79 protein-coding genes and 9 pseudogenes (1 of these 88 running past the window's edge) are annotated in these 93,258 nt (G+C 32.7%); 66 read left to right on the top strand and 22 right to left on the bottom strand.

Annotated elements, in window-relative coordinates; genetic code table 11:
• The 9 genes and pseudogenes from DN393_RS21950 to DN393_RS21985 all read left to right on the top strand — a co-directional run.
• A protein-coding gene (locus tag DN393_RS21950; RefSeq protein WP_149173931.1) for an amino acid adenylation domain-containing protein crosses the window boundary here: on the top strand, positions 1-6,060 show its 3' portion. 477 nt of this gene lie to the left of the window's left edge; only the last 6,060 of its 6,537 coding nucleotides appear in the window; its start codon lies beyond the left edge, outside the window; its stop codon occupies positions 6,058-6,060.
• 183 nt (positions 6,061-6,243) lie between these two features.
• Positions 6,244-6,942: a 4'-phosphopantetheinyl transferase family protein gene (locus DN393_RS21955; protein WP_149173932.1), complete on the top strand. Its 699-nt coding sequence runs from the start codon at positions 6,244-6,246 to the stop codon at positions 6,940-6,942.
• A 353-nt stretch (positions 6,943-7,295) separates the two neighbouring features.
• A complete protein-coding gene (locus DN393_RS31670) occupies positions 7,296-7,439 on the top strand; it encodes a hypothetical protein (protein ID WP_165915440.1) in 144 nt (47 codons plus the stop codon).
• Between the two features lie 363 nt (positions 7,440-7,802).
• On the top strand, positions 7,803-8,735 hold the full coding sequence (locus DN393_RS21960) for an ornithine carbamoyltransferase (RefSeq protein ID WP_087984400.1): 933 nt from the start codon (positions 7,803-7,805) through the stop codon (positions 8,733-8,735).
• Positions 8,736-8,905: 170 nt separating this feature from the next.
• Positions 8,906-9,883 carry a 2,3-diaminopropionate biosynthesis protein SbnA gene (gene sbnA / locus DN393_RS21965; protein ID WP_046955333.1) on the top strand — a complete coding sequence of 326 codons (978 nt, stop codon included), beginning with the start codon at positions 8,906-8,908 and terminating at the stop codon, positions 9,881-9,883.
• Positions 9,884-9,910: 27 nt separating this feature from the next.
• Positions 9,911-10,879 carry a 2,3-diaminopropionate biosynthesis protein SbnB gene (gene sbnB / locus DN393_RS21970; protein ID WP_149173933.1) on the top strand — a complete coding sequence of 323 codons (969 nt, stop codon included), beginning with the start codon at positions 9,911-9,913 and terminating at the stop codon, positions 10,877-10,879.
• Between the two features lie 210 nt (positions 10,880-11,089).
• Entirely contained in the window at positions 11,090-11,785 is a 696-nt protein-coding gene (locus tag DN393_RS21975) for a ParB N-terminal domain-containing protein (protein ID WP_472926289.1), read from the top strand.
• Between the two features lie 139 nt (positions 11,786-11,924).
• Positions 11,925-12,176: a DUF2164 family protein gene (locus DN393_RS21980; protein ID WP_149173935.1), complete on the top strand. Its 252-nt coding sequence runs from the start codon at positions 11,925-11,927 to the stop codon at positions 12,174-12,176.
• Between the two features lie 300 nt (positions 12,177-12,476).
• Positions 12,477-13,818: pseudogene (locus tag DN393_RS21985) on the top strand (IS3 family transposase).
• Positions 13,819-13,904: 86 nt separating this feature from the next.
• Here DN393_RS21985 and DN393_RS21990 read toward each other — a convergent pair.
• Positions 13,905-14,579 (bottom strand): hypothetical protein, encoded by a 675-nt coding sequence (locus DN393_RS21990; RefSeq protein ID WP_149173936.1) that lies wholly within the window; start codon positions 14,577-14,579, stop codon positions 13,905-13,907.
• 468 nt (positions 14,580-15,047) lie between these two features.
• Here DN393_RS21990 and DN393_RS31675 point away from each other — a divergent pair, with 468 nt between their 5' ends.
• Together DN393_RS31675 and DN393_RS32520 are read left to right on the top strand one after the other, a co-directional pair.
• Positions 15,048-15,218 (top strand): hypothetical protein, encoded by a 171-nt coding sequence (locus DN393_RS31675; protein ID WP_176542278.1) that lies wholly within the window; start codon positions 15,048-15,050, stop codon positions 15,216-15,218.
• A 38-nt stretch (positions 15,219-15,256) separates the two neighbouring features.
• The gene (locus tag DN393_RS32520) at positions 15,257-15,364 is read left to right on the top strand and encodes an IS3 family transposase (RefSeq protein ID WP_368656002.1); all 108 of its coding nucleotides are present in this window, start codon (positions 15,257-15,259) and stop codon (positions 15,362-15,364) included.
• 98 nt (positions 15,365-15,462) lie between these two features.
• On the opposite strand, the gene DN393_RS22000 is transcribed toward DN393_RS32520, so the two are convergent.
• A complete protein-coding gene (locus DN393_RS22000) occupies positions 15,463-15,759 on the bottom strand; it encodes a hypothetical protein (protein WP_000219733.1) in 297 nt (98 codons plus the stop codon).
• Between the two features lie 585 nt (positions 15,760-16,344).
• Here DN393_RS22000 and DN393_RS22005 point away from each other — a divergent pair.
• Positions 16,345-16,707: a PH domain-containing protein gene (locus DN393_RS22005; RefSeq protein WP_016136249.1), complete on the top strand. Its 363-nt coding sequence runs from the start codon at positions 16,345-16,347 to the stop codon at positions 16,705-16,707.
• A gap of 333 nt (positions 16,708-17,040) precedes the next feature.
• Here DN393_RS22005 and tnpB read toward each other — a convergent pair whose 3' ends face one another.
• The gene (gene tnpB, locus DN393_RS22010) at positions 17,041-18,162 is read right to left on the bottom strand and encodes an IS200/IS605 family element RNA-guided endonuclease TnpB (RefSeq protein WP_144525188.1); all 1,122 of its coding nucleotides are present in this window, start codon (positions 18,160-18,162) and stop codon (positions 17,041-17,043) included.
• A gap of 228 nt (positions 18,163-18,390) precedes the next feature.
• Here tnpB and DN393_RS22015 point away from each other — a divergent pair, with 228 nt between their 5' ends.
• From DN393_RS22015 to DN393_RS22040, 5 genes are all read left to right on the top strand, one after another.
• Complete coding sequence (locus DN393_RS22015) at positions 18,391-18,933, top strand: condensation domain-containing protein (protein WP_229135797.1); 543 nt, start codon at positions 18,391-18,393, stop codon at positions 18,931-18,933.
• Between the two features lie 24 nt (positions 18,934-18,957).
• Complete coding sequence (locus DN393_RS22020; RefSeq protein ID WP_016136252.1) at positions 18,958-20,499, top strand: serine hydrolase domain-containing protein; 1,542 nt, start codon at positions 18,958-18,960, stop codon at positions 20,497-20,499.
• Between the two features lie 258 nt (positions 20,500-20,757).
• Positions 20,758-21,054: a hypothetical protein gene (locus DN393_RS22025; RefSeq protein ID WP_048562796.1), complete on the top strand. Its 297-nt coding sequence runs from the start codon at positions 20,758-20,760 to the stop codon at positions 21,052-21,054.
• A gap of 305 nt (positions 21,055-21,359) precedes the next feature.
• Positions 21,360-21,989, top strand: coding sequence for a Type 1 glutamine amidotransferase-like domain-containing protein (locus DN393_RS22030; RefSeq protein WP_149173937.1), 630 nt, complete (start codon positions 21,360-21,362; stop codon positions 21,987-21,989).
• A gap of 593 nt (positions 21,990-22,582) precedes the next feature.
• On the top strand, positions 22,583-23,584 hold the full coding sequence (locus DN393_RS22040) for a LacI family DNA-binding transcriptional regulator (RefSeq protein ID WP_016136255.1): 1,002 nt from the start codon (positions 22,583-22,585) through the stop codon (positions 23,582-23,584).
• An 86-nt stretch (positions 23,585-23,670) separates the two neighbouring features.
• Here the strand turns inward: DN393_RS22040 and DN393_RS22045 are convergent, their stop codons facing one another.
• Positions 23,671-24,951, bottom strand: a complete 1,281-nt coding sequence (locus DN393_RS22045; protein ID WP_048562795.1) for an MFS transporter — start codon at positions 24,949-24,951, stop codon at positions 23,671-23,673.
• A 492-nt stretch (positions 24,952-25,443) separates the two neighbouring features.
• On the opposite strand from DN393_RS22045, the gene iolG reads away from it, so the two are divergent.
• The 9 genes and pseudogenes from iolG to DN393_RS22095 form a co-directional block, all read left to right on the top strand.
• Positions 25,444-26,469: an inositol 2-dehydrogenase gene (iolG, locus tag DN393_RS22055; RefSeq protein ID WP_016136257.1), complete on the top strand. Its 1,026-nt coding sequence runs from the start codon at positions 25,444-25,446 to the stop codon at positions 26,467-26,469.
• A 104-nt stretch (positions 26,470-26,573) separates the two neighbouring features.
• On the top strand, positions 26,574-27,572 hold the full coding sequence (gene iolC, locus DN393_RS22060; RefSeq protein ID WP_088107588.1) for a 5-dehydro-2-deoxygluconokinase: 999 nt from the start codon (positions 26,574-26,576) through the stop codon (positions 27,570-27,572).
• Between the two features lie 77 nt (positions 27,573-27,649).
• Positions 27,650-29,113 (top strand): CoA-acylating methylmalonate-semialdehyde dehydrogenase, encoded by a 1,464-nt coding sequence (locus tag DN393_RS22065; RefSeq protein WP_149173938.1) that lies wholly within the window; start codon positions 27,650-27,652, stop codon positions 29,111-29,113.
• Positions 29,114-29,267: 154 nt separating this feature from the next.
• Positions 29,268-31,202, top strand: a complete 1,935-nt coding sequence (gene iolD, locus DN393_RS22070; RefSeq protein WP_149173939.1) for a 3D-(3,5/4)-trihydroxycyclohexane-1,2-dione acylhydrolase (decyclizing) — start codon at positions 29,268-29,270, stop codon at positions 31,200-31,202.
• A 122-nt stretch (positions 31,203-31,324) separates the two neighbouring features.
• A complete protein-coding gene (gene iolE / locus DN393_RS22075; RefSeq protein ID WP_149173940.1) occupies positions 31,325-32,221 on the top strand; it encodes a myo-inosose-2 dehydratase in 897 nt (298 codons plus the stop codon).
• A gap of 128 nt (positions 32,222-32,349) precedes the next feature.
• Positions 32,350-33,195: a class II fructose-bisphosphate aldolase gene (locus DN393_RS22080; RefSeq protein ID WP_064475220.1), complete on the top strand. Its 846-nt coding sequence runs from the start codon at positions 32,350-32,352 to the stop codon at positions 33,193-33,195.
• Positions 33,196-33,300: 105 nt separating this feature from the next.
• Positions 33,301-34,092 (top strand): 5-deoxy-glucuronate isomerase, encoded by a 792-nt coding sequence (locus DN393_RS22085; RefSeq protein WP_149173941.1) that lies wholly within the window; start codon positions 33,301-33,303, stop codon positions 34,090-34,092.
• A 174-nt stretch (positions 34,093-34,266) separates the two neighbouring features.
• A complete protein-coding gene (locus DN393_RS22090; RefSeq protein ID WP_149173942.1) occupies positions 34,267-35,151 on the top strand; it encodes an Rpn family recombination-promoting nuclease/putative transposase in 885 nt (294 codons plus the stop codon).
• A 240-nt stretch (positions 35,152-35,391) separates the two neighbouring features.
• A pseudogene (locus DN393_RS22095) lies at positions 35,392-35,751 on the top strand (hypothetical protein); the annotation flags it as partial.
• Between the two features lie 185 nt (positions 35,752-35,936).
• Here the strand turns inward: DN393_RS22095 and DN393_RS22100 are convergent.
• Entirely contained in the window at positions 35,937-36,095 is a 159-nt protein-coding gene (locus DN393_RS22100) for a Phr family secreted Rap phosphatase inhibitor (protein ID WP_016089993.1), read from the bottom strand.
• Positions 36,095-37,195 carry a response regulator aspartate phosphatase gene (locus tag DN393_RS22105; protein WP_149173943.1) on the bottom strand — a complete coding sequence of 367 codons (1,101 nt, stop codon included), beginning with the start codon at positions 37,193-37,195 and terminating at the stop codon, positions 36,095-36,097. Before DN393_RS22105 ends, DN393_RS22100 begins: the two co-directional genes overlap by 1 nt.
• Positions 37,196-37,694: 499 nt before the next feature.
• Here DN393_RS22105 and DN393_RS22110 point away from each other — a divergent pair, with 499 nt between their 5' ends.
• Both DN393_RS22110 and DN393_RS22115 read left to right on the top strand, forming a co-directional pair.
• The gene (locus tag DN393_RS22110) at positions 37,695-37,895 is read left to right on the top strand and encodes a helix-turn-helix transcriptional regulator (protein ID WP_064475224.1); all 201 of its coding nucleotides are present in this window, start codon (positions 37,695-37,697) and stop codon (positions 37,893-37,895) included.
• Positions 37,896-37,900: 5 nt separating this feature from the next.
• Positions 37,901-38,194 (top strand): hypothetical protein, encoded by a 294-nt coding sequence (locus tag DN393_RS22115; RefSeq protein WP_064475225.1) that lies wholly within the window; start codon positions 37,901-37,903, stop codon positions 38,192-38,194.
• 614 nt (positions 38,195-38,808) lie between these two features.
• Here the strand turns inward: DN393_RS22115 and DN393_RS22120 are convergent.
• Positions 38,809-39,063, bottom strand: coding sequence for a SunI/YnzG family protein (locus DN393_RS22120; protein WP_149173962.1), 255 nt, complete (start codon positions 39,061-39,063; stop codon positions 38,809-38,811).
• Between the two features lie 258 nt (positions 39,064-39,321).
• Between DN393_RS22120 and DN393_RS22125 the strand changes: the two genes are divergently transcribed.
• A complete protein-coding gene (locus tag DN393_RS22125; protein WP_149173944.1) occupies positions 39,322-40,053 on the top strand; it encodes a M15 family metallopeptidase in 732 nt (243 codons plus the stop codon).
• Between the two features lie 233 nt (positions 40,054-40,286).
• On the opposite strand, the gene DN393_RS22130 is transcribed toward DN393_RS22125, so the two are convergent.
• The 3 genes and pseudogenes from DN393_RS22130 to DN393_RS22135 form a co-directional block, all read right to left on the bottom strand.
• Positions 40,287-40,691, bottom strand: coding sequence for a DUF3221 domain-containing protein (locus tag DN393_RS22130; RefSeq protein WP_064475227.1), 405 nt, complete (start codon positions 40,689-40,691; stop codon positions 40,287-40,289).
• Positions 40,692-40,922: 231 nt separating this feature from the next.
• Positions 40,923-41,254: pseudogene (locus DN393_RS32620) on the bottom strand (DDE-type integrase/transposase/recombinase); the annotation flags it as partial.
• Positions 41,255-41,312: 58 nt separating this feature from the next.
• Complete coding sequence (locus DN393_RS22135; protein ID WP_064475228.1) at positions 41,313-41,528, bottom strand: hypothetical protein; 216 nt, start codon at positions 41,526-41,528, stop codon at positions 41,313-41,315.
• Between the two features lie 1,205 nt (positions 41,529-42,733).
• Here DN393_RS22135 and hlyII point away from each other — a divergent pair.
• The 5 genes from hlyII (at position 42,734) to DN393_RS22160 (ending at position 49,463) form a co-directional block, all read left to right on the top strand.
• Complete coding sequence (gene hlyII, locus DN393_RS22140) at positions 42,734-43,972, top strand: hemolysin II HlyII (protein WP_064474007.1); 1,239 nt, start codon at positions 42,734-42,736, stop codon at positions 43,970-43,972.
• A gap of 661 nt (positions 43,973-44,633) precedes the next feature.
• The gene (gene hlyIIR / locus DN393_RS22150) at positions 44,634-45,239 is read left to right on the top strand and encodes a hemolysin II regulator HlyIIR (protein ID WP_098116436.1); all 606 of its coding nucleotides are present in this window, start codon (positions 44,634-44,636) and stop codon (positions 45,237-45,239) included.
• 136 nt (positions 45,240-45,375) lie between these two features.
• Positions 45,376-45,735 carry a hypothetical protein gene (locus DN393_RS32160; RefSeq protein ID WP_255449823.1) on the top strand — a complete coding sequence of 120 codons (360 nt, stop codon included), beginning with the start codon at positions 45,376-45,378 and terminating at the stop codon, positions 45,733-45,735.
• Entirely contained in the window at positions 45,732-46,037 is a 306-nt protein-coding gene (locus DN393_RS32165) for a hypothetical protein (protein ID WP_255449824.1), read from the top strand. The genes DN393_RS32160 and DN393_RS32165 overlap by 4 nt, the downstream gene beginning before the upstream one ends.
• 699 nt (positions 46,038-46,736) lie before the next feature.
• Positions 46,737-49,463 carry a sensor domain-containing protein gene (locus DN393_RS22160; protein WP_149173945.1) on the top strand — a complete coding sequence of 909 codons (2,727 nt, stop codon included), beginning with the start codon at positions 46,737-46,739 and terminating at the stop codon, positions 49,461-49,463.
• Between the two features lie 467 nt (positions 49,464-49,930).
• Here DN393_RS22160 and DN393_RS22165 read toward each other — a convergent pair whose 3' ends face one another.
• From DN393_RS22165 to DN393_RS22180, 4 genes are all read right to left on the bottom strand, one after another.
• A complete protein-coding gene (locus tag DN393_RS22165; protein ID WP_229135778.1) occupies positions 49,931-51,157 on the bottom strand; it encodes a histidine phosphatase family protein in 1,227 nt (408 codons plus the stop codon).
• A 221-nt stretch (positions 51,158-51,378) separates the two neighbouring features.
• On the bottom strand, positions 51,379-52,374 hold the full coding sequence (locus tag DN393_RS22170; RefSeq protein ID WP_064474013.1) for a S8 family peptidase: 996 nt from the start codon (positions 52,372-52,374) through the stop codon (positions 51,379-51,381).
• A 26-nt stretch (positions 52,375-52,400) separates the two neighbouring features.
• Positions 52,401-53,285, bottom strand: a complete 885-nt coding sequence (locus DN393_RS22175; protein ID WP_064474014.1) for an endonuclease I family protein — start codon at positions 53,283-53,285, stop codon at positions 52,401-52,403.
• 603 nt (positions 53,286-53,888) lie between these two features.
• Entirely contained in the window at positions 53,889-54,731 is an 843-nt protein-coding gene (locus DN393_RS22180) for a hypothetical protein (protein ID WP_088047423.1), read from the bottom strand.
• 918 nt (positions 54,732-55,649) lie between these two features.
• Here DN393_RS22180 and DN393_RS22185 point away from each other — a divergent pair.
• From DN393_RS22185 to DN393_RS22230, 8 genes and pseudogenes are all read left to right on the top strand, one after another.
• Positions 55,650-56,741 carry a patatin-like phospholipase family protein gene (locus DN393_RS22185; RefSeq protein WP_088058584.1) on the top strand — a complete coding sequence of 364 codons (1,092 nt, stop codon included), beginning with the start codon at positions 55,650-55,652 and terminating at the stop codon, positions 56,739-56,741.
• A 401-nt stretch (positions 56,742-57,142) separates the two neighbouring features.
• Positions 57,143-57,559, top strand: coding sequence for a VOC family protein (locus DN393_RS22190; protein ID WP_088047421.1), 417 nt, complete (start codon positions 57,143-57,145; stop codon positions 57,557-57,559).
• A gap of 1,382 nt (positions 57,560-58,941) precedes the next feature.
• Positions 58,942-59,667, top strand: a pseudogene (locus tag DN393_RS22195) (hypothetical protein).
• A 328-nt stretch (positions 59,668-59,995) separates the two neighbouring features.
• Positions 59,996-60,625 carry a hypothetical protein gene (locus tag DN393_RS22205; protein WP_149173947.1) on the top strand — a complete coding sequence of 210 codons (630 nt, stop codon included), beginning with the start codon at positions 59,996-59,998 and terminating at the stop codon, positions 60,623-60,625.
• The gene (locus DN393_RS22210) at positions 60,625-61,260 is read left to right on the top strand and encodes a hypothetical protein (RefSeq protein ID WP_149173948.1); all 636 of its coding nucleotides are present in this window, start codon (positions 60,625-60,627) and stop codon (positions 61,258-61,260) included. The genes DN393_RS22205 and DN393_RS22210 overlap by 1 nt, the downstream gene beginning before the upstream one ends.
• A gap of 343 nt (positions 61,261-61,603) precedes the next feature.
• Positions 61,604-61,985: pseudogene (locus tag DN393_RS22215) on the top strand (hypothetical protein).
• A gap of 16 nt (positions 61,986-62,001) precedes the next feature.
• A complete protein-coding gene (locus tag DN393_RS22220; RefSeq protein ID WP_088047418.1) occupies positions 62,002-62,634 on the top strand; it encodes a nuclease-related domain-containing protein in 633 nt (210 codons plus the stop codon).
• Between the two features lie 308 nt (positions 62,635-62,942).
• Positions 62,943-63,683 carry an epoxyqueuosine reductase QueH gene (locus DN393_RS22230; RefSeq protein ID WP_370458106.1) on the top strand — a complete coding sequence of 247 codons (741 nt, stop codon included), beginning with the start codon at positions 62,943-62,945 and terminating at the stop codon, positions 63,681-63,683.
• Positions 63,684-64,268: 585 nt separating this feature from the next.
• On the opposite strand, the gene DN393_RS22235 is transcribed toward DN393_RS22230, so the two are convergent.
• From DN393_RS22235 to DN393_RS22245, 3 genes are all read right to left on the bottom strand, one after another.
• Entirely contained in the window at positions 64,269-65,498 is a 1,230-nt protein-coding gene (locus tag DN393_RS22235; protein WP_149173950.1) for a DUF438 domain-containing protein, read from the bottom strand.
• A 12-nt stretch (positions 65,499-65,510) separates the two neighbouring features.
• Positions 65,511-65,738 (bottom strand): DUF1858 domain-containing protein, encoded by a 228-nt coding sequence (locus tag DN393_RS22240; protein ID WP_149173951.1) that lies wholly within the window; start codon positions 65,736-65,738, stop codon positions 65,511-65,513.
• Between the two features lie 321 nt (positions 65,739-66,059).
• A complete protein-coding gene (locus DN393_RS22245) occupies positions 66,060-66,749 on the bottom strand; it encodes a Crp/Fnr family transcriptional regulator (protein WP_088047413.1) in 690 nt (229 codons plus the stop codon).
• A 250-nt stretch (positions 66,750-66,999) separates the two neighbouring features.
• Here DN393_RS22245 and DN393_RS22250 point away from each other — a divergent pair, with 250 nt between their 5' ends.
• The 7 genes from DN393_RS22250 (at position 67,000) to DN393_RS22280 (ending at position 73,888) form a co-directional block, all read left to right on the top strand.
• Positions 67,000-68,121 carry a TIGR04053 family radical SAM/SPASM domain-containing protein gene (locus DN393_RS22250; protein WP_098828670.1) on the top strand — a complete coding sequence of 374 codons (1,122 nt, stop codon included), beginning with the start codon at positions 67,000-67,002 and terminating at the stop codon, positions 68,119-68,121.
• Positions 68,122-68,663: 542 nt separating this feature from the next.
• Positions 68,664-69,347, top strand: coding sequence for a YwiC-like family protein (locus DN393_RS22255; RefSeq protein ID WP_149173952.1), 684 nt, complete (start codon positions 68,664-68,666; stop codon positions 69,345-69,347).
• 149 nt (positions 69,348-69,496) lie between these two features.
• The gene (locus DN393_RS22260; protein WP_088047412.1) at positions 69,497-70,204 is read left to right on the top strand and encodes a class I SAM-dependent methyltransferase; all 708 of its coding nucleotides are present in this window, start codon (positions 69,497-69,499) and stop codon (positions 70,202-70,204) included.
• Between the two features lie 153 nt (positions 70,205-70,357).
• Positions 70,358-71,593: an FprA family A-type flavoprotein gene (locus DN393_RS22265; protein WP_149173953.1), complete on the top strand. Its 1,236-nt coding sequence runs from the start codon at positions 70,358-70,360 to the stop codon at positions 71,591-71,593.
• 21 nt (positions 71,594-71,614) lie between these two features.
• A complete protein-coding gene (locus DN393_RS22270) occupies positions 71,615-72,829 on the top strand; it encodes an NAD(P)/FAD-dependent oxidoreductase (protein WP_149173954.1) in 1,215 nt (404 codons plus the stop codon).
• Between the two features lie 32 nt (positions 72,830-72,861).
• Positions 72,862-73,026: a rubredoxin gene (rd, locus tag DN393_RS22275; protein WP_088047409.1), complete on the top strand. Its 165-nt coding sequence runs from the start codon at positions 72,862-72,864 to the stop codon at positions 73,024-73,026.
• 166 nt (positions 73,027-73,192) lie between these two features.
• Positions 73,193-73,888, top strand: coding sequence for a Crp/Fnr family transcriptional regulator (locus DN393_RS22280; protein ID WP_149173955.1), 696 nt, complete (start codon positions 73,193-73,195; stop codon positions 73,886-73,888).
• A gap of 1,105 nt (positions 73,889-74,993) precedes the next feature.
• Here the strand turns inward: DN393_RS22280 and hfq are convergent.
• Entirely contained in the window at positions 74,994-75,179 is a 186-nt protein-coding gene (hfq, locus tag DN393_RS22285) for an RNA chaperone Hfq (RefSeq protein WP_087985476.1), read from the bottom strand.
• A gap of 181 nt (positions 75,180-75,360) precedes the next feature.
• Between hfq and DN393_RS32170 the strand changes: the two are divergent.
• The 9 genes and pseudogenes from DN393_RS32170 to DN393_RS22325 form a co-directional block, all read left to right on the top strand.
• Positions 75,361-75,496: pseudogene (locus DN393_RS32170) on the top strand (ABC transporter ATP-binding protein); the annotation flags it as partial.
• A 250-nt stretch (positions 75,497-75,746) separates the two neighbouring features.
• Positions 75,747-76,253 (top strand): GNAT family N-acetyltransferase, encoded by a 507-nt coding sequence (locus DN393_RS22290; RefSeq protein ID WP_088047407.1) that lies wholly within the window; start codon positions 75,747-75,749, stop codon positions 76,251-76,253.
• A gap of 676 nt (positions 76,254-76,929) precedes the next feature.
• The gene (locus DN393_RS22295) at positions 76,930-77,283 is read left to right on the top strand and encodes an ArsR/SmtB family transcription factor (RefSeq protein WP_088047406.1); all 354 of its coding nucleotides are present in this window, start codon (positions 76,930-76,932) and stop codon (positions 77,281-77,283) included.
• A gap of 1 nt (position 77,284) precedes the next feature.
• A complete protein-coding gene (locus DN393_RS22300) occupies positions 77,285-77,725 on the top strand; it encodes a DNA mismatch repair protein (protein WP_088047405.1) in 441 nt (146 codons plus the stop codon).
• A 135-nt stretch (positions 77,726-77,860) separates the two neighbouring features.
• The gene (locus tag DN393_RS22305) at positions 77,861-79,624 is read left to right on the top strand and encodes a SulP family inorganic anion transporter (protein ID WP_088047404.1); all 1,764 of its coding nucleotides are present in this window, start codon (positions 77,861-77,863) and stop codon (positions 79,622-79,624) included.
• A 79-nt stretch (positions 79,625-79,703) separates the two neighbouring features.
• A pseudogene (locus DN393_RS32175) lies at positions 79,704-79,974 on the top strand (hypothetical protein).
• 80 nt (positions 79,975-80,054) lie between these two features.
• Positions 80,055-80,294: a D-alanine--poly(phosphoribitol) ligase subunit DltC gene (gene dltC, locus DN393_RS22315; RefSeq protein WP_016135903.1), complete on the top strand. Its 240-nt coding sequence runs from the start codon at positions 80,055-80,057 to the stop codon at positions 80,292-80,294.
• Positions 80,295-80,425: 131 nt separating this feature from the next.
• The gene (locus DN393_RS22320; protein ID WP_064474030.1) at positions 80,426-80,767 is read left to right on the top strand and encodes a zinc ribbon domain-containing protein YjdM; all 342 of its coding nucleotides are present in this window, start codon (positions 80,426-80,428) and stop codon (positions 80,765-80,767) included.
• 1,356 nt (positions 80,768-82,123) lie between these two features.
• Entirely contained in the window at positions 82,124-84,106 is a 1,983-nt protein-coding gene (locus tag DN393_RS22325) for a methyl-accepting chemotaxis protein (RefSeq protein ID WP_064474031.1), read from the top strand.
• 219 nt (positions 84,107-84,325) lie between these two features.
• Here the strand turns inward: DN393_RS22325 and DN393_RS22330 are convergent, their stop codons facing one another.
• Complete coding sequence (locus DN393_RS22330; protein ID WP_064474032.1) at positions 84,326-84,547, bottom strand: helix-turn-helix domain-containing protein; 222 nt, start codon at positions 84,545-84,547, stop codon at positions 84,326-84,328.
• Between the two features lie 293 nt (positions 84,548-84,840).
• On the opposite strand from DN393_RS22330, the gene DN393_RS22335 reads away from it, so the two are divergent.
• The 4 genes and pseudogenes from DN393_RS22335 to DN393_RS22350 all read left to right on the top strand — a co-directional run.
• Positions 84,841-85,161 carry a hypothetical protein gene (locus DN393_RS22335; protein WP_064474033.1) on the top strand — a complete coding sequence of 107 codons (321 nt, stop codon included), beginning with the start codon at positions 84,841-84,843 and terminating at the stop codon, positions 85,159-85,161.
• A 15-nt stretch (positions 85,162-85,176) separates the two neighbouring features.
• Positions 85,177-86,343, top strand: coding sequence for an FtsK/SpoIIIE domain-containing protein (locus DN393_RS22340; protein WP_149173956.1), 1,167 nt, complete (start codon positions 85,177-85,179; stop codon positions 86,341-86,343).
• A 22-nt stretch (positions 86,344-86,365) separates the two neighbouring features.
• Positions 86,366-86,941, top strand: a complete 576-nt coding sequence (locus DN393_RS22345) for a replication-relaxation family protein (RefSeq protein WP_064474086.1) — start codon at positions 86,366-86,368, stop codon at positions 86,939-86,941.
• 55 nt (positions 86,942-86,996) lie between these two features.
• Positions 86,997-87,416: pseudogene (locus DN393_RS22350) on the top strand (D-alanyl-D-alanine carboxypeptidase family protein); the annotation flags it as partial.
• A 35-nt stretch (positions 87,417-87,451) separates the two neighbouring features.
• On the opposite strand, the gene DN393_RS22355 reads toward DN393_RS22350, so the two are convergent.
• Genes DN393_RS22355 through DN393_RS22365 form a run of 3 tightly spaced genes read right to left on the bottom strand, consistent with a single transcriptional unit; the run spans position 87,452 to position 89,478 of the window.
• Entirely contained in the window at positions 87,452-87,826 is a 375-nt protein-coding gene (locus DN393_RS22355) for a hypothetical protein (RefSeq protein ID WP_016135908.1), read from the bottom strand.
• 48 nt (positions 87,827-87,874) lie between these two features.
• A complete protein-coding gene (locus DN393_RS22360) occupies positions 87,875-88,216 on the bottom strand; it encodes a YolD-like family protein (RefSeq protein ID WP_064474035.1) in 342 nt (113 codons plus the stop codon).
• Positions 88,213-89,478, bottom strand: a complete 1,266-nt coding sequence (locus tag DN393_RS22365) for a Y-family DNA polymerase (RefSeq protein ID WP_088047403.1) — start codon at positions 89,476-89,478, stop codon at positions 88,213-88,215. The genes DN393_RS22360 and DN393_RS22365 overlap by 4 nt, the downstream gene beginning before the upstream one ends.
• A 337-nt stretch (positions 89,479-89,815) precedes the next feature.
• Here DN393_RS22365 and DN393_RS22370 point away from each other — a divergent pair, with 337 nt between their 5' ends.
• The 4 genes and pseudogenes from DN393_RS22370 (at position 89,816) to DN393_RS22390 (ending at position 93,066) form a co-directional block, all read left to right on the top strand.
• Positions 89,816-90,043, top strand: coding sequence for a hypothetical protein (locus DN393_RS22370; protein WP_064474037.1), 228 nt, complete (start codon positions 89,816-89,818; stop codon positions 90,041-90,043).
• A gap of 312 nt (positions 90,044-90,355) precedes the next feature.
• The gene (locus DN393_RS22375) at positions 90,356-91,624 is read left to right on the top strand and encodes a glycoside hydrolase family 5 protein (protein WP_064474087.1); all 1,269 of its coding nucleotides are present in this window, start codon (positions 90,356-90,358) and stop codon (positions 91,622-91,624) included.
• 363 nt (positions 91,625-91,987) lie between these two features.
• Positions 91,988-92,262, top strand: a pseudogene (locus DN393_RS22380) (putative mucin/carbohydrate-binding domain-containing protein); the annotation flags it as partial.
• 255 nt (positions 92,263-92,517) lie between these two features.
• The gene (locus tag DN393_RS22390; RefSeq protein ID WP_064474039.1) at positions 92,518-93,066 is read left to right on the top strand and encodes a fascin domain-containing protein; all 549 of its coding nucleotides are present in this window, start codon (positions 92,518-92,520) and stop codon (positions 93,064-93,066) included.
• Positions 93,067-93,258 lie beyond the last annotated feature (192 nt).

Raw genomic sequence — 93,258 nt, forward strand, 5'->3', positions numbered from 1 at the left:
AGTCTAGATGGAGAGAGTAATAATCTTCCCTTATTAAATACAATAGTAATGTTAGATGATATTCATTGTTATGAGAGTACAGATAAAATAAACTCTGATATGGTTATTAGGTTTATGAAAAATGAAGAACAGTTAAAGGTTCAAGTGGATTATAATTCTACTTTATATAGTGAAGGGTTAGTTCGTAGAATAGTTAATCATTTATATAATATTTTAGATATATTAATGAAAGATCCAAATAAATCTGCAATGGATCTAGATGTAATGTCTAAAGCAGAAAAGAATCAAATATTATATGATTTCAATCATACGACTAGAGTTCATAAAACATTACTTTGTGAGACTGTAACAGCTCCTCAATTATTTGAAGAGCAGGTAAAACAGAATCCTAATCAAATAGCGATTGTATGTAATGAAAAAGAAATTACATATAAGCAATTAAATATAAAAGCTAATCAGTTGGCGAGAAGGTTATTAGACGAAGGAGTTAAAAGAGAATCCATTGTTGGTGTGATGATGGAACGCTCTATTGAGATGATTGTAGGCATATTAGGTATCTTAAAAGCAGGTGGGGCGTATTTACCGATTGATACCGATTTACCAAAACAAAGAGTGGAATACATGCTGACAGACAGTGGGTGTTCACATGTACTAACATATCAAAACTCTATTATAAAGGGAGTAGCATTCCAAGGTAGTGTAATAAATCTAATGGATATCCCTTTTGAAGAAGAACAAGTAGAAAATTTGCAGATAACGATGGAACCTCACAACTTGGCATATGTTATTTATACATCAGGTTCTACAGGCCAACCTAAAGGAGTAATGATTGAACATCGATCCTTGACTAATTTTTTGTGTGCAATGTATGAGGACTTCTCTCAAGATATAGGGATAACTGATAATGTTCTATTCTCAAGCAGTATCTCTTTTGATGTTACTATATTTGAAATATTTGTCCCATTGGTATATGGCGCAAGAATGACTATTCATCAAGGTGAGAAGTTTGATGTACCAAAACTTGTACAAGTCATTCTTGAGGAACAGGTCACGTTAGCATATATTCCACCTACCTTATTAAATGAAATATATGATTATTTTGTAAGGGCGAATCAGAAGATATCGTTAAATAAACTTTTCGTGGGAGTAGAACCAATTAAAACAAAATTACTCGCAAAATACGATCATCTATTTAGGGGGAACCTCCAAATATTAAATTTATACGGACCTACAGAGGCTACAGTCTGTTGTACATCTTATCAATATGAGAGGGATAAAGAAATTACAACACAAAACGTACCGATAGGTTCGCCATTGTTAAATACTAAAATTTATATATTGGATTCATTTCACAGGATACAACCCATAGGTGTTCCAGGAGAAATATGTATTTCTGGCATAGGGTTAGCTAGAGGATACATCAATCGAAAAGAATTAACAGCAGATAAATTCATTGATGATCCATTTGAACTTGGTAAAAAACTATATAAAACAGGAGATATAGCAAGGTGGCTACCTGATGGTAAAATTGAATACTTGGGCCGAGTCGATCATCAAGTAAAAATAAGGGGATACCGAATAGAAATAGGTGAAATAGAAGCAAGTTTGTTAAAATATGAGACAATCAAAACGGCCGTAGTAATACAGCGAGAAGATGAAAGTGGAGAAAAGTATTTATGTGCGTACGTAGTTACCGAAAAAGATATTCCTATTCCAGAGGTAAGAGCATATTTAGCAACCAAGTTACCATATTATATGATACCTCAACAAATCATATCCATTCAAAACATACCGTTAACACAAAACGGAAAAATAGATAGAAAAAAATTACCTCAACCTATTTATAATTTGAAATCTAGTCATCTAGAGCCGACAAATTCTACAGAAAGAAAATTAGTTGAGATTTGGAAAGATGTATTAGGAATACAAAGGGTAGGAATACAGGATAATTTTTTTGAGATAGGTGGTCATTCATTAAAGGCTGCTAGGCTAATTTCTATCGTTAATAAAGAATTTAATGTGCAATTATCTATTAAATCCCTATTTAAGTTTCCTGTTTTGGTTGATTTTTCAAAATGTATATTAGAAATGGAAAAAAGTAATTATATTTCCATAGAACCTGTAAAACAACAAGAGTATTATTTAGCTTCTACGTCACAAAAGAGAATGTTTATAGTAGATCAATTCGAAGATGGTACAAATACAACTTATAATATGCCCACAATACTTAAAGTAGAAGGGGATATTTGTAAAGATAAGTTTGAAAATATATTTCAATCTTTAATTCAGAGACATGAAATATTAAGAACTTCTTTTCAAATTTTAGATGGGGAATTAGTGCAGAAAATTGAGCCTAATGTAGAATTCAATATTGAATACGTTCATGTAAATGAAAAAGATGCGGATTATTTAATACATGATTTTATAAGTCCATTTGATTTATCAAAACCTCCATTATTAAGGGTGTTGCTTTTAAGGATAGCAGAAGAAAGACATATCCTTGTAGTAGATATGCATCATATAATATCTGATGGTTTATCAATGGGGATATTAATAAAAGAGTTTGTAGAATTGTATAAAGGAAATGAACTTCCAAGATTGAGAGTACAGTACAAAGACTATGTGATGTGGCAAAATGGACCTTACTATAAGAATCTAATTAGTGAACAAAAGAATTATTGGTTAACAACTTTAAAAGGAGAACTCCCGGTTTTAAATTTTCCAACCGATTTTCAAAGACCGACTATACAAAGCTTTAAAGGTAAGGTTTGTTCCTTTAATTTGGGAACAGATTTAACTTTTAAAGTAAATAAGCTAGCAACTGAAACTGGTACCACGCCATATATGATTTTATTGGCCATTTATAACATACTTTTATCTAGATACACAGGTCAAGAAGACATTATTGTAGGTTCGCCTATTGCTGGAAGGTCTCATTCTGATACTAATCATATGATTGGTATGTTTATTAATACTTTGGTAATGAGAAATTATCTAGAAAATGACGATGAGTTTATTGAGTTTTTGAGTAGATTAAAACTCAATACATTAGAAGCTTATGAAAATCAAGACTATCCTTTTGAAGAACTATTAGAAGATTTAGACTTGCATAGGGATACAAGTAGAAATCCATTATTTGATACCATGTTTGTTTTTCAAAACATGGATATGAATCCAATATCTATTGGTGAATTAGAATTTACACCGTATCAGTTTAAGCAGTCAGTTTCAAAATTTGATTTGTCATTAGTAGCAACGGAAATAGATAATAATATTCATTTAAAAGTAGAATATAGTACTAAGTTATTTAAAGCGGAGACAATAGAAAGGTTAATGGTACATTTTACAAATATAGTTCAGGAAGTAACTAATAACCCTAAAATACGATTGCGTAATATTAATATGTTATCTGTAGAAGAAGAACATTGTATAATGAATGAATTTAACAAAAAAGAGAATTTAAATTCTAATCATTTATTAGTGCATAAAATGTTTGAAGAACAAGTAAAACGGAACCCTAATCAAATAGCCGTTGTATGTAATGAAAAAGAAATTACATATAAGCAATTAAATATAAAAGCTAATCAGTTGGCGAGAAGGTTATTAGACCAAGGAGTTAAAAGAGAATCCATTGTTGGAGTGATGATGGAACGCTCCATCGAGATGGTTATAGGCATATTAGGTGTCTTAAAAGCAGGTGGAGCGTATTTACCAATTGATACCGACTTACCAAAACAAAGAGTGAAATATATGCTGACAGACAGTGGGTGTTCACATGTATTAGTACATCAAAACTCTATTATAAAAGGGATAGAATTCCAAGGTAATGTAATAGATCTAATGGATATGTCTTTTGAAGAAGAACAAGGAGAAGACATGCAAATGATGATAGAACCTCACAACTTAGCGTATGTTATTTATACATCAGGTTCTACAGGTCAACCTAAAGGAGTAATGATTGAACATCGATCCTTGACTAATTTTTTGTGTGCAATGTATGAAGGTTTCTCTCAAGATATAGGGATAACTGATAACGTTCTATTCTCTAGTAGTATCTCTTTTGATGTTACTATATTTGAAATATTTGTCCCATTGGTATATGGCGCAAGAATGACCATTTATCAAGGTGAGAAGTTTGATGTACCAAAACTTGTACAAGTCATTCTTGAGGAACAGGTCACGTTATCATATATTCCACCTACTTTATTAAATGAAATATATGATTATTTTGTTAGAGATAACCAGAAGATAGTGTTAAATAAGCTACTTGTGGGAGTAGAACCAATTAAAACAGAATTACTCGCAAAATACGATCATCTATTTAGGGGGAACCTCCAAATATTAAATGGATACGGACCTACAGAGGCTACAGTCTGTTGTACAACTTATCGATATGAGAGTGATAAAGAAATTACAACAAAAAACGTACCGATAGGTTCGCCATTGTTAAATACTAAAATTTATATATTGGATTCATTTCACAGGGTACAACCTATAGGTGTTCCAGGCGAAATATGTATTTCTGGCATAGGGTTAGCTAGAGGATACATCAATCGAAAAGAATTAACAGCAGATAAATTTATTGATCATCCATTTGAACCAGGTGAGAAACTATATAAAACAGGAGATATAGCAAGGTGGCTACCTGATGGTAACATTGAATACTTGGGCCGAGTCGATCATCAAGTAAAAATAAGGGGATATCGAATAGAACTAGGTGAGATAGAAGCGAGTTTGTTAAAATATGAGACAATCAAAACGGCCGTAGTAATAGATCAAGAAGATGAAGCTGGAGAAAAGTATTTATGTGCATACGTAGTTACCGAAAAAGATATTCCTATTCCAGAGGTAAGAGCATATTTGGCAACAAAGTTACCACATTATATGATACCTCAACAACTCATACCAATTCACAATATACCATTAACACAAAATGGGAAAATATATAGAAGTAAGTTACCGAAGCTAAATACAATGAGCAATAGTAATTATGTACCACCAAGAAATGAAATAGATAGTAGTTTAATTGATATTTGGAGTAGTATATTAGGCGTAAATAATATTGGTATAAATGATAATTTCTTTGAATTAGGTGGTCATTCTCTTAAGGGATTAAAGTTATTCGAAAATATCAAGAGAATGTTTAATGTGCAACTGCCATTAAGTTTATTATTTCAAAAGGCTACTATTGAACAATTAAGTGATGTAATAAGTAGGAATAGAGGAATAGACAGTGAGTGTTTAATTCCAATTCAAAATGGAACAAACAAGGATAGTCAATGGTTCATTGTTCATGGGCAAGGCGGGGGTATATTAAACTATTATGATTTGGCTAGAGAATTAGGAGAGGATAAGACTGTATATGGGTTACAATCTATAGGATATGATGATAGTAGATTTCCAAACTTATCTGTAGAGGAAATGGCGGTAAGATATATAGAAGAGATTAAACAAGTAAAAAAGGAAGGGCCATATACGTTATTAGGATGGTCTTTTGGAGGAATAGTTGCATTTGAAATGGCTAGAAAATTAGAAGAACTAGGTGATAAAGTTAGTTTTCTAGGTTTACTTGATGTTCATCCTATTGAACAAGGTAAGGAGATTCTTAGTTTAAATATTAAGAATGCATTTGAAGAATTGGAAAAATTCAATGATCAGTTAGGGATTGAGAAAATTAGTTTTGAGCAAATGAGTGAAGAACAATTAATAGAATCTTTACTGAAAAAATTTACATTGAATGAAAATAGTTGTCAGCAAAATTTTGAAGATCCAATGATGAATAAGTTAAAAGTAATGATAGCTAATAGATATGCATACCTAAAATATAATTGTAAACAAAAAATAAAAGCAGATATCTTTCTATTTAATGCATCTATTAATGACATTCACCCACTAGTAGATTATAACAGATGGAATGAATATACATCAGGGGAAGTATACGCTATGCAAGTGTTAGGTTCCCATCTAAGTATGTTAGAGAAACCCCATATTCATGAATTGGTAAAGAGTATAAAAAAGAGTTTTAAACAAATGCTCTTATTAGCACATGTAAATAAGTGAAATGTTTTTTTAAATTGTACACTATTAATTTTGTAAAAGTCTCATAAATTCATGTGTAACATATTATGAGGCTTTTTTCTCTGAGCCTATTCAATAATAAACATAAAGAGGTTAGAAAATGAATGGGAATTATTCATTGTGAGTTTTTTGTATCTATATAAGGGATTAGGTGAGAAGGATATAATGAATATATATAAGGTACGTGTGCCAGGAAATATAGAACATGATATTATGCAGAAGCTTATACGTTTGGTCTCAAAAGAAAAGCAGATGAAAATACAGAAATATAAAAGAAAGCCCGACCAATATAGCGCCTTAATTGGAGACATTATAATAAGATATTTAATTACTACAAATTTCTCAAAAAAAAATAAAGATATTAAATATAAATACAATGAATACGGAAAGCCTTATGTTGATGAGTTAAATAATTTTCATTTTAATATATCACATTCCGAAAGTTGGGTTGTTGGAGCTATTCATGAGGAAGAAGTAGGAATAGATGTAGAAAAAGTTCGGCCCATAGATACTACAATGATTAAAAATATATTTACTGAGGAAGAATTTAATTATTTACATTCATTAAATGTAGAACAACAATTAGATGTGTTTTATGAATTATGGACTATAAAAGAAAGCTTTGTTAAATGGATAGGGAAAGGACTAACTATACCTTTAAACTCTTTTGTTATTAATAAAAATACAATATTTTATGGTGACATGCTATCTAATAAGGTTTATTATAAAAAGTTTACTATTGGTAAAGATTATAAGCTTTCTTGTTGTGCTTCTTTAGATAGTTTTCCAGAATCAATAATTGAAATTGATTTTGTTGATTTGTGTAATTACTTTATAGAAAATAAGCATTTTTACTTAGTTTAAAATGATTGATATTTCCCTAGGGAAAGAAAATTTTTAGAAATTTAATTTTGAAAATTCTAAAAGTAAATATCTGAATTTAGTATATTATACAAAAGCGTCATTTTAATATTCAAATGACGCTTTTAATTTACTTATATCTATTCATAAGTAATTAAACTTGCTGGATATGCAATCATTTTACGCTTAATAGATTACTTTGTATATATTAGTATGTCACTCACAGTTTGTTTACTTAGATCAACGGGTTGGAATAACACTTGTTAGAGTTGTATCTGTAACAATTAAGAGATTATCATAACTACAAATAGCCAAGCCAGTAGAAGGAGTATATCTCTTTTAAAGAGGGATTTTTAATGACTGCAGCAGTAATTTGCCTATTAACTGATGATCCGGAAAATGATATTTTTGAATGGGCGGATTTTTTGGGAAATGAGGTTATAAAAGACACGGCCAACATTGTATGTATATTATTAGTAAAAAAGAGAATTCGAGTATGAATTGACAGAAAATTGATAAAAGAATTGAGAAAGCTGAAAATTCAGTATTTTGAGTATATTTTTAGTGTTGTAGTGTGTAATATATTCAGCAGAGCTATATCATAAAAAATAGGAATATAGACTAACAATAGAATTATAATTAAGTATTTATGAGTAAAAATAGTATTCGAGTTCATATAGGCTATATATCAACTGCTATACATTAGTTTAAAAACAAATATAGAAAAGTGTGGTAATGGATCCACATGAATTATATTTTCAATCTATTATTTTTTACCTTAGCTGTTTAATAGTTTTGATTTACATATATGTGTAAATACATTTTTGTTACATGCACTTATTCAAAAGGGAGGTAATATAATAATGGCTATTCGAAAACATTTAATTACTCTTGAGGATCTTACTGATAGTGATCTTAACCAAATTGTAACTCGTGGGGTAGAGTTTGCCACAGGTAAATCGCAACCTAATCACATATTAGCGGGAAATATAATTGGGATTTACTTCCGTAAAACATCGACTAGAACTCGATCGGCATTTTCTGTTGCAGCATTAAAGATGGGTGCACAAATTGTATCGTATGGTCCAAATGATTTGCAAGAAAATACAGGGGAGTCTATAGAAGACACTACTCAAGTGCTTTCGCGAATGCTGGATGGACTAGTAGCAAGAACTGCAGATAGTCAAAAGGAAATGGAAAAACTGGCATCTCAAAGTCGTATGTCAGTCATTAATGCAATGAGTGCGGAAGAACATCCAACACAAGCGCTAACGGACTTAACAACAATGAAACAAAAATTTGGTGAAATAGCTGGATTACGGGTTTTATATATGGGAGAAGGTAATAACAGTGCAGCAGCTCTAGCCCTTTCTTTATCTCGTTTTCCAGGTACAGAGTTTTATCTTTTTACACCTGCTGGTTATGGAGTGTCTCCAAGTGTGCTTGAAAAATCAAAAGAATATGCAAGATCTTCTGGTGCTAAAGTTATTGAATGTCATGATATAAAAATGTTACCTAATGAAGTGGATGTTGTATATACAACAAGGTGGCAAACAACAGGTACAAGCAAAATAGATCCTTTATGGAAAGATGCATTTAATCCATTTGCAGTGACAGAGAAAATTTTGACTTTATATCCGGAAGCTACTTTTATGCATGACCTTCCAGCACACCGGGGTGAAGAAGTAGCAGCAACAGTTATTGATGGACCGAAAAGTATTGTATTTACCCAGGCCGAAAATAAGTTAAATAGTGCTATGGCAGTACTTGAATGGTGCTTAGCTTATCGATACTAAAGAATCCAGCATTTATTGTCTTTCAGGTATAAGTTCTATTTGAGGTACATTCGAAAGAACATTTAAAGTAAATCTGAATATAAGTTATTTAAAGATGATTTATATTCAGATTTGTAAATGTTTATCTTTAATTATTTTTTTTAGATTTTAACCAAGAAAGGAAGCAAATTATGCTCAAGAAATTAGAGAGTTTAGAAAGGGTAATCGGCAACACGCCTATGATTAAATTAGAGCATGAAAAGATTAATCTGTATGCAAAACTAGAATATTACAATTTAATGAATAGTGTTAAAGTACGTGCTGCTTACCATATTTTAAAATCAGCAATAAGTCGCGGTGAAGTGACTGAAAATTCTACAATTATCGAATCTTCATCTGGTAACTTTGCGGTTGCTCTTGCTACTCTTTGTAGGTATATTGGTCTGAAATTCATACCAGTTATTGATCCAAATATTAACAATAGTTATGAGAATTTTTTGAGAGCAACTTCCTATCAAGTAGCTAAAGTGGATGAACGAGATGAAACAGGTGGCTATTTATTAACGCGTTTAAATAAGGTGAAAGAACTTTTAAATACTATTCCTAATGCCTACTGGACAAATCAATATAATAATGCCGATAACTTTGAAGCTCATTATCAAGGAATTGGTGGAGAAATATCTAATGATTTTAAACAGTTAGATTATGCTTTCATTGGAGTGAGTACTGGAGGAACTATCGCTGGGGTATCTACACGATTAAAAGAAAAATTCCCTAATATTAAAATTATTGCGGTAGATAGTCAAGGATCCATTATTTTTGGTGATAAGCCTCGTAAACGATACATACCAGGAATTGGTGCCAGTATGATACCTGGTATGGTTAAAAAAGCATTGATTGATGATGTAATTATTGTACCGGAGGTTCATACTGTTGCAGGTTGTTATGAGCTATTTAATAAACATGCAATATTTGCTGGTGGATCATCAGGGACTTCATATTATGCAATCCAAAAGTATTTTGAAAATAGGGATGTTCAAAATACCCCTAATGTTGTTTTCTTATGTCCTGATAATGGTCAAGCTTACACATCAACTATTTACAACGTAGAATGGGTAGAATGGCTTAATACACAAAAATCAGTAGAAGACCAATTAGTTTCTTTATAAAAATGATATAGAAATGAGGAAGCAATTATGATGTATTTAAATACTAAACATATCAATGAAATGGGTGTTAATTGGGAAGAAACAATAAATGTCATTTCAAAGGCAGTAAAAAGTCTTGATTCAGAAGATTTTTCTCAGCCAATTAAACCATACTTACGTTTCGATAATCCGGCTAATAGAATTATTGCTATGCCAGCTTATATTGGAGGAGAATTTAAGGTTTCAGGAATAAAATGGATAGCTAGTTTTCCAAAGAATATTGAGAAAGGTATTCAACGTGCTCATTCAGTTACTATATTAAATGATGCTATGACTGGAAAACCATTTGCAACACTTAATACAGCAATGGTCAGTGTAATACGAACAGCTTCTGTTACAGGGTTAATGATTCGAGAGTTTGCCAAGTTAAGAGATTTAAATAATATTAAAGTTGGAATTATTGGATTTGGACCTATTGGTCAAGTGCATTTGAAGATGGTAACTGCCTTATTAGGCGATAAAATCGAAAATGTTTACTTATATGATATCAATGGAATTAAAGACGAATTAATTCCTGAGGAAATTTATTCTAAAACTCAAAAGGTTAATGCATATGAAGAAGCCTATAATGATGCTGATATTTTTATTACTTGTACTGTTTCTGCAGAAGGTTATATTGATAAAAAACCTAAAGATGGGGCGCTACTACTCAATGTTTCTCTTCGTGATTTTAAGCCTGATATCTTAGAATATACAAAATCACTAGTTGTTGATAATTGGGAAGAAGTCTGTCGTGAAAAAACTGATGTTGAAAGGATGCATCTTGAAAGAGGTTTACAAAAAGAAGATACAATATCAATTGCTGACGTTGTAATCCGAGGAGCACTGCAAAATTTCCCTTATGACAAAGCAATATTATTTAATCCAATGGGTATGGCCATATTTGATGTAGCCATTGCTGCTTATTACTATCAAAGGGCTAGGGAAAATGAAATTGGTGTTTTATTAGAAGACTAGTAAAATTATTAAAACGCAGTTTGAAATAATTGTCTAATGGCTGCTAAATATCGGTAAACATGACTAATAATTATAGAAAATTAGTTATTTGATAAGCTTAGAATTTATGTAATTACTTGAGGAGCTGTTTTTATGAGTGAAATTATTTCGGCCTTAGATCTCTTACATCCCAAGCAAATTCGCTTTCATGAATCATATGAACACAAAAGATTGGAACAAATTTGTCGTGTAATGGAAAGCGAAAGTGTTTTACGGAATCCTCCCTTAGTATCTGAGCTTAGTGATGGTAATTATCTGTTACTTGATGGTGCCCATCGTATGAAGGCTATGATGGCATTAGGCTGTAAACGCGTTGCCGTACAGGTAGTACCTGATGAAAAAATAAAAATTCGTGCTTGGAATCATTTATTACCAATGGGGGAATGGATAAATAATTTAAAGAAAGAACCTACAATAATTTGGTCAGATAAAATTATTGGTAATAAACGTTTGCTGGTAAAAATTACAGAAGCAAATAAACAAGAACATTTTTTATATGCAAGGGATTTAAATGGCGATTTATTTACCCATTTAGAGATATGGCATCGTATTGTCGGTTTATATCAACATGAGTATACGGTACGTCGTCATTCAAATGATACTGAGGTCTGGCCTCATTCAAATGAAATATTGATGAGTTATCCAGAATACTCGTTGATGGAACTGAAAAAGATAATTGAAGCAAAGCTTTTAATGCCAGCGGGAGTTACTCGTACGACGCTTAGTGGTCGGTTATTGAATTTACGTATACCACTTCATATATTGCGTACGGAAGTATATCCTGCTGGTGAATGGGAAACGTTATGTGGAAAATGGTCAAAATGTTTACGCCTTTATGACGAGCCAATATATGTTTATGATGCATAATATACTGTTTAGTGATTATGATGTATATTTTTTATTTATTTGTAAAAATTTCATTATATGATATATATTAATTTCAAAACATTTTTATTATGTTATAAAAACTTTTTGAATTAGTATTTAAGACTGATCTAAGAGAGGTTTGTTATCGGATGGGGTAAATATTACCAAAAAAGATAAAGTGGAGGTCTCTAAAAAGTTAAAAACTTTCTTGGGTGATCAATATTCACTTGAATTAGGGGATTACATAAGCTTTGAGATACTTGAATTTATAATAAAAGAATTAAATCCACATTTTAATCTAGCTACAAAAAATAGGTTGGAAATTCTCTTGAAAAATATAGAGAAAGAGATATATAGTGAATTAGTTTCACATGAAAATAACAAAGTATAGGCAATATTACATGTATTTAAATCTAGAATAGTATAAACCTATACCTACATAATGTGTTGCTATTAATTTGGTAGAATAGCGAGGATCAAGAGAGTTGATGATATACAATTTTTAGTAGAGATGGAATTGTGAAGTGAATATACTTGCAATTTCATCTTTTTATTTTTAACACGATTTTTCCAATTCAAGTATGAAAAAGGTAGCTGTACTTTTAAAATATACCCTATAGAATAGACACTCGAAAAAAGTCTATTCTATAGGGTATTTCTTGTATAATAAAGGGAAAATTGGGATCGGAGAATGTCTAAAATGACAAAAAAGCTATTTACAGAAAGAGAAATTCAAATTCTATCAAATAACCTATATGTAAAATCTGTAAGTCAGAAAGGTATCACTTATACAGAGGAATTTAAGCATATTTTTATTGAGGAAAATGAAAAAGGAAAGCTACCTCGAAATATTTTTGAAGAATGTGGTTTTGATATAGATATGATTGGAATGAAACGGGCTATGTCATCGGGAAGTAGATGGCGTGCTGCTTATAGAAAAAATGGTGTATTGGGTTTACGGGATACACGTACCGAAAACGCTGGAAGAACTCTTGAGAGAGAGCTTACGTTGAAAGAAAAGTATGCCCGTTTAGAAGCCTAACGAAACTTACTAAAGGCGGAAAGCGAATTGCTAAAAAAAGTAAAACTTATGGAAGGGAGGATGAGAAGGAAATAACACTACCACCTAGTCAGAAATTCATCTTAATTCGTTCTGTCATCATGAAATACAACTTAAGGAATATGGTCAGTCATTTGTGTAAAGTAGCTGGTGTATCCCATTCGGGTTACTATAATTACTTTTCAATTTCATCCCAAGAACAACGGAAACAAAAGAGTGATCGAGATGAAATCGTGAAAGAAGCCATATTAAAAGCACTTCGATTTAGAAATAGAAAAAAGGGGCTCGTCAGATAAAGATGATATTGGCGGGTCAGTTTCAAGTTGTCTACAATTTAAAGCGTATCCGTAGAATTATGAAGAAATACGAGATTGTATGCCCGGTTCGCAAAGCGAATCCTTATAAACGAATGCTGAAAGCTACAAAAGAACATCGAATAGTACCGAATCAATTAATTCGGGAATTTTAAAAAAATATCCCAGGGAAAACACTTCTTACAGATATCACCTATTTAGTTTACGGTAAGACTCAAAGGGCCTATTTATCTACAATTTTAGATGGCTCAACTAATGAAATTTTAGCTTACCATGTTTCAGAACAGATGACATTAGAGCTCGTAACGACAACTCTCCATAAACTAAAAAGGAATCCGCGGATTCGATTGACTGAAGGTGCTTATATTCATTCAAATCAAGGAGCCCACTACACAAGCCCTACCTATCAAAAGCTAGTCAAAAAGCTAAATCTTGGACAATCCATGTCAAGAAGAGGAAACTGTTGGGATAACGCCCCACAAGAATCGTTTTTTGGTCATCTGAAAGATGAAGCTCATATAAAACCTTGCGCGTCCTTTGATGAGTTGAAACAAGAGATTAAGAAATATATGACGTACTATAATCACTATAGATATCAATGGAATTTAAAAAAGATGACTCCTGTTGGATACAGAAATCATCTTCTTGATGTTGCCTAACTTTTTTCAAAATGTCCTTTACAAAGGGTACAGATTATTTTGTACAGCTACCTTTTTCACAAAACCATTCGTATACAAGAACAACCTTAGCGTAAACTTGCGCTTAATGGCACTTGAGAATAAACTGTGAAACTGTTACCATAAGTACCGTGCCTTGAAAATGAGGAAGAAATTGAACTGTTCCAATTTTTGTAGGTAGCCCCAGATGTATCTGTTCTTAGAAGTACGTTTGAAAAGCTAGCTTGGCTAAAGGAATTACGTCCAGTATCTTCAACCCCCTGAACCATTTTTACTGGTTCATATTGAGAAAATGAGCCATATACAGGCTGATTTGCATATCTAGGGCTTCCATTTACATACATAGTAACCGTACCATTTCCGTTATTAACGAGTTTAAGGTTTACTCGGTCACCATCGTTAATTGATGTATCATACTGTGTGTTCCAATACTTACTGTTTTGACCTGATTCATTATACCCTGAATTTAGAAATACTTTATATCCACTAGGTGTTTTGGAAATACCACCCTCAACTTTAGATGCTCCAATACCTAAATACCAATTCACATATCCATCTTTAACAACAACTGATTTTGGTAGATTTATATCAGCTGCAATCCCAGTATAGGTACTATTTGTAACACTTTTTACAGCACCTTCTGTAGCTGCAAAACTAGTAGTTGAAAACATTGATAGAGAAATTAGAAGTGAACCAACTAGATACATCATTTTTTTCTTACTTTTTCGTAATACTTGATTCATTTTAGATCCCCCATATTTTAAATTATTAAATTGTATGGAAAGTTGGCCAACTAACTACAACTTACAAATTAAAGATATATCAGGTTTGATTTAATGTATATATTTTCCTGTTAGAAGTCATCGAAATGTCAAATAAATTTGTTTTTTCATATTTATCAATATAGGTGGAGTTGACAGATTAAAGCCGTATGTCTATTTGAATATAAGAAGATTTTGCTAATAATACTATAAAAACCTATAAATATGTTGTGGATAATATGTACTACGATTCATTTAGGTGAGAGAAATAAGGAATGAATATTGGAGGATTTTTAAAAGGGGATATCTGAAACGTTTAGAAATAAATTAAAAACAAAGAAAATAAATAGTTTTTGTTAAGGAATTCATTGAAATAGTTCGTAGATGAAAGGAAATATATGATTTATAAGACATGGATTTCCTATATAAAAGAAGAAAGGGGATCCAGCTATGGGAATTACAAATACAAGATCGAAGTTAGATAATGCAGCTATTGAAGAGGCTATAGAGGCATTAAAAGATGAAAATGAATGTTTATGTATGGAAATCGATTACTTAAAAGAGTTAAAGGCCTTCCTTCAAAAAGAGATGGAATTACAGAACAAGACAAAGCAAGAGTAATTTATCTTACAAAATTCGAAAGTATATAACATATTAAGATAGTACTAGATAATTATAGAGGTCATTACAATCGTAAAAAAATCAAAGTACACTTAAAAGGAATGAGTCCAGTACAATACCGGACTCACATTCAAACAGCTGCTTAATTTTTTGTTTAATTCTTCAGGTTCAGTTCATCATAGGCGATCGATTGTTGGCTTGCTACGCTCAGTGATTGTTATTCTTTAACTCATCTCATACTACGTTAGTTTAAGTATTGAGAGTAAAAGAATAGGAATAGAAAAATTAATGTTTTGCTAAATAATCTATTAAAGAAACTTAAAGGAATAACAAGTTCTCCTATTGTAAGGATTTTAAGTTTATCCTTATTTAGTCCTTTTATTAATTCTTTTAATGTTTGGAAGTTTATTTTATTAACGAAAGACCAACTTGGCACAGCTTTTGTATCTGAACCTATTTTGAAAATGATATGAATACTATGTGCATGAAAACCGCTTATTATTAAAATAAGCATAAATCCTAAAATAATGAACCAAGTCATTTTTCAACATCTCCTTTCAGTATTTAATATTAAGATATTAAACCTGTTGAGTAAGTGTGCTGTTGTCCATGAAAAATATTGAGAAATTGTTGAGGAAACGTTGAAAATGTTGCAATGCTATTGATTGTAGCGGAGTTAATAATGCTTGTCATATTATATGTGTGAAAAAAGGAAATAGGAAAGAGAACAGTTGCGTAGACTGTTCTCTTAAGGAGCGGAAGTGCTGAACATTTTCAATGACAATGATTCAAGCATTCCGTTAATAGTATGTGTAAAAATTTATAATTCATACCCAAGAAAGGCAGCTATAAAAAATAGCCGCCTTGCCTCAGGGAGAATTCAAGAAAATTAGAGATTCATTATGGATACAGATTGGCTGTTACCAATCTATTCGTAGTATTGGAAATAATTCCACAAATTATTCATAAGTTAAAATCTCAATTCATCGTAGGATTGTTCACAGTTAATAAAGTTGTTTGAAAAAGTGGTATTAATTGGAATTTAAACTCTTTATCCTGTATGATGAAAATAGGGATATCCTAATATCTTTATAGTTAATAAAAAGGGAATACAGGAGGAGTTGTCATGAAAAATATAAAAACGGCTATGACATTGGTACAATCACATCTTAATGAAAATGAGATTATTGAAAATAGCCTATATGGAATGTTTCAATATCAAGTATTTGGTATGGGTAGTCAAAGAAAAGGGATATTGGTCGCTACAAATGAACGTATGTGTTTTTATACAAAATATTTAGGGAGTGAAACGTTTAAAGTATTTAATTATGCCAAAATTAACTCAATAGATGTAGAAAAAGGATTATTAACAGGAAAGAAAATCATTTTTTTTCATGATGGCGAACGTGAAGTGATGAATTTAATTGAGGAAGGTGACCTGGAGAGGTTTGCAGTATTTGTAAAAGAAAAAATTATGATCTTGAAATAAAGAAGTTTGTTTTTAAAATTTGCTTCTCAAATTAAACAATAGTATGATTTGCTAAAATTGAAAACATTAAAACAAAAAACAAATTTTAAATGACTTTAATAACCTTCTATCATCCTGTTTGATGGGAGGTTATTGCCTTTCTAAAGATAAAATTAAAGAGTTTTATTATCCTTATACATGGATGGATGACATGCAAAGTAAAAATAGCACTTTTTAAAAGTGCTATTTTTAAGGTGTGCATTAGGACTTGAAAGAGGCTTGAACTACCCCCACTTTCACTTCGTTTAGAAGTGGAGGATTCCTAAGTAAAGAGTTCTATCGAACTCTAATTGATTAGGCTAACCCCGCAGTCCTTGCGGTTAGAAGCCTTATTGCTTCATTCTTTATATTGATACTTGCGTTAATATCCCTATCATGGTGTGTACGACAAGAAGGACAGTCCCATTTACGTAGGTTTAGATTTTTAACGTCTTTGTTTTGATATCCACAACAAGAACATAATTGGCTGGAAGCAAATGTTTTCGATACGACAATGACTTGTTTGCCATACCATTTTGCTTTATATTCCAACATGGTTCGAAACTGTGACCAAGATACTTCACTAATTGCTTTTGCTAACTTACGATTTTTTAACATATTTGATACTTGCAAATCCTCTATACCGATAACATCGTGGTTTTTGATGATTTCAGTTGAGATTTTGTCTAAGTAATCTTTTCTAGCATTTGATATGTATTCATGAATTCTAGCTACTTTTACTCGTTGTTTATTCCAACGAGAAGATCCTTTCATTCTTCTAGAAAGGACACGCTGTGCTTTCGCCAACTTATCTTCTAATGATCGGAAAAACTTCGGATTTTCATAGGGTGTTCCATCTGACAAAATGGCGAAATCTTTTAGTCCTACATCTACTCCAATGTAAGAATGTGTTTTCGGAAGTTCTTGTACTTCTGTTTCAACTAATAATGACACAAAATATCTACCAGAAGGGTTCCGTCTAACTGTAGCATTTACAATACGTCCCGTTATTTCACGACTTTTGGCAAATCGAACAAGACCTAGTTTTGGCAATTTTATTTTGCTTCCTATAACGGCAATGTTTTCATTTGTTTGTTTTGTGATATAAGATTGTACGTTATTCTTCTTGGATTTGAAACGCGGGGCACTATTTTGTTTTTTAAAAAATCGTGTATACGCATCCGCAAGGTTGCGAACAGACGACTGAATCGCAATACTATCCACTTCTTTGAGCCAAATAAACTCTTTCTTCATGGCAGGGAGTTTGGCAGAGCATGTACCATATGTTAAACCTTTTCCAGTTTCTTTATATGCGTGATTCCATAGGGATAGGAAATGATTGAATACAAAGCGAGAACAACCTATCGTTTTATTAATTAGAATTGCTTGTGCTTGATTTGGATAGATACGAAACTTAAAGGCTTTATTAATTATCATTTGATTCACCTCCATTTCGGTATATGACTATTATATACCAAACGTACATTCGGTGATAGTGAAGTAACACTTTCTGCATGTCGAACAATTAAGATGACTTCCTGCCATCCCTTGTTCGAAGCCAATGCATCTCCCACCTACACACTTCGCGTTCCTTGAGGAAGGAGTCTTCTTGGCTAAAATGATAAAACTGAAGTAATAGTTGAACTTGAAAGACACTGAAGAGAGTTGATAAATGGTCAAATTGACATATCTAGAACTGTTGGATGGTTTACAAGTATGTACCCTGCATATTTTAAGGTGGATCATGAGGAGATAGAGGATAAAATTAAATCATTAAAGGAACAACTTAGAAACATACCTAATAAAGGATTTAATTATAGCATTCTTAAGTTTTTAAATAGGGAATTTAAAGAACAAGAAGTCAAGTATATAAGATTCAATTATCTTGGAGGTTTTGATAATATAATTGATAAGAACCAATTAAATCTAAACAACATTGAATTTGCGTTAGATAGTGACAAGAATAATTCATTGACAGCACTAATGGATTTAGAGGCTATGGTGGTAAATGGTGCACTAAAGATAAATATTATCTACAGTAAAAATAGATTTAAAGATGAAACAATCCAAAGGTTTATTGAAAGTTATGTGAATACTTTGAAGGTAATTTTAGATAAGTGCATAGAAAAGGATTTCAAGGAATTCACCCCATCGGATTTTGATGCTGTAGAAATTTCACAAGAAGATTTAGATGCATTGTTTAATTAGAAGTTACGCAAGGGGTATATTATTATGAAAAATTTAAGAGAATTGTTAGTTATACTTAGTGTTTTTCTCAGTATAGTTGTATTACCACTTAAGGGATATGCATTAGACAATGAGGTTGAACAGATAAATTTATTAACAAATGATACAAAACTAAAAATAGAAAAGTTTATAGAAGAAAATATGGATAAAGGTAAGGTTCCAGGACTAGCAGTTACCTTAGTTAAAGGCGATAAGACTGTGTATCAAAAAGGATTCGGATATTCAGATATAGATGCTAAAAAGCCAGTTACTTCTAAATCCTTGTTTGAAATAGGATCTAATAGTAAAGCAGTTACTGCTTTAGGAATTTTTAATTTAGAAAAAAGTGGACAAATTAAACTTGAAGATGAAGTAACTAAATATATACCATGGTTAAAAGTTAAATATAAAGGTAAGGAAGCTTCAATAACTATAGAACAATTATTACATCAAACAAGTGGTATACCTTTTAAAACGATAGATAAGATACCAGTTTCTAATGAAGATAATGCACTTGAAGAAACAGTTAAAACCTTAATTAATATAGAATTAGATAGTGAACCAGGTAGGGATTTCCAGTATGCAACTATAAATTATGATGTTTTAGGGTTGGTTATTGAAAAAGTGACAGGGAAATCTTATGAAGGCTATATTGAAGAAAATGTCTTAAAGCCATTGGGTTTACATAATACTTATCTTTATAAAAATGAGATTGTTAATGAATATATCGCTAAAGGGTATAAACTCGAATTCTTAAAAAATGATGTATATGATGCACCTGTGTATAGAGGGAATAAGCCGGCTGGGTATATTATCTCCAGTGCTGAAGATATGGCTAAGTGGCTTAAGATTCAGCTGGGCACTTTAAATGATTTGAAATTTGATAAAGACATAGTTGGAAAATCTCAAGAGGCCAATCGTACAGTTAGACCATTAAGTGATGGATCATTCTATGCTAGTGGTTGGTTCATTTATCCAAAGAGTGAAAATCAAATTTCACATGCCGGGAATAATCCTAACTATTCTTCATTTATAGTATTTAATCCTAAGGATAAAGTCGGGGTTGCAGTACTAAGTAATACGAACTCACAATATGTAGAACTTATAGGTCAAGGTATTAATAAGATTTTAGAAGAGGGCACTTACAATAAAAATATAATAGATTTAAATAAAGGCGCAGATACAATAGCTAGTGTAATTATATGTATTTCAATTTTAATAGTTTTAAGCATATTATTTTTCACATTAAAAGCAATATTAAATAAACAAAGGCATTTAAATACATATGGAAAAAAGAGTTTATTAAAGCTTGTTTTTTCTTTTCTGTTCATGCTGGGAATAAGTTACTGTATATATTTAATTCCATATATCCTTTATAGAGGAGTATCCTGGGAATTTGTTTTTGTATGGCTTCCTAATAGTGTTGAAGTTGCACTTTATTTTGTATTTACCAGTGTATGGTTAGTGTATATATACTTAGTATTTATAAGCTTTTTCAAAAAAGAAAACGATAAGGGAATATTTTTGTTATCTATAAAGCGTTATTAGTGGTTTTGATAATGCGCTTATAATTTTCACTATTAATATGACTGTAACAAGTAATAATGCGTTAAAGATTAAGCTGTTAATGTATTTCGTTTTAGGACTTATTCTTTATGTCTATGGGCAAAAGGTTATGAGGGGGAAATTAATAGATTTAACCAATGAAATAGTATATTCAAAAAGAATGGAAATTGTAAAAAAATCACTGGAATCTTCTTATAGCAAGTTTGAAGAAATTGAAAAGGGAAGAATTCAGTCCATTATATGAAAGATTATAAAGAACTAGAAGAAATAAGAAAATTAATTGATGTTGGAGGGCCTACTATGTGTCATAGTGCCAGAAAAGTATTTTTAAGTACGGCTTTAATAACATCGCCATCTGACTATAAAGAAGTAATTAATGAGCTTATCGATTATGGAGGTAGAGTATCTCTTAAATTAAGAATAGAACTTGCTAAAAAAGTTTCATCAGTTATTACCTCATATATGATTTCCGTAGATGAAACTATGAATAATATTGAACTTGAAGACCTGTTTAAAGCCTATGAGATAATGGAGTGATTAGGGAATTTTAAAAAATGAATGTGTGATTAAACATTCAGGACTGACACATAAAAAATAAATCAAATCCGTTAAATAGTCTATCTCTTTAGTTAATAGACTATTTAAAATTCATTTTAAAAGAATATGATAAAAAAAGAATTATCGAGTCCAGATATGGAATACCGCTTTTAGGAAATGTACCTTAAGAGATACTAAAAAAGTTATATATTAAATTGGTATTATTTTTTTGTGAGAAAGGTCAAAAATAAATTTCAAAAATTCAAAATTGATAAGTTATTGATTAGAAAATAGGGGGGAGTTTAATGAGAAAAATAGTATTATACAGTGATCAAGTACAAGAAGATAGAAAATTGGATTATGAACTTTTAAGGTTGTTAAATAAAGAAAATCCTTCAATAGCATATCTTCGAGCATCTTCAGATGTAACAGGAAAATATTTTAATTATGTAGTTAAATACTATAGATATTTAGGAATTAATAATGTGAAATATTTTGATTTAGACAAAGAATACGATGAAAGAATGGTTAATGACATATTTAATTATGATGGAATACATCTTTCTGGTGGAAATACATTCTGCTTTTTATATTCCTTAAGAAAAAGAAATTTATTGCATTCATTAAAATCATATTTGCAAAATGGTGGGGTTTTGATTGGTGTTAGTGCTGGTAGTATAATAACAACTAAAAGTATTGATACAGCCCAATTTTTAGACGAGGATATTATAGGACTAGAGGATAGAGAGTCCCTAGGTATTGTAGATTTTGATTTTATGCCTCATTGGAGCGAGGAACAAAGTGGGAAATATTTAGATTTATTAAAAGATTATTCTAAGTTGAAAAATAGGGAGATTTATGCTTGTAAAGATGGTGATGGGATAGTTATTGAGGGAGAAGAGATTAAATTGATTGGTGATATTTTGAAAATCTAATTTAGTTTCAATTTATATTAACAAAGAAGAAACTCTTTTCGGTTTCTTCTAAGGGATCATGTATAAAACCATCTCCTTCATGTTTATAAATTGAGGAACAATTATGTTGAAACTATAGAAAAAGGGTCCTGTTAATACAGGACTCTTCTTTATTTTTATTAATGTAATTATTAGAGATATTAGTGAACTACTTGCCACTTAGCAAAGCTTGAATTGGGAGCTTCTCAGCTCCACGATGAAAGAAACCTTTCGACTCCTTGAGCGTTACGTCTAGAGTCCAACGCTTGGACGCTCCCTGTATACGGTTGATATTTTAAGCAGTTACCGAATAGCTTGGTTTTCGCACTCTATTTTCTTCCTGCAACCTCCTATATCAAGCTATCAAAGAACTTCAGATAGCTAGTTTATCAAAAGTTTTTTGCTATGCCAAACCGAAATTCATCTCCCACCTACCGTTTGGCTATCGCCCTTCACACGCTTGAGGAAGGAGAATTCTTCCGGTAAATTCATTAAAAAATTCCTCCTGTGTACCAAGAAGCAAAATATATTTATGATAAAATATAGAAAAAGATGATTAAGAAGGGATAATTAAAGTGAAACCAACAATTTATGATGTTGCGGAAAAAGCAGGTGTATCAATAGCGACTGTATCCAAGGTAATTAATCAAACTGGGCGTATTAGTGAAAAAACAATAAACAAAGTAAATCAGGTAATGGATGAATTAGATTACCAGCCAAGTAGTGTAGCAGCAGCGTTAACAGGTAAAAAAACATATACGATTGGGGTACTTGTCCCAGATATCTCAAATCCTTTTTTTGCAGAAGTAGCAAGAGCTTTTGAAAATAGTGCACGAGAATCAGGGTATACACTCATTTTATGTAGTACAGATCATCAAACAAAACGTGAGCACGAATACATTGATTTACTATTTAAAAAGCAAGTAGACGGCATTATTATTGCGACGGAGCTAAACGATTATAAACTTGTAAAAAAAATCGTGAATCGAGATTTACCACTTGTACTATTCACTGTAGATCATCCTTCCATCACGACTCATGTTGTGACAACTGATGATATGAGGGGAGGCTATCTAGCTGGAAGTTATCTAACGCAGAAAGGCCATACATCTTTAACGATTATGTTGGAGAAGGATAGAAAAAGTAGCGTAGGGAGATTGAATGGTTTCAAACAAGCTCTAACGGATTCGGAGATTTCGTTAGATGATGAGGCTATCATTAGCTGCTATTCGACAGTGGAAGATAGTAAACGTGCAAGTAAGGAATTACTTAATTTGCCTTACAGGCCTACAGCGGTTTTTGCTTGTACAGATTTAATTGCTATATGCCTTATGAATGAAGCAAGAAAACAAGGGCTTTCAATTCCGGAAGATTTATCAATTATCGGATTTGATAATACAATCTATGCTGAGATTGCAGATCCGGGGTTAACAACAATTGAACAGCCAATTAAACAAATGGCAGCCTGTACGTTTGAACAACTGCTAAAAACGATGGAAATGAAGGAGCATGCTAAGCAAAAAATTACAATTATTCCTCAGTTAGTAGAGCGATCCTCAGTAAAGGATATTACATGATAGATTTTTCATAAGCCTATTTGAATGTAACAAAAGAAGGTCATCGTAACTAAGTATAGTTAGGATGACCTTCTTTTATATAGGGTTTATACAGAGAACTGCTCACCGCTTTTCGTATTTAAATCCTGCTCCATCTCATTTTCTTTTGGAATAGTAAGGAAATGGGTTAAAAATGCACCAAAGAAATACAAACCAGCAAAGATCCACATTACGCCACCAACACCTAATGGCCCGATGAAGGCAGTTACTACTAATGGTCCAACAAATGCTGATAATCCTGAACCTAAATTTAAGACAGACATTGCAGCTCCTTTATTTTCAGGAGATAAAGATGGGACTAACGCGGTAAGAGGTACATAGCCGGCAAGTGTTGCTCCATAGCAACAGGCAACAAATAATATCGCCCAATAATTATGTCCTACCATTTGTGGCACATAATAGAGTGCAAGAGTTACAATTCCGCAACCGACTCCTCCGAACCATTTAATTGTATTTACCCAACCAAACTTGTCTCCAACAATACCAAAAATAATATTAAACACCATATTTACAAAGAATAGAGTACCCCAAATTTGAAGCCATTCAGTCATCGTAAAATTATATTTCATCATATAGGTAGGTAGGAAAACAACAAATCCAAACTGAGCGGCCGAGTTTATAATTTTTACAATACCGCCTATACCAACTTTAGGATTTTCAAATGCGATGGTAATGCCTTTTAGTAATTCACTTGATTTGTTAGCGCTTACGGTTTGTGCTTTAAATTTATCCTTATTTACAACAATTGAGAATAATCCACCGACGACAACAAAAATTAAAGCACTCCATAATGTAGCGATTTCTCCGATTTTAGGAACCATATAGCTAGAATAAAAGGCTCCTATAACACTAAGCCCCAGCTGGAATACGAACCAGAACCAGCCAACTGCTCTTGAAAGCATTTGTTGAGGAGTACTGTAAGATACCCAAACTAGAAAAGAATAAGCAAATAAAGGATAACCGAACCCTCGTAGGGCATAGCAAATTAATATTACGGGATAATTCATATGTTGAATTCCTATACCTATGAACCCGATTGAACCTAAAATGAATGATACTAAACCAAACGTCATGACTTTTCTTGGTCCCCACATTTGTACAAATACCCCCGAAAACCAAGAAGAAGCAGATACAGTAATTCCGTAAATAGTAAACAAGAAAGCAGCGTGTTCTAGCGTTAGTCCTTTTTCAACGAGATAAGGGGATAACCATCCCTGTTCTAACCCGTCCCCAATCATAAAAACAATAATCCCTATGTATCCCCAAGTTAAATTAGAAGGGATCCCAATCCTGTCCATAAATGTTTTGTTTGAACTAATAGCGTTCATTCTCCCACCACCGATAAGTTATTTTTGGTTAAGCGCTTAATTCTTTTTGATAAAAAAAGTATACGCTTACATTATGAGGTCGTCAATTAAATTTTTTGACAATTTACAACTTTCTTTTATAGAGGCATTCTATTTACTTATTGGACAATAAAATAATAGTGAGTATGAAAAGAAAGAAATACCTTATAGATGGGGGTTACTATTTAAAAGGCTTGGTTTTCTTTGTTATATCAGTATTTTAAAAGAATATATTTATAGCTTTTTAGATGATTTATTTCTAATTATTATTTTTTATTTTTATGTAATACGTTTATTGAGGGAACTTAAAATTCGGATGAAAAGGGGAGTGTTCAAAAAAATAAAAATGTTTTCAATTTAGAATCAAGTGTGTATAATGAAGAAAAATAGGGAAAGCGCTTAACTGATTTGATACGCTAAACCCTATAGACTTTCATTTCGTTTCTTAAATTTTAATATAGAGGGAGAAATCATATGAACGTTTTAAAAATTGGGATTATTGGTGCTGGACGAATTGGGAAACTACATGTTGATAATTTGCAGCTTATGCCACAAGTAAAAATTAAAGCGGTTTCAGATGTAGTAATTGGTCATCTAGAAAAGTGGGCTCAAGATAAAGGAATTTCCACTCTGACTACAAACTATCAGGATTTATTAGCAGATCCAGAAATTGATGCTGTCTTTATTTGCTCACCAACAAATACACATGCGCAAATTATTAAAGAAGCGGCTCTTGCGAAAAAACATATTTTCTGCGAAAAGCCAGTTAGTTTCTCAGTAGAAGAAACATTAGATGCATTGGAAGTAGTAAAAGAACAAGGAGTATCTCTTCAAGTAGGTTTTAACCGCCGTTTCGATCCTAACTTCAGAAAAGTCTATAATCTTATTCAACAAGGAGAAGTGGGACACCCACATATTTTAAAAATTACGTCTAGAGATCCACAACCGCCAAGTATAGAATATGTTCGTTCTTCAGGTGGATTGTTTATGGATATGATGATTCATGATTTTGATATGGCTAGGTATGTGATGAATAGTGAAGTTGTTGAAGTATTTGCATATGGCACAACATTAATTGATCCATCCATTCAGGAAGTAAATGATGTTGATACAGCAATTGTCACATTGAAATTTGCGAATGGAGCTTTAGGGGTAATTGATAATAGCCGCCAAGCTGTTTATGGATATGACCAGCGTCTTGAAGTATTTGGTGAAAAAGGAGCAGTCGCTGCTGATAATTGCTGCCCGACAACAGTACAAGTGTCAAAAACAGAAGGTGTTGTAAAAGATAAGCCGCTTTATTTCTTCTTAGAGCGCTATACGCAGGCTTACATTGAAGAAGTAACACAATTTACAAAGTCAATTATAGAAGGACAAGCTGTTATTTGCAGTGGTAATGATGGGTTACAAGCAGAACGAATTGCGAAAGCTGCGAAGGAATCTTTACTAACAGGAAAACCTGTTCAAATTGAGCATAAACAGCCTGCTCTAAATCAATAAAGAGAGCGCTTACTTCTAAAAAGTTAAAGAGTGGTAAATAGTATGGCCATAAAATTTCTGAACCATATCATTTACCTTTACATAAAGCACGGGAGGTAGTAGCAATGAATCCACTTATTTTTAAAGAAGATTGTCCATTAGATCTAATTGCAGTTGGACGTTTATGCGTTGATTTAAATGCCAATGAAACACAACGTCCTATGGAAGAAACAAGAACGTTTACTAAGTATGTGGGGGGATCTCCTGCGAATATCGCAATTGGTGCGGCGCGTCTTGGCTTACAAACAGGATTTATCGGTAAAGTGTCCGATGATCAAATGGGCCGCTTTATTACAGGATACCTAAAGGACAACAATATTAATACAGATCAGATATGTATTGATCGTACAGGTTCAGTGACAGGTCTAGCTTTTACAGAAATTAAAAGCCCTGAAGATTGCAGTATTTTAATGTACCGCGACAATGTCGCCGATTTAAATCTTGATCCAACAGAAGTATCTGAGGACTATATTAAACAATCAAAAGCTCTCTTAATTTCAGGAACAGCTTTAGCGAAAAGTCCTTCTCGCGAGGCGGTATTTTTAGCGCTAGAATATGCGCGTAAGCATGATGTAGTCGTATTCTTTGATGTGGATTACCGCCCTTATACATGGCAGTCAGAAGCTGAAACGGCTGTGTATTACAATCTAGCGGCTGAAAAGTCTGATGTCATTATTGGAACGCGTGAAGAATTCGATATGATGGAAAAACTATTAAACTACGAACAATCTAATGATCAAGTTACGGCTGAAAGATGGTTTTCTCATCATGCGAAAATCGTCGTAATTAAGCACGGCGGGGATGGTTCAATCGCTTATACGAGAGACGGTCAATCTCACCGAGGCGGTATCTTTAAAACAAAGGTATTAAAGACGTTTGGTGCTGGCGATTCGTATGCTTCTGCGTTTATTTACGGCTTAATGCAAGGGCTTGAGATTCCTCAAGCGATGCGATTAGGTGGCGCTTCTGCTTCAATTGTTATTTCTAAACATAGCTGTTCTGATGCAATGCCAACCAGGGCAGAGATTTCTGCATTCATGGAAACGGCTGAGGAAATGGTATAGAAACATCATAAATGAGTAATCAAGTAAGGGCGTATCTTATGTATGCTTCTACATTACATAAAAGGGAGAGAATAAATATGACAGTACAAACAGCACAAATTGTAAAAAACTACATTGGCGGCGAATGGGTAGAATCTTCTTCAACGAAGATGGAAGCTGTATATAATCCTGCAACAGGAGAAGTAATCGCTCAAGTACCACTTTCAACAAAAGTAGATGTTGAACTAGCCGTACAAGCAGCAAATGAAGCGTTTAAATCTTGGTCCAAAACAGCTGTGCCAAAACGTGCTCGCATTTTATTTAAATATCAACAATTACTAGTAGATAACTGGGAAGAGTTAGCGAAACTTATTACGATTGAAAATGGAAAAAGTTATAACGAAGCTTACGGTGAAGTTCTTCGTGGTATTGAGTGCGTGGAGTTTGCTGCAGGTGCTCCTACATTAATGATGGGAAAACAGCTTCCTGATATTGCGACAGGTATTGAGTCTGGTATGTATCGTTACCCAATTGGTGTTATAGGCGGGATTACACCTTTTAACTTCCCAATGATGGTTCCATGCTGGATGTTCCCACTTGCGATTGCGTGTGGTAATACATTTGTATTAAAACCATCAGAGCGTACACCACTTCTAGCGGCAAAATTAGCGGAATTAGCTGAAGAAGCAGGCTTACCAAAAGGTGTATTAAATATTGTCAATGGTGCACACGATGTAGTAAATGGTCTTCTTGAACATAAATTAGTGAAGGCAATTTCGTTTGTAGGTTCTCAGCCTGTCGCAGAATATGTATACAAAAAAGGAACAGAAAACTTAAAACGTGTTCAAGCACTAGCGGGTGCAAAAAACCATTCCATTGTATTACATGATGCGAATCTAGAACTAGCAACAAAGCAGATTATTAGTGCTGCATTCGGTTCAGCTGGTGAGCGTTGTATGGCTGCTTCTGTTGTAACAGTAGAAGAAGAAATTGCAGATCAATTAGTTGGAAAACTAGTAGAAGAAGCTAATAAAATTGTGATTGGCAATGGTCTTGATGAAGATGTATTTTTAGGACCAGTTATTCGTGATAACCATAAAGAGCGCACAATTGGTTACATCAATTCAGGTGTAGAACAGGGCGCTACATTAGTTCGTGATGGACGTGAAGATACAGCTGTAAAAGGAGCTGGCTACTTCGTTGGTCCAACAATTTTTGACCATGTTACAAAAGAAATGAAAATCTGGCAAGATGAGATTTTTGCTCCCGTTTTATCCATTGTTCGTGTGAAATCATTGGATGAAGCGATTGAAATTGCGAATGAGTCTCGCTTTGCAAATGGAGCTTGTATTTATACAGATAGCGGGGCAAGTGTACGTCAATTCCGTGAAACGATTGAATCAGGTATGTTAGGTGTGAATGTTGGAGTACCAGCGCCAATGGCATTCTTCCCATTCTCTGGATGGAAAGACTCTTTCTATGGAGATCTTCATGCGAATGGCACTGACGGCGTTGAGTTTTATACAAGAAAGAAAATGCTTACATCTCGTTGGGAAAAGTAATAGTTAAGAGAGAAGTAGACCCTCTCTAGTTGTTCGTAAGCGAAGGTAAAGGAAGTACGAAAACATGAGGAGGAAGTATTAGGAATCTATCAAATTCCTGATACTCCTTTTTCATATGAAGAATGACTGATAGAGATAGAAAGGAGCAAACAATATGAAAACTGTTAGAATGACGACGGCACAAGCATTGGTGAAATTTTTAAATCAGCAGTACGTAGAATTTGATGGAGAGCAACAAAAGTTTATCAAGGGAATCTTTACTATTTTTGGTCATGGAAATGTAGTAGGACTGGGTCAAGCTTTAGAAGAAGACGCAGGAGAATTAGAAGTATATCAAGGGAGAAATGAGCAAGGAATGGCAAATGCTGCGATGGCTTTTGCTAAACAAAAACACAAAAAACAAATTATGGCATGTACTTCTTCTGTTGGTCCTGGATCAGCAAATATGGTTACCTCTGCTGCAACAGCTTCTGCAAATAATATTCCCGTTTTACTACTTCCAGGTGATGTATTTGCGACGAGGCAACCTGATCCTGTTCTTCAACAAATTGAACAAACGCATGACTTATCTATCTCTACAAATGATGCCTTTCGTGCGGTAAGTAAGTATTGGGACCGAGTGAATCGTCCTGAACAATTAATGACAGCTATGATTCAAGCCATGCGTGTTTTAACGAATCCGGCAGATACAGGAGCTGTAACAATTTGCTTACCACAAGATGTCCAAGGAGAAGCGTGGGATTTTCCAAGTTACTTCTTCCAAAAGCGTGTTCACCATATTGAACGTCGTCTACCTACAAAAGCCAGTTTAGTGGATGCGGTTGACATGATTAAGAGAAAGAAAAAGCCAATTATAATTTGCGGTGGTGGTGTTAGGTACGCAGAAGCGGCAGAGGAACTCAAACAGTTCGCTGAAACATTCCATATTCCATTTGGAGAAACACAAGCTGGGAAAAGCGCGATTGAAAGCAGACATCCATACAACCTTGGCGGCATTGGGGTAACTGGGAATTTAGCAGCTAATACAATTGCAAAGGAAGCGGATCTTGTTATTGGGATTGGGACGAGATTTACTGATTTTACAACGGCATCTAAACAATTATTTCAAAATGAGGAAGTTGAGTTTTTAAACATCAACATTTCAGAGTTTCATGCGAATAAGCTTGATGCATTGAAGGTGATAGCAGATGCAAAAGAAGTACTTCTTGCTCTAATAGATGAACTGCAAGCAATTGAGTATCGATCTAGTTACACAGTAGAAATCGCTGATGCAAAAGAGGCTTGGGCAACAGAATTAGCACGTTTACATAATATTCGCTTTACAGGTCAAGATTTTAAACCAGAAGTTGAAGGTCATTTTGATGAGAATTTAAATGAGTATGTGGATGTACTTGGTACACAATTAACACAGACTGCAGTCATTGGAGAAATGAATACATTACTTGATGAAGATGCAATCATCGTTGGTGCGGCAGGAAGTCTTCCGGGTGATTTACAAAGAATGTGGGCATCGCGAAAACCAAATACATACCACATGGAGTATGGATATTCTTGTATGGGCTACGAGGTTGCAGGAGCACTTGGTGCTAAGCTAGCTGAGCCATCGAAGGAAGTATATGCGATGGTAGGGGATGGCAGTTACCAAATGCTTCATTCTGAACTCGTCACAAGCCTTCAAGAAAACAAAAAAATTAACGTATTATTGTTTGATAACTCCGGATTTGGCTGCATCAATAACTTACAAATGGGTAACGGAATGGGGAGCTTTGGAACAGAGTTTCGCTACCGAAAAGAGGAAACTCGTAAGTTAAACGGGGCTATTATGAAAATTGATTTTGCAGCTAGCGCGGCCGGGTACGGTGTGAAAACGTATCGTGTTACATCGGTGGAACAATTACAGGAAGCGCTTAAAGATGCGAAAAAACAAACGGTCTCTACATTGATTGATATTAAAGTATTACCAAAAACAATGACAAATGGATATGAGTCATGGTGGCATGTAGGTGTTGCAGAAGTATCTAATAGTCAAATTGTACAAGCTGCATATGAGAGCAAAGTAAGTAACTTGCAAAAGGCAAGATCGTATTAGATTAGGACACAAAGAGGGCTTTTTATCTACATGCATATTTTTTAGAAAGCCCTCTTTTTAACGGACAGATAAGAGAAGTTGGCGAAATTCTATCACATTTTGCAAAGAGGAGAGACAAGGGGATGTTTAAAGAAAATACAGTTAAGCTTGGAATTGCACCAATTGCTTGGACAAATGATGATATGCCGGAGCTAGGGGCAGAAAATACGTTTGAACAATGTATTAGTGAGATGGCACTAGCTGGATTTAATGGAAGTGAAGTAGGTAATAAATATCCGAGAAATACAGTTGTATTAAAAAAATCTTTGGAATTACGAAACTTGGAGATTGCTAGTGCATGGTTTAGTACGTTTTTAACAACGAAGCCACTTGAAGAGACAGTAGAAGAATTTATTAAGCATAGGGATTTCTTGCATGACATGGGTGCAAAAGTCATCGTTGTTTCAGAACAAGGGCATAGTATTCAAGGGTTAATGGATGTACCTCTATTTAAAAATAAGCCTGTTTTTACAGAAGAAGAGTGGGATAAGCTTGCGGATGGATTACATCACCTCGGTAAATTAGCTCAGGAAAAGGGGCTACATATTGTATACCATCACCATATGGGTACGGGTGTTCAAACAACGGCAGAAATTGAAAAGTTAATGGACATGACTGATCCAGCGCTTGTATCTCTGCTTTTTGATACAGGTCATCTTGTTTTTTCAGGAGAAGAGCCACTTTATATTTTGAAAAAATATTTAATTCGTATTAAACACATACATTTAAAAGATATTCGTCAAGAAGTAGTAGATGCTGTAAAGGAAAGCGAATTAAGTTTCCTACAGGCAGTGAAGAATGGGGCATTTACAGTCCCTGGGGATGGCGTAATTGTATTTGATGAAGTGTTTACTATTCTTGCAAACTCTGATTATCAAGGGTGGTTTGTGGTAGAAGCAGAGCAAGATCCAGCTTTAGCGAATCCTTTTGAATACGCATTAAAAGCCCGAAAATTTATACAAGAAAAAGCAGGTCTATAATTTAGGTATTTTTAGATTATCCCTAAGTAAATGGTATGGTAATCAACATGTCTTCTTACAAAAGGGGTAAAAAGACGTGACGGTTGGTTTTACATGTAATAAATAATATTGAAATAGGGGAGTATGTAATGCCATTAGTTCAAATGAAAGATATTTTAATTAAAGCAAATCATGAGAATTATGGGGTTGGAGCTTTTAGTGTCGCTAATATGGAAATGGTAATGGGAGCTATTAAAGCAGCTGAAGAGTTAAGTTCACCGCTTATTCTACAAATTGCGGAAGTTCGTTTGAATCATTCGCCAATTCATATGATTGGTCCTTTGATGGTAGCTGCAGCGAAAAAAGCAACTGTTCCAGTAGCAGTTCACTTTGATCACGGGATGACATTTGAAAAGATTAAAGAGACGTTAGAGATTGGTTTTAGCTCGGTTATGTTTGATGGCTCTCACTATCCGTTAGAAGAGAATATCCAAAAGACAAAAGAAATTGTAGAACTTGCGAAACAGTATGGAGCGACGGTAGAGGCTGAGATTGGCAGAGTTGGTGGTAGTGAGGACGGATCAGAAGATATTGAAATGTTGCTGACAAGCACTACAGAAGCAAAACGATTTGCAGAAGAAACAGACGTAGATGCGTTAGCTGTTGCAATTGGAAATGCGCATGGTATGTACAATGGAGATCCTGATTTACGATTAGACCGCCTACAAGAGATTAATGAGGTAGTCCATATCCCACTCGTTTTACATGGCGGCTCTGGCATTAGTCCAGAGGATTTCAATCAATGTATTCAACGTGGTATTCGAAAAATTAATGTAGCAACAGCTACATTTCAGAATGTAATTACTACGGTTAACACTGCCATCCTAAATAATCCGTATTCAGATTACTTTACGTACCACCAGGATGTTATTAGGGCTGCATACGAAAACGTTAAAAGTCATATGCAAATATTCGGAAGTGAAAACAGAGCTTAATCAGAAAAGTTTTGTTCAGTAATAGTTAGACGAGACTCGGAATGTAGTTAGCTGACAAAAGTAGAGAATGATTGAATAGCCATTAAATAAAAGGGGGAGAAAGCCATGTTAGGAAAATTAGGTGAATTAAATGAAGGATATAATGTATTAACAGAAATGAACGGTCAATGCGGTGATATGTTAATGGATATAGGCATATATAAGATGTCTAATGGGAAAGAAGAGTTGCTATTTGATAATAAGAATGAAACAGCGGTTCTTTTACTGGAAGGGGCAATACGTTTAGAGTGGGAAGGAATGGAACAAGTTATTCAAAGACAGTCTGTGTTTGAAGAAAACCCTTGGTGCTTACATGTATCTAAAAATGTGAAGGTTACAATTACTGCTCTTTCAGATAGTGAAGTGCTTGTTCAAAAAACAGATAATGATCAAGAATTTGAGTCTAAGTTATATACTCCAAATGAGTGTCAAAGTGTTGTAGCTGGAGACGGATTATGGGAGGGAACGGCGCAGCGTGTTATTCGTACGATTTTTGACTATAACAATGCAGCATATTCTAATATGGTAGTAGGAGAAGTTATTTCTTATCCAGGGCGATGGTCCAGTTATCCACCACATCACCATGATCAACCGGAGGTATATTATTATCGATTTAACAAGCTACAGGGTTTTGGATGTGCAATGGTTGGTGAGGATGCTTATCGCGTTGTACATAATAGCTTTATTACAATTCCGGGTGAGCTAGACCATCCGCAAGCAACGGCGCCTGGATATGCCATGTATTTTTGTTGGATGATTCGACATCTTGAGAATAATCCATGGAATGATCGTATCATGGAGGAAGACCACAAGTGGTTATTAGAACCGAACGCGAAAATTTGGCCAGAAGAGGAATAGATAAAAATAAAGGTTCTGGACAAAAACGATGTACTTACAATTTTTTTGCTCAGAACCAATTTTTTGAATTTAAGAAGGCTCTTATGTGAGATAACATAAGGGTCTGTTTGCATGTTCTACCTTTTATTATGTACAATAAGAATAAGAGATGAAATAGACAGGGAGAGGAAATCCATGTCCACTAAATTAGTAAATTTACGAATTGATTTTGCTTTTAAACAGTTATTTGGGACGAAAGGAAATGAAGAAATTTTAACGGGTTTCTTAAATGCAATTTTAGAGGAGTCTTTAGATGCACCTATTACATCGCTACAACTAGATGATCCGCATCTCCATAAATCTTATGAAGATGATAAATTATCAATTTTAGACCTATTAGCAACTTTAGATAATGGGACGCAGGTAAATATCGAAATTCAGCTTCGAAATACACATGATATGGTGAAGCGATCTTTATATTATTGGAGTAAACTTTATACATCCCAAATGCAAGAAGGGATGCCATATCGTTCACTTCGGAAAACAATTACCATTAACTTATTAGATTTTATTTTATTTTCTCAGGAAGATGAATTTCATACCATCGGACAATTATGGAATACAAAAATGCAACAAATATTAAGTGACGACATTGAAATCCATTTTGTAGAGATACCGAAATTAGTAAAACAATGGCGTGAAGAAAAAGTAAACCCTTGGGAAAATACATTTGTTCGTTGGATGTTATTATTACCAGCACATGAAGATGAACATTTAACTCAAACATTGGAGGAGATTGCGATGAATCAAGATCCAATTTTACAAAAGGCAATTAATAAATGGGAAAATATGAGCCATGATTCTTCTTTCCGAACAGCTTATGAAGCTCGAGAGAAATTACTTCTAGATGAACAAGCCAAGTTAGCACATGCAGAACAAGAGGGCGTGGAAAAAGGTATTGAGCAAGGTAAGATGCAAATGATTCGAGGGATGCATGAAATAGGTGTACCACTTGAAACTATTGCAAAAGCAAGTAAGTTGAGTGTAGAGAAAATAGAACGTATCTTAAAATTAAAGTGAACATTTATTAACCTATAGTACTTATGAATAAAAGAAAGTAGACGCTCTTTGTTATAGTGCGTTTAATAGAAAAGCATTGCTGAACAATTCGGCAGTGCTTTTTCTATATCATTTTTTGTTTTTTATGCAGAACCACCTCAAAAATTACTTTTTGTAGTTGAAGTTTTCTGAATAATAAGTTACATTTTTAAAGTTCAAGCAACTTTATGACAGTACAAAAAGGGGAGAAATATTGTTATTATGCAAAAAATGAAATGGAAGAGCTATTTATGTTATTTTGTTATTCTTATACTTCTTGGAACAGCAGTAACAGTCAAATCATCTATCTCAAAAGCTGAGGAATCTGATATTAATATTACACTGTTAGGTACTGCCGATATTCATGGTAGATTTATGCCCTGGGATTATGCGTTTGATGGTGCAAATACGAGTGGAAGTTTAACGCAGCTTTATACGGTGATAAAGAAGGTGCGTCAGGAAAATCCCAATACCATATTAGTAGATGCTGGGGATACAATTCAAGGAAACTCAGTAGAGTTATTCAATGATCAGCCACAATCGCCAATGATGGTAGCGATGAATGCAATGGGATATGATGCTCTTTTTTATGTATAGAAAATCTTGTCTACGTTTAGTCTATCACCCTACGCACAATTATAGTAACGTGAATAGTCCGAAACAAATCTGTTCCGGACTGGGAGTGCAATATTTTATCCACTTTATTCAACTTTTTTGCATTTATAGTATGAATTTTCTGTTTTTTCAAGTGAGAAAACTGGATTACGTTAATTAATAGATGCTCCACCAGAGACACTCAGTTTTGTTGGTGCTGGCGTATCTCCACCATTAAAAGAAGAGTGTTGTGATACATTTAAACTAATCATGCTACATGCTAATGTACTTACTATTATCGTACTGAATAACAATTTTTTTATTTTTTTCATTACTTTAACGCTCCTTTTCTTAAATGTTTCTTATCAGCATTATTGCTAATATAGAAATACTTACTCGCTTTAACATGATTATTTACCTCGTAAAATTGCAGTGCTAAAATCTCTGCATATTCTTTTACACAATCCCACATTTCCTCTTTTTCAAAATAAGAAATGGCATCAGTAACTACTTTTTCTAGTTTAATTCTAGGCATTTCTGTGATTAGTTCATTTAAAACTGCGAAACGGTGTTTATATTCCTCATTTCCTGATTCATTTGTATATTTCATTCCTTGCTCGATATATGATCTTGCTGTTTCAACGCCTTCTAACTTATAATATGCTCTTGCTAAGACAAATAATGCTTTAAAATGGTTCGGAATGGTATTTATAATTTCAGAACTCTGTCTAATCGCCAATGGATATAAATCTTGAATATTATATAACCAGCCTAAATTGGATCGTACTCGTAATAATAATTGTTCTTCATCATAATTCTTAAAAACATCAATAACCATATTGAGACATTCTTCCGCTCTTTCAAATTCTCTTAGATCTATACAAGCCAATCCATATACATTGTCGCATAAAGCAATATTAATTTTATAGCCTACATGATTCAAATATATTTCTTTGGCTTTTACTGCATGTTGAATCGCTTCAAATGGTTGATAAGATTGATAACAGTATGTTGAAAATCTATACTCAAACTCAGCTTTTTCTATTTCGTCAGGTATATCGTTTAAAAGCCTTTCCGCCTTTTCATAGTGTGTTTTCGCCTCAGTATAATTTGCTATAATTGTAGAGTGGATTGCCTTAAAGAAATAATAATAGTAAGCTAAAAATGAAAATTCATCTTTAATATGAGGTGGTTTTTCTACTTGATTGAAAGAATCTTTTGTAATACTCATTCCATCTACCAAGACTTTATGTCTAAAATTCAGTAGAGAATAATAGAATGATACATATTGGTCTATTTCTATTCCTTTTAAACTTTCTTTTACTTTTAGATATGTTTGTTTTGCTTCTACTACATGATATAAACGAATTTCTTCATACCATTCATGTAATAATTCCATTAATTGTTTATTACTTTTTTCTTGAACAGTCATAATATCCCCCATTTCTCTGTAAAGGCTTATTCTGATAATAACAGGAATTCGATAAATTAAATTTAACCACGATTTTTTTCATTAATATACAGAATATTCTGAATAATTTAGTTATCCATGCTTTTAAATTTGAAAAAGTATAGGTAAGGTAGGAAAAGTTTCGTTAATGGATTTTTTTATTTTTTAATCATTTTCTATTGAATACTTCTTATAAGAGGGAGAGTAGGTTTATACTTCCGCCAAGTAAGTATCATAATGAGTGTGTACAGAAGTATCAAACGAAAATTCTATTTAATCAGATACGATTTGATACTTTCTTAGTTTTGATTAGGGAAATTTAAATACTTTAGAGTAAAGGGTTTAATTGTTATTAAGGGGATAATTTGGAGGTTTATAACACGAAATCTTTATATTTTAGTTTTCAAGTGTTGAAGGGTTTGTAAAAAATACTTTACGAATTGTAAGAAATAAATTACAATTTTCCTGAGAGGTGTTCCTATTGTTACATAATAAAATTGTAGTTTGCCGAGCAGAAAAAGGTTGGACTCAAGAAGAATTGGCAAAAAGGGTTGGTGTTAGTCGACAAACTATCGCTACTCTTGAAAAGAATAAATATAACCCTTCTCTAATTCTTGCCTTTAAAATCGCAAATGCATTTGAAAAGCCAATAACTGACGTGTTCGATTATCGGGAGGAGTGAGTCAAATGTTGTGGTTAAAAATTTTATTTTTAGTTGTAATATTCATCAGTCAGATGTATGTAATACAATTTCAATCCAGTGATGAAGCAAAAGACGAAAGAGGAAAAGAAATTCAATATAAAACAAATAATGTGTTGTACAACATCTTATCTATAGGTATCATTGCCATTTTTATTTTTCAATCAATAGATATAATTTCTTTAGAATTTCTACCTGATTTATTGTTATATTTTGTGCTTTCCTTAAGTGTACTAGGCAGTCTTATTATATTTATCAATAGAAACAGCAGAAATTACTAATATAGTGTATTTGATTATGATGAAGGTAGAAAGATAACGATGTACAAACTGTATTTGAATGGAGATTTATATGGCAGAGGTCGAGTAAGGGTACATTCAGACTTGAAAAGTATGAATGTTGTGTAAAAGGAATGCAAAGTGTTGAAAATATAAAAAACGTATAGTACAGTGAGGGTGTATGCTAGATAATAATGAACAAGAAGTCGGGTGGTTCTGATTCTTGTTGATTGATAGGTCGTAAGGTCATAAAAAGTCTTGGTTTGGTCGCCAAGGCTTTTTTCATGCTGTATTCAGGCATAAAAACCTTCTATATCTCGAATAAATTTCCAAGCTGCAGCACGGGCTTTGTTTTTTCAATTGTAAAAAACATATTTGACTTACATGGTGGGAAGTATGGTGTAATTAATACAGAGAATGGGGTATTGTTCTACTTTGGTTAGAAAAATGGGATATAAAGTAGTAAGATGTGATAGAAGTGATAAAGATCTTATTGAAATGTTAAAGCGGATTTACATTCATATAAAGTATTTAAAAAAAGGTGTAAAGTCAATTCCATGGCTTCGCACCTTTTTATTTAACTTGGACTTTGTTTAAACCCGTTAATTTGTTCATTTTTAAGCGTTTATTGCATTTAAAATTGAAACTTTATTTGTCGTAAATAATACATAATTTTGTTTTACCGTTTTGATTAAAATACGATCCGTTGTTCCATATGCAGTGCCAATACGGATTGCACTAGTATCTTCAACACCCGCATAGGTAGCATCTTCAGTAACCTCAATTACATCATGTAATGGAATCGTAATCTTCGCCAATTGCCATGAAATAATTAACTCTTCTTTTGTTTTTTTAACATGAATACCCAGCATCATACCAAGACCTTTCTATAATAGAATGCTACACTTCTAATCTTATTATACAAATTTTTAGATTATTTTTCCATATGTAGGAATAGAATTGGTTTCTACGTGTTAGCATCTTTAGTGTGTCAAACGAATAGGAGGATATGCTGTCTTTCTGTTAAGTAATATGTTAAGAACAAAAGTTCACCTCGAATTAATATGAATTTGATATGCTTGTAGTATTATGAACGAGAAACATTAAGAGTGGCAGGAAGGAAATGAATAATGAGAATTAAATTAGTAGGGATTTTTACTTGTATGTTTGTGATACTAGGTATCTTTATCTTTTACACCAATCAATCTATTGGTAAAGAACCAAAAAAGACAAACTATGAAACTCGTGAAAACTCCATAAATAAAGAACAAAATAGTACTTCAAATAACATAGCAAGTTCTTTTGCTAGTATACAGGCTGTAGTTAATACGGAATACGGATTGCCAGAAGACTATAAACCGGAGGATTTAGTTGTACCAAATGTACCATTCTCATTCAGTGGAACGCTAGAAAAGAGTTACCTTCGTAAAGAGGCAGCAGAAGCACTAGAAAGGTTATTTGATTTAGCAAAGAAAGAAGGAATCCAGTTGAATGCTGTTTCAGGGTTTCGCTCCTATGATTATCAAAAAAATCTGTATGCAAACAACGTGAAAAGAAAAGAACAAGAGCATACGGATCGCTTCTCGGCAAAGCCAGGACATAGTGAACATCAAACAGGATTAACGATGGATGTTTCTTCTAAAAGTGCAAATAATGAGCTAGAGTTAACCTTTGCGAGTACGAAAGAAGGAAAATGGCTGAAAGAAAATGCGCATCGTGCAGGATTTATCATCCGTTATCCAAAAGGTAAAGAGAGTATTACTGGATATGCTTATGAACCGTGGCATATTCGCTATGTAGGGGATATTGCTGAAAGTATATATAAGAAAAAGCTGACTTTAGAAGAATATATGAATCTGTAAAAATAGAATTGTAAACGATACTACTATTTTAAAGATGAAAGAGGAGCGATTCATATATTTACAGTAATGTGAGTAGTAGAATCCTACGTTAGGCGCCAAATGATAAATAATAGTTCAATATACGATGGGAACCATAGAGAAATGAAAAAGAATATAAATATTTTGTATTCGGTTTTTTACTAAATAACAGGCATCATTCTAATTAGAATGATGCCTGTTATTTTTAGCATAATCTATTGAATTACTTTTTCGATTTTAGGCATTACAGCAATAGGCGGTAAAGATTTGGTCCATGCAGCAGCATAAACATTTAACTGTTCACCTATAGTGTAATTTTCACCATTTGAAACTGGAACCCTTAAAATCTTATTTTGAGAAACTAACTCCCACCAATCATTTTGATAAGCGAGAGCTTCATCTTTTGTAGATGTAGAAGCAACCAATAAATAATTGTTATCTACTGAAATGACATATCCAGTAAAAGGCTCTTGTTCTTGCTTTTGAATAGAATGAATAGGTGTAGTGCTTACAGAAGCCTTATTAGCATCTGCAAATGCCGGTGTTAATCCGAAAGTAAATCCACATCCTAATGTTAAAGCTGCTACAGTTGTTACTAATTTTTGTTTTTTTGTAAACATAATATATAGCCTCCTTATATTTTATCCCTACACTAGCCATTTTCTCTTTCTATACATATAAAACCTTTTAATATTAAGATGTTTAACAGTTCTGTCACGAATAATCCATAAATGTTAAAAATATCTATTAATGGAAGTGGATTTATGTTATAATTCACTAGGTGAACTATTAGTGTTACATTCATCTCCTGATGAATGTATAACCTTCCTTAATTGTAAATATGTTCGATTTTATTGGTGAAGGGGGAAAAAATCCCTCTTCTTTTTTCGTCTTTTGTAAATGTACACCGAAAAAACGAAGTTTGATTGTCAAACTTCGTTTTTGTTAATATAGGACATAGGACATGAATGGTTTCGATTCCTTTCAAGGTGTGTGAAGTATAGAGAAGACTTTGAAATTCTGCAAATTTGGAATAACGCCGTTTGATATGTTTATGCCCCTGTGTAGTGAGATTATTCAAATGCTTGATTGTGCAATGAGTGGTATGCTTTTAAAACATTGCCCTTTCAATATTATTGGACACGTTAAGTAAAGCGGGAACCTTGTCTGTTGTAATCACCGTTGCTTTTTCTCACATTTTTCTAGATTGTAACTAGGGTTAGGAAACTTTGCAAATAAAATCAGTTATCATATTTCATACCTCTTAAATACAATTCATATTTATGTTCAAATAAATTAATTGATTGAAACTTTGTTTTTGCCGATATGTAAATATCGATAGTAATGCCCTTGACTTCCCAACGTTTCCAAGCATTACGTGAACAGATTGCTACTGTCTCACCTAAGTATTTTAAGTGATAAACTGGTCTTCCGTTTATTTTCCTCTCTTGGAACATGATACATATTCCCCCTAATTTGTATTAGGCAACATAAAACGTCACCTGGGTGTTTTTGTCTAAATCCCTAAAAAAGAAGGATTACTTTTATTTATTAAAAAGTTATACACTATGTCGAAAAGTATGATTTATAGCATATCTATAAATCTGGATTTTTTCATTTTTAAAATACAACTTATCACTATTTGAATCTATATTCTTTTTACATACTTATCACACACCTTTTTAAGAGTATTTTAGTTTCTACGTACCAGAACAAATGTAAGTGGCATTATATATTACAGATAGGAAATATATAATTAAATAAAGGCTATTATTTTAACAAGAATCCACAGTCACACACTTAGAGATTGAGACTATTTATATATTTACCAACATTGTGTAACTAGTATAGGAACTTATATATACGAGTGTCAATGAAATGAATCTTACATTTTTGTAAGGTAACTATGTTAATAATATAGTAAGTAATTATTATATAAGACGAATAATTACTCACTTATAATAAATCTAAGAGTTGATAAGAATCTTTTATATTCTATGAAACGAAAGGGTTCCTTGAATTAAATAAAAGAGGAATATGTAGTGTTATTTTTAAATTATTTATTATAAAATCAGGTGCTATTAGTGATTCATAAGATATAAAGTTTATTTTGATTAAACTCGTATGTATGGATGAATATAATAGATATTAAAGTTGGGTATATATTACATTTGTGAAAAGAATGTTACATGTCTTGGATAAGTAATGAAATGCGTTATTTATAAGCTAATCAAATCTATAAAGCTGTTTGTACTGAATTCATTTTTTAAAATAACCAAAATAGAGATTTATAAAAATTTTAGAATAAATAATAAATAATAAATTGTAATTAAATTAGTTGAGAATAAGAACGTATTATAGGATTAGGTTTTTTTATACGAATAGTTACACAAGAAGAAATGAGGAGTAAAGAATACCTATAATTTTTTGTTATTTTTTAAACAATAATTTTAAATATAAATTTAAATTTGTTGTTTAAATCGTTATCTTGTGTTTTAATAATATTGATAATGGATATCAATAAGAGAGATGAAAATTAGCGAAACAGGTGCTGCTAGTTAATGTCATAAAGATTTATAAATTTCTACATTGTATTGTTATGAATCTATCTCTAGTATTGAAATTTAAAAATAATATGTTTATAGAAGGAGTGGCTGTTTGTATGAAAAAAGCAAAAGGAATAGCTAAAAGTGTTGCGGTAGCTTCCGTTATTATGTCAGGAACATTTGGCTTACAAACAACATCTGCATTGGCAGATTCTAAGGGAACTGTAGAAAATCTTCAAAATGGTGGGAAGGTCTATAATAGTTTTAAAACTACTTATGACATGAAGCAGAATATCAAAAATTCAATAAAGGTTTCCTTTATTGAGGATCCGTACGCAGATAAAAAGATTGCAATTGTTACTACGGATGGTAGTAATATAGATGCTAAATATACAATTAATGGCGGATACTATAACGCAGGTTTAAAATGGCCATCGGCGTATCATACAGAAGCAGAAATAACTAGTGGTGATAGCGCTCAATTTCATAAAGCTGCCCCAGTTAATACAATGACTTCAGCAAAGGTTAGTTCTGAAGTAGGGTATACACTTGGTGGAAGTGTTAAAGTTGGGGTAAATGATAAAGGACCAAATGCTGAAGCGAGTATTACAGGTAGTTTTGCTTGGAAAGAAAGTGTATCTTACGATCAAGCAGATTATAAAACAGTATTAGAGACTCAGACAGATAAAAAATTAAATTGGAAAGTAGGATTCCAATCATTTAATTTCCCAGAGTGGGGAATTTATAATCGTGATTCATTCAATACTTTCTATGGTAACCAACTATTCATGAAATCACGTAGTAATAATGAAGGAACCAATAATTTTGTTTCAAAAGATACAGTACCAGCTTTAACAGGATATGGTTTTTCTCCAAACGTAGTAGCGGTTATTACTGCTGATAAAACAGAATCTACATCAGATTTAAAAATAACAAATCGTAGAATTTCAGATCAGTACAATATTGAATGGGTAAGTTCAAAATGGTGGGGAACAAACAACAAGGATACATATAATGAGTTCTTTACAAACCACTATAAATTAGACTGGAACAAACATCAAGTTACTCTTGATAATCAAAAAGCCCTTGAAGATCAAATGAATGGTATCAGTAGTGTAAATGAACAACTTAACAAAGGAAAAGGTAAATTATCTTTTTCAATGAATGGAAATCAACTCAAAGCTACATCTAGCAATGCTGGCTATGGTATCAGTTATGCAGATAAAAATTGGGGTATCTTTGTAAATGGTGAAAAAGTCTATACGTTTAATGAAAAAACAACTGTAGGTAATATCTCTAATGATATTAACAAGTTAAACATTAAAGGACCTTATATTGAGGTTAAACAAATCTAATCAATAAATGAAATACAATTGATGGATAATTATTTTATCAAGACATGAGTAATGTGGCATTTTTTAAACACGTATTATGCAATGAAGGGATCAGATCTTATTCGTAAAATAGATAAGATTTGATCCTTATTATTTTTTCCTTCGCATACAAGATTAAGCTGAAAATAGATATTTGTCACCCAATTACTTCATTCCCTAATTTAGATAAGAGAATGAAGTAATTGAGAGCTATTCATTTTATCATTTGGCCAAGAAGCCACCTTACTCAAGGAACTTGAAGGGCCTCAGCCCGGTGAGTAGATGGGAGATGAATTGGCTTCGAACAAGGAAGAGCAGGAAGCCATCTTACTTGTTCGACATACATAAAATGTTGCCGGACAATTTGTCAGTATTATTTCACTATCTATCTAATAGATGCCTGTCTGTTTGTCGTATGGATTCTAAATGGATACTTTTTTGATGAAGTAGGAGAAGAATATGTTCAGAAGATGTTGTGTTTTTAAAATATTGGTTGTGTAATGAATTGCCCAAAGTGATTAAGAATTCATCGATTGTTAAATTATCATTTTAAACATATAATTAAATTTAATTAAAAAGATAATCAATTCAAAGTCCTTATTGAACTTTTGAAATGAGCTATATACTAGTTGAGGTGTGGGGAATGGGAAAATCACGAGAGCGGACGATGGAAAATATTTTAAAGGCTGCTAAGAAGAAATTTGGAGAACGTGGCTATGAAGGTACGAGCATACAGGAAATTGCAAAAGAAGCGAAAGTGAATGTTGCTATGGCTTCTTACTATTTTAATGGGAAAGAAAACCTATATTATGAGGTATTTAAGAAATATGGTCTTGTTAAAGAGTTACCCAATTTTCTTGAGAAGAATCAGTTAAATCCTATCAATGCCCTAAGAGAATATTTAACAGTCTTTACTACGCATATAAAAGAGAATCCTGAAATTGGAACATTGGCATATGAGGAGATTATTAAGGAAAGTTCCAGATTAGAAAAGATTAAACCTTATTTAATAGGTAGTTTTGAACAGTTAAAAGAAATATTACAGGAGGGTGAAAAACAAGAGGTTTTTCATTTCTTCTCTATAAATCATACGATACATTGGATCACTTCTATTGTTTTATTTCCAAAGTTTAAAAAGTTCATTGATTCTTTAGGGACGGATGAAACAAATGATAAAAATCATGAATGGATGCCAGAAGACTTAGTGAATAGGGTTATTTTCGCATTAACCAATAAACCTAGCATTTGACAATCCAAAATCTAAAAGGACCAGCTGTGAGATTCTTGTTACCAAAAAATTAGGAAGACGGAAGAAAAAGGGGTAGTTATATATACTGGTTTTCAAGCCAATGTAAAGCCAGGTGAATATGTAAAAGTGAATAGTAATGGTCCATTACTTCAAAACGAATTTTACTACAAGTTTAACAGCTAATACTGTGGAGCATTTTGAATTGGCTCCTGGAAACTATGAGGAATATACAGTTGGGCATGTAAGTGAAGTTTCTTCTAATGAATTAGTAGTTACATATATAGATAATAACGGAAATCCAGCAGATCTTCGTGTCCCTCTAAAAAATACTCATAAATTTAAGGTTAATGACTTAGTGAAAGTAGAAAGTGATTTCTGGGCAAGATCCATACCACCTATAGCTGTAAATGCAAAAGTAGAAAAAGTTAAAACGCAAATTAATGATTCAATAAATAGTACTAGTACTGAGTCTTTAGAAAAAAAGCTACTACATTGAAACCAGGAATGTATGAAAAAGAAGATGGTCAACCTAATTTTGTAATCGGAGAAATCACAAAAATAGACAAAGATTATACCGATTATGTAGCTGTCACATACCCTTCTAAAAATGGGAAAAATGATCTTGTTTATGTAGAGTTAACACAGGGGCAACAATTTAATATAGGTGATATGGTTCAAGTAGATTTTCATGATGGATCTAATTTCCATGGAATGGATAAAACAACGTATGACCATATTCAAAAAAATAACGATAAAATTAAACAGAATACAAATAAAGAGCAATGGGTTTGGTCTTAATTTTAAGAAAATAAAAATATCCATCTATAATGTATATACCAATTCAAAAAGTCTTGTAATATGTTACAAGGCTTTTTTGAATTAGTTACTTTAAAACATTATCTTCTGTTTCATTTTTATTAGCTGCTGCAAAAATGTCATATTTCTGTCGTGGACACTCATTCATATAAGTAACTATAATAGCTCCATTAATTAGGGATATGTTACATTTATATAATTTCTCAGAGATACATGTTTATATAATGATTGTCCTGTTTATATTCTTTTGACTGGAAAGTCTATACATACACTTAATTTCGTGAAATTTTTTTATATTGATATAAAAACTTTTTTTGTTGATAATATTTAATGCATCTAATCAGTATAAGCCTTTCTGTAATCTATTAATTTTGGAATCATGATGTTAGCATTGTCCAATCCATTTGAAAGCATGCTAGAGTACTAGACATATTTGTGGTTTTTTATGAGAAAAAGGATGCAGAGAAATATGGTGATTTATCATTTTCCGACAGAAGATTCCTTTCGTTTCATACGGTTAGAAACATTTTTATAATTCCTGTTCTATAATTGTTGAATATTAACAGGTGTAATTTGAGGTTGCTTTATTTTGAAAGAAATCTTTTGAAATGGTCATAATAGAAATAATAATTAGAAACAAATTTAATAAAAAATAATGAAAGACTTAAGAAGGTGAATATATTGCGTAAACATTCACATGTGCAATTTTATGTATTGATATTGGCTCTAATAGCTTATTTAAGCTTTTGCTTTATATTTTTATTTGTTTTTCCGAATCAGTATTTTGTATCAGATTTTAATATACGACTCTCATCTTTAGTTGTTGAAACTATTGTACTTATTTCATTACTCTATTCTATAGTATCCAGAAAAGTTAAGTTAGGAGTGTTTTGGGCTTGTATTACTATTGCAATAGGGTGTTTCTTGATAGGGAATTTTATATCTGCTTTTCAAGTACTTAATATAGAATTATCAATACAAAATTTTAATATCTCTGATGTATTTTTGTTGTTTTTCTTATTCTTCTTTCTCTTTGCGTTCTTTTATAAAATCATGATGGAATGTAACAAATGGGAGAAAGCGTATTTGATTTGTGATTTATGTATTGTTGTTACTGCTATTTTCACCTTAGAGTGGTACCTATTTAATAAACCTTCTGCAAATATTTTATTCTTATCAATTGGAGATGTTTTTCTTTCATTTATTTTCCCGATTATAGATCTATTGCTTCTTTTACTAGGAGTTAGCCTTATCTTTCGACCAGCAATTTTTAATGCGAAAAGTAAATTATTTATTTTCATCTTAGTATTAACTGGATTGTCTATTACGGACTATTTATATTTCTATTTACAAGATGATTTATCACATCGTTCACTCATATTATTAAGGTGTTTGTATAGAGTTTTTCTATTATTTATTGCCATTGCCGCTACTATCCCAAGGAGTGCATCTTCTAGAAGAAATTATTTTATTATTAATCCGACATTTGGAAAGAAACTTCTTGTCATATTTCCTTATCTTGCAGTTGCAATCTTAATTGGTTTTACTTTGAAAGAGCAAACTTCTTCATCTACACTGATTACGGGCAATTGTATTGCCTTTGTATTTGTACTGATTCGTCATACAATTGTACGAATGCAAAACAAAGATTTAACCGAAACATTAAAAGTGTTCAATAATCAATTAGAGCAAAAAGTATCTCAAAGAACAGCAGACTTAATAAAAAAGTCTAATGATTTGGTGAAAAATCAAGAGAGGTTTAAGTCCTTATATGAGTATCATCCAGATCCTATATTAACAATTGATTCAAATGGTACCGTATTAAATATAAACCAGTCTGGAAGTATGTTATTAGGGAAAGACAGTGCTGCATTGATAGGAAAAGAGTGCTTTTCAATTTTTTTAGATGAAGATAGATCTGAATTGGAAGCAGCTCTACAGGAAGGAAAACGATGCAGTTCGACTTCTTTACAATTACGGGTGAAAAACAATAATGAGAAGGACATTCATTTTTGGTGCGTGACCATTGTTCCTATTATGATAGAAGGACAAACTTTTGGGAGTTATGTAATGGTAAAAGACATTACGAGAATGAAGCAACAACAAGATGAGATAAACTATCTAGCATTTCATGATACGGTGACGGAGATTGGAAATCGAATATTCTTCCAACAAGAATTAGAAAAATCCATTGAGCGTGCACAAAAAACGCAGGGTGAATTTGGACTCTTGTATATAGATTTAAATCGTTTTAAGACCATTAATGATACAATGGGACATTCAATCGGTGACAGTGTTTTAAAAGAAGTTGCTAAGCGTTTTAGGACATGTCTGTCACCGTCTATTCCTCTAGCGAGAATAGGGGGAGATGAGTTTGCAGTCATAGTCCATAACCACACAGAGCAACAGCTACTGGATTTATGTGAAACTCTGTTTCGTATAACTGAAGAACCATTTGTAGTAAATCAGCATAGTTTTTACTTATCTCATAGTATAGGAATAGCAGTGTATCCGTTTGGAGGAATAAACACTACTACACTTTTACAACATGCTGATATCGCCATGTATAGCGCAAAGGAAAAAGGTAACAATGCTGTTTGTATATACGACGAGACATTATCTCAAAAAATAACAAGACGATTACAATTAGAGCAAGATTTACCGAATGCAATTGAAAATAATGAGTTGTTTTTATTGTACCAACCACAAGTGGATAGTAAGGCAGGAAAGGTTATTGGTGCAGAGGCATTAATACGTTGGCAACATCCAGAGCTGGGGCTAATTTCACCTTTTGAGTTTATACCTATCGCTGAAGAAACATCACAGATTATTTCAATTGGAAAATGGACGCTACAGCAAGCGTGTTCACAACTGAAAGAATGGCATTCTGCAGGTTATACAAATCTAAAAATGGGGATAAATTTATCAGCTATAGAGTTTGAACAGAAAGATTTTGTTCAAACGATTATATCTACCATTGAAGAAATAGGGGTACCAGCTAATTTAATTGATTTGGAATTAACAGAGCGAATTGCCATGGTAGATGAAAAAGAAACCTTATCGAAGTTAAAAGCATTAAAATCATATGGTGTACATTTATCAATTGATGATTTTGGTACAGGATATTCTTCATTGGCGTATCTACCTTTGTATCCAATTGATACTTTGAAAATTCCAAGAGAATTTGTGAATAGGATTGGAACTTCAAATGATGGAGATGAAATTATACAAACTATTATTTCGCTAGCCCATACTTTGAATATGAAAGTAATAGCAGAAGGGGTAGAAACGAAGGAACAGTTAACAGTGTTACAACGTAATTCATGTTACCTAATTCAAGGTTATTACTACAGCAAACCTATAAATGAAGATGAATTTATCAGTTTTTTAAAATGTGATTCTTTCTAGATTAATAAGAAGGCATTACAAACAAAAAAAGATACCTCTACAGGTGTCTTTTTTCATTTAAACCGTATTTTACAGCAAAATAAATAAGTAGTCCTTCAATAAGTTTAATAATTATAGATTCTTTTCCATTTAATTTAAATCGAAATCTACAAAAGCGTATTCAAATCTACACAAATGTATACATAAAAAGGGAGGGTAATTCAGTAAGAATATAGAGTTATTTTCAAATTCGCTATTAAAATAATTGAGCCCTGCTTGTGCAAGGATAATGTTCTCCTAATTTATAGCAAATCCATGTCTTATCTCATCTCTCGTGATATTATTTTGGGAATGAAAAAAGCTACAACGGACTAAGTAACTATTTTACCTGCAGAAAAGCGAAGAGTTGCAATAGTTATTATCAGATTAACATCACGTTCGCTAGATATTAAAAAATATAAAAACACAAATCACACCCAGATGAATTGCTACAAATGATCGTACTTAATGATTGATTCTGCTAACAAATCATATACCTGCTCAAGTCTATATCCACTGCCGGCTCCCAGTGGTTTAATCAGAACCATGTTCATGTAATCAAGTCGTTCTGTAAGCGGGTTGTCAGACGTAAAGCGATGAGCAATAAATACTTGATTTTTTCCTACTTCCGGCGTTGATTCAAGTAATTTCGGCAATTCGGGTTGGATAAGGCGCTCATCTAGCTGAACTTGTTCTTCTCCGAATGCATTCTGAGCGGTTTGCATTGCTCGATTAATTGGACTGGAACGGACAGGAGTTTGAATTGGGATATGTCTATCAACGAACAGTCTTCCTATTTTTCTTGCCTGTTCTAGACCAGTTTCGTTAAGAGAGGCATTCTCGCTGCTTGTATTTTCAAGCTGCGCGTGCCTAAAATATAAATTATATCCTCCTGTTTGAAGCAAAGAAAATGGATTTTGTGTGGGTCTGATTAGCCGCGACAATGCCCACTGTGTTTTTGAGAAGCTTTGCCCTGTCATCAACTTCTTATCCTTCAGTTGTTGTTTCATTTGTTCTCGTTTTTCTCTTGCATCCTCGCCGCCTTTAGCCTTTAAAGAAATTTCAACAATTGTACCATTTGTGATATACCAGCTTTCGACACTCGTTTTTAAGCCATGCCAGTTTCCTTTGTTTTTTTGTGCTCGTATTGGGCCTAAAACATTTAATTGATTGACGAGTTCTGAAAAATCCAGTCTCTCCCATTCCTTTAAACGGAGCGGCTGAGGCGCATGTTGCATAATAAGATCTTTCCACGCTTCACTCCTGTCAGGAGAAGCGATTGGGATGTTAACCTCGTAGGACAAACTAAGCGTTTTTTGTTCCTCACTCCACTCCACTTCTAATTCACAGTTCGGGTCGGATAAATCAAAGCCTGACGAAGCTGCAGCTTGCAACGCTTGCTCCAAAGCGATCGCCGGCTCCTCGCTTTGCGAAAGCTCGATTCTGTACTTAAAGGTTAGTTCCCATTTGTCTTTATTCGGCTTTAATCGTCCGCGAATAATCCAGCCATTCTGATACAAGGTTAAATCTGGGCTATCCAAAAAAAGAATGTCGATCATTTCAATTTCTTGAATTTCCATGTCTAATTGGTCTAACTGAAGTTGATTCTCATCAGTCAGTACTTGGTTAGCATCAAGCGGTAGTTTGACTTCAAACGGGATTTCGGAATAATTCATATAAACACTCCTTAAATAATTATAGACCATAAATAGGTATGTCAGAAATTACAGCAGAACGCCTCTATGTAGGATTCCTGGGATCTGCAGAATCATTGCGCTACAAGCCAATCGAGTACGATTCCAAATTTAGTCTAGCAACAGGGCATGCTCCATACGAAATACGCCCTGTTGTATATTTTGTTACTTTAATTCAACTGATAAGAGTTCCCAATGTTCGATTAAAGATAAGGGGTTAAATCTGGTGGATTCTGCTTCCAATACTCCGCAAGTAAATCTGGAGCTGTAAGGAATAGCAGTCCGTTTCCTTCTATCGATTTTTCAGTACCTAAGGGAACGGTGTGCTTGACCAGCTGTGCATACAACTCATCCTCTGTAAGCTGTCGGTTGAATTGATCGGAGGCTTTACAATAATTCAGCAAAAGCGCCAAAGCCCCGGCCACATGAGGTGTAGCCATCGAGGTACCAGATAATACTTTGTACGGATTACTCGGATCCGATACCAAATCGAGGGGGTATGCAGACAGAATGTTTACCCCGGGAGCTGTCAAATCCACTTCGTTGTTGCTGGATAAGAAATCGGCTGCTTTGCCGGTAAAATCAACTGCACCGACGGAGGTAGCTTCGTTATATCCTGCCGGGTAGCGCAATTCGGATCTTCCACCGTTACCAGCAGCACAAGTGACGATAATACCTTGCCCTACCGCTCGCTGAATTACCTTGTGAATCTTCGGATTATCTTTGGTGGTAGATAACGACATGGTGATGATATGGACGTTCTGCTGAATGGCGTACTCTATGGCCCGAACAATCCATTCTGGTTTACCAGAACCATGACGATTTAGTACCTTGAGAATTAGCAGGTTTGCTTTAGGAGCGACTCCGACAACGCCGCTATCATTCTTGGAAGCAGCAATGGTACCTGCTACATGGGTTCCGTGACCATTATAGTCTTTATAGTTGTCAACAGCTCCGTTGTCATCGTCGGTGAAATTTCTCCCGTCGATAATTCTGTCTCGCAGGTCGGGATGATTAACATCACAGCCGGTATCAAGAACGGCGATGGTTACACCTTGGCCATAGTTACCATTTTCCCAGAATTGCGGGGCTTGGATCATTTGAACACCTTTAGGGATTTCCTTGATTGGCCGGTTGACCTCTTCTGTTTGGAAGGGTAGCAGATTGACTGTATCCTCATTCCGATTCGCTACTGACATATAGAATCAAAACCTTTCTTTTAATGTTATTGGTGAAATACTCCAAAATCGATGATCTCCGCCAGCTCGGGAAGATCAATTAAAGGGTTGCGGTTTCCCTGAATGTCGAAAATGGCTTGGTTGCGATGCTTTTCGTACAAGTGTCCTGGAGGATCCTGTTTATGCCATTGAAGCAACACGTTTGTATCGATCTTACCGTGAATGTTTGCATCGACGGCATCGGGATAACGCAGGAAGAAGTATAGCATCGCGCGGGCTACGAAACCCTTACCATATTCGGGTTCGAAGACGCCGCCTTCCTCACCACTTCCGCCTTCGCCTTTTCCACACTCATCGAGTACCCATTCTGTACGAAATTCCTCTGGGGTGTAGTCGGCGAAATCCTTATACACCTTGTTACCTCTTTTGTTATTACATTCTTTTTCACAGTAAAATAAGTGATGCATATCTCCTCTCATAGGCTCTTGCTCATTAAACCAAGACTGCGGAACTACGTGCTCGATGTTTGCAATATGCCCTGTAGATGTAGTTACATCCGCTGTCAATTGCGTAAGACTCTCCTCAATAACAACTCTAGGATCCGCCTCTTTTCCAGAATAAATGCTTCGGAAGGAACCATCTTCATGCAAATCGACCCATGTTTTTAAATGCTCATCGCTATTGGAATAGCGTACTTTTGTGCTATGTGTATTTTCCAGCAATTCAGAGAGTTGCTGAAATAAAGCCTTGCCGTTCGTTTCATGAGGATTTATTCCTGTATAATACTTCTTGATATCCTCTTCATCTCGTGCTGCATCATAATATGCTCGTTCCTCGGATTGAATTCGTTCTAAATTCGTTTCGAGCGTGGCAATCAGCGGCTTCTTAGAATGTACTTTGCTTTCTTGGTCTTGCTGTTTCGTGTTTTTCATTTCTGTCTTGTACCTCCCTTGATGTTATCCCATTTTTTATAAAAAATTCTTGTAGCGTTTTTATTGCTTGATGTTTCAATTGATTATGAAGAATATATACGTTATTTTCTAATCTCTCTAAATGGATATGTACAGTAGAAGGGGGAAGATAACCTGAAATATACTTAAACTGTATATACGGATGTAACGAATTTATATCAATGTATTCTTTGTTGAGTAAAATTTCACATTCAAAATTACCTGTTAGTGAATAGTTTCATCAAGTTAAATACTCACTTTTTTTGAGAGTATTTAACTCGATGATAACAAACACAATTAAATAGATAGAAACTAAACAAGTTTTTTATCAATCTACAAAGATTATTAATAATTATGCTTAATCGAATTAGTGAAATACACTACGGGACTTTAAAAAATAAAGAAAATAGGTAGTTTTAATGTTCGGTTTTCTAATCTATTATTAGGATTATTCTATAAGGTGAAAAATTAATTATTTCACATAAGACGTATAATCTTTATTATCTTGAGCATAATAATTTTACAAAATTTATTAATAAGGTACTATATCTTTGTTTTTTAGTGGCAAAAATAAAGAAAAGTTTCTTACTGGTACATAGGGAAGAAGGTTCTCATAGATCGTTTTCCAAAAGAATATAATACTAAGTCATAATTTTGATTATTTAACTCAATTGTATGATGTTCGCTAAGTGTGTCAGCAAAACGAGCTGCTCCTAGAGCTAATAATCCTTCGGGACTAATACCTATAAAAAAGCCACCCTTTGGTTTATATAGTAAAGTACTATCAGTTTGAGTGTCAGAAGCTTCTAACGTGAAAGCAAAAGTAATGACGTCGGGAACTGAATTTTTATCTCGTGGACCTAAATAGGTAATTTTATCATTTTCTCCGAGTTGATCTTCTAGATAATACTTATACCAGAAATGATATCCATTTAGACTACTGCCCTTTTTCTTTTTTTCTCCAACGAATACATGTTCAAATCCACTTAGGTTTACACCAGATTTGCTGTTGAACTGTAAAAACCATATGTTATGCAAATACGTATACCATTGTTCATCAGATAAACTCGTACCTTTTCTGGTTTCAACAAAAGTTCTACAAAGCTTCATAGGATTAGATTGTATAGCATACTTTAAAAGTTCATCTACTTCTTTTTGTTCTTCAACAGTATTATCTTCTCTTAAGTGTGGATTTAAAAAGAAATTATTAAATAATTTTTTAACTAAATCATATGATTGTATTTTACTATTTGGTATGTGTACTTCTTTTATTAACATATGGTCTTGTTTTTCTTCTTTTGTTCTAACTTTTGTAGGTTCAACTAATACATAGCCCTTGTTGTTATCTACATTATCTTTATTTAATGTAGGTTGTATCCCATTTCCAAGCATATCTGCATCCCATATTTCCTGATAAATATTTGACATATATTTATCACTCCTTTTCCTTAATAAAATTGTTCATTCAAGATATATTGTTTGTTAAATCACAAAGTCTATTCATAATAAAAACGAAAAATTTTAGAAAAAGGAAGAGTAAAGAATCCTATGTCTTGAGAACTGTAAAAGTGATATTTGTAAATAAGTTTATACAGATTTTGTTATATTAATAGACCCATCAACCGTGTTCCCTAGTAATTCATTTAAGTGATATTTTTTAAGGAGCTAAGAATGAGATATATTCCAATCATTAAGTGTGTTATCCCAAATTAAAGAACTTAATAAATTGGTGATAATAGTATGTATTGCTCCACTTTATTACTTTCATTAAAGGAAGAAAATAATGTCATCATTAAAAGAACAAGTCAAGAAAATATGTAATCGACTTGCTCCGCATGGATGGGGAGAGTTACTTTATGATTGTACTTTTTTCTAATTCCCAAGAGGGATAAAACATAACAATTTAATTACATTGTTGTTATATCTAATAGCGATTAAAATCGCAATCTTATATTTTATATAAAAAGTAATATGCAAATATATTAATTATTAAAATGAATATGTACATAAAAAGTAGGTGAGTATATATGTTGATATATCTTATTGACCAGTATTGGAGGAAAGAATAATGAATGAAAAATATTTATAATTCTCCATGGTGAAGCGGAAGATAATGATTGCGACTGTACTTTAAAACCAGAGGGAGTAAAAAAGCAAAACATATGGTAGTTTCTCTTCTACAAAAAAAGATATGAAAGAGCGCTAAATAATTTCTAGTAGATATCTCAGGGCGATACAAATAGTTCACATCTTTTCTTAATATTTAAATTTAGATTATTGTACATATTCTAGATTGAATGAAATTAATGTCGGAAGCACAAAAGAAAATCTCAAGGAGGAATTTAAATGAATTACCCTTTTAAAAATTTAGTTTTTGAAGGAGGCGGAATTAAAGGTATTGGATATGTAGGGGCCTTAGAATATTTAGAAAATGAAAAGGAAATATTGTCAAATATTCAAAGGTTTGGAGGTACATCTGCAGGTGCAATTACAGCTTTAATTCTGGGACTAGGATATTCAGTTAAGGATCTAACGGAAAAATTAAAGAAGGTACAATTTGAAAAATTTAAAGATGATGATGGAATAATTATAGATACATTTCGGTTACTAGCAGGTGGATATGGTAGATACAAAGGGGATGAGTTTTTAAAATGGATAAAAGAAGATATTATTAAACCAAGGATGGAAGAATGGGTTCAAAAAGGAATTATTAAAGAAGAAATGAAGGATAAAGATTTAACTTTTGAAGAAATAGTCAAAATAACAGGAAAAGAAGTATATTTCCAGGGCACAAATGTCTCAACTAGACAAATTGTAACTTTTTCACATGAAACAACACCTGATATGTCTGTAGCAGAAGCGGTTAGAATTTCTATATCTATTCCATTTTTTTTCGAACCCATTGTTTGGAAAGGGGAATATTTTGTAGATGGAGGGGTATTAAATAATTACCCTGTTAGATTATTTGACCAAAAAAAGTATGTATTAGATGAAAAACATTATGAAGTCACTTCTTATTATGAAAGAGCGGCAGAATTTTTAGAAACAATACCTGCAGAAAGAGTTAGTGCTAATTTGGAAGATGTGCAGGTTTATAATAAAGAGACATTAGGATTTCGTTTAGATTCAAAAGCAGAAATAGATGTAATGAGGAATATTGCTGCACCAGTCTCTCACGAAATAGACAACTTTTTTGATTTTACTTGGAATTTAATGGGGACTATTGTGAAAGGGCAAGATAGTATGCATTTACATAAAGATGATACTGTACGAACTATTTATATTAACACAGTAGGGGTAACGGCGATAGATTTTAATATTTCTGAAGAGAAGCAACTGGAATTAATAGCCTCTGGTAAACAGGCAGCGGAAGAATTCTTCAAAACATATGATGATCCAAATAATCAAAGTATAAATAAAGTCATCCCGAGTGTTTAAAAGTTCATCTAATTTGATTTAATGTTAATTACTTTAATAGCAGACAGCATACTTTCAGTTTCATCAACTGCTGTCAAATCATCGATTAAATCAATCTTGTGGCAAAATTGAATCTTACTGAGCAGGCTGCTTGTTGTTACATCACTTGCATTCTTTTTATGTATCTCGTATTTGGAAATGCCTGAGTCGAATACCCTCCTATTTTATTAATTGTTGAGTAATAAAATAAGTGTTTAATTACAAATAAAGATGTTTAACAATGTCAGTCATGTTATTCAGTTAAATGGCTATTTCCTTAAATAATAGAGAGGATTTTTTGTAATTAAATTGAAGTTAATTCAGAAGCAGTTATTTAGTTTAGCATCTGGACGTACTTCTTAACATTAAGGAGGAAATTGATTATGAGCGACACACAGACATTCCGAGGACTAACTACAGTTAGTTTTTGGACAAATGATTTAACAGCGGCAAAGAAGTGGTATACCGAACTTTTGGGATTAGAACCATACTTCGTACGTCCAGGATATGCTGAGTTTCGACTTGGCGATTACCAGCACGAGTTGGGCTTGATTGATAGCCGCTACGCGCCTGATAGTTCAGCGAATGGTCCGGCAGGTGCTGTAGTGTATTGGCATGTCGATGATGTAACAGCCACATTCAAAAAGCTGTTGTCTATGGGAGCAAAAGAGTACGAGGCACCAACAGAGCGAGGTGAGGGGTTCATTACTGCTGCCGTAATCGATCCCTTTGGTAACATCTTAGGTATTATGTACAATCAGCACTATTTAGAGGTTCTGAGTTCGTCCCGAAAAGCGTGACCTTCGCCGTCGATATTCACAGTTCACCGAGGAATGGTATGTAGTGCTGTGAAGTGTAGCGATTATCTGTGCAGTGGTAGTTGTCTCGACTTATGTTATGCTTACCCTAATGATTTAGTATTCAATTTTCAGGAGAAAAGTACAAGGAAAATGGAAAGATGAGAAGAGAGTCACGAGGTAAGGTTAGTAAAGGATTATTCTAGATTAGGGCGCAATTGTGTACTAGCAATTGGAGTTAAATGACACAACTGTTGTGTTTTTAAGTGCAGTGAAGTGAAGTATATTCTATTAATAATTAAACGACTCTATTTTAACCCCTTCTTAAAATAAGAACGGGGTTATATGTATTTTAGGATTTACAATTAAATAACTTTATTGTCATTTTACTTTAATGCAAATACCCTAGCGATTTTTGGGAATATCCACCAATACTAATGGTTGTCCTAAAGGACTATTTCAAGTTATGGAGATAAGTATGAATAGAAAACCAAGTTTAACAAGACAAATTTTTGAAAACTTTTAGATAAAGTTGAAAGTATATTATTAACCTTTAACGCAATACCCTAATACTTTTTGACAATCGTCCTTCACAAGCTTAAGGAAAAGGATTCTTTTAGGTAATGTGTTAACTTTAATTAAAACTTCTTGAAATATATAACGTTATTATATAATATATAGTTTTATTGCTAGTTTGATTGATTCCGTTTATTCCCACACCTTCTTGTGTTGTGGTTGAGTTGTAGAAGCAAGTTACGTCTTGTTTCAATTGTGAAAGGGCTTCTTTGAGCCGATTAGTGTATATATAGCTTATTTTGCTATGCACATTATTAATCGACTTGAAGAAGCCTTTTTGTACTGTTTTCAAGTTCGCAGGCTGGGTTATGAATCTTAACAAATTACAAGAAAGAAGAGATATGAAAATGAAAAAAGATAGCATTTGGATGGTATTAGATGATTCAAAAGAGCAGGAAACAAGACAGTAATCCAAAGAGCGGATGATATATTTGCTGGTAGGGATGCGCTATCTAAAATTACAGGTGAAGAACTACTATTTTAATAAAATTTAGGTAGTTTACAGAGGAGAAAAGGAAGAACTGAGTGATGTATATACTTGGATCTTCTTTTTTTATTGAAAAAAAGAACTGGGGGGCAATTATTATGGATGTAGGAAATGTTTTAGTGGTGAGATTTTATCCACCCACACTAACAGTAGGGAAACACTGAATGTGGATAAGCGTATGCTTATACATAAACAAGATTTTGCATTCTAGGGTAAATGGATTGTAGAAGTAGATACTTCTCAAAAGAAATGGAACGAAACAGCAAAGTAATCGATGGGAAATTTGAATTCGATTTATTTGCATAATCGAGAGGGGAATACCATGTTTACAAACATTTTTATCGGTTTATTTTGTTATGTATTTTTTGTAGTTCGTTATTCAAGAAAAAAATTTCTAATAGAAGAAGCGAAGAGGGAAGAAAGAGAAAATACACCGGTAGAACGTCCCGTTTATTGGTGCCCGAGAGAAAATAGACCTATTGGTAGGGAACAAGAGCGTTTTACTGTCCTAACAAAAGAAATCACCTTAGAAAAAGATGTAGCAGGTATATATGATTTAGTTGCTATTACTGTTCAAAAGAATTTGGATGAAGAATTCAGTAACAAGTTAGAATAGGAAATTGATGCTGAAGTAGTGGAGCATGTTAAGGGTTTTCACTATACTCCTGATTCTGAAACAGTATATGATACCTCATTTCCGATTGATGAGGACATACCATTTTCAAGCAATATGGATACACTAGAGGGATTATTAGGATATGAAGATACATTTCATGAACTAGAACAGCTGAAAATCCTACAAGAAACAGCACATGGTACTTCTGTTCAAAATTTAGTATTAGAAGAGGAAGAATTTCAGGTTGTGATATGGACGGCTAAAATAGTAGAACGAAAGCAAGAACTCACCTGCATAATAAACATATCTAATAACAAGCGCTATTGGATTCATACAGGGGGAGAAATATTACCAGAAAATCAACTGCTGTATTTAGAATTGAAAATTGATTCATCTTATTCCTATACATTAGTTAGATGGAGTGGTAGATAGCTAGGAAATATATGAATGTATCTCCTAGTTATTTTTTCTTAGATAGCATGAAAAACAGCATTTTCTCACTCATTTGTACAAGGATGAAATTTTTTTGTTTTTGTACAAATGAGTGGGATAGAACGATTCACCATATGAGAATATTCAACTATAATGAAAAATTGTACGTCATTGTAATATTAAAATGTTTTGAGATTCAGGTGATTAACAGTCTTAGAACAGGAGAATTGAGGACTCTTCGTAATTTTACAATGCTTTAAATAGATAGTACCAAATCATGAGTATTGTATGAAAAAAATTTTATTAAAGTAAATAGGAGTGATTATATATGGCAATCGATCATATAAGCAACAACGTAGTAGAAAAATTAGAACAAGCGGTGCGCTACGAAAAGAAACAAGTTCAGTTATTACGTGTAAGTAAAAGTAGTTCTAATATACACGCGTATATGATTTTTCCGGAATTCTCAGAGGTTAAAATTTCAAATACCGAACTGGATGAATATATAGAAAATCTAACAATAAGCTTGAAATACTTCATTGATCGCAAGTTGAGTCAACAAGAAATAGAAAAACAAAATCATTCGTTCATTATGACATGTTCAGTTGAGGAGGATGGATTAATAGATGATGAAACTATTCATTTTAATACGACTTATGTCAAACCACCAACAATTGCAAATAAAGTATTTAAGTTGGTGTGTGGATTAGGGAATCGCTTAGATAGCTTAAAAGAATTACATATTACAGTATTAAATAATAATATTAACCGAATTGAAATTGAGTTTTACAATGAAAATGAAACATATGTGGCAGTAGAAAAAGAAGAAATTGCAAATGCAATTATGGGGGCATATACAAAAGCAAATATCTATTATGCAGCAGATCTTTATTATGCTGCAGAAGGAAATGAAATTAAATTAAAGAGCATTAAACCCAAATTAGCGGGTGATGTGTGATGAAACCAGAAAAAGGGATGCTTGGAGTCCTATGTACGCTTGTTTTAATGATTTTACTACTTATACCCTTACAAGCAGCTCAAGCTTCTGTAAAAGTAGATTTTAATGAATTGAAGGGGAACGATGTTTCGTCATCCTTTAACAAAGGGTTAAACAATCGAACGAAAACAACAGAGAAAGATGATTCATTTGGATCATCAATCATTCAAAAGATTGAAGGATTGTATGCGCCGGCTTTTAAAGTAGGAGTCAATATCTTTGCTATTTCATTCGTATTAGGCGTTATTGTCATGGTTATGGCATTAATTACAAAGAATGGTCAATGGATGAAGTGGGCAACCGGAAGTATGATTTTCTCATTTATCAGCATGATGTCGATGAGACTAAGTGTGTACTTCTTGTTTAGTTCCGATGTATTTTCATTTATGAACATCTTTACGGATTTTTTAGACCTGTTTAAAGCAACAGCACTTATTTTCACACCCTTTATGTTAATCGCAGGTATTCGTTTAAGAAGAATTCATGAGAGTACGAAACAGCCGGAATATTACCGTTGGGCCAATCGTGTCATAACAGGATCTTGTTTGCTGTGTATGTTAGCCGTACTCGCTCCATGGCTATTTGCTAATATGTAAAGAACTATATATAAAGATAGAAAAGGTACTGAATCTACATTCAGCACCTTTTATTTATCTATTTGGTTTCTTTTTTCATATTCTTCAAGTATCTTCGGCGATATAGGAGATAATATGTCACTTAGAAATACAGTTGTATTTTTGCAGGTGAAAAGGTTTGAAAAAGCTGAATCTGTTTCTTGTTCTGTTACCGTATTATCTACTAAAAGTTTTAACATATCAATTACAATCCTCTTTAGGCTAGTTCGTAAATTAATAGAGATGTATCATATTATACTTATAATTGAATGTGAATATTTCTCAATTGAAAATAACCTTATCTATTTTGAAAGGACTGTTTGTTTTGAAAAGAAATCGAGAGTATATCGTTTTACGAAATTCCATTTTAATCGGTTGGCTGCTCACAATTATTGTTATGGGCCTATCTGTCTATTTTTCTTCCATTATATATTTATTAATCGGATGTTTCATTCTGTCGCTAAAATACGGATTAATGGGCACAATAAAGAATGTAGAAAACCGTTTACCTACCTGGGCTAACTTTGGAGTCATTGAAAAACCAGTAAATAGAAGGGTAACCAGACCCTTTCAGTTTGGGGGGGCTCCTTGTTTCTTTAGCATTGGGATTCGTAGAGATGGTGATAAAAGGCTTATGTATGTCATATTTTATTTTAGGGTTAGAAACGTATGTATATCGTTTGATGCGCAGAAACGCAAGAGTGTGAAAAGGAGGCTTTTATTATGAAAGTATTGATATTTGAATTGATTCTCATTGTGATTCTGATTCCTTTGAACATTGTTTTAAAAAAACATGTACCGAAATGGAAAGCCGGGGAAAGACTAGTGAAACGTATATTGGGCAAATTAGATCCCAAAAGTTATTATGTGCTACATGATGTGACGGTTCATACGGAGTATGGTGATACAACGCAAATTGACCATATTGTTATTGCAGAAACAGGTGTAATTGTTATAGAGACAAAGAACTACGAGGGCTGGATCTATGGAAGTGAGAAATCAGCCAGATGGACACAGGGTATTTTTAGAAAGAAATCCTCTTTTCAAAACCCATTTCGACAAAATTATAAACATATAAAAGCAATTGAATGGGTGATGGAACAACAGCTGCCGTGTATCTCTATTGCGGCGTTTCATCCAAAATGCAGTCTAAAAAGGGTAAATGTTCATTCGAAAGATAAACATATCTTATATTATAACGATCTGAAAAAATGTATTGAATCTTATATTGATCTGAAACTAACAAAAGACGAGGTTGAGCATATCTACCAAACTATTTTGCGAGCTAATATTACAGGTAAGGATATTGAGAAGAAACACGTGAAGTATTTACAGAATAGGTTCGCTAAACAATAAGAAACGGAGAAAGGAACAATGTTATATATAATAGGATTTTTGGTAATCATCATAGTAGTTATTCGTCTTAACGTGAAGTATTATCAGTTAAAAGGTAACCCAAAAGATTTTGTGATGAAAAAGAATGATTTAAAATATATTGTAGACATAAAGTTAATAGACTACGTACATTATTTGGACCGTCATCAAAAGTCCATAAAAACCGTTTTAAGACTGATAAATAGATAAGTATAACTATATTTGTATTTATGGATGCGAATGATAAAATAGATAAATAAAAATAAATAGGAGGTTTAGTTGTGAAAGAAGTGCTAGATGTTGAAACGTATTTAAAAAAAATGAAGAACCAGAAAATAAATTATGACAAAGTATTAAGAAAAATGATTAAAGATTGGGAAGCAAGGAACGAAAGACCAAAAGTGTTACTTCATTCGTGTTGCGCTCCTTGTAGTACTTCTTCATTGGAATTTCTTGCAGAACATGCAGATGTTACAATCTTCTTCTCAAATTCAAATATCCATCCGAAAAGTGAATACATGCGACGCTCTAATGAACAAAGAATTTTTGTAGACAAGTTTAATGATCGTACAGGGCACACAGTAGAATTTATTGAAGATGACTATCGTTCAAATGTATTCTTTAAAATGGTAAAAGAGGAAGGTTTGGCAGAAGAGCCAGAAGGTGGGCTTCGTTGTTCAGCTTGTTTTGATATGAGATTGGATCGTTCAGCTGAGGTAGCACAGGAAAGGGGATTTGATTACTTCGGCAGTGCAATTACTCTTTCTAAAAATAAAAATAGTCAATTAATAAATGAACTTGGAATTGGTGTGCAACAAAATTATGATTCACGTTATTTACCAAGTGATTTTAAAAAAAGTAATGGATATCAACGCTCAATTGAAATGTGTAATGAATATGATGTTTTCCGTCAATGTTATTGTGGATGTTCATTTGCAGCGGAAAAACAAGGAATAGATTTACGAGGGGTGAACAAAGATGCAATAAATTATCTGAAAGAAAATAATCTTAGTTTGAAAAAAGAGATTTAAAGGTACCTGAAAAAATTGTATTATTGAGAGTTTAATTAAAAGTTTATTCAAACATATGACCAATGCGATGCAAAATCTAGATGTGAAGTAACCAAATGTTATACGCAAAACATTTAAATATTAATAATTATTGCAAAAGGACAAATCTACGCAGAATCATGGCGGAAGTTTGTCCTTTTTGCTGAAGAAGTAAAAAAGGATGATAAAAAAAAAGACACTCACTTAAGTGCCTTTTCTTCGACTTGATAACCACTTTAATTTTAATAAGATGTATACGAATTCCCATCCAAAGAAAATTCTATCATATTTTCTGAAAAATGAAAGCGAATTCTTGCAGGGGTTAGTTTTTTAACAGAACATGATATTATCTCAGGTGATTTCTTATTAACGTTAACAGCAAGATTTTTTATTCCTTTTTTCTTCTTGATACCTTTTATATAACGAGAGTGAAGAGAATTTCATTTTTGAAAAATAATTATAAAAAAAGAGGTAGGTTCTTAAATAATATGTTTTTCTACTTAAAGAGGATAAATCAAATATTTATCCTCTTTAAAGAAAAAACAAGGAGCTTGTGACAATCATAACTTACGAAAGAATCCGTTTTTCCCCTTGGATTTCTTGAATTGGATTGATATTTTGTGTGAATTCAAGGGTACCCATGTATTCTCCATCTTTACTTCGTATAGCGAAATAGCGAATGTAAACATATTTATCTTTGAACTTAATCCAGAAATCTTCACAATCTTTGTTTCCAGATTTAAAGTCTTCCAAGAGCTTTTCAACGACATGAACGCTTTTTGGAGGATGGCAGTTTTGAACTGTTCTACCAATTACCGCTTTTGTGCGAGCAAAGATTCGTTCTTTTCCATGAGAGAAGTAGCGTACAACATCATCCTGATCAATGTACGTAATATCCACAGGCAAGTGGTTCAACATCAGCTCTAGTTGTTTTAAAGATAGTATGCCAGTTTCTAGACGAATGAATCCTTCAGATATAGCCTGCTCTTGTATAGCCTTTCTTTCAGGCTTCCATACACCCGCAGGATCTGATAAGCAATAGCCAATTCCATCACTTTCATGAGCGATTTTAATCCATTCATCTTCCGTAAGAGTTTGAAGTGCCATCGGAAACAAAATATTTTCCTCTTTAAAAATCATTTCAGTTATCTCACGGATGACAAAGTATATGCCGTCTAAAACTGTCTTCTTATCTCCATTATAGTTAGTTAATGCTTGTTTCACATCTTTGATCGCGTTACGAATGACATCATCGATGCCCCACATTACTTGTGTCGGGCCGTAAATCCCGTATTTTTCTAAATAGGGAAAAAGCAAATTTTCTTTACGGCTGTAGTGTTTATCCACATCCAACAACAGATTTAAATCTTCGATGAGTTTATAAACGTTTTCTTTACTATCTTTTTTTTCGAAACGTTCATAGTGAAGTTGAAGTTTGAAGTTAACAAGTTTATCAATTTCTTTGTTTTCAAGCTTAAATGTATGAACTGGATGCCCAGCTAGATCTTCAGGTTTATCGGATTGATGAATTTCTTCAATTGACCCCTTAAAAATAGCTGTATGCACTGAGCATAAACGTTGTACTTCTTCCACAGGAATTCCTTCTTCTTCCATAAGTGACTGTTCAAGCTTTGAAATTTCCGCTACGGTAATATTCCCGACTGCTTTTTCAAATTGGGCCTTTACTTCTTCCACACTTTTTCCGTTATGAAGATTTTTAATAATTTTCTTTAAGGTAGCTTGTCTTTCGAATTTATTTATACTTTCTTGTTCACGATTGTTAATGATTTCGCTCATAAAAATTCTCCTCTATTCTTTAATGTTAAATCCATTATTTATAAAAGTCTTTTTTACTACATCGAAAGAAATTCCCCTCATCCGGCATCCATTGGGAATAGTCATTAAACGTCCGGCCGTGTACAGCATGCCAGGTTTCGCTATTTGTTTAAAGCCTAGTTCTTTTAAGATAGGGATGATTTCAGGGTGCTTGTTAGCTAAATCAAAAACGGTTTGACTAAAATCAATCATTTTTGTCATCACGTTCACCTCGGAAATAAGTGATATTAATTCTCAATAACAATGTAACATAGAGATAATGAATAAAGAGTGAGGTAAATCACACATATGCTTTTTGAAAACTTGAAGAGAAAAGTAGGAAGCATTAGTAGAGTAAGCTGTACAAAAAGAAGTATTAAAATATAGAGCTTAAAAGAGAGAATTGAATGATAAAATCTGTGACAAAGAAAAATTTTTATCCCACTATTTCAAGGTGGTTAAGATTCCCACCTCAAGATTTTAAGGAAGCCAAAGAAGAGAGGTGGGGGTATTTTAATAAATCATGAGGTAATTTGCGTTCAATTAAGTAATTTCTTCTTCCAATTTATCTGGAATAATAATGAAACAGCCGTTTTCATCAATATCTATTAATTCTTTTCTTTTTAATTGAGTAATTGTACGACTAACCGTTTCCCTCGATGTGCCAATCATATTGGCGAGTTCTCGATTTGTAAATTGAGTCGTTAATTTATATTTCTCATTTACCTGCATACCATTGGATTTACATAAGCGAAGTAATAACTTAATAATTTTTTCATACGTATTATGAAGAATTTGCTCTTCTAATCTATCCTGAAGATCTACAATTTTTTCTCCAAGAACCTTAAATAATTTTATACATAATTCAGGATACTGAATCAAAATTTTTTCAAATTCAGCGATTGGAGTAACAATTAATTGCGCAGATTCAAGTGTTTCGGCATGTGCTGGGAATGTACCTTTTCGAAAGAAACCCGCATGGGGGAACATTTCTCCAGCTTGAAGCACAGAAACAATTTGTTCTTTACCGGTTACATCCGTTTTTTGAATTTTTATCTTGCCTGAGTGGATAAAAAACACACGATCAAGTATGTCACCCTGCATAAATACAAATGACTTTACTTTATAAACTCGTATTTGTGAAATATCGACAATAGGCTGAAGCTCTTCTTCTGAGAGTTCTTTAAAGAGGGAGACTTCCCGTAAATGCTGTTTGATCATGTCTTCTTTCATATGTACAACTCCTTAATAATTTCAGGCATATTATTATAAAAAAATTATATCAAGTCGCTCAATGAAGCTGTGAAAGAAGTCACATTTGTGACAGAAAATGTGAATGTTTTTTACATAACGAAAAAATGTGGTAAATATCATAAGCTAGTATAGCGTTAATTTGCCCTGTTATTCATGCGTGATGTATCTCACTGCAGGAATGCCTATATAACTTTACAATGGGGATATAAATCGAAAGGAGGGTTTAATTTTGATTAATCGTAATTTTAACGAAAATCCATTTATTGTGATATGGGAGTTAACAAGAGCATGCCAATTAAAATGTCTTCATTGTCGTGCGGAAGCTCAATATCATCGTCATCCTCTTGAACTAACATTTGAAGAAGGTAAAAAACTAATTGATGATATATATGAAATGAATAATCCGATGCTTGTTTTTACCGGCGGTGATCCGTTAATGCGTCCGGATATATATGATATTGCGGATTATGCGATAAAAAAGGGTGTTCGAGTATCTATGACACCAAGTGCTACTCCAAACGTTACGAAAGAAACCATTCAAAAAGCAAAAGAAGTAGGGATTGCTAGATGGGCATTTAGTTTAGATGGGCCAACAGCTGAAATACATGATCATTTTAGGGGTGTAGAGGGATCATTTGAATTAACAATAAATGCGATTCGTTATTTACATGAATTGGAGATTCCTGTTCAAATTAATACTGTTATTTCTAATTATAATGTGAATGTACTTGAAGACATGGCAAAATTAGTAGAGGAATTAGAATGTGTGCTTTGGAGTGTATTTTTCTTAGTTCCAACGGGACGTGGAAAGGAAACGGATATGATTTCACCAGTTCAACATGAAAGAGTATTCCAATGGCTATATCAATTAAGTAAAAAAGTTTCTTTTGATATTAAAACAACGGCTGCTCAGCACTACAGACGTGTTGTGATTCAACAAAAAATACGAGAGAATAAAAAGACAAATAAGGATATTCAATATCAGGATGTCTTGATGAACGGAATGACGGGGCAGATTGATGGACTTGGCCGTGCTCCAAAAGGGGTGAATGATGGAAATGGTTTTGTATTTATCTCTCATATTGGGGATGTGTATCCAAGTGGGCTATTACCTATCAAAGCCGGGAATGTTCGAACAACACCGCTAGCTGATATGTATCGAAACGCCCCTATTTTCCGAGATTTGCGTAATCCGGACAAGTATAAAGGGAAGTGTGGAGTTTGTGAGTTCCGATATGTTTGCGGAGGATCTCGATCTAGAGCTTTTGCCATGACGGGTGATTACATGGAAAGTGAACCATACTGTGTATACATTCCAAAAGTATTACGAAAACAGAAAAATAACGTATAAAAAATGGGACATGAGCACTTTTGACTTATGTCCCATTTTTTTGCTTTAGTTCCCTACAACTACTAAGTTATGGGTTCACTTTTTTGTTATTTAAGCTTGTGCAATTGCACGTGGAAATAGAATATTATTTTCTAAATGAATATGCTGCTCTAAATATAGACATAGAAAATGAATGGTATGAAATCATAATGCAGTGATTTCACTCACAGTATCTTTTCCCAATATAGTTTATTTTTAATAAAAAGCTTACTCCTAGTAATACCTCCTCCTCAAAAAACAGCGAAAGCAAAGAAATTAGATGGGGAAAGAAGAAAATAATGACTGATAAAAGTGTCACTTTATCCTATATAGATATTGTTCTAAAGCTCATTGTTTGATTCAGTAGCATAGAATGTTAAAAACTATTGGAATATCGTTTTTATAGGGTTAATGATATGAATTCTTGTGTAAATATCAGTTTATGACATTGTTGATAAAAAACTTTTGGGAAAGGTGTTGGAAGAAGGAAGTTAATTATTCCAAAGCAGCATGGGGCATGGGGAATGTTGCTTATTCCATTTATTTTGGGAATTTTAATTGGTAAAGGGACCTGGTATCATATACCGCTCTTTTTAGCATGGTTGTTTGTGTACTTAGCCACATATCCTTTATTAATGTACGTAAAACAACCAAGAAAACAGCATTATTTACATTCTTTCTTTCTGTATTTTAGTGTGGCTTGTGTCTGTGCGATTATTGCTCTTATATATGAATGGCGTATTATGTTCTTTTCCATTATTATGCTCCCATGTTTTTTCGTAAATATTTACTTTTCTCGCAAAAAAAACGAACGAGCTTTACTAAATGACATGTGCGCTATTATTTTGTTTTGTATAGGGGGAATCATTAGTTATTATTTCACAATGAAAACAGTTGATGAGAAGATATGGGTTGTTGCAACTATATCATTTTTATATTTTATGGGAAGTACATTTTTTGTGAAGACGATGATTCGTGAGAAAAAGAATCCAACGTATCGCTTAGTTTCATGGGGATATCATTCTTTACTTGTAATTGCGACTTTAATTGTATCACCGTGGTTTACCATTGTCTTTATACCAAGTTTGATACGATCTATATTACTTTATGGTAGAGATATTTCAATTCTAAAAGTGGGGATTTTAGAGAGTATAAATTCTATTTACTTTTTTGTTTCAGTAATAATGTTAGCTAGAGCATTACTGTGAAAATTAGTAAGTTTTTGAGTGTTTGGTAATATTTTCATAAGGAAACTGACTCTAATAGTTTCTTTCTATCTCATATATAATATCCTGCTATTCGCGGGTAGTAATTGATTATGATTTGAATCCTATACCCTGAAAGGACTGTATAAATAATGACTTTTTATCAAATGTTAACGCCATATTATGATGGGATTTTTCCTGCAAATGAGAAACAAATAAACTTTATAGTCTCTTATTTAAAAAAAGGAAGCTCTATACTGGATGTGGGCGCAGGAACAGGGAATGTAGCCCAAGCACTAGCTGAAAAGGGTTTTATTGTTACTGCAATGGAACCAGAGGAGAGCCTGGCTGCAAGAATTCGGAAAAAAGCATCAGTTTATGAAGGGAGATTTAGTGTAAATACATTTGGCATGCAAGAAATTGAAAATGTGCCTGAAGTATTTGATTGTATTTATTGTATTGGAAATACACTTGTTCATTTGAATAATAAGAAAGAAATCTTTAATTTTATCTGTGGGTCTTATAAAAAATTGAAAGCAGACGGAAAACTAATTATTCAAATTGTAAATTATGAAAAAGTGTTAACCGGAAATGATTTTAAATTTCCAGTAATAGAAAAGAAACATTTCTCGTTTAAGCGTGATTATATGCTTGAAGAAGAGAAAGTATTATTTACTGCAACTTTGAATGTGGATGATAAAGAACTAGCAAACAGTATTCTGTTATATCCTATTACAAAAAAACAACTACTGTCCATGTTAAAAGAATGTGGTTTTCGTACTGTAGAAACTTTCGGTAATTTTAAAAAAGAAGCGTATTTACCCAATGGACAGGCCTTAGTTCTTGTAGCTACAAAATAAATATGCCATAAAAAATACTGTAGTAAATTTTTATTTGCTAAAGTATTTTTTATTTGTTTTTACAAAATGTGATTCAAGTCCTCTTTTTATCTTAGGAAAATTTTTATAATACATTTGTTGGTAAGAGATAAAAATGAGGAGGAATTAAAAAACATGAATAGAGAAATTAAGCTAGCTGAAGATATATATTGGGTAGGGAAAATTGATAATAGGGAAGTACCGTTTCATCGTTTAATCTTAGCAAAAGGAACAACTTATAATGCGTATCTTATAAAAACTGAAAAACCAACAGTGATTGATACAGTTGACATAGAGTTTGGAAGGGAATTTGTAGAATATTTAAGTGAATTAATTGATCCACAAGAAATTCAATATATTGTAGTAAACCATACAGAACCTGATCATTCAGGTGGATTGGCGGCATTAGCATCAAGAGCTACAAATGCTACAATCGTATGCACGGAAATTGCAGTACCTGAGTTGCAGGAAATGTATAAATTACATCACAGAAACTTTTTAGTTGTAAAAGATGGAGATACATTAGATATCGGTGGGAAAACGTTGAAATTTAAAGAAACTCCATATCTTCATACAGAAGAAACAATGATTACGTATTGCATAGAGGATAAAATATTATTTCCATGTGATATTTTCAGTACACATGTAGCGAATTATGAATTCTTTAACGATGAAGTGAATGAAGATATTACGGAAGATTTCATAGGCTACTATAATGCGATTATTCACCCGCATAGAAGATATGTCAGAACGTTAATGGAAGCATTGAAAGACTTAGAAGTCCAAATAATTGCTCCGTCTCATGGGTACATTTTACGTCAAGATGTCCAAAAATATATTAATTTATATGCAGAAATGAGTAAAGATACAACACTAGGAAAAAAAGTAACTATTATATATACAACCATTAAAAATAATACGAAAAAAATCGCGAATATTATTAAAGAAACATTTGAGTCAGATAATATTAAAGTAACAGTATTTAATGCAGATAAATCGGATAAAGCTATGATTCTAGAAAGTATTCAAGAATCTGATGCAGTCTTCATCGGATCTTCAACTAAATACGCAGATATGATTGGAAACTTAGAAGAAATTTTAATAGAAATGAAGGAAATGAACTTAGAAGGGAAAATCGCAGCTGTATTTGGATCGTACGGTTGGAGTGGTGAAGCAATTGAGGTAGTACAAGATTACCTAAATGAAACAAATATGAATGTACAAAGTACATCAAATGTTATTAAGTCTACTGGTATGACTCATGTTGAATTCCCTATTCGTGTAAGATTTTCTCCAAATGATGAAGAGAAAACAAAACGAATTAAACATGCAACAACATTTGTTACGGATTTATTATTAAGTTCTAATTAAAAGAAGAACGTAGGTGAAAACATGGAAAAGAATTTTGTAATTATCGGGAGTGGAGTAGCTGCTGTAAATGCTGCAAAGACAATTAGAGATCATGACAAGAATTCAAATATATTAATTTTTGGTGAAGAATCATCTTTGCCCTATAACAGGATTAAATTATCAAAAGAGCTATATTCAGATTTACACAGTAAAAAAGTTTTAATCAAACAAGAAACATGGTACAAAAATAATAATATATCAATTTTCACAAAAACAAAGGTAGTAAAAATTAATACAGAACAGCAAAATATTGTTACATCAAATCATCAAAAAATTTCGTATTACAAATTATTAATTTGCACAGGTGCAAATAATAGAAGGCTACCAGTAGATGGAATAAATAAAAAAAATGTTTTTACAATTAGAGACATGCAGGAAGCGGATAACTTTAAAGCGTGTTTAGAAGATAAAAAGCATGTGGTAAACATTGGTGGAGGTGTACAAGGGTTAGAAACAGCTTGGTCTATGATGAAAGTTGGTAAAAAAGTATCCATTGTAGAAGTTGGAGCTACACTAATGGGAAGACAATTAGATGAAAAAGTTTCTCTTTTATTAAAAGAAAAAATTGAAAGTGCCGGAGTAAAAGTATATTTAAATATAAATATTGATTCCATTCTTGGAGAAGAAGTCGTAACTGGAATAAAAATGAATGGTGAACAACTAATAGATTGTGATAGTGTTGTGTATTCAATTGGGGTTATTCCAAACATTGATTTAGTAAATAATACTCCTATTCATGTAAATAGAGGTATTATTGTCAATGAGAAGATGGAAACGAATATTGAATCTATATATGCTGCTGGGGATGTAGCAGAAGTAAATGGTGAAATTGGAGGGCTATGGGGACGAGCGATGGATCAAGGGAAAATTGCAGGAAGTAATATGGTTTCTAATCCTGCAATTTATAAGGAAGCAATTCCAACTACTATCTTTAATGCATTCGATGTATCTTTATTCTCAATTGGATTTGTTAATGAAAAACAATGTGATACAACTATTGTTGAAGAAGATGGTAAAGAGAGGTATACTAAGTTATTTATCAAGAATCATAGAATAGTAGGTGTCATTTCATTAGAAGGGGTTGTCGCATCCATCCCTTACAAGTCTGCGATTGAAAAACAAGTATTATTAGAAGAGATTGATATGAAAAATACGAATATAAGTGAAATAATGAACAAAGTAAAAGAGAAAATATAATCTTAAAATGATAATAGAAAGAGGATATTATAATGAAAAAATATATTTGTTTACCATGTGGTTATATTTATGATCCGAAAATCGGAGGTCCGGATGAAAATATAGAACCAGGAACAAGTTTTGAAGAATTACCAGAAGATTGGGTATGTCCAGTATGTGGAGAAGATGCTGAGCATTTTGCACCAATAGAAGATTAGAAAAGAAAAAAGTAACGAGAAGAGTTTATAATTTTTCGTTACTTTTTGTATGAAAAGAATCTTTCAAAGTGATATAGGTCACTAGTTTGTACTTTAGGAAAAGATATAATAATTTAAAGACTAATCTTCAAATTTTAGCAAAAGAAGGAAGGATAGATGAGGAAATATGCAAAAAAATGTGGTACTACCTTGTCCGAGAAAGGTACTAATCTTTAAATCCTTATCTGATGTGGAAATTTTAAAAATAGCCTCAATGACAAAGCATAAACAGTTTAAAAAGGGACAATCATTAATTCATGAAGGAGAAAAGTCCGACACTTTATATATAATTAATCAGGGGCAAGTAAAGTTATCTAAATTGACTTTACAAGGAAAAGAACAAATTTTGCACATATTAACAAGTGGTGAATGCTTCTGCGAATTAAACATATTTAATTCTGAGGAAAAAAGTAATTTTAGTGCATATGCGATGGAGGATACGAAAATTTGTATGTTAACAAAGGCTAATATGGATAGTATTATGGAGAGAAATCCAAGCATTGCATTAAAATTGTTAAAATTCGTTACAAAAAGATTAGCGCAAACGGAAAATTTGGCGCACAATCTAGCAACGAATGAACCAGAAGTTAGAATTGCTTATATAATTCTAGAGTTTTGTGAAAAGTATGGTCAGGAAACCAATAAAGGAATACTTATAAATTTGCCGTTAACACGAGAAGAAATGGCGAATTATACAGGGATGACAAGGGAAACAATCAGCCGTAAATTTAGTAAATTTGAAGAATTGGGATTCATTACATCCATTGGGAATAAACAGTTAATGGTTAAAGATAAGGCAGCTTTTAGACAATATATAGAGTAGCTAGTAATAAGAATTTACAAGTAAGCAGAACCGCCCAATTCTAAACGAAATAAAAGCGGGATAGTTCAACCGTGATATTGAACTTTTGTTACAGTAATAAATTATAAATTCATAGAATTCAGTTATATCCTATCCTAACTTTTTGCTTGTAAAAAACTTTGCAAAAAACCTTTAGTTGCATAATTTTTAGATAATTGTACATGTGTATTTGGATAACTATTAAAGCATAGAAATGCTTACAATGGTGCAGTGTTTGAAGCTGGTAACAAACGACAGGATTGAAAAATGGTCCCTAGAAAATTACAAAAGTAGATCCGACAATTTACTCTCCAAAAAAATATTTTTTACGGTGCGTTAAATTTATATATATAATTAATAAGGAGTATGATATGATGAAAGTAACAGAATACCTTTAAATCTATCTTGCAAAAGGACACACCTACGCATACACATGCTATAGGTGTGTCCTTTTGCATTTGTTTTTAAGATTTCAAGACCCAATCAGTGAGATTCTTGCTACCAATTTCAAATGACAGCATGAAGCAGTTCTAAGCAAACAATAAATGATCCGAGACCTGCCCAAGCCGTACGTAAAGGAATACAACAGCATGCAGAAGGGAAAAGTATTGTTGATATTCCAGAAACTTATAAGAATAAATATAAAACAAGGGCAGCTATGTCAGGCTGTCCTTGTTTTATTTGTGATTTTGCATATATTTTTGTGCATATAGTATAGCAAAAATTTTTCTTTTCTATCAAATAAAAAGAGCCTGTATGAACAGGCTAAAATTACGTATGGAAAAAAGGTCATGATACTCGACCTCTTTTTCATACAAGGGTTAGAGATTAGTTGCTATTAGACTCATACTCATTTTATGTTTAATAGTCAGGATATTCAATCTAATTATCTGTTTCTCAATATGTTTTATTTGTTTTTATATTATAATATATTTAATTCTTTTTATTTATGTATCTCTTTATATTTTCCTGGGGTGGATGCTTTTAATAAGGATTCCTTTTTTATAGCTTCATACAATATAATATAATTCAAATTTAATTTTAAAGTGTAGAATATTAATAATGAAACATCAAAACTTACGGTATCTTATACAGCGACCGTTGAAATTGCTTGCTTATATAGGAATTGTTGCTTTCCATTGCTAGAGATTAGCACTGAAAATTTATCCACAGCAATAATGATTCCAGGTATTCTAACTCCGTTGAGTAGGATAATATTTACTATCCTTTGTTCCTCAATTAATTTTTTATAAAAATTGTCTTGTGTATACATTAGTAGTTTCCTCCTCTCTTTAAATATTCTAATCTTTTTAAATTCTTCTTATTAATATAAAAGGAATGGAGTAATTATAACATTTCTAGGATGGATTTTTATAAAAAATAAAAGCCCTTACAATGAAGTAAAGACCTTTGCTTATTTATTATAAGATACCTTTTTATATTATTAAATATAATTGTATCAGGAACTCGAACATCAAGAAAGTAAATGTGTAATTGTTGTTACGCATTGGCAAGAGTTGAAAAAAATCAGATCGAGCAGTTTATTTAAGTAAAAAGAAGTTAGTAGTAAACGAAATTAAGAACAGTTAAGAAAAAAGCTATTTCCGTTCTCAATTAACATAATTTTCGAAATTTACGGATGTTAATATTTGTTATATGATATATTTGTCAAAGTACTATTCCCTTAGTTTTAATGATGAATCTGTAAGATAGTTTGTTTGTTCCATAAATTCATCTTAAATTAAAGAGAACTTGTAGAAATTCCTACAAGCTCTTTTTAATTTAAGGGTTAAATTGGGATTTGAAGTAAAGAAACAACTTTTTGAGAGGAGAAAAGTAAATGTTTATAAAAGCAGAAAGATTATTAATACGAAATTTTGAGTTCAAAGATTGGCAAGCTGTCCATGAGTATACATCAGATAGCGATGTTATGAAATACATACCCGAAGGGGCTTTTACTGAAGAAGATACAAGAAACTTTGTAAATAAAAATATGGGTGAAAATGCAGAGAACTTTCCTGTGATACTGATAGATGAAAATATTCTGATTGGTCATATTGTTTTTCATAAATATTTTGATGAGCATACTTATGAGATTGGGTGGGTATTCAATCCTAAATATTTCAATAAAGGATATGCTTCTGAAGCAGCACAAGCTACATTAAAATATGGATTTAAGGAAATGAAATTACATAGAATTATAGCTACATGTCAGCCACAAAATATCCCGTCATATCGAGTGATGGAGAAAATTGGAATGAGAAGAGAAGGATATTTCAGGAAGTGTATACCCCATGGAAATGAATGGTGGGATGAATATTCTTACGCTATTTTAGAAGAAGAGTAGTGTCTCAGACCGCATTATTAAAATCAAAATTATTATTAAAATTGTGCTATTGATTTTTGAGAATAGCCTGGTGTATAAAATCGTTAAAATGTGAGCGATGTGTCTGAAAAGTAAAGTTTATACAATGAGGAAAGTGAAATTGATAAAAAAACTCCCGTATCTGTTTAATGATACGGGAGTTTTTATTTGAATAATCATTGGTTAGATATACAGTATTCTATATGCTGATTGTATTGATAATTAAATTTAATGCACTGGCACGCTGTAATTGGTCTTGTAGTGCTCATTCTCGAAAACCCCCGTATTTTCCAAAAAAATCACGTGTGCTAAGGCATTCGTAACTTCGCATAAATTCAATCTTCGTAGAATCTATCGGCGTAAGGTTTTGAAAAAAATATAATCTACGTTAAACAGTGTTTTTCAATACGTCCCTTAGTGCTGGTATAAGACTGTTTTGCCGAGAGTAAGAGTCCATTTTGCTCATGACAATGGAATCTGATGCTGTTTCTTTGCGAATTGAGTGTAGCAAATGTTTTGTGTACTTTTTGTTTCTTATTTAATATTTTAAGATTTATATTGAAAATTCAAAGTCCTGGAAGTATCATATACATATTCAAACATTTGAAGATGTATATGATACTTTTGTGTTTTTAATCAAAAATAAGTAGGTGTTGTTATGGGAAATGAAATGCAACAATTTAAAGCTGATTTTTTTAAAGCCTTATCACATCCATTGCGAATAGGTATTCTAGAACTATTGTCAGAGGGTGAAAGAAGTGTAAATGAAATTCAAACTATCCTTAACAAGGAAGGTTCAGCTGTTTCTCAACAATTAAGTGTGCTACGTTCAAAAAACATTGTTGTTGGTACTAAAGATGGAAAACGAGTTTTATATTCTCTACGAGATCCTATGATTGTGGATTTACTGATAGTTGCACGTAAAATTTTTAACAACCATTTAATCGATACAATTTCAATGTTAGAAGAGCTAGATGAAACAGAAAGTGAAACCATGGTAACGGAGGGATAGGTTGAGCATTGACGTTAAAAAAGAAGATATCATTCAGCATGGGATTGAAGTATTTAGCTCAATAGGAGCCCATCATGTTTGTAATGTTTGTATTAAAAGTGGGCATTCTTGCTGTTTTTCATGCCAGCATCTACAGGATGGAGTTGGATGTCAAAAGAGAAATACAGCTTGTACAGCTTGGTTATGTGGGATTCAAAGCTTTTTATTTGATCAAATAGGGTTACTGAACGAATGGAATCGTTTCTGGAATGGAATTCCGGGGCAAATGTTTCGTAGAGATTGCACCCCAGATAATGTGAAAATTAAATCGTTTATTGAAATGAAAAATTTAGATAGTCGAGGTAGTTTCCTTTTAGTAGAAAGGTTAAATTCCTATATACAAGAAGGAGGAGATATTGGTAAATTAGAACGTCATTTAAGTAAAACATATAACCAATATTAGGATGATTTTCTTGTGTAAAGAGTTAAAGATTGTCTGTATAAGGGTATGAGAAACGCACTTGTAACTCAATTTTATTAAAAAAATATTCTTTCAAAAGAAGTAAGACTTATTAAAAATAGAAAAGAAGGGTTTGTAATGAGAGGGTTATTTACGGGAAGGTTTGAAGGATACTCATTGGGACATTTTCAAAGGGATCTTCTTTCTGGAATGATTGTCGGAGTTGTAGCGATTCCACTTGCTATGTCCTTTGCTATAGCTTCTGGCGTTAAGCCGGAGTATGGGATTTATACAACATGTATTGCTGGGATACTCATTTCACTATTTGGTGGTTCGAAGTATCAAATTGGAGGGCCTACAGGTGCTTTTGTTCCGATTCTTTTAGGGATTGTAATTACCTATGGGTATGAAAATTTACTGCTTGCTGGTTTATTAGCCGGAATCATCTTATGCCTTATGGGGATTTTTAAACTAGGATCTTTGATTAAGTTTATCCCACGTCCTGTAACAATTGGCTTTACGTCAGGTATTGCTGTTATTATCTTTACGGGACAAATTGCTAGTTTCTTAGGTCTAACAGGTATAAAAAAGCATGAGGAATTTTCAGCGAATCTGAAGGAAATCTTTACGCATATCAATACTACCAATTTTTATTGTGTTATAACTGCTTTGATCTGCTTTTTGGTTATACTCATCACACCAAAGATTTTGCCAAAAGTACCAGGTTCATTAGTGGGTGTTGTTATTTCAACTGTAATTGCAACTGTATTTTTCTCAGGTCAGGTACCTACTATTGGTACAGCATATGGTACGATTCCAAATACACTTCCTCAGTTTGATATACCAGAAATCACATTAGAACGTATAAAACAGTTAATTGGTCCTGCATTTGTTATTGCGATGCTCGGTGGAATTGAATCTCTTTTATCCGCTGTCGTGGCAGATGGGATGACTAATAGTAAACATAACAGTAACAAAGAGCTGATCGGTCAGGGAGTTGCTAATATTGTAACCCCGTTATTTGGTGGAATTCCTGCAACTGGAGCAATTGCCCGTACAGCAACTAATATTAAGAGTGGGGCTGTATCTCCGCTGTCGGGTGTTATTCATGGGGGATTTGTGTTATTTACACTTTTACTGTTAGCTCCATATGCTTCACATATTCCTCTTGCTAGTATGGCTCCCATTTTAATGGTGGTAGCTTGGAATATGAGCGAACAAAAACATTTTTATCACATACTTAAAATGAAGACTGGAGACTCTCTTGTATTACTGATAACATTTTTACTTACTGTATTTACTAGTTTAACGACAGCTGTGGAAATTGGTCTTATTTTAGCTATTATTTTGTTTACAAAACGTATGAGTAATATGCTTGTCATAACAAAAGTGCTTCCTGATCATACAAAAAGGAATGAAAAATTGTTACCACATGTGGTAAATAAAGCTCATGACTGCCCACAAATTAGTATTTACACAATAGAAGGGCCATTATTCTTTGGGGCTGCTCAAACATTTGAACATAATATTTTAACGACTATTAATTATAAACCAAAAGTTCTAATTTTGCGTATGGGAAAAGTTCCTTTTATTGATACCACAGGAGAGTCTTACTTTAGGAATATCGTTCAGCATTTTAAAAAACAAGGTGGCATACTTCTTATTTCAGGAATTCAATCAGAACTAAAAGTAACATTAGATAAGAGTGGATTGTATGCTGAGATTGGGAAAGAAAACTTTTTTGATCATACCGGGGAAGCTATTAATTGTGCTTTAGGACATTTGAATACAAAAAAATGTATAGGATGTAAGCATTTCGCATTTCATGAGTGTACCGGGCTTTCTCAGCAATCCCAGGAAGTGAATACAATAAAGAATAAGACAAATGCATTAGATTTTTAAAAAATTCACTTCACATACAAAGTTTGTTTGATCCACTCTTTTAATCCTTTTATAAAAATAGAGAAGGAGAAAGTTTACTTTGGCGAATGCGGAGAATATTTTTACAGGGTGTGAACAAGAAGGTTTTTCATACATCCAATAAATGATTATCGAACAGCAAGAAGAGAATATTTTCCTTACGTTTAAACGCAAAATGGATTATATAAACGGTATCTATTATATATATTCCTTTTCCACAAGAAACAAATACCAGATTTGTAATCACATATGTTCCGGGGAACAACTATCTGTTATGCCTTAAGAACTATTATACAAAGACCAGGCATAATTTTGTAATGATGATGGGATAGATTTTTAAAAATAATGTGTTAAAAAATAGAAGTCTATGAAGAAGTTTAATATAAATTATAGTTATAGAGGAGAAAAAATAATGTCTGAATTTAAAGATCAAGTGTTAAATGTGTTAGAAGAAGTATGTGAAAATGATATCGTAAAAGAGAACCCAGATGTGCAATTATTTGAAGAAGGAATTCTAGATTCTTTTGCTACAGTATCTTTATTAGTAGAATTTCAAGAGCGTTTAAACATCGAAGTGTCTATTTCTGACTTTGACCGTGACGAATGGGCGACACCGAACATGATTATTAAGAAATTGAAAGCTATGGGATGAAAATAGGTGTTTGAGATACGGATAAGAACCACTTTTCTAAATTAAAGCTCATAATTGCTATTCTTATGAAGTTGTTAACAGAAATTTTTAAAAATACATATAGAATGATAAAGTGTGGAGGAAATAAAAATATGTCTAATTTACCAAATTGCCCAAAATGTAATTCAGAATACACTTATGAAGATGGAAATCTTTTTGTTTGCCCAGAATGTGCTTATGAGTGGACTTTAGAATCAGAAACTGAAAATAGTGAAGATACAAAGGTTATTAAAGATGCTAATGGAAATGTCTTAAACGATGGTGATTCTGTAACAGTAATCAAAGACCTTAAAGTAAAAGGAACTTCATCGGTTGTGAAAATCGGTACAAAAGTAAAAAGTATACGTTTAGTAGATGGTGACCATGATATTGACTGTAAAATTGATGGTTTTGGAGCTATGAAATTAAAATCTAAATTTGTTAAAAAGATATAAATGCAATTTTAATGCAATAGAACTAGTTGAACTTAATTGTTTAAAATCAATTCACATATACCATTTTCAAGGTGGTAATTAAATATCTTTTATAAGAGAAAGATTTCATTCATGATAAGTATTCTTGAATGAGGTCTTTCTATTTTTTTGAACTCATCTCAACTGTATTTTTAAAAAATGATGCGTGAATATGCTAGAAACATAAGAAGGGAAATTCCTTAACGTGTGAAAATCGACTTTTAAACCTGAACTGTCTCTTAGCGTATAATATCCAAGTTTTGGTGGCGAGACTCTATGTAGCCACATATTGAGATGGCCCTCAGATTCTCCCTCAATAGTGCAGAGTAAGTCTTTTTATTTACTTCTGGCTCGTATATTACAGGATTAATAATAAAAATCCCAGGGTCTTAATATTGAGAAATAAAGAAAAGCGTTCTAATGTAAGTTTCAGTTTAAAGAAAAGTAAGCATCTATAATGTATACATATGGGAAAAACGTAGTTATATATTTATTAAAAAAAAGAGTAAGAAAATATGTAAAAAATTAACAACTTAGGTAATAGAATAACTTTCTTTACTGACTAAGTGTCCTGTTTTATTAAAAGGGATAGAGTAATGATATATCTATAGAATATACAAATAACTTAGTGGTAGGTTAAATAAAGAACATCATCATTAAAATACATATTGATTGGTACTGTTATTCATTCAAATTATCTGTAATAACCTGATAGCGGCTGGCCCAAAAAAGTTCGCAATCTATTATTAGTAATTCATGAAGATAATATAATGAAAAAAATATTTTTACATTTTAATATTTAAAACTTATGCATACGTGTTACAATGAAGTCCTCCAATTTATTTTATTCTCCTATTTAGAATTTATGGTTTAGTATCCAATAATAAAAAAGTGGCTGTAGTAAATAAATGAATGAAGTGAAGCGGTTAGAGTGGTTAAAAGGCTGTTAAGTATAATTATTCAAAGAATAAATTCACTTAGTTAAGTTTTAGAAAAACTTATTATGGTAAGGATTTCATCAAATTTGAATCGTTCTAGATTAAACTTTTAATCCAATTAAAGTCAAAAATCATTATTTAAATGAATTCCATGTTTCATCCAGGTAATTTAGAATAATTTGTAGTCTTAACATTGCTTAATATAGAAAATAACATAATTGAAAGGTGGATAGATAAAACTCCGCTTGTAAAAAATAAATTGTTATATGAGAAGATGTATGTAAAAGGATATAACGGTGATTTCATATCGAATGATACCATAAATGAATGTAGAAAAAATAAAGGAGCAAACGATTAAATAAACTATATCAGTTGTAAGAATGAAAGGAAGAAGTAGAAAGTGTTTAATATAAAAGAAAGATTGGAACAAATGAAGCTTAAAACGAAGTTGTCTATGGCATTTATTGCAATATTAATTATACCTAGTCTTATCGTGGGAATAACATCTTATGATGAGTCGAAAACAGATCTTAATGATACAATTCTACAAACTGCGAAAGATAATGTAAGTATTTTAAATAAGATAGTTGATGATGAGTTAGAAAATAAACATGTAGATGTAACTCATTTTGCAAAGATACTTACACAAGGTGATTATAATGCTGACCAATTGCAAAATGTACAAAGTAAATTTGATCAATATATACAGTTACATCCAGAGATAGAAACAATTTATACTACATCCAGTAATAATCAATTTACTCATGCACCTGTTGGAAAAATACCAGAAGGATTTAATCCGTTAGAAAGTAGTTGGTATAAGGATGCAGTAAAAGCTAATGGAGAGATTATTGTTTCGTCTCCCTATAAATCAAAGGCTACAGGAAATATGGTAATAGCAATTGCAAAGCAAAATGCTGATAAAAGTGGTGTCATTGGTGTGGACTTGAATATTGATGATATCGTAAAAACATCTAAAATGATAAAAATAGGAAAACAAGGCTTTGTATCTATAGTAAGTCAAGATAAGACTATCGTTGTTCATCCTACACTTAAGCCAGGTGAGAAGTTAGAGAAATCATTAGCAGATGAACTATACAAGAAAGAAGATGGAGTAATTACTTATAGCCTTAATGGTGAGGATCGAAACATAAGCTTTAAAACAAACAAAAAAACAGGTTGGAAAATAGCTGGTGTAATGCCTATTAAAGAAATTGAAGAAGCTACCAATCCTATTTTTTATAAAACGCTCACTATAATAGGGGCTTCATTGTTGTTAGGTGGAATTGTAATTTTCTTCATTCTTAAATCTATTATTAATCCACTAAGGCAATTAGTTATTTCAGCTCAAAGAATTAGCCAGGGAGATTTAACTGAGAAAATAGATATTCGTTCAAAGGATGAACTTGGTCAATTAGGTGGTAGTTTCAATGCAATGGCAGAGTCGTTGCGTAATTTAATTTCTCAAATTAATACATCTGCAGGACATGTGGCTGCTTCATCTGAGGAACTAACCGCTAGCGTAGAGCAAGCCAGTGTTGCGACAGAACAAATTACAAAAGAAATGGAAGAAATATCGAATAGTGCAGAAGTTCAAAATAATGAAGTGGCGTCTGGAGCGAAATTAATTGGTGAGGTAACACGAAACATTCAATGCGTAGCTGATAATGCTTCTGAAGTATCGGCTTCATCCTTATACACAAAACAAAAAGCCAATGAGGGTGAACAATTAGTAGAACAGACTGTAACGCAAATGCAGTCTATCCATCATTCTGTTTCTCAATCCGATAATGTAATTAAATTATTAGATAAGAAATCGCAGCAAATCGGAAGTATATTAGAAGTAATTCAAAATATTGCAGCACAAACAAATTTATTAGCATTGAATGCAGCGATTGAAGCGGCTAGAGCAGGAGAACAGGGGCGTGGCTTTGCAATTGTTGCCGACGAGGTCAGGAAGTTAGCGGAGCAATCATCCGAATCTTCAATGGAAATTGGAAGTTTAATTAATGAAATACAAGCAGATGTACATGAGACTGTAAAAGCTATGAATGAAGTAGGAGTTGAAGTGCAGTCGGGGATTCAGGTTGCGAATGATACAAAACAAAGTTTTTATGAAATCTCAAAATCTGCAAATGATATCGTGTTAAAAGTACATGGTATGGTGGAATTATCAAATAAAATGACAAGTGATGTAATGGAAGTCGATACATCAATTAATCAAATATCTATGGCTGTGAAAGAGAATTCTTCAAGTATGCAATCGATAGCCGGTTCATCTGAGGAGCAACATGCTTCTATGGAAGAGATAAATTCTTCAGCAATACAATTAGCACAGATGGCCGAAGAGCTTCAAGAATTAATTGGTGGATTTAAGATATAAGTTCAGATTCTAGGATAGAATCCTAGATAGTATGTTTAAGGATAGAAGTTAAAAACCTTATAATGTGGTAAATAAATATAATATGTATTTTTTATAGAGTTTGCACATGCAGATCAACTACTTTAAATGGTAGTTGATCTTTTTTATTAGATATTCATTTTTGAATATCTCTTTTATTCAAGTTTAGTGTTGATACAGAAGTATATATTGAGCGATTTATCACATCCAAAAATCTTCAAAGTCTACGCCGAATCCTTTTCTTTTTAAGGCCCTAATTATCTTTTGACCATTCCCTAATGAAGGCTTGAATTGATTCGAACGGGAGATACGGCTAATTGTATTTTGGTTTACCCCACTCCATTCCTTTAATTCCGTTTGAGTAATATCATTCTTTCTTAAAAATTTACCAAACTTAGATAATGGTTTTCCTAAGCCAAACACTGCAAACACTCCTATTCGTAGATACTCTATTAATCACATTTTTACCAAAGCATGATTTTTTTAAACAAAAGTGTTAATAATGTACAAGCTGTTCGCAATATGATGTATCAAGGTCGCTATCAAAGTTGCTAGCAAACGTATTATCAAGATAGATATCAAATCAATTCGTCTTTGTATTGGCAAAGTACATACCAAATTAACTATCAAAGTAATGTTAACAAGGTAATAAGTGAATCAACCCTATGTTTTATAAGTTTTCTTATTCTGTTTATAAAGAGAACGGAGGCATTTAAATGCGAGTAAGGAAAGAAAGGATTTTTTTCCGCAAGTTTATAGATCGGTCATACAAAGATAAAGAAAATACAATTCGTAAATACAATTCATTAAGTCCTTTTGCATTCTTTCATATGTCCGATCAAGTGTTAAATACCTATATTGCATTAGGAGTAATGGGGACGGTTTTAATTGGGGCAGTCTTGTTAGAAAAGTATTTGGTACAAAATGACCATATATTTGCTGCAAAGTTTGTGAGTGGAAGTATTTATTATGGTATGCGAATTGGTGGAGTTTGCTTGATTGGATACGCATTTGTTCGCATCGTAAGTATGTTTTAGGGAGGAATGGAGTAAATGAGGATTATAAAGGAGTGGCTTCATACACAAAAGTTAAGGAATCGACTTAAAGAAGTTTTTGCAAAAGCAGGACTATATACGGAACATCAAACACGTGGAGGGAAAGTGCCTATTTATCCAAAGGTACATAATGTTTCTTCTTCAACAGAAAGTGTAAGGTATGTATTTACGATACCAAACGGATTAGATCCACAAAAGATTGAAAAGAAGTGGTTTTGTTTTCAACAAATATTAGGACGGAATATTACGATTGAAGGGGATGTGAAAAAATTTGTACTACATGTATTCCATTCAGATTCTGGACTAAAACCTTATCAGTACTGTTATAAAGAGTGGCATTCATTATTAAAGGAGTATCGTCTTCCTGTTGTGGTTGGCCGGGATCAATTTGGGGAAATGATTACATACGATATGCTTGATTCCAATACACCACACTTATTAATTGCGGGGGAAACGGGAAGCGGGAAAAGTAGTATGGTGCGTGTTGTACTATCCACTTTCATTCAATATATGTCACCTGATAAGTTGCGTTTGTATCTTGGGGATCTAAAAAACTCTGAATTTCATTTTTTGCGAAGAGTGAAGCATGTAAAAGAAGTTTGTATGGAAGAAATCGAAATGAAAATTATGCTTCAAAAGGTGTGGAAGGAAATCAGAGAACGAAGAAAACTCATGGAACAATTTGAGGTTGATCATATTGATGCGTACAACAAATTGAATCCTGATAATCAAAAACCATATATTTTACTTGCTATTGATGAAGTGGCGATGCTTAAAGATGAAAAAGAATGTATGATAACAATCGAAAAAATTTCAGCAGTCGGCCGATCACTTGGGGTCTTTCTTATGCTTAGTATGCAGAGGCCAGATGCAAAGGTTTTAGATGGTAAGTTAAAACTCAATATGACCGTAAGAATTGGTTTTAAATGTGATAGTGCAATTAATAGTAATATCATGGGTACTCCTGGTTCAGAGCATTTAGAGCAATCTGGCCAAATGATTTTAAAACGAAATGGATTAAAGAAAGTTCAAGCACCTTATTTGGAATTAAGTAAGGCAAAACAAATTGTTGAGCCCTATCGCATGTCTAAAGAAGAGAAAATGCTCCAAATGCCTCTAAAAGAAGAAATTCCTTTATTTGGGGTGTTAGATGATGAGGAGTAGAGATAAAGGAATTTTAAATGATTTGAAGCGATTTAGATGCATGTCCCGTGATGATATTATTGACTTGCATTTTCAAGGCTTAAAGAATGCAGTAACTTGTTGTAATACGGTTATGAAACGATTAAGGAGAGATGGTTATGTTGATGCGAACGTATTGCAGCACCCATACATTTATTTTCCACAACCAAGTTCTATCAAAAAGACGAGTCAAAAAATTCCTCATTTCCTTGGTATTGTTGACGTATACAAACAACTTGTCTACTACGAAAATCCTAAATTATTCAAAGTGGAACCTAAGTATGGGAAAGAGTATATGGAGCCAGATGCCTTTACGATATGGCGTAGATCTCCATTTTTTATTGAAGTTCAAAAGTCAGTATACAGTAAAAAAATAATGCAAGATAAGATAAATAGATATGAGTTATACTTCCATAGTCAAGAATGGCACAATGAATCTTGGCAACCGAAAGCTTCTAAATTTTTCCCTTCAATCTTAATCATTACTGACAAATATTACGACGTTCAATCTTCTTATTTTCGTATATTCCAGGCGAATTCTATAGGGGATTTTATGAATAATGTAATGATAAAATCATAAAGAAAGCCTGCAAAGTATAGAGATTTTTTCTTTTCGGTAATGTATTAAGCAATGTATGATGCTGAGGTTAGATATCTTTATAATTTATGCCAATCAATCTATTGGTAAACAGCCAGAAAAGACAAACTATGAATTTCATATAAACCTCATATATAAAGAAAAAAGTAGTAGGTAAAAAGGGCGATCAAAAACGAAGAAAGTTCTTTTGCTATTATACAGACTGTAGTTAATAAAGAATATGGATTTTTCGAGGACTATAAACCAGAGGATATAGTTGTACCAAGTGTACCATTCTCATTCAGTGGAACGTTAGAATAGAGTCACCTTCGTAAAGAAGCAGTAGAAGCACTAGAAAAGTTATTTGATTTGCAAAGCAAGAAGGAATCCAGTTAAATGTTATTTCAGGGTTTCGCTCCTATAATTATCAAAAAAACTGTATGCAAACAATGTAAAAAGAAAAGATCAAGAGCATACATAACGATAAAAGGAGCAAATTAATTTGCTCCTTTTTCACTTGAATTCTACATGAAATTTAGTATCAATGATTCCAAATGCAACTTTACATGGGAACGGGTTTCTCCCTGTTGAAGCAGCACACATACATGAAAGTACCCAATATTCTAATTCTAAAGGTAAGCGGAATGCTTGGATACTACCATCATTGTTTTTTACTGTTACAATCGGTGTATTTACCCTAGTTGTAGCGAAACCATCTGTCGTTATCATCGCTACTGCATCATTATTATGAAAACCAGCGCTTAAAACCTCGTAAGTTAGTCCATCTTTCTCATTGATAATCATAGGTATATTTAAATAGGGATAGTTATTTATATCATTATGAGTAATTGTTCTCGCTGTATTCTTTCTTATATGATTCCCTTGCATTCTATATACTCCTTTATAATACTCCAAAGATAATCACCTAAATCTATTCTATTTTACGTCTATTATATTCGTAAATTGTATTGTCAACTTATTATAGAAAGCATCAGTACATATGATAGAGCTATGTAATGGATCTATATCGATAACGGTCATATAATTGGTGAGTAAATAACCATCTTCATAATATGTAATTAATATCTCTTCTTCAGATAGCAATGAACATAGTAACATGTTCTCAATCAGTTCTTTCTCTTCAGCAGTTAAAATGGGGCGTGCAACTTTATTTTTCTCTTTAATCATTTCACGTATTCCGACGAATTGTTCTGGCATTGCTGCAAATGGCGTCCATTTTATCATTCCCCTGCCTTTTGGCATATTAGCGTTGTTCATGCTTTGTGGCCCCCTAACAGTGTGTTTCTGTATCTTGCTGTTGCATTATTTGTATAGGAAATTCCTCTTAATATGCTATTTTTTCCAAACTTTGTGCGTATTTCATCCATGACTTTCGTTAGCTTTATTTCTTTTTCTCTTTGTATGATGTTATCAAAAAGGGAAATTTGTTCTTCTCCTTCACCAATTAGTTTTGTTAGAGAAATAGTAATACTTCTAATTGGTTCTCCAGTATATTGTTGATGTAGAAAATATAGACAAACTTGATGAATGTCCATGGTTAAGTTGGTGGGACGGCTTAAGGTATGTGTTTTGCTAAAGCCACCCGAATAACTTTTACTATATCCAATTGAAAATTGAACGGTTTGAGCAAGTTTGTTTTGTTGTCTTAATCGATAGCAAACTTCTTCGGTATGTTCCAGTAGGATAATCGGAAATTCTTCTATTGTATAATCACGCATTAAAATTTGGCTTTTTCCTATAGAAGTTGTAACCGGAACATATTTCTCTGAAATTCGACTAAAATCAATCCCATTACTATGTAAGTGTAATTCTTCGCCAATCACGCCGAAGCTTTGTTTTAAATATTTAAGAGGATAATTAGCTAAATCTCCAATTGAATGTATTCCTTTTTGATTTAATTTTGTTTCTGTTTTATGCGAAATCCCCCAAAACTTACTAAGCGGTCGTATGCTCCATAATTTTGTAGGTATATCTTCGTATGTCCAATAAGCGACTCCGTCTTTATTTTTCTTTGCTTCAATATCTAAAGCTACCTTACTCATTAATAGGTTAGGTGCAATCCCGATTGTGCATTCAATTCGTGTGTGTTCATATATTTCACGTTTAAACTGTAATGCAAATTCATTTGGATTCCGGGCAAATAGATGGATGCTATCGGTAATATCCATAAAAAATTCATCGATGCTGTATTGATGAAAGTCTTCAATAGGAACATATTGTAGAGCTAACTTCGTTATGTAATTGGAGCACTTAATATAGGTTCCCATAATTGGATTCACAATAAGAATATCTTTTTGCCGAGGAATCTCGTATAGCCTTGCCAACTTCTTTACTCCCATTGCTTTTAAAGGTGGAGTTGCGGCTAAAACAATGGACCCATTCCTATTCACATCACCGACTACAGCTAATTTTGTATGAAGTGGGTCTAATCCCATTTTGATGCAACTAACAGAAGCATAAAAGCTACGAAGATCAACACATAAAATGATTCTATTCGGGAAAATTGAATAGTCATACACTATAACTCCTCCTAATAATAACGAGAACGTTTGTTCTTATTCTTGTTCTTATTATACACGAACTAATGTTCTTTTATGAAGTGGTTTTTGAAAAAATATTTAATTATATGTAGTAGAAATAACTAGAACGACAGAGAGAAGTAACGTCTAATGTTATTGAAATTTCTAGGATATAAACTGTATTATTTATTTTAGATAGTACAGGAAGAAAATGATGGGAGGATGTAAGGTATATTATCTTTTCAAAAAGTTACAGTAATTTATCGTAAAAGAGGTTGCGATTACGAGTTTATGTGAAAATATAATTTCAAATAGATTTTAGGAGGATGTTTCATAAATGGAGCAGGTTATACAAGAGTTTTTTTCTTCAAGTAAAAACTATAAGGTTCAAATCATTAGAAGAAGAGATGGGCTATATACGACAGAAGCTTATAGATGGATGGAGGATTGTGGATATGAATTTTGGAGTTATATATCACAAGGATTGACTTTGATAGATAGTGAGGAACATGCGCGAAAGATTGCTATGGAACAACTAAAGGAATGTTCGAGAGATGAGTTTTAATAATACGCTATTTTATCTGTAAATGTATAAGGGAGTATTATGTTTTTTGAAAATATAGAAAAAATTTCGTTTAATCTTATTTATTTTATAAGAATTATAAGGTATATTAAAAGTAGGTGCAAAAATGCACTATTTGAAAAAGAGTGCAAGTCAAAAAGGAATCCGTAAAGGATTCCTTTTTTGTTTTTTAGAAAATGAAGCAACTTCCTAATTATTTCTTTTTTATTTATGAGTGTATGACCTCCCGTTTTATAAACATAAAAGGTATTTTTGGAAAATTGCCATATTCCTGTAACAAAACACAGGTATGTTATGTGTGTAAAATATAAAGAGAAAGAAGGAAAAGTTGTGAAAAAATTTTTACCAATTGTTGCGTTGTTAGGCATGATGAATTTTGGAGTACAGGAAATGAATGTAAGAGCTGATACCTATTACAAGAGCGATTCAAAAATTAGTTTTTGGGATTCAAAAAGGAAGGGTACTAATTTCATGAATAGTACGTCATTACCTGAGAACTATAAAAGTGCAAAAGAAGCTAATATTGAATATGTTCGTTTAGCACCTGATAAATGGGCAAAGGATAAAGATTTTTTATTTGAGGATAAACCAGATACTTCTGGAAAGGATTTTCTGATAGGTAATGCAGATAACTATCAGGGATTAGTAAAGGAGGATTTAGAAAAATTAAAAGCGGATTTAGATGCTGCGCAATCGCAGGGAATGAAAGTTGTTCTTACAATGTTATCCTTGCCTGGTGATCGATGGCGCCAATTTAATAATAACAAGAATGACGACAGAATATGGGAAGAAGAGAAATATCAAGATCAAGCAAGTCAATTTTGGAAAGACCTTGCATTGGAGTTAAAAGATCACCCTGCAGTGGTCGGTTATAATATTATAAATGAACCGCATCCAGAAACAGCTAAAAATAATAGATATAATGACTTTTGGACGGAAGATTACGAGAATTGGTATGCAAAAGTGAAAGGAACAACAGCAGATTTAAACAGATTTTATGAAAAGGTGATCAATTCCATTCGAGAAGTGGATCAAGAAACACCAGTTATATTAGATTCAGGTTTATATGCTACTCCATGGGCCTTTAAATATTTAAAGCCAGTAGAGGATAAAAAAACACTTTACGCATTTCATATGTATGAACCATATGAATTAACGAGTCAAGGTGAAAAACAAAACAAGGAATATCAATATCCTGGATTAGTAAAAGTAGGGGATTTAGATAAGCCTGTAATGTGGAATAAACATGGATTAGAGAAATTTTTAAAGCCGATTCAACAATGGTCTAAGAAAAATCATGTACCATCTAATCGAATTATTGCAGAGGAGTTTGGAATTAACCGTACCGTTCCAGGAGCTACCCAATACATGAAAGATCTTATTTCTATCTTCAACCAAAAAGGTTGGCATAAATCATTCTATGCATTCCGTGAAGACACATGGACGGGAATGAATTATGAATTGGGAACAGGAAAAATAAAATGGGACGAAGAGGGTAAACCGATACGTCAAGATAATCCACTATGGGATGTAATAAAAAAAGATTTACAGGGGCATAAGTAGTTTAGAATGCTTGGTTTAAGAACTAAATGTAAGCATCTAATTCAAATAGAATTAGATGCTTTTTATATCAAAAAAGGCGGAGTCATATTAAAGATTCCGCCTTTCTTTTATATATAGAGTAGCAACCTGGTTTATTTACAATAAATAATAAGATTCTTAGAGAATAGCTTAGGAAAAAGTTGAGGAAGTTTAAATAAAAGTGGTTGCAACTATTTAAACCTTTGAAGTTAAAAAACTTTTTATGAATTTTTCGCTAGATTATAAGCTTTAAATGTTGGAATTTATTTACTTATTTAACCAAATTAATACATTTATAAAATTAGATGGAAGTTAAGGGTGTTGAATCAAAACATAATAGTTTGTTATTTTAATAATACGTATGCGAGTATCAAAGTACAGAATTCATCCGGTAGTGTTGTGTACAATAAAGAAATAGAGAGAAATAGACAGCAAACGGCTGAAAGCCAAACTGTGCCAGTCAAAATAGGAGATTATATTGAGTTTACCCATATAGAAGGGGAAGCAGTGAATGAAAAGACCCGGGCTACACTTACTAACCTTGAGAATAATAAACAAGAATATATAGGAAAAAAAGAATCTATCAAGTTACTTCAACGGGATTAAACAAAATAGATTAACATGAAAAATATTCAAATTTTTAGTTAGATGCTTAATAGTCGTTCATTATGAACGGCTATTTGGCCTTTATTTAATATAAAGTGAAATTAATTTTAAAAATATGTTTGAGGACTGAGTGATGTTTAGGTGCTATAGATTTGAGAAAAAAGAAACAGAATAATAAGGTATTTGTTGATAAAGACTCTCTTTTATTACAATGTTTTACATACTTGGTATAATATATATGAGTGCTATATATTAAGGGAGGAATGAGAATGAAGAGGTTCATAGCTCATGCAAATGGTAATAAGATTTTTAAAAAGTTAGTTTTAATGGTGTTACCAATGGTTCTAATGATAATGATGATAACCCCATCGAATGATGCATTGGCAGCCAACCAATCAAATGCAAGTTCACTAAAAGGTGTGAATCTATTTAATGGAAGCTGGACTGTTGCTATACAAGCTGCAAATTTACAATATGTGTCTGCTGAGCCATCGGGAAATGTAGTAGCAAATCGTAGTGCAGTTAATGAATGGGAGAAATTTGAATTAATTCCTACTGGGGAATTATATACATTTGCTTTAAAAGCGAAAAGTAATGGAAAGTACGTTTCGTTTGAGCCAAATGGTAGAGTAGTAGCAGATCGTACATCAATTGGGGCATGGGAAAAATTTATCTTATATAATGGTGGAGACAATAGGATATATGTATTACAAGCGCTAAGTAATGGTAGATTTATATCAGCAAATGGCGGTAGAGAATTAACAGCTAATAGTTATGTAGCTGGAAGCTGGGAAAGATTTGTTATTGTGTACTTCTAAATTTGGAAGTGTTATGTATCTAGATGATAATGACATGTGTAGTTCATATGCATGCTAAATAAAATAAAGAGTTAAGTACTTAATATAAGTGTATATTTAGCTACAAAAAGGACTGCAAGTAATTGTCAGTCTTTTTTGTATGTTAATTAAGTATCTGCTGTGGATGTAATAAGAAGAAAAAGAACCCTATAG

Source organism: Bacillus sp. BPN334, assembly GCF_008368885.1.
Taxonomy (GTDB): Bacteria; Bacillota; Bacilli; order Bacillales; family Bacillaceae_G; genus Bacillus_A; species Bacillus_A wiedmannii.

What these genes read in the sequence shown, in the direction of transcription:
- DN393_RS22360 (WP_064474035.1), bottom strand. Translation starts at nt 88,216, where the DNA reads ATGAACAACGCTAATATGCCAAAAGGCAGGGGAATGATAAAATGGACG.
- iolE (WP_149173940.1), top strand. Translation starts at nt 31,325, where the DNA reads ATGTTTAAAGAAAATACAGTTAAGCTTGGAATTGCACCAATTGCTTGG.
- DN393_RS31675 (WP_176542278.1), top strand. Translation starts at nt 15,048, where the DNA reads ATGGGAATTACAAATACAAGATCGAAGTTAGATAATGCAGCTATTGAA.
- iolD (WP_149173939.1), top strand. Translation starts at nt 29,268, where the DNA reads ATGAAAACTGTTAGAATGACGACGGCACAAGCATTGGTGAAATTTTTA.
- DN393_RS22210 (WP_149173948.1), top strand. Translation starts at nt 60,625, where the DNA reads ATGAAACCAGAAAAAGGGATGCTTGGAGTCCTATGTACGCTTGTTTTA.
- DN393_RS22030 (WP_149173937.1), top strand. Translation starts at nt 21,360, where the DNA reads ATGAGAAAAATAGTATTATACAGTGATCAAGTACAAGAAGATAGAAAA.
- DN393_RS22280 (WP_149173955.1), top strand. Translation starts at nt 73,193, where the DNA reads ATGCAAAAAAATGTGGTACTACCTTGTCCGAGAAAGGTACTAATCTTT.
- DN393_RS22005 (WP_016136249.1), top strand. Translation starts at nt 16,345, where the DNA reads ATGAAAAATATAAAAACGGCTATGACATTGGTACAATCACATCTTAAT.
- hfq (WP_087985476.1), bottom strand. Translation starts at nt 75,179, where the DNA reads ATGTATACACAAGACAATTTTTATAAAAAATTAATTGAGGAACAAAGG.
- DN393_RS22290 (WP_088047407.1), top strand. Translation starts at nt 75,747, where the DNA reads ATGTTTATAAAAGCAGAAAGATTATTAATACGAAATTTTGAGTTCAAA.
- DN393_RS22260 (WP_088047412.1), top strand. Translation starts at nt 69,497, where the DNA reads ATGACTTTTTATCAAATGTTAACGCCATATTATGATGGGATTTTTCCT.
- DN393_RS22135 (WP_064475228.1), bottom strand. Translation starts at nt 41,528, where the DNA reads ATGTTCCAAGAGAGGAAAATAAACGGAAGACCAGTTTATCACTTAAAA.
- DN393_RS32160 (WP_255449823.1), top strand. Translation starts at nt 45,376, where the DNA reads ATGGTCCATTACTTCAAAACGAATTTTACTACAAGTTTAACAGCTAAT.
- DN393_RS22180 (WP_088047423.1), bottom strand. Translation starts at nt 54,731, where the DNA reads ATGTCAAATATTTATCAGGAAATATGGGATGCAGATATGCTTGGAAAT.
- DN393_RS22065 (WP_149173938.1), top strand. Translation starts at nt 27,650, where the DNA reads ATGACAGTACAAACAGCACAAATTGTAAAAAACTACATTGGCGGCGAA.
- DN393_RS22270 (WP_149173954.1), top strand. Translation starts at nt 71,615, where the DNA reads ATGGAAAAGAATTTTGTAATTATCGGGAGTGGAGTAGCTGCTGTAAAT.
- DN393_RS21960 (WP_087984400.1), top strand. Translation starts at nt 7,803, where the DNA reads ATGGCTATTCGAAAACATTTAATTACTCTTGAGGATCTTACTGATAGT.
- DN393_RS22245 (WP_088047413.1), bottom strand. Translation starts at nt 66,749, where the DNA reads ATGAAAGAAGACATGATCAAACAGCATTTACGGGAAGTCTCCCTCTTT.
- DN393_RS22080 (WP_064475220.1), top strand. Translation starts at nt 32,350, where the DNA reads ATGCCATTAGTTCAAATGAAAGATATTTTAATTAAAGCAAATCATGAG.
- DN393_RS22320 (WP_064474030.1), top strand. Translation starts at nt 80,426, where the DNA reads ATGTCTAATTTACCAAATTGCCCAAAATGTAATTCAGAATACACTTAT.
- DN393_RS22375 (WP_064474087.1), top strand. Translation starts at nt 90,356, where the DNA reads ATGTGTGTAAAATATAAAGAGAAAGAAGGAAAAGTTGTGAAAAAATTT.
- DN393_RS22115 (WP_064475225.1), top strand. Translation starts at nt 37,901, where the DNA reads ATGTTGTGGTTAAAAATTTTATTTTTAGTTGTAATATTCATCAGTCAG.
- DN393_RS31670 (WP_165915440.1), top strand. Translation starts at nt 7,296, where the DNA reads ATGACTGCAGCAGTAATTTGCCTATTAACTGATGATCCGGAAAATGAT.
- DN393_RS22240 (WP_149173951.1), bottom strand. Translation starts at nt 65,738, where the DNA reads ATGACAAAAATGATTGATTTTAGTCAAACCGTTTTTGATTTAGCTAAC.
- sbnB (WP_149173933.1), top strand. Translation starts at nt 9,911, where the DNA reads ATGATGTATTTAAATACTAAACATATCAATGAAATGGGTGTTAATTGG.
- DN393_RS22105 (WP_149173943.1), bottom strand. Translation starts at nt 37,195, where the DNA reads ATGACTGTTCAAGAAAAAAGTAATAAACAATTAATGGAATTATTACAT.
- hlyIIR (WP_098116436.1), top strand. Translation starts at nt 44,634, where the DNA reads ATGGGAAAATCACGAGAGCGGACGATGGAAAATATTTTAAAGGCTGCT.
- dltC (WP_016135903.1), top strand. Translation starts at nt 80,055, where the DNA reads ATGTCTGAATTTAAAGATCAAGTGTTAAATGTGTTAGAAGAAGTATGT.
- DN393_RS22355 (WP_016135908.1), bottom strand. Translation starts at nt 87,826, where the DNA reads ATGCAAGGGAATCATATAAGAAAGAATACAGCGAGAACAATTACTCAT.
- DN393_RS22120 (WP_149173962.1), bottom strand. Translation starts at nt 39,063, where the DNA reads ATGCTGGGTATTCATGTTAAAAAAACAAAAGAAGAGTTAATTATTTCA.
- hlyII (WP_064474007.1), top strand. Translation starts at nt 42,734, where the DNA reads ATGAAAAAAGCAAAAGGAATAGCTAAAAGTGTTGCGGTAGCTTCCGTT.
- DN393_RS22370 (WP_064474037.1), top strand. Translation starts at nt 89,816, where the DNA reads ATGGAGCAGGTTATACAAGAGTTTTTTTCTTCAAGTAAAAACTATAAG.
- iolC (WP_088107588.1), top strand. Translation starts at nt 26,574, where the DNA reads ATGAATCCACTTATTTTTAAAGAAGATTGTCCATTAGATCTAATTGCA.
- DN393_RS22020 (WP_016136252.1), top strand. Translation starts at nt 18,958, where the DNA reads ATGAAAAATTTAAGAGAATTGTTAGTTATACTTAGTGTTTTTCTCAGT.
- DN393_RS21990 (WP_149173936.1), bottom strand. Translation starts at nt 14,579, where the DNA reads ATGAATCAAGTATTACGAAAAAGTAAGAAAAAAATGATGTATCTAGTT.
- DN393_RS22085 (WP_149173941.1), top strand. Translation starts at nt 33,301, where the DNA reads ATGTTAGGAAAATTAGGTGAATTAAATGAAGGATATAATGTATTAACA.
- DN393_RS22100 (WP_016089993.1), bottom strand. Translation starts at nt 36,095, where the DNA reads ATGAAAAAAATAAAAAAATTGTTATTCAGTACGATAATAGTAAGTACA.
- DN393_RS22170 (WP_064474013.1), bottom strand. Translation starts at nt 52,374, where the DNA reads ATGTCAGTAGCGAATCGGAATGAGGATACAGTCAATCTGCTACCCTTC.
- DN393_RS22305 (WP_088047404.1), top strand. Translation starts at nt 77,861, where the DNA reads ATGAGAGGGTTATTTACGGGAAGGTTTGAAGGATACTCATTGGGACAT.
- sbnA (WP_046955333.1), top strand. Translation starts at nt 8,906, where the DNA reads ATGCTCAAGAAATTAGAGAGTTTAGAAAGGGTAATCGGCAACACGCCT.
- DN393_RS22175 (WP_064474014.1), bottom strand. Translation starts at nt 53,285, where the DNA reads ATGAAAAACACGAAACAGCAAGACCAAGAAAGCAAAGTACATTCTAAG.
- tnpB (WP_144525188.1), bottom strand. Translation starts at nt 18,162, where the DNA reads ATGATAATTAATAAAGCCTTTAAGTTTCGTATCTATCCAAATCAAGCA.
- DN393_RS22025 (WP_048562796.1), top strand. Translation starts at nt 20,758, where the DNA reads ATGAAAGATTATAAAGAACTAGAAGAAATAAGAAAATTAATTGATGTT.
- DN393_RS22190 (WP_088047421.1), top strand. Translation starts at nt 57,143, where the DNA reads ATGAGCGACACACAGACATTCCGAGGACTAACTACAGTTAGTTTTTGG.
- DN393_RS22185 (WP_088058584.1), top strand. Translation starts at nt 55,650, where the DNA reads ATGAATTACCCTTTTAAAAATTTAGTTTTTGAAGGAGGCGGAATTAAA.
- iolG (WP_016136257.1), top strand. Translation starts at nt 25,444, where the DNA reads ATGAACGTTTTAAAAATTGGGATTATTGGTGCTGGACGAATTGGGAAA.
- DN393_RS22130 (WP_064475227.1), bottom strand. Translation starts at nt 40,691, where the DNA reads ATGTTTACAAAAAAACAAAAATTAGTAACAACTGTAGCAGCTTTAACA.
- DN393_RS22045 (WP_048562795.1), bottom strand. Translation starts at nt 24,951, where the DNA reads ATGAACGCTATTAGTTCAAACAAAACATTTATGGACAGGATTGGGATC.
- DN393_RS22295 (WP_088047406.1), top strand. Translation starts at nt 76,930, where the DNA reads ATGGGAAATGAAATGCAACAATTTAAAGCTGATTTTTTTAAAGCCTTA.
- DN393_RS22220 (WP_088047418.1), top strand. Translation starts at nt 62,002, where the DNA reads ATGAAAGTATTGATATTTGAATTGATTCTCATTGTGATTCTGATTCCT.
- DN393_RS22235 (WP_149173950.1), bottom strand. Translation starts at nt 65,498, where the DNA reads ATGAGCGAAATCATTAACAATCGTGAACAAGAAAGTATAAATAAATTC.
- DN393_RS22165 (WP_229135778.1), bottom strand. Translation starts at nt 51,157, where the DNA reads ATGAATTATTCCGAAATCCCGTTTGAAGTCAAACTACCGCTTGATGCT.
- DN393_RS22265 (WP_149173953.1), top strand. Translation starts at nt 70,358, where the DNA reads ATGAATAGAGAAATTAAGCTAGCTGAAGATATATATTGGGTAGGGAAA.
- rd (WP_088047409.1), top strand. Translation starts at nt 72,862, where the DNA reads ATGAAAAAATATATTTGTTTACCATGTGGTTATATTTATGATCCGAAA.
- DN393_RS22125 (WP_149173944.1), top strand. Translation starts at nt 39,322, where the DNA reads ATGAGAATTAAATTAGTAGGGATTTTTACTTGTATGTTTGTGATACTA.
- DN393_RS22390 (WP_064474039.1), top strand. Translation starts at nt 92,518, where the DNA reads ATGAAGAGGTTCATAGCTCATGCAAATGGTAATAAGATTTTTAAAAAG.
- DN393_RS22090 (WP_149173942.1), top strand. Translation starts at nt 34,267, where the DNA reads ATGTCCACTAAATTAGTAAATTTACGAATTGATTTTGCTTTTAAACAG.
- DN393_RS22205 (WP_149173947.1), top strand. Translation starts at nt 59,996, where the DNA reads ATGGCAATCGATCATATAAGCAACAACGTAGTAGAAAAATTAGAACAA.
- DN393_RS22000 (WP_000219733.1), bottom strand. Translation starts at nt 15,759, where the DNA reads ATGACTTGGTTCATTATTTTAGGATTTATGCTTATTTTAATAATAAGC.
- DN393_RS22340 (WP_149173956.1), top strand. Translation starts at nt 85,177, where the DNA reads ATGAGGATTATAAAGGAGTGGCTTCATACACAAAAGTTAAGGAATCGA.
- DN393_RS22335 (WP_064474033.1), top strand. Translation starts at nt 84,841, where the DNA reads ATGCGAGTAAGGAAAGAAAGGATTTTTTTCCGCAAGTTTATAGATCGG.
- DN393_RS21955 (WP_149173932.1), top strand. Translation starts at nt 6,244, where the DNA reads ATGAATATATATAAGGTACGTGTGCCAGGAAATATAGAACATGATATT.
- DN393_RS22255 (WP_149173952.1), top strand. Translation starts at nt 68,664, where the DNA reads ATGTTGCTTATTCCATTTATTTTGGGAATTTTAATTGGTAAAGGGACC.